This is a genomic window from Enterobacter sp. TCD1-1, assembly GCF_020567405.1.
Classification (GTDB): Bacteria; Pseudomonadota; Gammaproteobacteria; order Enterobacterales; family Enterobacteriaceae; genus Enterobacter; species Enterobacter quasiroggenkampii.
In genome coordinates this window covers 229,672-345,014 of record NZ_JAJCXF010000001.1, presented here as the reverse complement: position 1 = coordinate 345,014, position 115,343 = coordinate 229,672, and the positions used below count along the sequence as shown (strand labels likewise).

The following is a 115,343-nucleotide window of genomic DNA, read 5'->3' as shown; positions in this document are numbered from 1 at the left end:
CAGCGCCTGCGCCTCTTTCGACGGATGACCGCCGGTCCACAGCAGCGCCAGCACCAGCGAGGTAAATTCATGCCCCAGCGGCGAGCCGGCAAAACGCGGCCCCAGCTCAGAGCCTGGGTTAGTAATCAGGAAAGAAGGCTTACGGACGTTAAGCGAGTTATCTTCTTTGAAGGTCACTTTTGGCGACAGTTCGGCGATCTCAGCCAGCAGTTCTTTGATCTCTGCCGATTTCGCGCTGTCGTCCAGCGTGGCAATCAGCTCAACGGGTTTAGTCAGTTTCTCAAGGTAGGCCTTGAGCTGGGTTTTCATATTTGTGTCGAGCATTGTTCTTCCCTCTCTTAAGACGTCATCATGCAAGCTGCCTTATGTGGGCGGCCTGAATGCAACTTGCATCATGGTGCTGGAATAACATGGGCGCGGGTGCGCCCATTGATTGCCGGGTGGCACTTCGTTTACCCGGCCTACGATACTGTAGGCCTGTGCAAGCGTAGCGCCGCCAGGCTTTACAGACTTAGATCTTGCCGACCAGGTCCAGAGATGGCGCCAGCGTTGCTTCGCCTTCTTTCCATTTAGCCGGGCACACTTCACCTGGGTGAGAAGCGACATACTGCGCTGCTTTCACTTTACGCAGCAGGTCAGACGCATCACGGCCGATACCTTCAGCGGTAACTTCGATAGCCTGGATAATGCCCTGCGGGTCAACGACGAAGGTCGCGCGGTCTGCCAGGCCTTCATCTTCACGCATGTTGTCGAAGTTACGGGTCAGGGCGCCAGTCGGGTCACCGATCATCGCGTATTTGATTTTGGCGATGGTTTCAGAGCTGCTGTGCCACGCTTTGTGGGTGAAGTGGGTATCGGTAGACACAGAGTAAACGTCTACGCCCAGCTTCTGCAGTTCGTCGTAATGGTCAGCCACGTCGCCCAGTTCGGTCGGGCAAACGAAGGTGAAGTCAGCCGGATAGAAGAAGAAGACGCTCCAGCGACCTTCGGTATCTTTCTCGGTTACTTCGATGAACTCACCGTTTTTGAACGCCTGGTTTTTGAAAGGTTTAATTTTAGTGTTAATCAAAGACATCTGTACTTCCTCCGTGTTTTCGTTGAGATGTAAGGTAACCAACTTTATCCATCGGGGCTAATGCGTATGCTTTATCAAATCAATCAGCCAAACCTTACAACACCAACAAGACAACGTTGTGAACTGAATTAACGGAAAGCCTGAACGTAAAAAGGCCGCCCTGGTGGGCGGCCCTAATACCTGAACTTTCCACAGGAACTTTCAGTGCCAGCCTGGACTGGCGTTGCGTTGCGCTCTACATACCTTATATCAGGCCGTAACAGCGGTTTGATTACAGCACCGGTTTTCAGTTTGGGCAATCCGTCACGCCGGCATTCCGGCCTATGGCTGCGATAGGTTTTACCGAATAACGCCCGCGTCTGCCCGACATAACGAGAGAATTAATAATGAGAATGGATTGCAATAAGTGGTCAGACTGGTAGCCAGCGCTAAAGTGGCAATAATGCGTCACAGCAAATGTATAACCGGGAGTGCTTATTTGAGAACAACGCCGCACGTTTTAAAGATAAAAATATCTTAATAACGGCTGAAGTTCTATTTCAATAATCCAGCCTCGTGATATATTAAGCTTGAATTCAAAATATAATAAGCAGGTTAATCACAAGGATTGTAAATGATTAACTTCGAACTATAGTTATCAGTTATGAGATGACAACAACACACTCAGGATGATCCATGGCAAATCTTTATGACCTTAAAAAATTCGATCTCAATCTGTTAGTCATTTTTGAGTGCATTTATCAGCACCTCAGCATTAGCAAGGCAGCGGAAACACTCTATATCACGCCCTCTGCGGTGAGCCAGTCCCTGCAACGCCTGCGTACGCAGCTGAATGACCCGCTTTTTATTCGTTCAGGTAAAGGCATCACCCCGACGACCGTGGGGATCAACCTGCATCATCATCTGGAAGAAAACCTTAACCATATTGAGCAGACCATCAATATCCTGAATAACGCGCAGATCAAAAAGAGCTTTGTCATCTACTGCCCGCAGATTCTGGTCCAGGGGCGATTGGGCGACCTGCTAAGGTCTCTGCTTGCGGACGGAAATTACGAGATAGAACATAATGATGTGGTCTTATCGCCTGAGTCGGCCGAGGATCTGCTCGCCTACCGCAAGGCCGATCTGGTGTTTAGTTTTGCGCCGGTTAACAGCCGCTCTATCGTCTGTACCCGCTTTATCCAGTTTTCGGCACAGCTGGTCTGCTGCAAAGAGCACCCCCGCCTTGGCGATAGCGCAACGCTTGAGGAGCTCTGCCAGGAAAAATTCACGCTGATGCGCAGCCAGGAGAACGGCATAAAGGACTTCCAGCAGCAGTCGAACGTACTCCTTCCGGAACGGAATTTCTGCTTCCGCAGCGACTCGCTGATTTCGATTATGAATATTATTGGCATGAGTGATTTAGTCGGTTTTGTTCCAACCGCAATGTTTGAGCGATATAAAGACATTCTCAACCTGAAGCGCGTCGCCTTGCCTTTCACGGTTCCGAAATTAGATATTTTTATGCTATATAATCGTTCAGCGTTAAACAGCAGCGTGTTTTCGCAATTCATTGAAAAGATCGAAGCGGAATAATTTCCGATATTGCCCGAATACTTTTTAATTACATTTGGGCAACAATCCAGGCATGGATAAATCGCATTATTCCGGTTTCGCTTTAATATCTTTACTATTCATGTTTAATTAGCGTAAATAAAAGCCCCGACAGTCATCCTCAGGAAGAGATTGCACATGTCACTGTATAAACATCCCCTGCAGCTTAACGTGCTGGAGGCCGCGCAGGCGCGCATCGACTGGACGTTCGCCACTTTTTCCCGTATCTGCGTCTCCTTTTCCGGCGGCAAAGACTCCACCGTCATGCTGCATCTCACCGCGCAAATGGCCCGGGCGCAAAAGCGAAAAATCAGCGTGCTGTTTATTGACTGGGAGGCGCAGTTCTCCTGCACCATTGAGCACGTTAATGCGCTACGCGAATGCTACCGGGACGTCATCGAGCACTTTTACTGGGTGGCGCTTCCGCTGACCACGCAGAATTCGCTCTCACAGTATCAGCCGGAATGGCAGTGCTGGGCGCCGGGCGTGCACTGGGTGCGCCAGCCGCCGGAAGATGCCATCACCGCTGCCGATTATTTTGATTTTTACCAGGCGGGAATGACCTTTGAAGCGTTTGTCCGCTCGTTTTCCGACTGGTTTGCCCTGCACCGGCCGGCAGCCATGCTGGTGGGCATCCGCGCCGATGAATCCTACAACCGGTTTTTGACCATCGCCAACAACCGCAAGCAGCGCTTCGCGGACGATAAGCCCTGGACAACCACCGCTCCCGGGGGGCACGCGTGGTACGTCTATCCTCTCTACGACTGGAAAACCGCAGACATCTGGACATGGTTTGCAAAATCCGGGTGCAGCTATAACCCGCTCTACAACCTCATGTTTCAGGCGGGCGTCCCGCCGCGGTATATGCGCATCTGCGAACCCTTCGGCCCGGAACAGCGCCAGGGGCTCTGGCTCTATCACGTTCTCGAGCCCGAGCGCTGGGCCGCGATGTGCGAGCGCGTCAGCGGCGTGCGCAGCGGCGGCATCTACGCCGGGCAGGACAACCATTTTTACGGCCACCGCAAAATCCTCAAACCCGGGCACCTCGGCTGGCGCGACTACGCCATGCTCCTGCTGGACAGCATGCCGCAAAACACGGCTGAGCATTACCGCAATAAAATCGCGATCTATCTGCACTGGTATCAGAAGAGAGGCATGCCGGATATTCCCGAGACGCAGGAGGGCGATATCGGCGCCAAAGACATCCCCTCATGGCGCCGTATTTGTAAGGTTTTACTTAATAATGACTACTGGTGCAGGGCGCTGTCGTTCAGCCCAAATAAACCCAAACATTATCAGCGCTACAGCGACAGAGTGAAGGCGAAACGCAAGGAGTGGGGCATTTTATGCGACAAAGAATAATTACTGAGATCGAAACGTACCTGCAGTCACTTTCCGAAGAGGATCGGATTAACGCCATCAATGCCTTTCGTGAAGCGATCCATCGACACAGTCCTTTTCGTGAGCAACCGATAGACTGCGTGCTCTGGATCAAACAGGACGCGATTATCGCTAACGACTACAACCCCAATAACGTTGCCCCTCCAGAAAAACGGCTGCTCACCAGGTCGCTGGAACTCGATGGCTTCACCCAACCTCTTGTCGTAACGGAAAGTGAACCGCAACATTACGAAATTGTGGATGGTTTCCATCGCCATGAAATCGGCAAAAATCGGGCGGCGTTAAAGCGCCAGCTCAAGGGATATCTCCCCGTCACCTGCCTGCGCCAGGACCGACAGGAAAAGCATGACCGTATGGCCGCCACGATCCGTCACAACCGGGCGCGGGGTCGGCACCAGATTAACGCCATGTCAGAGATCGTGCGCGAACTGGCACAGCTCGGCTGGAATGATGAGCGAATTGGCAAAGAGCTCGGAATGGACAGCGACGAGGTGCTGCGCCTCAAGCAAATCAACGGTCTGCTGGCGCTGTTTGCAGACCGTCGCTATTCCGAAGCCTGGACGGTGAAATAATCAGAGCGTATTCAAACGCTCTGCCGCCGCCAGCAGCGTCGATTCCTGCTTGGCAAAGCAAAGACGGATCAGCTTGTGTGGGAAGGGATCGGCGCAGAATACCGACAGCGGAATGGCGGCCACCCCCACCTCTTTTGTCAACCACTGGCAAAAGCTGACGTCATCCAGATCGGAAATCGCGCTGTAGTCCGCGAGCAGGAAATAGGTTCCTTCAGACGGCAAAATTTCCAGGCGGCTTTTACTCAGCGCCGTCACGAACAGATCCCGACGTTCACGGTAGAAACGCGGCAGCGCGCGATAATGCTCGGGCTCCGCGCGCAGCATATCCGCCAGCGCCAGCTGAGCCGGCGTGTTCACGGCAAAGGTCAGGTACTGATGCACCTTGCGCAGCTCAGCGCTAATGGCGGCCGGTGCGACGCAGTAGCCCACTTTCCAGCCGGTCATATGGTAGGTCTTACCGAACGATGAGACGGCGATAGCGCGCTCGCGAAGCTGCGGATGGGCCAGCACGCTGGCGTGTCCCTCTTCTGCAAAGCAGATGTGCTCGTAAACTTCATCGCTCAGCACGTAAATTTCACGTTCAGCAATGGCCTGCCACAGCGCGGCGAAGTCCGTTTTCTGCCACACCGTCGCGGACGGGTTATGCGGGGTATTCAGGATCACCAGACGGGTTTTATCACTCAGCAGCGCAGCAAATGCCTGCCAGTCAGGGCGGAAATGCGGTGGCTGTAACGCCACGCGTTTCACCACGCCGCCGGAAAGTTCAACCGCAGGCGCATAGCTGTCGTAGCTCGGGTCAAAGCAGATCACTTCATCGCCCGCGCGCACCAGCGCGGTGATGGCCGCATACAGCGCTTCGGTCGCCCCTGCCGTCACCGTGATGTCGCTGTTCGCATCGGGCTTATGACCATACAGCTCAGCCGTTTTGTCGGCAATGGCTTCCCGCAGCGCCTGTACGCCCGTCATTGGCGCATACTGATTCGCCCCCTGCGCCACGTGATACGCTAAACGCGCCTGCAGATAAGCCGGGCCGTCGAAATCCGGGAACCCCTGCGAAAGGTTAATGGCGTTGTGCTGCTGCGCCAGAGCGCTCATCTGCGTAAAGATGGTGGTACCGAGATTGGGTAGTTTACTTTGCGGAATCAAGGCGTTAATACTCATTATGTTGTGCCTGCTTGTAATACTTATGTTGCTGCCACTATAACACGATGTTAGTCTTTGGCAATCAAGACGCTTAGACGTCTAAACAATATGAATATTCCTGTCCGAGAGGGTAAAAGGAAAATGACAGACAACCTGCAACTCACGCATCTGGTCGACGCCTGCCGCTGGATCGGTGCCAAAGGCTGGGCGCCCGCTACCGGCGGTAACATGTCGGTGCGTCAGGACGAACATCTCTGCTGGCTCAGCGAATCCGGCAAAGACAAAGGTAGCCTCACAACCGATGACTTTCTGCAGGTGGAGATCGCCACCAACCGCGCGCCGTCCGGTCGTAAACCGTCGGCGGAGACCGGGCTGCACACGCTGATTTATCGTCTGTTCCCTGAGGCAAACGCCGTCCTGCACGTTCACACGGTTAACGCCACGGTGCTGTCCCGTCTGGTCAAAGAGGCCGAGCTCAACATCAGCGGCTTTGAGATGCAAAAATCCCTCACCGGACAGACCACGCATCTGGACACGGTGGCTATCCCGGTCTTCGATAACGACCAGGATATTGACGCCCTCGCCTCGCGAATCGCCCATTACGCGCAGGAACGTCCGCTTAATTATGGTTTTCTTCTGCGTGGCCATGGCTTAACCTGCTGGGGACGCGATGTGGCCGAAGCCCGCCGTCATCTGGAAGGACTGGAATTCCTGTTTGAATGTGAAATGCGTTTACGACAACTGGAGAGAGTATGATTCGCGCGATTGTGACGGATATTGAAGGGACCACCAGCGATATTCGTTTTGTCCATGATGTTTTGTTCCCCTATGCGCGTGAGCGGCTGGCGGCCTTCGTGACCGCTCAGCAGTACGCCGAGCCGGTGAAATCCATTCTGGACAACCTGCGTGATGAAATCGCTAACCCACACGCCAGCGTCAGCGAACTTATCGACGCCCTGTTTGCCTTTATGGATGAAGACCGTAAATCCACTGCGCTTAAAGCGCTGCAGGGGATCATCTGGCACGACGGCTACGTCAACGGCGACTTTACCGGCCATCTCTACCCGGACGTGCTGCCCGCGCTGGAAAAATGGAAAGCGCAAGGGATTGATCTCTATGTTTATTCCTCTGGCTCCGTCGCTGCGCAGAAACTGTTATTTGGCTACAGCGACGAAGGTGATATTACTCATCTGTTCAGCGGCTATTTCGACACCCACATCGGCGCCAAGCGCGAGGTGCAGTCTTATCAGAACATTGCGGCGCAAACGGGCATAGCCCCGTCGCAGATCCTCTTCCTCTCCGATATTCATCAGGAGCTGGACGCGGCTGAACAAGCAGGTTTTCGTACCCTGCAGCTGATTCGCGGTGATGATGACGGCGCAAGCCACCACCATCAGGTCCACCAGTTTGACGAGATTAACCCGGAGCAGATCCCTTCATGAGCGCATTGACCATTTATTCCGACAAAGACGCCAGTCAACACCAGTGGCACAGCACTGACGCCGCCGAGATTGCCCAACAGCTCAACGCGAAAGGCGTGCGGTTTGAACGCTGGGCGGCGGATCGCGATTTAGGACACGATCCCGCGCCTGAAGCCGTGATCGCGGCGTATCAACATGCTATCGACAAACTGGTCGCAGAGAAGGGTTACCAGAGCTGGGACGTGATCAGCCTGCGCGCCGACAATCCGCAGAAAGACGCGCTGCGCGCGAAGTTCATGAACGAACACACCCACGGCGAGGACGAAGTACGCTTTTTCGTGGAAGGCGCGGGCTTGTTCTGCCTGCACATTGGCGATGAGGTATATCAGGTGCTGTGCGAGAAAAACGACCTCATCTCCGTGCCCGCGGGCACGCCGCACTGGTTTGATATGGGCTCAGAGCCAAACTTTACGGCGATTCGTATTTTCGATAATCCGGAAGGCTGGGTGGCCCAGTTTACCGGTAACGCCATTGCGGATGCGTATCCGCGCCTCGCTTAGGTGAAAGCAAAACGGCAGCTAGAGCTGCCGTTTTTAGTGTTTGCTCCCTCTCCCTGTGGGAGAGGGCTGGGGTGAGGGCATCAGGCCGCTCGAGCTTCAACGCTTCAATCCCTTCACATACTCCACCAGCTGATCCAGCACTATCCCCCACCCTTCGTGGAAGCCCATCTGCTCGTGCTGCTCGCGGATTTCCTTCGTGGGGTGGCGCGCAATCGCCGTATAGCGGGTTTTGCCCTCGCCCACCTCTTCCAGCAGCAGGATCGCCGTCATAAACGGCTTCTCGGCCGGTTTCCAGCCTTCGGTATAGCCGTCGGTAAAGACCAGCTTTTTTCCCGGGTCGATTTCAAGGAACACACCCCGGTTATCCATCCGCTGACCGTCCACCTCAAACACGGTGTTGAACCGTCCGCCCACGCGGAGGTCGAGGTCGCATTCGGTCACCTTATGGGGAGCAGGAATGAAGAAGTTTTTGATATGCTCGGGCGTAGTCCAGCAGAGCCACAGCAGGTCGCGCGGGGCATCCACCACGCGCTCCAGTTTTAAGTCTGTTTCAGGATCGAGCGTCACGATATTGTCCTCTTAAGGGAACCCCTTAAAGGATAGCCGGACTCAGGCGAATTTGCCGTTTGCCACCGCTTCCGGTGTGACCACACCCGTATCCAGCACCCAGCCGCTAATCAGCGAGGCGGGCGTTACGTCAAACGCCGGGTTATAGACCTGCGCGTTTTCCGGCGCCCACTGCACCGCGCCAAAGCTTCCGGCGACGCCCGTCACCTCGCTGGCGGCGCGCTGCTCAATCGGGATCGCGTCGCCGTTGGGGCAGTCCGGGTCGAGGGTCGTTTGCGGCGCGGCCACGTAGAACGGAATGCCGTGGAATTTCGCCAGCACCGCCAGGGAATAGGTGCCAATCTTGTTCGCCACGTCGCCGTTGGCGGCAATGCGGTCTGCACCCACCCACACGGCGTCCACCTGCCCTTTCGCCATCAGGCTGGCGGCCATGGAGTCGGTAATCAGCTGATACGGCACGCCCAGCTCGCCGAGCTCCCACGCGGTCAATCTACCGCCCTGCAGCAGCGGACGGGTTTCATCGACCCAGACGTTGCTGACCTTGCCTTCCTGATGCGCGTGAGCAATCACCCCCAGCGCGGTGCCGACGCCCGCCGTTGCCAGCCCGCCGGTATTGCAGTGGGTCAGCAGGCGGCTGCCGGGCTTCACCAGCGCGCTACCCGCTCTCGCAATGGCGTCACAGAGTCGTTTGTCTTCGTCGATCAGGCGCAGCGCCTCGGCGACCAGCGCCGGAACATACTCTTCCTGCCACAGCGCCAGCTTCATGCGGTCAAGGTTGTTCATCAGGTTCACCGCCGTCGGGCGGGATGCGCGCAGGGTTTCCAGCGCAACCGCCAGCTCGTCACGGCTTTTGCCGTTTTCCGCCAGCAGCGCCAGCAGCAGACTTGCAGAGAGACCGATCAGCGGCGCGCCGCGCACCCGCAGGGCGTGAATATGCCCCACCAGCGCCTCTACCGTTGAGGCATCCAGCCAGCGTTTCTCCTGCGGAAGGGCCTGCTGGTCGAGAATAAAGAGCTGATTATCCGCTACCCGCAGGCTGGTCGTCTGTAATGTCTGCATGTCGTTAATTCCCTGTTGCGTTGTTGTAGCACATTGTGTCAGGATGAAGTCCAGATGTATAGACGTCTACATGTCTTTATTAGCAAACCCGTGAGGAGCAGGCCATGTCGCAATACCGTACCTTTACCGCTCAGGACGCCGTGGAATATGCCAGGCAGTTTGGCGGCCTTGACGATCCTTCATCGCTGGTGGAGGCGCAGGAGGTAGGCGACGGCAACCTCAATCTGGTGTTCAAAATCTTCGACAGCGAGGGCGTGAGCCGCATCATCGTTAAGCAGGCGCTGCCCTACGTGCGCTGCGTCGGCGAGTCCTGGCCGCTGACGCTGGACCGCGCCCGTCTGGAGGCACAAACCCTGGTCGAGCACTATCGGCACAGCCCGCAGCACACCGTAAAAATCCACCACTTTGACCCGGAACTGGCGGTGATGGTGATGGAAGATCTCTCCAGCCATCGCATCTGGCGCGGCGAGCTGATCAATAATAATTATTACCCGCAGGCGGCGCGTCAGCTGGGTGAATACCTCGCGCACGCGCTGTTCCACACCAGCGATTTCTACCTGCACCCGCACGAGAAAAAAGCGCAGGTGGCGAAATTCATCAACCCGGAGATGTGCGAGATCACCGAAGATCTGTTCTTCAACGATCCGTACCAGATCCACGAACGCAACAGCTACCCGGCCGAGCTGGAAAATGACGTCGCCGCGCTGCGCGACGACGCCCAGCTGAAAATTGCCGTGGCCTCCCTGAAGCACCGTTTCTTTTCTCAGGCTGAAGCCCTGCTGCACGGAGACATTCACAGCGGCTCGATTTTTGTGGCCGACGGCAGCCTGAAGGCCATCGACGCCGAGTTCGGTTATTTCGGGCCGATGGGCTTTGACGTCGGCACCGCCATCGGCAACCTGCTGCTGAACTTCTGCGGCCTGCCGGGGCACCTGGGCATTCGCGATGCCGCCGCCGCCCGCGAGCAGCGCCTGACCGATATTCAGGAGCTGTGGAACACCTTCGCGGAGCGCTTCCAGGCGCTGGCACACGAGAAAACACGCGACGCCGCGCTCAGCGCGCCGGGCTATGCCTCCGCCTTCCTGAAAAAGGTCTGGCATGACGCCATTGGATTCTGCGGCACCGAGCTGATTCGCCGCAGCGTCGGGCTTTCCCACGTCGCGGATATCGACACCATTCAGGACGAGGCGATGCGCCACGAATGCCTTCGCCACGCGATAACGCTCGGCAAGGCGCTGATTGTGATTGCCGACCGTATCGACAGCGCGGAAGATCTGGTGGCGCGGGTACGGCAGTACAGCTGAGTGCCGGCTTTGTGCCCGGTGGCGCTGCGCTTACCGGGCCTACGATTCTGATTTTCTCCCTCTCCCTGTGGGAGAGGGCCGGGGTGAGGGCATCAAACCGCTCTCATCCCAAATACTCAATCACCGACAACCCGCCGTTATAGTCCGTGCTGTAGATAATTCCCTGCGCATCCACGAACACGTCACACGACTGGATCACCTGCGGGCGATTCGGGCGGGTATCCATCATTTTCGCCGGCGCGGCAGGCACCAGCGCCCCCGTTTCAACCGGACGATACGGATTGGAAATGTCATACGCGCGCACGCCCGCATTCTGATACGTGGCAAAAATCAGCGTGGAGCTGACAAAGCTCCCCGGCCGGTTCTCGTGCAGGTTGTGCGGCCCGAAATGCGCCCCTTTCGCCACGTAGTCAGTTTCGTCCGGCTGCGGGAAGGTAGAGATGCTTATCGGGTTCGACGGCTCGCGGATATCAAACAGCCAGATCAGCTTCTCCCCGTCCTCCTGGTTGTCGAGCACCGCTTCATCCAGCACCACCAGCAGATCGCGGTCCGGCAGCGGCAGCGCGGTGTGCGTGCCGCCGCCAAACGGCGGACTCCAGTTACGGTGGCTAATGAGTTTAGGCCGGGTACGCTCCTTCACGTCCAGCAGCGTCAGGCCGCCGTCGCGCCAGCTGCCGTACGCAGTATCGCCGGCAATAATCGCATGGTGGAGCGCGTAGCGTTTCCCTTCCGGCCAGTTCGGCAGTTCACCTTCGGCCTGGTTCATCCCCGGCAGCCACCAGCGCCCTGCCACCTCAGGCTTACGCGGGTCGGCCAGATCGATCGTCAGAAAGATGTAGTCGGTAAAACCGTCGATCAGCGCCGACACGTACGCCCAGCGGCCACCGACGTACCAGATGCGGTGAATGCCAATCCCGCTCAGCGACAGAAAGCCGATTTCGCGCGGCCTGTCCGGCGTGGAGATATCAAACACGCGCAGCCCGGCGCTCCAGCCTTTGTCCTGCACATCGCGGACAGTCTCCCCCACCTGCCGGGTGTAGTAGACCTTTTCGTCGGCAAAGCGGGCATCGGCAAAAAGATCACGGGCGTTGATGACCAGCAGCAGGTCATCATGCGCCTGCAGATGCACGTTCCAGGTGCCGGGCGGCGCGGGCACGTAGCCCACCGCTTTCGGGTTTTTCGGATCGCGCACGTCGACAATCGAAAAGCCCTGCGACACCATATGGCCGATATAAGCGAAACCGCGGTGCACCATCAGTTGCACGCCGTCCGGGCGACCACCCTGATCGCTATGGCCAATCAGCCGCATGTTGCGGCTGTATTCGGGAGGGGGTAAATGAGTCACCTTGAGCTCCTTTCGCCCGGTGGCGCTGCGCTTACCGGGCCTACGGGTGCGAAATGTAGGCCGGGTAAGGCGCAGCCGCCACCCGGCTGGGTTTTATTTATTCTTCGCTTCCAGCGTCGCAAACCACGGCGCGATAAAATCTTCCGTCTGGCCCCAGCCCGGGATGATTTTCCCCAGCGACGCCACGTTCACCGCACCCGGCTGGGCGGTCAGCAGCGCCTGTGGAATAGCGGCCGCCTTAAAATCGTAGGTCGCAGGCGTGGCTTCCCCGGCAATCTTGTTCGCCACCAGACGCACGTTGGTCGCGCCAATCAGCTTCGGATCCACCGCCACGCTCACCTTCCACGGGCTGCCCGGCTCGCGCATCAGCTGCAGATCCTGGTTGGAGATGTCGATGCTGTAGAGTTTGATCTCGGTACGGCCGTTCTCTTTCAGCGCTTTGTAGGCGCCCTGGCTGAAGGCGTCCCAGGTTCCCCAGATGGCGTCGATTTTACCTTTCGGGTATTTCGCCAGAATCGCACCCACCTTGTTGGCGGTGTCGCCCTGCACGTCAGAAGAGACCGCGCCGATAGACTCCAGCTCTTTGATGTCCGGGTACTGTTTTTGCAACTCTTTATACGCCGCCTGACGACGCTCCATCGGCGGGAAGCCCGCCACCCACAGCTTGACGATATTGGCCTTGCCGTTGAAATCTTTCGCCAGTTGGCCGAAGGAGAGGTTCGTCAGGGAGGCATCGTCCTGCTGGGTGACGGTCACGCCCGGGATCTCGCCATTAACCGCCGTATCAAATACCGCGACCTTAATCCCGGCGTCCACCGCCTTCTTCACCAGCGCGGTGGAGTACGGATCGCGGCCCTGAGACAAGATAATCCCGTCGTACTTCTGGCTGATGGCCTGGTTCACGAAGTCCTGGAATTTGGCGTCGTCCCCGTTGCTTAAAAAGGTGCTGACCTTAAAGCCAAGCTTCTTCCCTTCCTGAATGGCCCCGGCAATAAACTGCGTGGTGTTGTCGTCTGAGCCGAGGTTACGGATCACCGCGATGCGGATCGGGCCGTCATGGTTGGCAATGGCCGCCGGAAGCGGTGCGGGCGTGGCCGCGAAGCCAGGCAGAGCGGTGAATAACCCTAATGCCACCAAAGAGAGTGCAATCTTTTTCATTTTTTATCCCGTTGTGTTGTCAGCGTTTTTGTATGTACGTAATCGCCAGCGCTACCGCGAGCACCAGCCCTTTTATAATGTCCATGGCATAATACGGCACGGAGAGCATCACCAGCCCGTTCGACAGCACGCCGAGAATAACCGCCCCGACCAGGGTCCCCAGCGCATTCGGCTTGCCGGACCCGGCCAGCGAGAAGCCAATCCACGCCGCCGCTACCGCATCCATCAGGTAACCGCCGCCCGCGTTTACCTGCGACGAGCCAATGCGCGAGGCCAGCAAAATCCCGCCCAGGCCCGCCAGCAGGGAGGCAATCACGTAGGCCGCCACCTTGTAGCGGGTGGTGCGAATCCCCGAGAGACGCGCCGCTTCCGGGTTACCGCCAATGGCGTACATCCGACGACCGTGAGTGGTGAGCGACAGCCCCAGCTGCGCCAGAACCGTCACCACCAGCATGATGATCACAATCGTCGGCACCTGCCCCAGCAGGCTGAACGTCGCAGGGATGGCGCCTTCCGCCATGTCACCGCTCGGCAGCACCATGTTCTCGGTAATCGACCCGCCGTAGCTGTAGGTCATCGCCACGCCCTGGATCACAAACAGGCTGGCCAGCGTCGCGAGCATGTCCGGAATGCGCAGGATGACGATCAGAAAGGCGTTAAACAGACCCACCAGCGTGCAGAGCGCGAGGGTGATCAGAATCGACTCGGTGGTGCCGAAGCCGTGCCAGACGAAAAGGGAAATCACCAGCGCGTTCGCCAGCGACGCGGTCGATCCTACGGAGAGATCGAACCCGCCGATGGTCAGCGATATCGACACGCCGATAGCTATCACCGTCACGATGGCAATCGAACGCAGAATATTGATGATGTTGTTTGGATCGAGGAAGCTGTCCGACGCCAGGCCAAAGACGGCCACCAGCGCGACGACGGTTAACAGCATGCCCCACTTGTAGAGAAAATCGAAAATCTGCTGACGGCCAGACACCGTCGCGTTTACTGAAAGGGCCTTGCTCACGACGCCGTTCCTCCGGTTGAATAATAAAGTAGTGTCTCTTCACGGGCCTCGGCCCCGGCGATTTCCGCCACGATGCGCCCGTCCCACAGCACGCAGATGCGGTCGCACAGCCCGACCAGCTCGGCAAATTCGCCGGAGGCGTAAATCACCCCTTTGCCCTCACGCGCCAGGCCGTCAATCAGCTGGAACAGATCGGTTTTGGCCTTCACGTCCACGCCTTTGGTCGGCTCGTCGAAGATCAGCACGCTCGCGTCATTGCGCAGCCACTTGCCGATGGCGACCTTCTGCTGGTTGCCGCCGGACAAACGTCGCAAAACCTGCCCGGGACCGCGGGCGCGCACGCCGACGCGGGCGATCACCTCCTCCGCCCAGCGCCACGCCTGACGATGGCCGAACAGGCTCCAGCGCGAGAAGCTGTTATCGGCGCACACGGCAAGGTTCATGCTCACCGGCTCGTCGATAAAAATGCCCTCTTTGCGCCGCTCTTCCGGCACCAGCGCCAGGCCGCGCAGCACCGAGTCCGCCGGGTCGCGCGGCTGCCAGGGCTGTTGATTCAACTCACCGCGCGACACACGGCTTTTGCTGGCGCCAAACAGCGCCTTGCAGAGTTCGGTTTTGCCCGCGCCCGCCAGCCCGGCAATACCGAGAATTTCGCCCTTGCGCAGGTGCAAGGAGATATCTTTCAGCAGCGCGTCGTCGTGCAGCCCTTCTACCCGCAGCAACGTTTCGTCGCCGTGCGGCGGCCGCGCGGGCGGGTAGATATCGCTCAGCACGTGGCCGAGCATCTTCTCGACGATCGCTTCGCCGCTGAGATCGGCCATCGGGCCGGACTCGATCAGCTTGCCGTCGCGCAGCACCGTCAGGGTGTCGCAGATGGCCTTCAGCTCGTGAATGCGGTGGGAGATAAACACCACGCCGATGCCCTGCTGCTTTAACCGTCTTACCACCGCAAACAGACGCTCGCTCTCGTGCGCGTCCAGCGGCGCGGTGGGCTCATCAAGAATCAAAAAACGGCAGTGATGGGACAGGGCGCGCGCCAGCAAAATCTGCTGCTTTTCGGCAAGCGTGCAGCTGTCGATGGAACGGCGGACGTCCAGCGTAACGTCCAGCTGCGCCAGCGCCTGTCTCGCCTGCTGGCGGATCGCGCGCCAGTTAAAGCGATGCCCCGGTTGCGCCAGCTGGTCGAGCATGATGTTCTCGGCGATGCTTAACCCCGGGATCAGCGCCACGTCCACCTCCTGCTGCACGAGGTGGATCCCCAGCCGTTTGGCATCGAGCGGCTCGCGGATGCTTACCGGCTGGTTATTAATGGAGATTTCGCCCTCATAGTGGTCGTGCGTCCCGCACAGCACCGCCATCAGCGTCGATTTCCCCGCGCCGTTGGCGCCGGTCAGCGCATGTACCGATCCGCCGGTTAAGGTGAAGTTCACGCGCGACAGCGCCTGAAAGCCGGAAAAGGCCAGGCTGATACCGCGCATCTCAAGGCGACTGGAAACCATCCGCGTAAATCCTTCATAACTCTTCTGATTTATCGAATTTTTCACAGCTCCGGTTGACTGACAACGACGGAAAAGGCATAAGTTAAAGCGAAATATTATTAGCCATCCGGATGTCCAGACATAACATCGGGTTAGCGCTTGCTAAAAAAGGACAACACCATGAGCAACACCGATATCCGCGTCGTGCCTGGCCCGGCGAACTACTTCTCCCATCCCGGAAGCCTTGCGCAGCTGGATAACTTCTTTACCCCGGAACAGCTTTCCCGCGCGGTGTGGATTTACGGCGAGCGCGCTATCGACGGCGCGCGCCCATTCCTGCCGGAGAGCTTTCACGCGCCGGGGGCGAAACACCTGCTGTTTAAAGGCCACTGCAGCGAGCGCGACGTCATCCATCTGGTGAACGAATCCGGCAGTGACGCCAGCGTGGTGATTGGCGTCGGCGGCGGTGCGGTGCTGGATACCGTCAAGGCCGTGGCGCGCCGCTTAGGCGTGCCGTTCGTGGGTATCCCCACCATTGCCGCTACCTGCGCGGCATGGACCCCGCTCTCCGTCTGGTACAACGATGCCGGGCAGGCGCTGCATTTTGAGATCTTCGATGACGCCAACTTCCTGGTGCTGGTAGAGCCACAGATCATTCTCAACGCACCCGCGGAATACCTGCTGGCGGGTATCGGCGATACGCTGGCGAAGTGGTACGAAGCGGTAGTGCTTGCTCCGCAACCTGAAAACCTGCCGCTGACCGTGCGGCTGGGCATCAACGGCGCGCTGGCGATCCGCGACGTGCTGCTGGAGCACAGTGAGGAAGCGCTGGCCGACCAGCAGCGCGGCGAACAGACGCAGGTCTTTCGGGACGTGGTGGATGCGATCATCGCCGGCGGCGGGATGGTCGGCGGTCTGGGCGAACGCTATACCCGCGTGGCGGCGGCGCATGCGGTGCACAACGGTTTAACCGTGCTGCCGCAGACGGAAAAATACCTCCACGGCACCAAGGTGGCCTACGGCATTCTGGTGCAGAGCGCCCTGCTCGGCCAGGACGACGTGCTGGCGCAGCTGGTCTCGGCGTACCGGCGCTTTAACCTGCCGACCACGCTTCGCGCGCTGGAGGTCGATATTCACAACCGCGACGAGCTGGATAAGGTGATTGCCCACACTCTGCGTCCGGTGGAGTCAATTCATTATCTGCCGGTGACGTTAACGCCTGAGGTTCTGCGCGCGGCGTTTGAGAAGGTGGAATACTTCAGCCGTTAATCTCCCTGACCGTCTATACCTAATGATGATTCTTACCACTCTCGTAACGAGGTCATCATGCAGATCGATTTAACAGGTAAAAAGGCGCTGGTTACCGGTGCCAGCCGCGGGTTGGGTCGTGCTATTGCACTGTCGCTGGCGCGCGCCGGTGCGGATGTGATTATTACGTATGAAAAATCCGCCGATAAAGCCCAGGCGGTCGCTGAGGAGATTAAGGCGCTGGGACGACACAGCGAAGCTGTGCAGGCCGACAGCGCCAGCGCGCAGGCGATTCAGGATGCCGTCACCCATGCAGCACGTTCCCTTGGCGGGCTGGACATTCTGGTCAACAACGCGGGTATCGCGCGCGGCGGCCCGCTGGAGTCCATGACCCTGGCGGACATCGACGCGCTCATCAACGTCAACATTCGCGGCGTGGTGATCGCCATTCAGGAAGCGCTGGTGCACATGTCCGACGGCGGGCGCATTATCAACATCGGCAGCTGTCTGGCCAACCGCGTGGCGATGCCGGGTATTGCCGTTTACTCGATGACCAAGTCTGCCCTTAACTCCCTCACCCGCGGCCTGGCGCGCGATCTGGGCCCGCGCGGTATTACCGTTAACCTTGTCCACCCCGGCCCCACCAACAGCGATATGAACCCGGAAGACGGCGAACAGGCGGAAGCCCAGCGCCAGATGATCGCGGTCGGTCACTACGGCCAGCCGGAAGACATCGCGGCGGCGGTCACCTTCCTTGCCAGCCCGGCTGCGGGGCAGATCTCCGGCACAGGGCTGGATGTCGACGGCGGGTTGAACGCCTGATCGCACCTTTTCTGCAAGCCTCTGTCGCCCGGCAGAGGCCTTTTCGAGCCGCCTCGACGGTTTGCGTTTTGCCTCTTACCTGTATTTTTTCTCCGCTCTACAGTACCCCATAAGAAATTCGGAATTTATCTAATAGTCTTATTATTTCCTTATGTTTTGTGTGGGCGTACAGTGGAGGTACGGATGAAGATTGTCTGGTCCAATGGTGCAAAGAAGGCGTTTTCAAAGATTGACGAGCGGTATCAGCACCGCATTGAGGTAAAGCTTAATGAACTGGATGACCGTTCAGCTCCCCGGCCCGATATCAAAAAAATATCGGCGACCGAAAATCATTTCCGGCTACGCGTTGGCGATTACCGCATCATCTATACGCTTCGGGACGATCCCGATAACCATTGTTATGTTTTAGCCGTCAAGCGCAGAACTTCAACGACTTACCTGCATGAGGAGAGTGCCACCTATGGCTGTACAGCTAATCAAGGACGATAACGGGAAAACGCAGTACGCCGTTATTCCCTATCACGAATATTTTCGTATGCTCTTACAGATGTCAGAAATTGACGACGAAACCGATGACGATCTGGAGGATATTGAGGTCGAACACGATAGTCTGGATGACGTGGAATTGCCCGGAGAAGTGTGCAGCATCATGACCTGGCAGAACGTCAGCCTACAGGCCGCGTGGCGTATCCTGCGCGGGCTATCCCAGCAGGAGGTGGCGGAGAAACTCGGCATCAGCCAGTCCGCCGTGTCACAGCTGGAAGCGCTGGACTCCCGTCCGCAAAAGCGCACCCGTGAAAAGCTGGCAGCGATCTACGGCTGCAAGCAGGAGCAGATCAGCCTCTATTTACCGAAAGAGGGTTAACAGCATTTCGCCCCGCCCTTGCCGCCGTAGCGGGCGTCCTGGCGGTCGCGGAAAAATTCTTCGTAGGTCATTGGCGTCTGGTCTGGATGATTGACGCGCATATGCTCGACGTAGTTGTCGTAGTCCGGCACGCCAATCATCATTTTGGCGGCCTGGCCCAGGTACTTACCGGCTTTGGAAAGGGTGTCGAACATGATTCTGATCTCACAGGGTATATAGGCCGGGTAAGGCGAAGCCGCTACCCGGCACAAAGGTTAGTGCGCCCCTTTCGCCTGGGTCACAATCTCTTCCAGGTTTTCAGGCATTGGCTCATACGGCGTCTCTTTCGCCGTTGGCGTGTCGACTTTCAATGCCGCCAGCGCGGTCTTGAGAGAATACAACGCCAGCACCACGACCACCACCATAAAGAAGATGGTCAGCCCGGCGTCCAGACGGTTGTTAAACACCAGCTGCGACAGCTGTGATTCGGTGTACTGTGCCGGGATCTTGCCGCTGTCGATCATCGCCTGGAACTTGTTGGCAATTGCCAGGAAGCCCACCTTATTATCCGGACTGAAGGCCTTCTGCCAGCCCGCCGTCAGGGTACAGATCAGCAGCCACGCGGTAGGCACCAGCGCCACCCACGCATAGCGCTGGCGCTTCATCTTGAACAGCACCACCGCGCAGAGCATCAGCGCCATGCCCGCCAGCATCTGGTTGGCGATACCGAACAGCGGCCACAGGGTGTTAATCCCGCCCAGCGGATCGACCACGCCCTGATGCAGGAAATAGCCCCACGCCAGCACGCACAGCGCCGTCGCCAGCAGGTTAGCCGGGAGCGAGTCGGTCCGCTTCAGGTTCGGGGAGATGACGCCAAGCAAATCCTGCAGCATAAAGCGCGCCGCACGGGTTCCCGCATCCACCGCCGTCAGGATAAACAGCGCTTCAAACAGAATGGCGAAGTGATACCAGAACGAGACGTCCATCAGCCCGCCCAGCGCGCCGTGGAGAATATACGCCATGCCCACCGCCAGCGTCGGCGCCCCGCCCGCGCGGGAGATAATGGACTGCTCGCCCACTTCGCTGGCGATGCTCGTCAACGTATCAGGGGTAATCGCGAAGCCCCAGCCGCTCACCACCTGCGCGGCAGAGGCCACCACGTCAACGGTACCGGCCGGAGCCAGGACTGCCATCGGGCTGTTCATCGCGAAGTAGACGCCCGGGTCGATAATGCAGGCGGAGACCAGGGCCATGATGGCTACGAAGGACTCCATCAGCATGCCGCCGTAGCCAATCAGGCAGGCCTGATTTTCATTCGCCAGCATCTTTGGCGTCGTCCCGGAGGCGATCAGCGCGTGGAAGCCCGACACCGCACCGCAGGCGATGGTGATAAACAGGAACGGGAACAGGTTGCCGGTCCAGACCGGGCCGGTACCGTCGATAAATTTGGTTAATGCCGGCATGGTCAGGGTCGGGCGCATAATCAGAATGCCGATCGCCAGCCCGACGATAGTGCCGATTTTCAGGAACGTTGAAAGGTAGTCGCGCGGGGCCAGCAGCAGCCACACCGGCAACACCGCCGCCACAAAGCCGTAGCCCACCAGCATCCAGGTCAGCTGTACGCCGGTAAAGTCGAAGAACGGTGCCCAGGTCGGGCTTTCCGCCACCCAGCCGCCGGAGATAATGGCGAACACGAGCAACACCAGACCAATCACCGACACTTCACCAATGCGGCCCGGACGCAGGTAGCGGATGTAGATCCCCATGAACAGCGCCAGCGGAATGGTAAAGGCTACGGTATACGTTCCCCACGGGCTGTGGGTCAACGCTTTCACTACGATCATCGCCAGCACCGCGAGGATGATCACCATGATCATAAAGGTCGCCACCAGCGCAATCACCCCGGCAGTGGCCCCCATCTCCTCTTTCACCAGCTCACCCAGCGAACGTCCGTCGCGGCGGGTGGAGACGAACAGTACCATAAAGTCCTGCACCGCCCCCGCCAGCACCACCCCGGCGAGGATCCAGATCATCCCCGGCAGGTAGCCCATTTGCGCCGCCAGCACCGGGCCCACCAGCGGGCCTGCTCCGGCGATCGCCGCAAAATGGTGACCGAACAGCACTTTCTTGTCGGTCGGCACGTAGTCCAGACCGTCGTTATGGCGGACGGCAGGCGTCATGCGGTTGCTATCGACCGCCAGAACATTTTTAGCGATATAGCGGCCATAAAAACGATAGGCGATCAGGTAAACGCAGACCGAGGCAACGACGATCCAGAGCGCGTTGATCTGCTCCCCCCGGTTGAGGGCGATGTAGCCCAGGGCAAAGGCTCCCACAACGGAGAGCCCTGCCCATGTAAGGTATTTCCCTGAGTTGTTCATAGTTGTTGTCCGTTGTTGTGAAACAGTGAGATGTTACATTTTGTTTCTAGAACAACCGGAAAAATTTAACAACTTTGAAACGCAATAATGCGTGGTCAAACCAGAGATTTACACCACAGTGTTAAGCCGATCACTTTGATCTGCCTGGGCTAGCCCAGCACCATCGTACTCAACCGGCAGGTACAGCACCGCCGCCCCTGCTCGTCGAAGACCCCAATCTCCCAGCTCTGGCTCGAACGCCCAAGATGCAGCGGCTGACACACGCCACGAACCGTGCCGTGGGATACCGCCCGATGATGCGTGGCGTTCAGCTCCGTTCCCACCACGCTCTGCCCGTCGCGGGTCATCAGAAATCCGGCCATTGAGCCGAGCGTTTCCGCCAGCGCCGCCGAGGCCCCGCCGTGGAGCAGGCCAAACGGCTGATGGGTACGCGCATCCACCGGCATCTCCGCTTCCAGCGCATCATCCCCGAGGCGGGTATAGACGATGCCCAGGTTCGCCACCAGGGTATTCACGCTGGTGGCGTTCAGTTCCTCAAGCGATAAATGACGTTTCCAGATCATTTACGCCCCCAGCGTGGAGCCGCCGTCCACCACAATATCCTGCAGGGTGATATGGCTGGCGGCATCGGAGGCAAGGAACAGCACGGTCGCAGCTATCTCCTGAGGACGGGCAATTTTGCCCAGCGGAATACCGAGCTTAAAGTGCTCGCCGAAGCCGCGGATGCGCTGCTGCTCCGCATCGTCGCTTTTCCACAGAGTGCGCTGCATATCGGTGTCCGTTGAGCCCGGCGACACCAGATTGCAGCGCACGCCGCTGCCTGCCAGCTCCAGCCCGACGGTCAGGGCCAGGCTTTTCAGCGCCGCTTTCGATGCGCCATAGGCGCTCATGCCGATGCGCGGCGCGTGCGCCGCGTCGGACGCCACGGTCACAATCGCCCCGCCCTGCTGACGGCGGAACTGCCCCATGGTCTGCTGGAACAGATTGAACGCGCCGCCAACGTTGACCGCAAAGGTGTCCTGCCAGTCCTTGTACGAGAGCTGGTCCGTCGCCCCCATGCGCAGAATGCCCGCCGCGTTGACCAGCACGTCCAGCCGTTCGAGCGAAGCCAGCACGCGCCCGCACACCTCATGCACCTGCGCGGCATCCGCCACGTCCAGCGTTTCGGTGGAAAACGGATAGTGATCCTGCGGGAAGGCCAAATCGAACCCGGTCACCTGCGCGCCGGCTTCGGCAAATGCCAGTGCGGTCGCGTAGCCAATCCCCTTCCCCGCGCCCGTCACCCAGACGGTTTTACCGGTGAAATCCCATCCCATCACTTCACCTCGCGGGAAAGCAGCGCCCACCAGGCGTCGAGGGTCGGATTTTTGGCCAGCATCACGAAGTCGATATCGCCGTGTACTTTGCGCCAGCGGGCTGCCAGCGCCATCATGCGTACCGAATCCAGGCCGTAGTCGATCAGGTTTTCGTCATCCATCGGCTCGTCGGACTCGTCCAGCAGCGGCAGAATGAGCTCGCGCAGTGCGGTCTTCGAGGCCGGAACGGACGGCAGCAGTTCGTCGGTCATCACCACGCGGCCCGAGCGTCCGGCTACATAGTTCAGCGACATCAGGTGCTCGTCGCGGGTGAAATCCGCCAGCGCGTCGGCAATGAAGAACGGCTTAATGTCGCGCATAAAGGCATCGGTGGCGGTGGTCATGCAGCCGATGTGGGCGTAGACGCCGGTAATCAGCAGCTGGTTGCGGCCCGTCTCTTTCAGCATCTGCTCCAGCGGCGAGCGATGGAACGCGCTGTAGCGCCACTTCACCAGCACCGTGTCCGCTTCGTCCGGCGCCAGCTCGGCGACGATGCGCTGCTGCTCCGGCGAACGGGTCAGGCCCGGGCCCCACATGTCGTTCAGCAGGGCGCGATCGTCGTCGCTCTGCTCTTTTGGCTGCGCGGTGTAGTACACCGGGATATTGTGTTCTTTGCACCAGGCGCGCAGTCTGGCGATGTTCGCCACCACCTGCTGCATCATCTCGCTGTTTTCGCCCCAGAAGTTCAGGAAATACTCCTGCATATCGTGGATCAGCAGCGCCGCGCGCTCGGGCTCAAACGCCCAGTTCACCTTGCTGGTCGGCAACTCTGCGGCGGTCGGCAGCGCGTAAGCGGTTAATTTTGGAATGGCCATACTCTTTTCCTCAGCCCCGGGCGCGTTCAGCAAGCCACAGGCGCAACTGTTTCTTATCGACTTTGCCGACCGGCGTCAGCGGGAGCGCATCCACGCTCTCCACGCGGTCCGGCAGCTTGAATTCGGCGACGCCCTGCTCGCGCAGGAAGCGACGCACCTCCACCGCGCGCAGGGGCTGTTTCACCACCAGATACGCGCAGCTCTTCTCACCCAGCAGGCTATCCTCCATGCTCACCAGCGCGGCGTGGATCACCGACTCATGGCGCAGCAGCAGGTTCTCGATCTCTTCGGCAGCAATCTTCTCGCCGCCGCGGTTGATCTGATCTTTCTCGCGCCCCTGCACGGTGATGTAGCCCTGCTCGTCAATGGCGATCAGATCCCCGGAGCAGTAAAAGCCGTCGGCGTCGAAGGCGCTGGCGTTGTGTTCCGGACTCTTGAAATAGCCTCGGAAGGTATACGGACCGCGCGTCATCAGGCGCCCGACTTCCCCGCGCGGCAGCGGGTTGCCGTGCTCGTCCGCCACCCACACTTCGTCGTCCGGGCACATCGGTCGGCCCTGGGTGTTGATGATGCGTTCCGGCGCGTCGTCGAGCGCGGTGTAGTTCACCAGCCCTTCTGCCATGCCGAACACCTGCTGCAGCTGGCAGCCAATCTCCAGCGGAATGCGCGCCGCGAGCGTGGATGAGAGCCGTGCGCCGCCCACCTGGAGCAGCTTCAGCGACGCAAGCTGGGCGTTGCCCGCGCCGTCGGCAATCGCCTGCAGCCAGAGGCTGACCGCCGGCGGGACCAGCGAGGTGACGTTAATCTGGTGCTGTTCGATCAGCGGGAAGCAGAGCGTGGCGCTCGGATCGTTCGCCAGCACCACGCAGCCGCCCGCGGTAAAGACGCCTAACGACCCCGGCGAGCTCATGGCGTAGTTGTGCGCCGCGGGCAGCGCGTTCAGATACCGGGTGTGCGCAGTGATACCGCAGATCTCGTTGCTGCGGCGAATGCTGTAGTCGTAGTCGTTATGCGTCCGCGGGATCAGCTTCGGCGTGCCGGTGCTGCCGCCGGAGAGCTGGAAGAACGCCACTTCGTCGGCGGGCGTCGGGTTAGGGATAAAATTGTCCGCCGGACGCGCAATCGCCGCGTCCAGGGCATATTCACCCTTATCGCCACGCAGGAGCACGACGCGCACCGAGCGATGTTCATCCACAAAGGCATGAAGAAAATCATCGCCCGCAAACAGCGCATGGTCACGATCGGCGATCAGCACGGCGGGGTTGATCTGCGCCGCGTAGGCGTTCAGCTCGCTGCGCTGGTGGCTAAAGAGCGCGTTGACCGGCGCGACGCCGATTTGCAGCAACGCGAAGAAGGTGATGTAGAACTCGGCCACGTTGCCAAGCTGCACCAGCGCCGTCTCGCCACGCTGCAGTCCACGCGCCTGAAGGGCTGAGGCCAGGTTGTTCACGGCCTGATTCAGCGCTCGGTAGGTAATGTGGCGATCGCCATCGATAATCGCCACCGCATCGCTGTCCGGCCGATCCGTCAGGATGTGGGTCAACGGCAGATCCTGCCAGTAGCCTTTTTCACGGTAGCGGCGGGCAAATGCCTCAGGCCAGCGGGTAAAGGGAATGGTCATGAGTCTTCCTTAGTGCAAACCAAACACGTTGAGCATGGTGGAGAGCTTTACGCCCGTCTCGCGCCACTCGCCCACCGGGGAGGAGGCAGGCACAATGCCCGCACCGGCAAACAGGCGAACGGTATTTTCACGAAGACGCGCGCAGCGGATGGTCACCACCCACTCACCGTTGCCTTCGCTGTCGCACCAGCCAACGATGCCGCCAAACAGCTCGCGGTCGAACGGCTCCAGCTCGGCAATCAGCTCTTTCGCCGCCTGATGCGGGAAGCCGCTCAGCGCCGGGGTCGGGTGCAGCAGGCAGGCCAGGGTCAGGGCGTTCTCGTTTTCACGCGCCTCGCCTTCCACCGGCGTCGCCAGATGCCACAGCGTCGGCGTGGTAATCAACTGAGGAGAATCAGGCATGCTGAGATGGTGGCTGCGCGGTGCCAGAATGGCCTTCATCGCCTGGGTGACCAGGTCGTGCTCGTGACGGTCCTTTTCGGAGGCCAGCAGCTTGTTGCCCGCTTCGCGATCCAGCACGTCGTCCGGCTGACGGCGCGCGGAGCCTGCCAGCGGCAGCGAGCTAAAGTGCGCCCCCTCTTTGCGCAGCAGCAGCTCCGGGCTGGCGCCCAGCAGCACGCCGCCGTCTTCCAGCGGCACGTGGAAGTTGAAGCTCGCCGGGTTCTGGGCGATCAGGCGCTCCATCAGGGCGCCGCTGTCCATGCGTTTGTCGGTCGCGATATCAATCAGGCGCGACAGCACCACCTTGTTCACCTGCGGCGTGGCGGTCAGCGACGCGGCGCGAGCGACCATCTCTTCGAAGACGGGCTGCGGCGGGATCTCGGTGCGTTGTGCCACCTTCAGCGCCTGCGCGCCGGAAAAATAGCGTGCGGACTGCTGACGTGCGGGACGGGAAAAGGTCTCCCAGCGTTGCGGAATAAACAGCGACGAGGGCTTGCGGGTGTCGAACGGGATCGCCCCCACCATCACCGGGTGAGCAATACCGCTGGCTTTTGCCGTGCGGAAGGCATGGGCTAATTTTTGCTGGAAGCGACCCGCCGGATCGTCACCGCCGACGGCGGGTTCACTGAAGCGGGCAAAGCAGCCGGACGTGGTAAAGCTGCGGTAAGGCGACATAAAGAAAAAACGGTCTGATTCCAGCGTGGTTGCGGCGTGCTGAACTTCCTCAGCCAGGGACGTATCCATATCATCCTCCTCAAAATGATAAAAGAAGCAATAATGATTATCATTTATATTTTCGTCGGCTAACCTAATCCCACATCGCTTCGCTGTCAACCGTCGGGCAAATAACTTGTGCGACAAAAGCTTGCATCCCGGTGCGGTAACTATGAAAATGAGAAGCATTATCTTCAATGAAAACAGGATCCCGCGCTGTGAAATTCCCTGCCGTTTTCCGTAATCCCCTGCTTTTATTATCACTTTTTGTTTTAGGACTTACCTCAGCCGCTGCCGCCGACTGGCCGCGTCAGGTGACTGACAGCCGCGGGGTACATACCCTTGAGCACAAACCGACGCGCATTGTCTCCACCAGCGTGACCTTAACCGGCTCCCTGCTGGCCATTGACGCACCGGTCGTCGCCAGCGGCGCGACCACGCCAAACAACCGCGTGGCGGATGGACTGGGCTTCCTGCGCCAGTGGGGCGATATCGCGAAGCAGCGCAAGGTAGCGCGGCTGTACATTGGCGAGCCGAGCGCCGAAGCGGTGGCCGCGCAAATGCCGGACCTGATTTTGATCAGCGCTACCGGCGGGGATTCCGCACTGGCGCTGTACGATCAGCTTTCCGCCATTGCGCCGACGCTTATCATCAACTACGACGACAAGAGCTGGCAGGCGCTGCTGACCCAGCTGGGCACGATCACCGGACACGAAAAGCAGGCCGCCGGGCGCATAGCCGCGTTTGATACGCAGCTCGCGCAGGTGAAACAGCAAATGACGCTGCCGCCGCAGCCGGTGAACGCCATCGTCTACACCGCTGCCGCGCATTCCGCCAACCTGTGGACCGCCGAATCGGCGCAGGGCAAGCTGCTGCACCAGCTGGGCTTTACGCTGGCGGACCTGCCAGCCGGGTTGCAGACCTCAACAAGCCAGGGCAAGCGCCACGACATTATCCAACTGGGCGGTGAAAACCTGGCGACGGGACTGAACGGCGAAGGGCTGTTTGTGTTTGCCGGTGACGAGAAAGACGTGGCGGCGATTTACGCTAACCCGCTGCTGGCGCACCTGCCGTCGGTGAAAAACAAGCGCGTGTGGGCGTTAGGAACTGAGACGTTCCGCCTGGATTATTACAGCGCGATGTTGGTGTTGCAGCGTTTGAATGCGATGTTTAAATAAGAGGCACAATCCCCGTAGGCCCGGTAAGCGCAGCGCCACCGGGCGTTTTGTCGGGTGGCGGTTCCGCCTTACCCGACCTACAAGGTCACCACACTCTCCTGCCTGAACCGCCGCAATTCCACCAGCGCCACTAACAAAATCCCACCAACCATCGCTAACACAAACCCGCTGCTGCTCGCCGACGCCACCGGGCTCATTATCGCCCCCAGCCCGCCGAGGATCGCCGCGCCGATGGCATCGCCCGTGACGTTCTGCGCGGTCCACAGGCCGTTGATACGCCCGAGCATCCCTTCCGGCGTCTGGGTCTGGATCAGGGTGTACTGCAAGAGCGAGCTGATGGCGCTCAGCCAGCCAAAGATCACCAGACACATCACCCCGAGCGCCCAGACCGGCATCAGGCTAAAGAAGCCAATGGCGATAAACGAGGCCAGCGTGGCAAGCAGCATAATCAGCCCCGGACGCGCGCTCTGCGCCAGGTTGCCGCTGGTCAGCGCCCCGCAGGCCGCACCGAGCGGAATCGCGGCGTACAGCAGGCCAATCTCCGAGGCGCTCATCCGCCACTCTCCCGCTAACGCCGGATACAACACGCGCACGGCGCTCGCCATGGTCAGCAGGCCGCCAAGCAGCGCAATGCCGCCAATCAGCGGGTTACTGAACAGAAAACGAAGAGCGGCCATCAGTGATGTCAGCGGATGCTCGCGCGGCTGCGGCGGAGGTGGCAGCAGCGGCAGGCGCAGCAGCGTCAGCGTGGTGATAAACGTCCCCGCCGCCGCCAGGCCGTAGTTCCACGCCACGTTGCCGGTCGCCAGCAGCAGGCCGCCGACCATCGGTGAAATCACCGAGCCGAGGCGCACGGTGAGCATGGTGATTGCCCCCGCCTGCATCAGATTTTCTCGCCCGACCAGCGCGGGCGTCGCCGCCAGCAGCGCCGTCACGCCTAAGGAGGCAAAAAAGCCGTCCCACAGCCCGAGGGCATATATGGCCATCAGCGACGGCTCCGGCAGCATGGCGTTCAGACACAGCCCGATAAAGCCCACGCCGCAGGTGCCGCGTGCCAGCAGGATCAGCTTTTTACGCTCGTAGCGGTCCGCCAGCACGCCGCCGACCATCAGACCGATAAACATCGCCCCGCCGGTTAACGTCACCGATAACCCCACCAGCCAGCTGGAGTGCGTCATAGTCTGGATCTGGACCGGTACGGCCACGCCGAGCAGGCCGAGGGATAAAATGGAGATAAAACGAGCGATAAAGACGGCGCGATACGCCGGGTGTGTTTTGAGCAGGCTGAGGTTGAGCAGCCAAGATTTTTGATTCATGACAAAGCCTTGAGTGTAATTCTACCCATTCCATGGGCGCACATGCTAACATAGCCAAATAAGATAGATAACGATAATCACTATCATTATCAAATCATGGATGTTGCTATGTCGTTTTCCTCTTCTTCGGTGCGCGCCATTGCCGTGCCCGTTTTATTGCTGCTATTGAGCCTGGCGATTGCACTCAGCCTGCTGGTCGGCGCGAAGCCGCTGCCCGCCTTCGTTATCGTTGATGCGCTCTCCGGCACCTGTCAGAGCGCCGATTGCGTCATCGTGCTCGACGCCCGCCTGCCCCGCACCCTTGCCGGACTGCTGGCCGGCGGCGCGCTCGGCCTTGCCGGTGCGTTGATGCAAACCCTTACCCGTAACCCGCTGGCGGACCCCGGCATTCTCGGCGTGAACTCCGGTGCCAGCTTTGCCATCGTGCTCGGCGCGGCGCTGTTCGGGTTAACGTCGCCCTCTGAACAGTTGGTGATGGCCTTTTGCGGCGCGCTGGCCGCCTCGCTGGTGGTGGCGTTTACCGGCAGCCAGGGCGGCGGACAGCTGAGCCCGGTACGCCTGACGCTGGCGGGCGTGGCGCTTGCCGCGGTGCTGGAAGGCTTGTCCAACGGCATCGCCCTGCTCAACCCGGACGTTTACGACCAGCTGCGCTTCTGGCAGGCCGGCTCGCTGGATATCCGCACCCTTGAAACCCTGAAAGTGGTGGCGATCCCGGTGATGATTGCCGCCGCCGTAGCGCTGTCGTTAAGCCGGGCGCTGAACAGCCTGAGCCTCGGCAGCGACACCGCCACTGCCCTCGGCAACCGCGTGGCGCGCACGCAGCTGACGGGCCTGCTGACCATCACCGTACTGTGCGGCAGCGCGACCGCCGTGGTTGGCCCGATTGCCTTTATCGGCCTGATGATGCCCCATATGGCGCGCTGGCTGGTGGGGGCGGATCACCGCTGGTCCCTGCCCGTTACGCTGCTGGCGACCCCTGCCCTGCTGCTGTTTGCCGACGTGCTGGGCCGCCTGCTGGTGCCGGGCGAGCTGCGCGTCTCGGTGGTCAGCGCCTTTATCGGTGCGCCGGTGCTGATCTTCCTGGTACGACGCAGACGCGGAGGTGGCGCATGATGGCTCCGTCCCGGCGTTTAGTCGCCTGCGTCTCCCTGCTGGTTATCGCCATTCTGCTGCTGGCAACGTGGAGCCTGCGCAGCGGCGCGGTGACGCTTGATTTCACCCAGGTGTTTGACGCCCTGCTCGGCAGCGCGCCGCGCAATATCACCCTGGTTGTCACCGAATGGCGACTGCCGCGCGTGGCGATGGCCATTCTGGTGGGCGCGGCGCTCGGCGTCAGCGGCGCGATTTTCCAGTCGCTGATGCGCAACCCACTCGGCAGCCCGGACGTGATGGGCCTCAATACCGGGGCCTGGAGCGGCGTGCTGGTGGCGATGGTGCTGTTCGGCCAGCACCTGACGGCCATCACCTTTACGGCGATGGCGGGCGGCATTCTGACGTCGCTGGTTATCTGGCTGTTGGCCTGGCGCAACGGCATCGACACCTTCCGGCTGATCATTATCGGTATCGGCGTACGTGCGATGCTGATGGCCTTTAACACATGGCTGCTGCTGCAGGCCTCGCTGGAAACGGCGCTTTCCGCCGGGCTGTGGTACGCGGGCTCCCTCAACGGCCTGACGTGGGGCAAAACCTGGCCCGCGGCACCGCTGATTGTGCTGATGTTTATCGGCGCGCTGCTGCTGGTACGGCGCATGCGGCTGCTGGAGATGGGCGACGACAGCGCCTGCGCGCTGGGCGTGGGCGTTGAGCGCTCGCGCCTGATGCTGATGCTGGTCGCCGTACTGCTGACCGCCGCCTCCACCGCCATCGCCGGGCCGATATCGTTTATCGCCCTTGTCGCGCCGCATATCGCACGACGTCTAAGCGGGACGGCGCGCTGGGGATTAACTCAGGCGGCGCTGTGCGGCGCGCTGCTGCTGCTGGCCGCCGATCTCTGCGCCCAGCGGCTGTTTATGCCTTACCAGCTTCCAGTGGGCGTGGTGACCGTCAGCCTCGGCGGCATTTACCTTATCGTCTTGCTCGTTCAGGAGTCACGCAAGAAATGACAGATTCAACCACCCGCTTGCGCGGCGAAAATCTCACCCTCGGTTACGGCAAAAAAATTATTGCCCGTGATTTATCCGTCGCCATTCCGGACGGCCACTTCACGGCGATTATCGGCCCGAACGGCTGCGGAAAATCGACCCTGCTGCGCACACTGAGCCGCCTGATGACGCCGGTTGCGGGGAGCGTGCTTCTCGACGGCGAGCAGATCCAGCGCTTCGCCAGCAAAGAGGTGGCCAGGCGCATCGGGCTGCTGGCACAAAACGCTACCACGCCGGGGGACATCACGGTGCAGGAGCTGGTCTCGCGGGGGCGCTATCCGCACCAGCCGCTGTTTACCCGCTGGCGCAAGGAAGATGACGAGGCGGTGAACCGCGCGATGCGGGCGACGGGCATTACCGATCTCGCTCAGCAAAGCGTGGATACCCTTTCCGGCGGCCAGCGTCAGCGGGCGTGGATCGCGATGGTGCTGGCGCAGGAGACCTCCATCATGCTGCTGGACGAGCCGACGACCTGGCTGGATATCAGCCATCAGATTGACCTGCTGGAGCTGCTGAGCGAGCTGAACCGCACGCAGGGGTACACCCTTGCGGCGGTGCTGCACGATTTAAACCAGGCGTGCCGCTATGCCACGCACCTGATTGCCTTGCGAGACGGGGAGATTGTGGCCCAGGGCGCGCCGAAGGAGATTGTTACGCCGGAGCTGATCGCGCGGATCTACGGCCTGCGCTGCATGATAATCGACGAGCCGGTGGCGGGAACGCCGCTGGTGGTGCCGTTAGGTCGACGGTAATTGCCGGGTGGCGGCTACGCCTTACCCGGCCTACACTCGGCTCCCGTAGGACGGGTAAGGCGTAGCCGCCACCCGGCGCTTATGACGTTACCCCAAAATATTCTTCAACACCGGCCCTATCTTCTCAAACGCCTGCGGTGAAATGATATCCACGTGGGCGCAATCCTGGCTGTACACCTCAAGCTCCGACACCCACGGCGCCCAGGCCGCCTGCGGATCCATGGTTCGCGTGCGCTCGGCGACAAACAGCGTCGCTTTGCCGTCAAAGCGCGCGCTGTGTGCCGTGGTGAGCAGCCGCACCGCGTCGGTGTAGTTGCCTTCAATCGCGTTAAACAGCTCGCTGGAGCCCTGCCCCTGCTGGGCGGCGATAAACGCCTGACGTTCCCGCTCGATCTCTGCCAGCACCGCCGGGTCGAGGCCGTTAGCCTCTTTTTCCGCCCAGTTCTGGGTTTCCGGCGGCCAGGTATCCAGCAGGCCGAGGAATGAAACCGCTTCACCCTGCTCGCGCAGGCGGGCCGCAATCCCCTGCGCCAGCGTGCCGCCGAGGGAATAACCGAACAGGTAATACGGCCCCTGCGGCTGCTGCTTACGTAACGTAGACAGGTGGCGCTCAATCACACCATCCAGATCCGCACACTGCTGCATCGGCCCGTCCGGGCGCGGCGACTGAATGCCGACGATTGACCAGCGCGGGCTGAGGTAGCGCGCCAGCACGCTAAACTGCCAGGCAAAGCCGGACGCCGGATGGAAGCAGAACAGCGTCGGGCCGTCGCCCTCACGTAGCGGCAGAAGCGTTTCATACCCCAGACGCTGCGCCTGCTCGTCACTCATCTGCGAGTCCAGCAGGGCGCTAAGCTTGCTGACCGTCGAGGCGACCATAATCTGCCCCGGCGTGACCTTGCGGTTGAACGCACGGCTAAGCTGTGCCGCCAGACGCATAGCCAGCAGCGAGTGGCCGCCGAGGGCAAAGAAATCCGCCTCAATGTCGTTGATCTCGCAGCCCAGCAGCGCGGCAAACGCCTGCGCGACGGCGATTTCGGTTTCGCTTTCCGGGGCCCGTCCGGACGTTTTACCAGTCAGTTCCGGCAGCGGCAGCGCCTTGCGATCGAGCTTGCCGTTGGCGCTCAGCGGCAGCGCGCTGATTTGCAGCAGCACCACCGGCACCATATGCGGCGGCAGCTGGGCTTTGAGCGATTCCAGCAGCGCGTCGCGGTCCAGCGGTAAGCCGGATTCAGAAACCACGTACCCCACCAGCTGGCGGGCATCGCCGCCCGTTGCCGCCGCCTGGTTGAAGACGCAGGCGTGCGCCACGGCCTGGGCCACGTCCGGCAGCGACAGCATCGCTCGGTCGATTTCACCCAACTCGATGCGCTGGCCGCGAATTTTAAGCTGGTCGTCGCTGCGGCCCAGATATTCCACCGCGCCGTTATCCAGCCAGCGAGCAACGTCTCCGGTGCGGTACATCCGCTCGCCCGGCGCAAACGGGTCGGCGATAAAGCGGCTGGCGGTGAGATCAGGGCGTCCCAGATACCCCTGCGCCAGCTGGATGCCGGTGAGGTAGAGATCGCCCGCCACGCCGAACGGTACCGGGCGCATCATCGCATCCAGAATGCGCAGCCCCGTGTTCCACACCGGGAAGCCGATCGGCACGCTGTTGCCTGCAACTGCCGCCAGCTCAGGGCCATATGCCGGATACCAACTGACGTCCACCGCCGCTTCCGTCGGGCCATAAAGATTGTGCAGCGGCACGCGGGTCAGCTGTTCCCACTCGCGGCACAGCGCCGTCGGCAGCGCTTCGCCGCTGCAGAACACCTGCTTAAGCGTTTTGCAGCAGTCGGCGTTTTCCGGCGTCAGCGAGGCAACAAACGCCGCCAGCATCGACGGCACGAAGTGGGTAGTGGTCACGCCATAGTGGGCGAAGAAGCTTTGCATCGCCTGCGGATCGCGGTGCGCGTCCGGCTCGGCCATCACCAGCTTCGCCCCGGCGATAAACGGCCACCAGAACTCCCACACCGACACGTCAAAGCTGCACGGCGTTTTCTGCGCCACCACATCGTCCGCGCCCAGCGGATAATGGTCCTGCATCCACTTCAGGCGGTTAACGATGGCGGTATGGCCGACCATGACCCCTTTTGGACGCCCGGTCGAGCCGGAGGTAAAGATGATGTACGCCGTCTGCTCCGGCTTCGCCAGCCGCAGCGGCTCAGCACCCGCGGTCGGTAATAGTGTGTTGTAACTAAACGTCTCGACGGAGAGATCGCTAAAGCGCGGAAGCTGTTCGTCAGTGGTAATGAGCAGGGACGGCTTCGCATCCTCCAGCATCATCCGCAGGCGATCGTCCGGGTAGCCGGTGTCGAGCGGCAGCCATGCGGCGCCCACCTCCACAATGCCGTGCAGCGCTAACGTCAGGAATACCGAGCGCGGCAGGGCCACCGCCACGCTGTCGCCCGGCTTCACGCCGCGCGCGCGCAGCAGGTTTGCCAGCGCGACGACCTGCTCGCGCATCTGGCGATAGTTCAGCTCAACGTGCGCATCCGCCAGCGCCGGGGCGTCCGGCGTTTTGCTCGCCTGTTCCGCCACCAGATCCGCGAGCGTAGTGGACGGCAGCGCCAGTCCGGTATCGTTGATGCGCGCCAGTTGGGCATATTCCTGTTCTGAAACGGTTTCCACCTCGCCGCAGCGCAGGTCCGGGTTGGCTGCAAATTGCCTCAGCATCGCGTTCAGGCGCGCGACGTGACGCGTCAGCGTCGCCTCGTCGTAGCGCTGTTTATTGGCGAGGATCTCAATGCTCAACCCGCCCTGCTCGTCCGGGAACAGCGCCAGCTCCAGATCGTTCACCGGGCCGGTCGCCAGCGTGTGGGTGATGGCCTCCACGCCGTCGATATCCAGCTGGTAGTCGAACACTTTCACGTTCAGCACCGGGCCGAACAGCGCTTCATCGCCCGCCGCTTTCCCACTGTCGCGCACGATCTGCTCGGCGTCGTAGCGCTGGTGGCGGCGCATTTTTTTCAGCTGGTTCGCCAGGCGCAGCGCCAGCGAGGGCAGGCTCTCCAGCGGATCGATATTGATCGCCAGCGGCAGGACGTTAAGCACCGGCCCGGTCGCGGTCAGGGCTGCGGACCCCATCCTTCGCATAAAGATAAACCCGGCGGCGTAGTCCAGCCGTCCGGTGAGGCGCCCCAGCCACAGCGCCACCAGCGCAAGCGCCAGGTCGGTGCGCTGTACCTTTTCTGCCGCCTGCGCAAGCTGGCTAAAAGCACGACCGTCGGCGGCGATTTTCAGGCGCAGGATATCCGTTGTCACGGCACGACCCGGCAGCGGTGCGGAGGAGAGCGAGACCGGAGAAGGCAGCTGTTTGCGCTGCTCGGCCCAGAACGCGCCGTCGCGAGGGTACGCCTCGCTGTCGCGATAGCGCTGGTACTCGTCCACCACCTCTGCAAATGGGGTAAACGGGGATTCAGGCGTGGGGTCGCCCTTTTTCCACGCGGCATAAATTGCAGCGATCTGGCGGGTAATGGCCGGGAAGCTGAAGCCATCCACTACCAGATGATGATAGCGCTGATACCAGTACCAGTGGTTGTCACCGACCTGAATCAGCTGGTGAAATGCCAGCGGCTGACCGCTGTCGACGCGCAGGTTCTGGTTAAGATCGGATTCCATCAGCGCCACGGCGGCGGCGTGGGAATCAACGCGAACAACGGACGGTTCCGGCAGAATGAAGGTCTCATCCACCCACTGCCACACCTCACCGTTTTCTTCTGCAAAACGCATGCGCAGGGTATCGGCCTGAAGCATGCCTTCCGCAATGGCTTTAACCAGCAGTGGCGCATCGATATCGCCTTTCAGCTCGGTGTAGTGCGCCACGCTCCAGGCGTTTGGCAGCGTGGACAGCTGTTCCGCCATCCAAATCCCCGGCTGGGCGGCGACGAGAGGAAGACGGTTCATGCGTTCTCCCCCACAAAGTAAGACGGCTCAAGCGTTTGCCAGTGCCCGGCAAGCCACTGCTGGCACGCCTCCTGCGACTGTGCTTCGCACACCACGCACCACCCTGCCGGCAGTTCGCACTGCTGAGGCCACAGGCTGTACTGCCCCTGGTCGTTTTGCAAAATGGCGAACTGTCCCTGCGGATTATCGAAAGGATTGCTGAATTCCATACAGACTCCGTTAGTGAATAAGCGGCTGCCAGAGGGTCATCAGCCCCTGCGTCAGCCCACCGCGCCAGCAAAGCGCATCGTGTCCGCCGTCAACCTGACGCCAGATAACCGGTTGGTGTGTGTGCAGTTCGGCGTAAATCGCCTGATTCGCGCGGAAGATGAGCGGCTCGTTGCGCCCGGCTTCAAGAATGATGCGTAGCCCGCGAGGAGATATTTCACCGGCTTTAAGTTGTTCGATTAACAGCCCGTCCTGCTGGCCGCCGCGGTGTGGCCACCAGTAAGAGCCGGACTGGCTAAGCACGCAGCCAAAACGCTGCGGCCAGTGGAGGCCAGCATAAAGCGACGCGAGACCGCCAAAGCTCTGGCCAGCCACTACCGTACGGTCGGCGCGGTCGCTAAACGGCACGCGTTTTTTAACAAGGGGGAGAAGTTCTTCCTGCACCGCCAGCCAGAAATCGGGATTGCACGGCAGCTCGCGGTTCCGATGCTCCATGTCGATAACATCGATTAAGACGTAGACCGCAGGCGGTAATTTGCGCTCGGCGGTGAGCGACGCCAGTGCAGGCCAGACCGGCATGCTTTCGGCCCAGAACTGCCCGTCGAGCAGCACCGCCAGCGGGTGTTCCGGGCTATGATCCCCGGTAGTGAAAATCCAGACGCGACGGCGATTTTTCAGGCGCGCGCTTTCCCACTCAATGCAGACTGGCGGCTGATACGGCGTATCGGGATGATTCCACCCCGGCTGAACCGGCGCGCCCGGCATCTCCAGCGCGGAGACGGCATGGCCGCGCCCGCCGCGCCAGCTTTGCGGATTCAGCGGGTCGGAAACCGCGTGCGGCAGCAGCTTGCGCCACCCTTCGCGCAGCGCCATGCGCTCCGGCTGCTCGCCTTCAAACACGACACTGGCAAAATCGTTTTCATTCACGGAAGGGATAAAACAGTAGCTTCCGCGCCACTCGGGGCTGAACTTGCCCTGCCACTGCCAGACGTCGGTATCGGGAATGCGTTCGAGAGACTGCGGGCGGGCATTTTGGTGGTGATCGGTCACGCCGGTGACGTAGAGCCAGACGCGTTTGATCGGTGACGTTCTTTGCGTTCCTGCCGGGTCACGCCACCAGAACGTGACGCGATAGTTTCCCTTTTCCGGCTTCCATTCAGGCCCGTTTTTCGACTGCCACCACGCTTCACTGCCCGTTGTTAACGCCGTCACCCTTATAACCTCATGTTTAACAGTCTTTTTTGTTTCAGAGCAAATTTTATTGATAATATTATTGATAACTATTTGCATTTGCAATAGCGTAGTGCCCGCGCTGTGGGAAGCGCTCATAAAACAACCGCAAAAGCAGGACGTACAATGAATAAGAAGATTCACTCTCTGGCCTTGCTGGTCAATTTAGGGATTTACGGCGTCGCGCTGCCCGCTCTGGCAGACGACAACAACGCCTCTGCGCAGCACGAAGACACGATGGTGATCACCGCCGCCGAGCAGAATCTGCAGGCGCCGGGGGTATCGACCATCACCGCCGATGAGATCCGTAAAAACCCGCCCGCGCGGGACGTGGCGGAAATCATCCGCACCATGCCGGGCGTTAACCTGACCGGTAACTCCACCAGCGGCCAGCGCGGGAATAACCGTCAAATTGATATCCGCGGCATGGGGCCAGAAAACACCCTGATCCTGATCGACGGCAAGCCGGTGACCAGCCGTAACTCCATCCGTCTGGGCTGGCGCGGCGAGCGTGATACGCGCGGCGATACCGGCTGGGTGCCGCCGGAGATGATCGAGCGCATCGAAGTGATCCGCGGTCCGGCCGCCGCGCGCTACGGCAATGGTGCGGCAGGCGGTGTGGTGAACATCATCACCAAAAAATTCGACGACCAGTGGCACGGCTCCTGGAATACCTACCTGAATGCGCCTGAGCACAAGGATGAAGGTTCCACCAAACGCACTAACTTCAGCCTGAGCGGCCCGCTGGGCGGCGACTTCAGCTTCCGCATGTTCGGAAATCTGGACAAAACCCAGGCCGACGCGTGGGACATCAACCAGGGTCATCAGTCTGACCGAACCGGTGCCTACGCCGACACGCTGCCCGCGGGCCGTGAAGGGGTGGAAAATAAAGACATTAACGGCGTGGTGCGCTGGGACTTTGCGCCGATGCAGTCTCTGGAATTTGAGGCGGGCTACAGCCGTCAGAATAACCTCTACGCCGGTGATACCCAGAACACCAACAACGACAACAGCTCCAGCGGTCTGGTGAAAAAGAACTACGGCAAAGAGACCAACCGTATCTATCGCCAGAACTTCGCGGTGACCTGGAACGGCGGCTGGGATAACGGCATTACCACCAGCAACTGGGCGCAGTACGAACACACCCGCAATTCCCGTCTGGGCGAAGGGCTGGCGGGCGGTCTGGAAGGCCTGTTCAACAGTAATAAATTCACCGACACCGATCTGGCCGACGTGATGCTGCACAGTGAAATCAACCTGCCGATTGATTTCCTCGTTAACCAGAACCTGACGCTCGGCACCGAGTGGAACCAGCAGCGCATGAAGGACTCGACCTCCTTCACCCAAACCCAGCAGGGCGGCACCATTCCGGGCATGAGCAATGACCGCAGCCCGTACACGTCGGCAGAGATTTTCTCTCTGTTCGCCGAAAACAACATGGAGCTGACCGACAGCACCATGCTGACCCCTGCCCTGCGCTTCGACCATCACACCATCGTCGGCAACAACTGGAGCCCGTCACTTAACCTGTCGCAGGGTCTGGGGGATGACTTCACGCTGAAGATGGGGATCGCCCGCGCCTATAAGGCGCCGAGCCTGTACCAGACCAACCCGAACTACCTGCTCTACAGCAAAGGCCAGGGCTGCTACGCCAGCTCCGACGGCGTGGGCTGCTACATGATGGGTAACGACGACCTGAAGGCCGAAACCAGCATCAACAAAGAGATTGGCCTGGAGTGGAAACACGACGGCTGGCTGGCGGGCGTCACCTGGTTCCGCAACGACTACCGCGACAAGATTGAAGCGGGCTACGCGCCGATTGGTCACACCTCTTCCGGTAAAGTGCAGACGGATATCTACCAGTGGGAAAACGTGCCGAAGGCGGTGGTTGAAGGTCTGGAAGGCTCCCTGAACGTGCCGGTCAGCGACACGATTAACTGGACCAACAACATCACCTACATGCTGCAGAGCAAGAACAAGGAGACCGGCGACCGTCTGTCGATCATTCCGGAGTACACGCTGAACTCAACCCTGAGCTGGCAGGTGCATCAGGACGTGTCGCTCCAGTCGACCTTTACCTGGTACGGCAAGCAGCAGCCGAAGAAGTACAATTACAAAGGTCAGCCGGTGACCGGGTCTGAGAAAGACGAAGTCAGTCCGTACAGCATCGTGGGCCTGAGCGCAACCTGGGACATGACCAAAAACGTCAGCCTGACCGGCGGCGTGGATAACGTCTTCGACAAGCGCCAGTGGCGCGCGGGTAATGCCCAGACCACGGGCAACGCCACCACCGGTGCGTATATGTACGGCGCGGGGGCTTATACCTATAATGAGCCAGGCCGCACGTGGTATATGAGCGTGAATACGCGTTTCTGATAAAGGCAACAACGCCTCCCTCTCCCTGTGGGAGAGGGCTGGGGTGAGGACGAGGTGAAAGCAAAACGGCAACCCCGTTGCCGTTTTTAGTGTTTGCTCCCTCTCCCCGTGGGAGAGGGCCGGGGTGAGGGCATCAGGCCGCACAATTCTGAAGGAAAAACCATGCACACAACCCACACCACGTTCATTCTCGCCGGCCACACCGTTCACCACGTCACCTTCGACCCAACCACCTTCACCGACGCCGATCTCCTCTGGCTCCCCCACCACGCCGAGCTTGCAAACGCCGGGCGCAAACGCAAAGCCGAGCATCTGGCAGGCCGCATCGCCGCCGCGCATGCCTTACCTGACCACACCGTGCCCGGCATCGGCCCCAGCGGTGAACCGCTCTGGCCGGAAGGCGTTTCAGGAAGCATCACCCACAGCGGCACGCAGGCGATGGCGGTTGCCGTCCGTCATCCAGATGCGCTTGTGGGTATTGATTGCGAAGCCATTCTTCCTGACCGTGAAGCCCGCGAAATCCAGGACGGCATCATTGATGCACAGGAAGCGATGTGCCTGACGCGCTCGGGCTACCCCTTTGCGCTGGTATTGACGCTTGCATTCAGCGCCAAAGAAAGTTTGTTTAAAGCACTGTTCCCTACGGCAAGGCGCTACATGGGATTCGATTGTGCACGGGTCACGGCGTTGAATCAGCAAACTATCGCGTTGACGCTCAGCCATCCGGCAGGCCGTTATCAGCAGGGAAAATGCTTTAGCCTCGCCTGGCAACGTGTTAATGGAGAGGTATATACAATGATTGTCGTTCAGGAATAATGCTGCCCTGTTTATTTCTCCAGCCATTTAGGTTTAATTAATACCAGATGAATAATAACAAAACCATCCTCCCCTATAGCCACCGATCAAATAAACGTACACCCACCGGGAAAAAATGTTAAGCCCCTCCCTACCATTTATAATAGCCACCAAAATTTTCCTTGAGCATTTAAAAGTATGCGAGCAGTTTTTTTTCATAACAGAACTCAGCCATAAAACCTCGAGCCAGATCAAAAATACCAAGATAAAAAAATCAATAAACACAAAATAAATCATTTCAATTTTATAATTTTAGGAACATTATGCTTTCGCTGTTTTACATTAACTCAATATCACTAAGGAAAGTATAATGCGTGAATTAAACCAAAATGAAATGAGCAGTGTCGCTGGTGGAATTGGTGCTGGTAACGGGAACGGTAATCACAGTGGTAACGGCAATGGTAACAGTGGCGGTAACGGTGGTACCTGTAACGGCGGCAATGGTGGTAATGGTGGCCGTGGGGGTAATGGCGGCAACGGCGGTAATGGCGGAAACTGTGGTGGTGGTAATAATGGCGGACGCCGTTAATCACCCTTAACAGCGAATACGACGGCTCACGATAGATTTTTATTGTGGGCCATTGTGAAGGATGTACTTATTTCATCAGGAGATGAAAATGCGAAAATTACTGAATTCTGAGATGCAGCTTATTTCCGGAGGATCACAATGTGACGGCGGTAATGGCGGCAATGGGGGCGCCGGTGGGAACGGAGGTCGTGGAGGAAACGGTGGCACGTGTGGGTCAGGCAATGGCGGCAACGGCGGCAATGGTGGACGTGGAGGTAACGGAGGAGATGGCGGTAACGGTGGCCCAGGCGGGAAAGGGGGCAAAGGCGGAAAAGGAGGTCCCGGAGGACATGACGGACGCAATGGAAAAGATGGCTGAATCTTTACCGGGTCAACATTACTGACTGAGAGCTAATGGCCAGGACAGTCAGTGAACGTTTTGGAACAGGTGGAATAACCAGGCGCCATTCAGCTAAAAATGATCGCCTGGAATCAGGCTAAATCTAAAGACTTGCTTTACAAAAGGAATAGCATGCGTGTATCGCCAACAAGCGGTTGAATACAAAAAAATGCGATGGCAGGGAAAGGCCTTATTACTACCTGGTATTCCAATTTGGCTTGTTGCCGGATTATCTGCTTTTTTTATTGTTGCCTTTATCGTTTTCATTTTGACATTCAGCTATACAAGAAGGATCACAGTGATGGGTGAGATATCCACGTATCCCCGCTCATCAAATGTGTATGCCAGTGTCCAGGGCGTTGTAGTTAAACAGTTTGTCACTGAAGGTCAACTGCTCAAAACAGGCGATGCTATCTACATGATTGATGTTAGTAAAAGCACGCGTAGCGGTGTTGTGAGTGATAACCAGCGAATGGATGTCGATAACCAACTTACACGTATTGCTCAAATCACGGATCTTCTTCAGGAGAATAAAAGAAACACCCTGGAAATGCTAAAAAAACAAAAAGAGCAATACAGTGCTGCACTCAAACGATCCTCAGACATTATCGCACAAGCCCAGGAAGGCATTCGCGTCATGAAAACGAACATGGAAAACTATCGGCATTATCAAGCGCGCGGACTTATCACGCAGGATCAGTTGATAAACCAGATAGCCTTATACTACGAGCGACAAAATAATATGCTTAATTTGTCTGCTCAAAGCGATCAGAACGCGTTGCAGGTGACCACTCTCGAAAGCCAGATTCAAACTCAGGCTGCCGAATTTGATAACCAGATCCACCAGATGGAGCTTCAGCGCTACGAGCTGCAAAAAGAGCGTCTAAATATTGATGCCGGGGGCGCAATTATCATCCGGGCAATGTCTGACGGGCGGGTAGACTCCCTGAGCGTTACTGTTGGGCAGATGATCAAACCAGGCGACAGCCTCCTGCAAATTATCCCTCTGACTATCGATCATTTTTCTCTTGTCACATGGGTGCCTAATGATGCCGTCCCCTACCTTTCTCCTGGCGACCGGGTGAACATTCGCTATGAGGCGTTTCCGGCACAAAAATTTGGCATGTTTGGGGGCTCCATTTCGGTTATCTCGCGTTCCCCTGCCTCCCCTCAGGAGATGCAAACCTATCAGGGGGCACTTAAAGCGACCTCACCCGGGGCCGCCCCTTACTACAAAATTATTATCAGGCCTGACAGACAAAACATTGCCTATGCGGGCAAACGTCTGAGTTTAGGCAATGGTATGCAGGCTCAAAGCACCTTATTTCTGGAAAAAAGAAAAATCTACCAGTGGATGCTTTCACCCTTCTACGATATGAAAAATAGCGCCGGGGGTCCGGTAAATGAGTAAACGCTCTCTTAAAACCCTCATCGAACAGCTGGATCTCCAGTTGCGCTCCCGGGTTCCGCTGGTCCACCAGACGGAATCGTCAGAGTGCGGCCTGGCCTGCCTCGCGATGATCTGTAGCCACTATGGCAAACAGAGCAACCTCATCGCCCTGCGTCAACAATTTAACCTGTCGGCACGGGGCACCACACTGGCAGGCATGACGCAAATTGCTGAACAACTTGGACTCGCAACACGCTGTTTATCCCTCGATCTCAATGAACTCAGCGCGCTTAAGACTCCTTGCATCCTGCACTGGGATTTTAACCATTTTGTGGTACTCGTCAGCGTGAAGCAGAATCGAGCCATACTTCACGACCCCGCTCGGGGGCGAAGAAAAGTAGGTATGGAGGAGATGTCGAAATACTTCACCGGCATAGCGCTCGAAGTATGGCCCGGAAGTACATTTGCCGCACAGCCAACAAGCCATCAGTTCAGCCTGAGGTCCCTGGCCGCGAAGGTGCACGGCCTTAAGGGAATGTTAGGCAAAATATTTTTCTATTCGCTCATTATTGAAACCATCAACCTGCTTATACCGATAGGCACTCAACTCGCCCTGGATCATGCTATTCCCGCCGCAGATATGGGCTTGTTAACGGTGATTTGTATCGGCCTGTTTCTCTTTACTTTACTGCGCGTGGCGTTGAGTGCTTTACGTTCATGGTCCTCGCTGATAATGACGACGCTTATCAATGTGCAGTGGCAGTCCGGGCTTTTTACCCATCTCGTGCGGCTGCCTCTAAGCTATTTTGAGCGGCGCAAGCTGGGCGATATTCAGTCGCGCTTTGGATCACTGAACACGCTTCGGGAAACTTTTACCAGCAGCATCATTGGGGCACTTATCGATGGAACCATGATGATGGGTGTCATCGTGATGATGATACTTTATGGCGGCTGGCTGACTGGCGTAGTCATAGGCTTTACTGCGCTGTATGTTCTGACCAGACTAATGACCTACAGTACCTATCGCGAGTTATCGGAAGAAACCCTCATCAGAGATGCCCGCACCCGGTCCTATTTCATGGAAACGTTGTACGGTATCGCGACCGTAAAAATGCAGGGTTTGAGTGAGAGACGCGGCACTCACTGGTTAAATCTGGAAATTGACACGATCAATACAGAGATAAAAATCACCAAAATGGATCTGCTTTTTGGTGGGGTAAACGCTTTTATTATTGCCTGCGAACAAATAACAATGTTATGGCTGGGTTCAAAACTCATCATAGAAAACGCGATGACAATTGGGATGTTCATCGCTTTTGGCGTGTTCAGAGAACAATTTGCCGACAGAATCTGGTCACTGACAAATTTTCTGATGAAGTTGCGCATGATGCATCTTCATAACGAACGCGTATCCGATATTGCGCTTAACGTAAGAGAAATGAAAAAGCCTGACAGAGAAATCATAAATACCATGCAACCTGTTACTCTTGAAACCCATGCGCTGAGCTATCGCTATGACGAGCATTCCGCTGATGTTTTTCGCAATCTCTCATTCAAGGTTTCAGCAGGTGAAAGCGTGGCGATTACAGGACCGTCAGGAGCGGGGAAAACCACGCTTATGAGAGTACTTTGTGGGTTATTTGAACCACTTTCGGGCTCCGTCACAATCGACGGTTATGACATTCAACAGCTGGGTTTAAACAACTATCGTAAAATTATCGGCTGCGTTATGCAGGATGATAAGTTGTTCTCTGGATCAATCAGGGAAAATATTTGTGGCTTTGATGATAAAGGCGATAAGGAGTGGATGGAAGCCTGCGCCCGCGCCAGCTATATCCATGACGTGATTATAAAAATGCCTATGGGATACGAGACCCTAATTGGTGAACTCGGTGAAGGATTATCAGGTGGACAAAAACAGCGACTCTTTATTGCGCGCGCGCTATATCGCAAACCCGGAATATTATTTATGGATGAAGCGACCAGCGCGCTGGATGAAGAGAGTGAGAGCTATGTCAATGCAGCCATCAAAAAGTTAAACATCACACGCATTATCATCGCGCACAGAAAATCAACTATCGCATCCGCTGAACGTGTGATTCAACTAACGCCACTAACAGAACAACATGAGCCCAGCCAGAAATGAAACATTGCCTGATACCGAGAATAAAACCTATCAGCAAGCAGATAATTATTACTATCCTCGCATTTTTCGGCTGTCTCTTTTTCGCTCATGCTAACGAAAATCCCTATGAGGATGGCATGGATCCTTATCATTGGATGGAAACTCACCCCCAACAGACTGCTCGCTGGTTAAATCAACGCTCAAACCAGACGGTAAAGACACTCCAGGCCCTTCCATGGAGAAACGCGCTGGCGAAAAGGTTAAGCGAGCTGGAGAATACGGCCCCCACTATTTCTGATATTTATGATGCGGGACAAAATCGTTTTTATCTACGCTCAACGGTCGAACACCCATACCTGCGGCTGTTTGTAAGACAGAAGGGAAAACCGGAACGGGTGCTCATTGATCCGCCTGTTGGCTATGGGATTAATTTTTTTAGCCCTTCACATGATGGTCGCTATGTGGCTTTTGGGCTCTCAAGAAACGGGACTGAAAGCACGAGAATTACCGTTATCCGGGTTGTGGATAATGTCGTATTAGATACGCATATACCCGACGTTCGCTATCCCAGCGTTGTCTGGGCCGCGGATAATCAGTCCTTTTATTATAGTCTCAACACGATCACTCAGGATTCAGGACGACAAACCTGCGGCAAGGTCTACCTCCATCGTATAGGGCACGACAGAGACGTTATGACGTTTGACTGGCGCACGCTCCCTGAACTCGCACAAAAAGCCTGCGAAAACGTTAATCTGTACACCTCTCCTGATTCTGAATATCTGATTGTTAACGTTTCAAAATCCATCAGTGGTTATGGAGGCTACCTTTTTGCCGCTAAAAAAGACGCGGATGACAACAGCACACTCACCTGGAACAAAATTGTTGATACCGATAAAAATGTTTCTGCCTTTGTTTATTCCGGGGAGTGGATTTATCTGGCGAGCTATAACGCCTCCTCAGGCTATGATATTTCACGCATCAATCTGGCGGCTCCTGCCTCCACCAAAGAACCCGTGATGAGCTGGTCGAACGGAGAGTTAACACAATTAAGCCTGAGTAGGGATTCACTTTATGTGGCTTATCATAACGCCGGAAGCAGTAAATTCATGCGTATTCCGTTTGCTGATATCAGTCACCACCAGGCAATTCCGGTCCCTGCAGATGAAGACGTGAGTGCGATATTTGCCAGCAGCGATAGTCAGGACATTCTCTTCACCCGTCAGGGCTGGCTTAATCCCCCCGTCATTTATCATTATCAACCTGCGGATAACATTCTCCAGAAAACAGAGTTAATACCGCCATTAAGCCAGCCCCTGACAGACTATGTGACGGAAGAAAAATGGGTCACTACAGCAGAGAATGTTCGCGTCCCACTGACTCTCATATACCGTAAAGGCATTGCGCGCGATGGTTCGGTCCCTACCTGGTTGACGGCTTATGGCGCGTACGGCGTGAGTACGTTTCCTTCATTCGATCTGACCCGTCTGCTCTGGCTGGAACAAGGCGGTATTCTCGCTATCGCGCATGTACGCGGAGGCGGTGAAATGGGCCCTGAATGGCACGAAGCAGGAAGAGCGGATAAGAAAGAAAATTCCATTACCGATTTTATCCGTTGCGCGGAATATCTTATCGACAGTCGCTACACCTCACCGTCAAAACTGGCAATCGGGGGTGAAAGCGCGGGGGGAATTATCGTGGGTATGGCGATGACCCGTCGCCCGGAACTGTTTTCCGCAGTGGCCATAGACGCCGGGATGCTGAATACCAGCCGACTGGATAACATTCCGATAGGCGTGATGAACTATGACGAACTGGGATCGCCGCTGACGCCGTCAGGCAGGCTAAACTTATTGAAAATAGATGCATACCGGCATCTGGTACCTGAAAAACGTTATCCTCCCGTGCTGTTAACCGTGGGCCTGCATGACCAGCGCGTTTCCCCTTGGCAAACAGCAAAATTCGCCGCCCGTTTAGAGGAGATCGGCTCGCCGCGCAGCGTGCTGGTTCTGGCTTACCGTCAGGGAGGACACAGTGCGGCAACCTATGCCGAGGCCGATTCAAAATTAGTCGACACGGTAAGTTTCTTTATCTGGAAAACCGGTCTTCACGTTCAGGACAGGTGAAAGCGGCACCCGTTACGGGTGCCCTGTCATTCATACACGAAATGGTTCAAACATCCGGGAACATCACGCTATTCCCCGGCGCTTCCCTGTGCAGATGGATAAAGTTCAGGTGCCGTTCATACTGGTCCAGAATATCCGTAATCACCTGCTCCTTGCTGTAGTCCATCAAATCATTCCCCTGACTTCCTTCCAGCAGGAAGGTCTCCAGCCGGTAGTAGGTCGATTTCCCGCTGCGCGCCCGGTAGGTAAAGCCGGGGACCGAGTACTGCTGCGGCCAGATCTGGTAGACAAAATTCTGCTCGTCGCCCATGTGCACCAGCAGGTCCAGGTGCCCCAGGGTCTCGCCCTCCTCCGGCGGCAGGTTTTTCAGCTCCACGTAGGCGCCGCGCAGCTTCAGCTCCTGCGCCACCTCTTCCATTGCCGGGAAGCAGACCGTCTCCATCATCTGTTTGGTGTAGCGCGTGCCCGGGTAGTTCATCAGGCGCGACAGGCGTTTCTTCCAGCTCAGCCTGTCCTGGGCCCCCATCGGACGCGGTGCGGTGTCGCGGCTGGCGCTGACACGGCGGTAATCTTCCACCTTGAGCGATTTATACAGCCCGGCCATCACGAAGAAGATAACGAAGCTGAACGGCAGCCCCATGATCACCGTGGTGTTCTGCAACGCCGAGATGCCGTTGGTCATCAGCATGCCGAGCGTCAGCAGGCCGATGGCGACGGACCAGAAGATGCGCAGCCAGTTCGGCGCATCGCTGTTGATGTCTTTGAGCTTCGAGGTGAAGTTGCCCAGCACCAGCGCGCCGGAATCCGCCGAAGTGACGTAAAACAACAGGCCGGTAATGGTCGCCACGGAGGCGCTAAAGGTGAACGCCGGGTACTGCGCCAGCAGGCTGTAGAAGCCGCGCTCCGGGTGCGCCATCGCTTCCTGTGCAAAGGTTGCGTTGCCGTGGATGATCTCATGGAGCGCGCTGTTGCCGAACACCGACAGCCACAGCAGGGTAAAGGTGAACGGGATAATCAGCGTGCCCATAACAAACTGACGGATGGTGCGGCCACGTGAAATACGCGCCAGGAACAGGCCGACAAACGGCGACCACGCGACCCACCACGCCCAGAAGAAAAGCGTCCAGTTGTTCATCCACTCCACCGGGCGGTCGAAGGCGAAGCTGTTCAGCGTCATGCCCATAAAGCGGTTCACGTAGTCGCCCACGTTCAGCACTAAGGCATTGAGCAGGAATGAGGTGTCGCCCATAAACAGCACGAACAGGATCAGGCCCAGCGCCAGCGCCACGTTCAGCTCGGAGAGCACGCGGATGCCCTTATCGACGCCCGACGTCACCGAAATGGTGGCGATAATGACGGAGAGCGCAATCAGCGCCGCTTTCGCCGCCATCGAATCCGGAATATCAAACAGCACGCTCAGCCCGTAGTTGAGCTGCACCACGCCAATCCCGAGCGTTGTCGCGATGCCGAAGATGGTGCCGATCACCGCCGCAATGTCGACGCTGTGGCCAATCGGGCCGTTGATCTTTTTACCGAAAATTGGGTACAGCGCGGAGCGGATGGTGAGGGGCAAATTATAACGATAGCTAAAGTATCCCAGCGCCATGCCCATCAGGGCGTACATTGACCAGCCGGTCAGGCCGTAGTGGAACAGCGTCCAGACCATCGCCTGGCGCGCGGCCTCCATCGTCTGCCCTGCCCCTTCCGGCGGCTGCATATACTGCGTGACCGGTTCCGCCACGGAGAAGAACATCAGGTCAATGCCGATGCCCGCGGCAAACAGCATCGCGGCCCAGCTCAGCAGGCTGAATTCGGGCTTGGACTGCTCTGGCCCGAGCTTCACGGAGCCGAAGCGCGAGCAGGCAATGCAGACCACAAAGACGATGTAGAGCGTCGCCGCCAGCAGGTAGTACCAGCCGAAGGTCTTCGATACCCAGTTCAGGGTGCGCCCAATCCACTCGGCAGAAAAATCGCGAAAGAAGATCGTTGTCAGGGAAAACAACAAAATCAGCCCGGCGGACGTATAAAAAACGACCGGGTTGATTTTGTCTTTTTCTCTGTCCTGTGAAAGGTCTGTCATCCAGTATCCTCACTGTTTTTGTAACTATTAAAATCCAAATCCGCAACAATTAAGACACATTTTATATTGAACGTCCAATCAAAAACCGCTTTAATGGTTAACCAACGCTGATGAATGGAGTGGCAATAATGCCCAAAGTGGGGATGCAGCCGATCCGGCGCAGGCAGCTTATCGACGCCACGCTGGAAGCAATAAATGAAGTGGGAATGCACGACGCGACGATCGCGCAGATCGCCCGTCGGGCAGGCGTTTCCACGGGGATCATCAGTCACTATTTCAAAGACAAAAACGGCCTGCTGGAAGCGACCATGCGCGACATCACCGGCCAGCTGCGCGATGCGGTATTAAGCCGCCTGCACGCCCTGCCGAACGGCAGCGCGGAGCAGCGTCTGCAGGCGATTGTCGGCGGTAACTTTGATGAAACCCAGGTGAGCAGCGCGGCGATGAAGGCCTGGCTGGCCTTCTGGGCAAGCAGCATGCACCAGCCGATGCTCTACCGCCTGCAGCAGGTGAGCAGCCGCCGCCTGCTGTCGAACCTGGTGTACGAGTTCCGCCGCGAGCTTCCGCGCGAGCAGGCCCAGGAGGCGGGCTACGGGCTGGCGGCACTGATCGACGGGCTGTGGCTGCGCGCCGCGCTGAGCGGCAAGCCGCTGGATAAGCCCCTGGCGCAGTCACTGACCAGCCACTTTATCAGCCAGCATTTACCGACCGAATAACCGAGGAGAATTTATGTCCCGAATGGCAGAACAGCAGCTTTATATCAATGGTGGTTATACATCGGCCACCAGCGGTCGCACCTTCGAGACCATCAACCCGGCCAACGGTGAAGTCCTGGCGACCGTACAGGCCGCCGGGCGCGAAGACGTCGATCGCGCCGTAGAAAGCGCAACGCGCGGGCAAAAAGTCTGGGCGGCGATGACCGCCATGGAGCGCTCTCGCATCCTGCGTCGCGCCGTCGACATCCTGCGCGAGCGCAACGACGATCTGGCAAAGCTGGAAACCCTCGACACCGGTAAAGCGTATTCCGAAACCTCAACCGTGGATATCGTCACCGGTGCGGACGTGCTGGAGTACTACGCGGGTCTGATCCCGGCGCTGGAAGGCAGCCAGATCCCCTTGCGCGAGACCTCATTTGTCTATACCCGCCGCGAGCCGCTGGGCGTGGTGGCGGGCATCGGCGCATGGAACTACCCGATCCAGATTGCCCTGTGGAAATCGGCCCCGGCGCTGGCGGCGGGCAACGCAATGATCTTCAAGCCGAGCGAAGTGACACCGCTTACCGCCCTGAAGCTTGCCGAGATCTACACCGAAGCGGGCCTGCCGGACGGCGTGTTTAACGTCCTGCCGGGCGTGGGCGCGGAGACCGGCCAGTACCTGACCGAGCATCCGGGCATCGCCAAAGTCTCCTTTACCGGCGGCGTCGCCAGCGGCAAAAAGGTGATGGCGAACGCCGCGGCCTCCTCCCTGAAAGAGGTGACAATGGAGCTGGGCGGCAAATCGCCGCTGATTATTTTTGACGATGCGGATCTGGATCTCGCGGCGGACATCGCCATGATGGCCAACTTTTTCAGCTCCGGCCAGGTGTGCACCAACGGCACCCGTGTGTTTGTTCCGGCTAAGTTCAAAGCCGCGTTTGAGCAGAAAATCGTTGAGCGCGTGGGCCGCATCCGCGCGGGCGATCTGTTCGATGAAGCTACCAACTTTGGTCCGATGGTCAGCTTCCCGCACCGCGACAGCGTGATGCGCTACATCGCCAAAGGCAAAGAGGAAGGCGCGCGCGTGCTGTGCGGCGGCGACGTGCTGAAGGGCGAAGGCTTCGATAACGGCGCGTGGGTGGCCCCGACCGTGTTCACCGACTGCACTGACGAAATGACCATCGTGCGCGAAGAGATCTTCGGCCCGGTGATGTCCATCCTCACCTATGAGTCCATTGAGGAAGCGATTCGCCGCGCCAACGACACCGACTACGGGCTGGCGGCAGGCATCGTCACGGCCGACCTGAACCGCGCCCACGGCGCCATTCATCAGCTCGAGGCGGGCATCTGCTGGATCAACACCTGGGGTGAATCCGCTGCAGAGATGCCGGTCGGCGGCTACAAGCACTCCGGCATTGGCCGCGAGAATGGCGTGATGACGCTGCAGAGCTACACCCAGGTGAAGTCCATCCAGGTTGAGATGGGTAAATTCCAGTCCATATTTTAACCGGGAGGTTTATTTGCAATTTGACTACATCATTATCGGGGCCGGCTCTGCCGGCAACGTGCTGGCTACACGACTGACTGAAGATCCGAACACCACCGTCCTGCTGCTTGAAGCAGGCGGACCGGATTACCGCTTTGACTTCCGCACCCAGATGCCCGCCGCGCTGGCGTTCCCGCTGCAGGGCAAGCGCTACAACTGGGCGTACGAAACCGAACCAGAGCCGTACATGAACAACCGCCGCATGGAGTGCGGGCGCGGCAAAGGGCTGGGCGGCTCGTCGCTGATCAACGGCATGTGCTACATCCGCGGTAACGCGATGGACCTCGACAACTGGGCAAAAGAGCCGGGTCTGGAGCACTGGAGCTACCTCAACTGCCTGCCCTACTACCGCAAGGCAGAGACGCGCGACGTGGGGCCGAACGACTATCACGGCGGCGACGGTCCGGTGAGCGTCACCACTTCGAAACCGGGCGTGAACCCGCTGTTTGAGGCAATGGTGGAGGCGGGCGTGCAGGCGGGCTATCCGCGCACCGACGATCTCAACGGCTATCAGCAGGAAGGCTTCGGCCCGATGGACCGCACGGTCACGCCGCAGGGCCGACGCGCCAGCACCGCGCGCGGCTATCTGGATCAGGCGAAACCGCGCCCAAACCTGACCATCCGCACCCACGCCATGACCGATCGCATCCTCTTTGAGGGCAAGCGCGCGGTGGGCGTCGAGTGGCTGGAGGGTGAAAGCACCATCCCATCCAAAGCGACGGCAAAAAAAGAAGTGCTGCTGAGTGCCGGGGCGATTGCCTCCCCGCAGATCCTCCAGCGCTCCGGCGTGGGCAACGCTGACCTGCTGAAACAGTTCGATATCCCGCTGGTACACGATCTGCCCGGCGTGGGCGAAAACCTGCAGGATCACCTGGAGATGTACCTCCAGTACGAATGCAAAGAGCCGGTCTCCCTCTACCCTGCTCTGCAGTGGTGGAACCAGCCGAAGATTGGCGCCGAGTGGCTGTTTGGCGGCACCGGCGTGGGCGCGAGCAACCACTTCGAAGCGGGCGGGTTTATCCGCAGCCGTGAAGAGTTTGAGTGGCCGAACATTCAGTACCACTTCCTGCCGGTGGCGATTAACTACAACGGCTCGAACGCGGTGAAAGAGCACGGCTTCCAGTGCCACGTCGGCTCCATGCGCTCCCCGAGCCGTGGGCACGTGCGCATCCAGTCGCGCGATCCGCACCAGCATCCGGCGATCCTGTTCAACTATATGTCCCACGAGCAGGACTGGCAGGAGTTTCGCGATGCGATCCGCATTACCCGCGAGATCATGCACCAGCCCGCGCTGGACAAGTACCGCGGCCGTGAAATCAGTCCGGGTATTGACTGCCAGACCGACGAGCAGCTGGACGAGTTCGTGCGCAACCACGCCGAAACCGCCTTCCACCCGTGCGGCACCTGCAAGATGGGTTATGACGAGATGGCGGTGGTCGACGGCGAAGGCCGCGTTCACGGGCTGGAAGGGCTGCGCGTGGTGGATGCGTCGATTATGCCGCAGATCATCACCGGCAACCTGAACGCCACCACCATTATGATCGGCGAAAAGATTGCCGACGTCATTCGCGGACGCGAGCCGCTGGCGAAGAGCACGGCCGCGTATTATGTGGCGAACGGGGCACCGGTGAGGCGCTGAGGATATTTCCCCTCACCCTGCCTCTCCCCATAGGCTGAGGGATCCCCAGTAATTTTAAGCAGCATCAATAACGTTGTTTAAGAACGACTGAAGCCTTTCAGCGATGCCCTGGTCCGGCTGTAAATCGCTGAGGCGTTTCCTGCAGGCCGGGGCGAGGCGCATGGATGCGCCGAGAGGGCGGGCTTTACAGGGACGTTACCTCCGCCCGTCCCCGATAAGCCGGAAGGAATAAGCCGAGGGCACCACGTAGCGGCGATTTACCGCCGGGAGCCCGGGTCGCCAGGGTGGTGGCGACTGAGCCACCCTGGCACGTTCACAGGTTATGGGGTTACAGAGTAGCAAGGAACATAAAGTGAACGGAATGACCACAACAGCTGTATGTTCCCCTCACCCTAACCCTCTCCCCGGAGGGGCGAGGGGACTGTTCCGTGCTGGCATTACTTTGTGGGGCCCCCTCAGCTCCATAGGGGAGAGGGGATTAACCTCCCCCTTCAAAAATTTATTTTTATTTTCCTGCATCCAGTTTCCACCCTCCCCTCGTATATGCATATGTGAGCAACCCCTTTGCTCCCCAATCCGAGGAAAGATGATGAAAAAGCTAACCCGTGTTGCATTCGTAACCAGCGCTTTACTCTTCTGTGCAGGCGCATCAGCCGCCATGACGTCAGGCTCCGTGATGGTGGGCGGAGCGGAAATGTTCCCGAGCAAAAATATTGTTGAAAACGCCATAAACTCGAAAGATCACACCACGCTGGTAGCCGCCGTCAAAGCGGCAGGACTGGTGGATACGCTTCAGAGCAAAGGGCCATTCACCGTGTTTGCGCCGACCAATGCGGCGTTTGCGAAATTGCCTGCCGGCACGGTCGAGAACCTGGTCAAACCCGAAAACAAAGCCACGCTCACCAGCATCCTGACCTATCACGTGGTCGCCGGTAATTACGATATGAAAGCGCTGGAGCAGAAAATTAAACAGGGCGGCGGCCACGCGGAGCTGAAGACCGTTAACGGTCAGCCGCTGTGGATCATGAGCAACGGCCCGCACAATATTCAGCTTAAGGACGGTAAAGGCAATGTGGCGAACATTAGCACCTATGACGTTCATCAAAAAAACGGTGTGATCGATGTGATTGATACCGTCCTGATGCCTAAGTAGTTGTCTATACTTCGGAAGTGTGACGTTGCCTTCCGGGAAAAACATGGATAACGCGCTGGCTGAACAGCAACTGAAATTAATGCAGGCGGTCGCAAACGGCGATCGTCGTGCATTTGAACAACTTTATCGACTCACGTCGCCACACCTGTTTGCCGTCGCGCTGCGCATGCTGCGTGACCGCGCATGGGCAGAAGAGATCCTTCACGACTGTTTTATCACCGTCTGGAGTAAAGCCGAAACCTACAACGCTACACTGAGCTCCCCGATGACCTGGCTTACGCACATTGTGCGCAACCGCTGTATTGACTGGCTGCGCAGCGGGCAAACCCGCGCTGCCGACCGCGAGACGGCGTATAACGACGCGATTCTGCCTTGCGAGAACGATGAGCAGAATAACTGGCACGACGATGTGCAGGCAGAACGGCTCAGGCAGTGTCTCGAACATTTGAGCAGCGAACAGCGCCAGAGCATTACGCTCGCCTACTATCAGGGAATGTCTCACAGCGACATTGCCGACTGGCTCCAGCAGCCTCTGGGCTCGGTGAAAAGCTGGATACGTCGGGCAATGGACCATCTTCGGGAGTGTGTCGGGCTATGAATGACGCAAAAAAACGCGACGACATGCTGGCAGCAGAGTATGCCCTCGGCACGCTGCGGGGAGGAGTGCGGCTTCAGTTCCAGAAAAGGGTCCTCCATGAACCCGCTCTGGCCGCCCGCGTGGCGTACTGGCAGGAAATGTTCAGCACGCTGGATAGTCATCTTGTGCCCGTCCCGCCACCCGAGACGGTGTGGAAGAGAATCGCCCTCGATCTGCCGCCCAAAAAGCCTTTACGCAAAAGTCGGCCTTATGTCGGCTGGATGGCTGCGGCCTCCCTCGCCGCCCTGTCGGTCGTTGCCTGGTATGCCATCCGTACCCCGGAACTCGCTCCGCTGATGGTACTCAACGATACCCAACAGCACGGACAGTGGGTCGTCAGCGCGGACACCAGCCGTCAGCACCTGAGCATTGCCCCTCTTCGACCAGCGGCCGTCGCGCCGCAACACAGCCTGCAGCTTTGGCTGATCCCAGGCGGGCAGGCGCCGGTATCCATGGGGCTGCTGCATAACGACATCCCCACACGTGTCACTCTCAGGAACACAACGCTCCCTCCTGACGCCACGATAGCCATAAGCCTTGAACCAGAGGGCGGCTCGCCCACTGGACTCCCCACAGGCCCGGTGCTTTACAGTGGCAAATTATAATCCTCAGGCCCTGTTCGCAGGGCCGCTATCGTGACCCGATTTCATTTATATACTATTCTCGGTTACCTATAAGAATTAAATATTAGGCCTGCAATTAATTTAATTATTAAAAAACGACATTGACAGACTCTTCCGTACTCCATTAAGTTTTAAACGAACATCATTTTATTCCCGATACACAATATATCCAAAACCGCGTTAATGAATTTGTCATTATTCATTAACGCTTCTCTGCCTTTTATTTTTTGCATCACTCAATAGCGAGATAAGATCATGAATAATAGTGCAAACAAGGTTGTTGTCATTACCGGTGCCAGCAGCGGTATTGGTCAGGCGATTGCCCTCCATTTAGCGAATAACGCGTTTTCGCTGGTGCTGGTGGCGCGCCGTCTGGACAGAATTAATGCCCTGGTGGATCAGATTATTCAGCAAGGCGGCAAGGCTATTGCCGTCAAGGCCGATGTCACCCGTCAGGAAGAGGTTCAGCATGCCATTGACGCTGCCGTTGCCGCCTACCAGCGCGTGGATGTGCTGATCAACAACGCGGGCTTTATGGCTATCGCCCCGCTTAGCGAGCTGAAAACCGACGAATGGGACAAGATGATTGATACCAATCTGAAAGGGGTACTGTACGGCATCGCTGCCGCTTTTCCGGTGTTCCAGCGTCAGGGCAGCGGGCATTTTATTAACGTTGCCTCCGTCGCGGGCATCAAGGTGCTGGCGCCTGGCGGCGTGGTGTACAGCGCCACGAAATTCGCCGTCCGCGCGCTGAGTGAAGGCTTACGTCAGGAGGCGGGTAAAACCCTCCGCACGACGCTTATTTCGCCCGGCGCCGTCGAGAGCGAACTGCAATTCGGCAGTTCTGATGAAGAGAGCAAAAAATTTCTCCATGAGTTTTATAAGCAGGCTATTCCGGCTGACGCGATTGCCCGCGCGGTTTTATTTGCCATAGAACAGCCTGGCGACGTTGATATTAATGAAATTGTTGTTCGTCCAACGCAGGAAGAATTTTAGCCTGGGTTAAATAATACTGAATGAGGTGTCAGTATGATTAAATCATTAACGTCCTTATCAGATCTCAATATGCGAACGGGTGCCGATATTCTCCTTGAAGTGCTGGAGAGTGAAGGCGTGGAATATATTTTTGGCAACCCCGGAACCACCGAGCTTCCTCTGATTGATGCCCTGCTTCGCCATGAAAATATTCACTATATTCTGGCGCTTCAGGAGAGCACCGTGGTGGCGATTGCTGACGGCTATGCGAAAGCCTCCGGCAAGACCGGTTTTATCAATTTGCATACCGCCAGCGGTCTGGGGCACGGCATGGGGAATCTCATTAATTCGCGGATCATGAAAACCCCGCTGGTTGTCACCGTCGGACAGCAGGATACGCGACACTACGTCCGCGACCCGCTGCTGTATGATGATATTGTTTCCATTGGCTCCCCGGTCATGAAATGGGCGCAGGAGGTCACCAGCGCCGACCAGCTCCCGGTGCTGGTGCGCCGCGCGTTTCACGCTGCCAGCTATCCTCCGGCTGGTCCGGTGCTGCTCTCTCTACCAATGAACGTGATGGAAGAGCTCAGCGACGCCGGGATACAAACGGCCTCGAAAGTGAACTACCACACCGTGGCGGGCTCGCTGGACGAGCTGGCCGAAGAACTGAGCCAGGTTACGCCCGGCAGGATCATGATTGTGGCGGGCGATGAGGTGCACTCCAGCGGCTCGACGCAGGAGATTGTCCAGCTGGCGGAAGCGCTCAGCGCCCACGTCTACGGCTCCTCCTGGCCGCTGAATTTACCTTTTCCCACTCAGCACGCGCTCTGGCGGGGCAATATGCCCACCACCGCCAGCGAAATCGCCAGCATCATCAATGCCTACGATGCCGTATTCATCATCGGCGGCAGAAGCCTGATCACCATTTTGTACAGCGAGGGCGAGGCTATTCCGGCGACCTGCGCGGTGTATCAGCTCTCGGCGGATATGCACGAACTTGGCCGTACGTATGCCACTCGCCTTTCGGTGATGGGGGATATCAAGCTCTCCCTGCACGAACTGTTGCCAAAGCTTAAGCAGCGCCTGATCGCCAGCAGGCTGGTCCACCAGCGGCTGCTGGTTGCGGCCCGCGACGAACGGGAGAAGGAGTGGCAGCAGCAGGAGGAACGTCTGGCCGCCGAGCGGCTACGCCCGGCGATCTCCCCGATGGTCGCAGCATGGGAAGTCATCCGATCCATTCCGGCGGGCACCACCATCGTTGATGAGGCGATAGCGACCGCCAGGCATGTCCGCCGGTTCATCTCTGACCAGCAGCACCAGCGCTACTACTTTATGCGCGGCGGCGGACTGGGCTGGGGGATGCCTGCAGCAGTAGGTCACTCGCTGGGGCTGGGCCGCGAGCCGGTAGTGTGTTTAGTTGGAGACGGAGCCTCCCTGTACTCGCCGCAGGCGCTCTGGACGGCGGCACACGAAAATCTGCCGGTCACCTTTATCGTCATGAATAACAGGGAGTACAACATCCTGAAAAACTTTATGAAGAGCCAGGCTGACTACAGCTCAACGCGGCTGGGGCGTTTTATCGGGATGGACCTGGTGAACCCGCATATCGATTTTCAGTCGCTGGCCACCGCCATGGGCGTCCACTGCTGCCGGGTAACCGAAGCTGCAGATATCGCCGAAGCGGTAGCGCGCGGGCTACAGTCAGGAAAAACCAACCTGATAGAAATCGCGATTTCCGCGGATTAGCCGCGCGTTTACGCTGTACCCTACATAAAAAACTTATAACCGAAACGCCTCAAGGCGCCTTATCTGACGCCCGTCGTCGTCAAAATTCTCCGCCGCCAGCCAGGCGCGCAGCTCCGCATCTCTTTGCGGCCATTCGCCGTCAATAATAGAAAGCATATCGCTGTCGCGGTTGCGCCCTTTGCGCACCAGCTTCTGACGCAGGCGCCCTTCCCAGACAAACCCCAGCCGCTCCGCCGTCCTGCGTGAGGCAACGTTCATCGAATCGCACTTCCACTCCAGCCGCCGGTAGCCGTGCTCAAACGCATTTTTCAGCAGCAGCCACACCGTTTCAGTGCCGATGCGGGAACCTTTCATTTTACGCGACCAGGTCACGTGTCCTATCTCCACCGACCCCAGCAGCCGCTCGTTGGCCATATAGCTCACCAGCCCCACCGCACGTTCGGTGCGTAAGTCAATGACGGCAAACGGCACCAGCTCATCATCCATGACCTTCGCCATGATCCAGTGCGCGGTGGCTTCCACGCTCGTGGGCTGCGTGCTGGCAAGCCACGTCCAGTCGCTGTCGTCGCCCAGCGCGTAGGCCTCATAGAGATCGGCCGAGTGGCGATCGGCGTCCAGAGGCTCCAGGCGACAATACTGGCCGAACAGCGGCGTGCGGGTTAACGCGCGCGCGCCTTTCCAGTCGGGAACGATATCGTTAACGGTTTGACCATGTTGATTGATTTCGGGCACGGCGGTGACTCCCTGAAAGGTAAGGCATTTGTTATAGCAGGTTAAAAAGCAGGCGAAAAGCAGCGTGTTTTAATAGCCCGAGCGCATGCGATATTCCCGGAAGGCATAAGTAAAGCTGAATTTCGACTTTGTGGAATGTCACAGTCGCCCTAACGTAGCGGAGCATAAAACAATCACAATATATTCTTCTCAGGGATCGCTATGACAAAAAAACTGTTGCCGTTACTGGTGCTGGCTGCGCTCTCAGGCGCAGCCCACGCCGCTACGCCGCCCAATACGCTGGTGGTTGCCCAGGGGCTTGATGATATCGTGAGCCTCGACCCGGCCGAAGCCAACGAGCTCTCCAGCATCCAGACCGTGCCGAGCCTGTACCAGCGTCTGGTACAGCCGGACCGCGATAATCCGGAAAAAATCACGCCGATTCTGGCAGAAAGCTGGGAAGCGGACGCGGCAGCAAAAACCCTGACCATCAAGCTTAAACCCGATGCGAAATTCGCCTCCGGCAATCCGCTGCGCCCGGAAGACGTGATCTTCTCTTATACCCGCGCCGTGACGCTGAACAAATCCCCGGCCTTTATCCTCAACGTGCTGGGCTGGGAGGCGAGCAACATCGCCAGCCAGCTAAAAAAGGTGGACGATCATACCCTCCAGCTTCACTGGACGGCGGACGTCAGCCCGTCGGTGGCGCTGAATATCCTCTCCACGCCGATTGCCTCTATCGTCGATGAAAAAGAGGTCGCCGCGAACGTGAAGGATAATGACTTCGGTAACGCGTGGCTGAAAATGCACTCGGCGGGCAGCGGCGCCTTCAAAATGCGCGTCTATCAGCCGCATCAGGCCATCGTGCTGGAAGCTAACGACGCCGCGCCCGGCGGCGCGCCGAAGCTCAAAAGCATCATCATTAAAAACGTCCCCGATCCGGCTTCACGCCGTCTGCTGATCCAGCAGGGGGATGCGGACGTGGCGCGCGATCTGGGGGCAGACCAGATTAGCGCCCTGGACGGCAAGCCGGGCGTGAAGGTGCTGAGCATTCCGTCCGCCGAGCAGAATTACCTGGTGTTTAACACCGGCAACAGCGCCAATCCGCTGCTTAATAACCCGGCCTTCTGGGAAGCGTCGCGCTGGCTGGTCGATTATGACGGCATCACGAAGAACCTGCTGAAAGGCCAGTATTTTGTTCACCAGAGCTTCCTGCCGGTCGGGCTACCGGGCGCGCTGGAAGATAATCCGTTTAAATTTGACCCGGCAAAAGCGAAAGCCATTCTCGCCAAAGCGGGCATTAAGGACGCGCACTTCACGCTGGACGTGGAGAACAAGCCGCCGTTTATCACCATCGCCCAGTCGATGCAGGCGAGCTTCGCTCAGGGTGGCGTGAAGGTGGATCTGCTGCCTGCCGCCGGGAGCCAGGTCTATGCCCGCGTGCGCGCTAAGCAGCATCAGGCGGCGATTCGTCTGTGGATCCCGGACTACTTCGATGCGCACTCTAACGCCAGCGCCTTCGCGTGGAACGAAGGGAAGTCCAGCACCGTGGCCGGTCTGAACGGCTGGAAAATCCCGGAACTGAACAAGGCCACGCTGGCGGCGGTTGCCGAACCGGATCCGGCGAAGCGTCTGGATCTGTACAAGAAAATGCAGGAACAGCTGCAGCAGAGCTCGCCGTACGTGTTCGTCGATCAGGGCAAAACCCAGATCGTGGTGCGCGATAACGTGAAGGGGTATCAGCAGGGGCTGAACGCGGATATGGTCTGGTACGATCGCGTCACGAAGTAGCCCTTGTTGCCGGGTGGTGCTGCGCTGACCCGGCCTGTGTTCTAGGTTTTTGTAGGCCGGGTAAGGCGAAGCCGCACCCGGCATGAAGAGATTTCCCATGCCACATCTTTCCACCCGCGTGCTTCAGGGCCTGCTGACCCTGCTGCTCACGCTCTTCGGGCTGCTGCTCGTCACGTTTGCGCTCTCGGCGTTTTCACCGGTCGATCGCGTGCTGCAGATCGTCGGGGATCACGCCAGCCAGTCGACGTACGATCAGGTTCGCCACCAGCTTGGGCTGGATCGTCCCCTGCCCGTGCAGTTCTGGCACTACCTGCAAAACCTTGCCCACGGTGATTTGGGCACCGCCAGCGCCACCGGGCAGCCGGTGCTGCAGGATCTGCTGCACGCCTTCCCCGCCACGCTGGAGCTGGCAACGCTGGCGCTAATTATCGGCACGGTACTCGGCGTGATTGCGGGTGTGCTGTGCGCCCGCTACGCCGGTTCGCCACTGGACTTAGCGATCAGAACGCTCACCCTGCTCGGCAACTCGGTGCCGATTTTCTGGCTTGGCCTGCTGATGCTGGCCCTGTTCTACGCGAAGCTGCAGTGGAGCGCGGGCCCCGGCAGGCTGGACGATATCTGGCAGTTCACCGTCGAGCCACGCACCGGCTTTGCGCTGATAGATACCTGGCTTTCCGGCGATCGCGAGGCATTCCGCAACGCCCTCAGCCACCTGGTGCTGCCGGTGCTGCTGCTGGCCTATTACTCGCTGGCGAGCATTACCCGCCTGACCCGCTCCGCCTGCCTCGGCGAAATGAACAAGGAGTACATCCTCCTTGCCCACGCCAAGGGCGCAGGGGAGATGACCATTCTGCTGCGCCACGTGCTGCCGAACATTCGCAGTACCCTGCTGACGGTGATTGCCCTGGCCTACACCAGCATGCTGGAAGGTGCGGTATTAACAGAGACCGTGTTCTCGTGGCCGGGCATCGGACGCTATCTCACCACCGCCCTGTTCGCCGGAGACACCACCGCGGTCATGGGCGGCACGCTGCTGATTGGCGTCTGCTTTGTGCTGATCAATAACCTTACCGACCTGCTTGTGCGGGCGACCGATCCCAGGGTGCGCTGATGCCGTTTTATCTCTTCTTACGCCGCCTGCGCCGCTCCCCTGCCGCCGTTTGCGGACTGATTGCCATCGTGCTGCTGGTGTTTATTGCCCTGTTCGCCCCGTGGCTGGCACCGGTTGATCCGAACTGGCAGGACGCCGCCGCGCGCCTGCAGGCACCGACCGGCCAGCACTGGCTGGGCACCGACGGCTACGGGCGGGATCTGCTCTCGCGCCTGATTTACGGCACGCGTCCGGCGCTCGGGCTGGTGGCCCTGGTGACGGTTATTACCCTGCCCGCCGGGCTGCTGGTGGGCATTTTGTCCGGCTACTACGGCGGCTGGATGGAGCGTATCCTCATGCGCTTCACCGACGTGGTGATGTCAATGCCGCGCCTGATCCTCGCTTTCGCATTTGTCGCGATGCTCGGTCCGGGGCTGGTCAACGGCGCGCTGGCGCTGGCCTTAACCACCTGGCCTGCTTACGCGCGGCAGGCGCGGAGCGAGATCCAGCGTCTGCGCCACAGCGATTATCTGGCCGCCGCCGAGATGATGGGGATCCGCGGCCTGCGCCTGCTGGTCGGCCATATTCTGCCCCTGTGCCTGCCCTCCGCGATTGTTCGGCTGGCGCTGGATCTGGCGGGGATTATTCTGGCCGCCGCCGGTCTCGGCTTCCTCGGCCTTGGCGCAAGGCCGCCCATGGCCGAATGGGGCGCGATGATCGCCGACGGCATGCAGGTCATTTTCGACCAGTGGTGGATTGCCGCCATTCCAGGCGGAGCCATCCTGTTTGCCAGCCTGGCGTTTAACCTGTTAGGCGATGGCCTGCGGGACGTACTGGAGCCACAGCATGACTGAACACCGCGTCATCGTCGATGCGCTGAATATCGACTACCCCGCCGCACGCGTGGTCAACAACCTGAGCTTTACGCTTGGCAACGAGCGGCTGGCGCTGGTGGGGGAATCCGGCTCCGGCAAGTCCATGTCCGCCCGCGCCCTGATGGGTCTGGTGCGTAAACCCGGTATCGTAAGCGCCAACCGGCTTAACGTGCTGGGCAACGATCTGCTGACCCTGAATAGCCGCCGCTGGCAGGCGTTGCGCGGCAACGGCATTGCGATGGTCCTGCAGGATCCGCGTTACGCCCTTAATCCCGTCAAAAGCGTCGCGGCCCAGCTTGATGAGGCGCTCACGCTGCATCAGCGCCTGTCGCGCCCGGAGCGTGCGGCGCGTATTCACGACATCCTCCGCGCCGTCGGGCTGAGCGAGAGCGTGCTGTCACGATACCCCGGTGAGCTTTCCGGGGGCATGGGCCAGCGGGTGATGATTGCGATTGCGCTGATCAACAACCCGCAGGTGCTGATTGCCGACGAACCGACCTCCGCGCTGGACGCGCGCCTGCGCAACCAGATCCTCGAGCTGCTGGTGCAGCAGTGCGAAGAACGCCAGATGGCGATGCTGTTAATCAGCCACGATCTGCCGCTGGTGGCGGAGCACTGCGACCGCGTGCTGGTGATGTATCAGGGCGAAAAGGTGGATGAGATGACAGCGAGCCAGCTCCCGCAGGCGACGCATCCGTACACGCGAACCCTGTGGACCTGTCGTCCAGACGCCCATACTTATGGACAGATGCTGCCGACGCTCGACCGTTCACAGCCGTGGAAGGAGGCCAACGATGGCGCTCGTTGAGGTTAACCAGGTGCAGGTCACCTTCGGGGAAAAAACGGCGGTCTCCGCCGCCAGCTTTAGCATTGAGAGAGGCGAGACGTTCAGCCTGATTGGTGAATCCGGCTGCGGCAAATCGACCCTTCTGCGCGTGCTGGCTGGGCTGCAGCGCGAGTGGCGCGGCAGTATTGCACTGCTGGGAGAAGCGTTAACGCCAGGGCGACGTTTTGAAGGCGAGCTTCGCCGCAACGTGCAGATGGTGTTTCAGGATCCGTGGGCGTCGCTGCACCCGAATCACACCATAGCGCGCACGCTGTCGGAGCCGTTAAGCATCCACGGCGAGACGCAGATCGCGGAAAAGGTGGCCAATGCGCTGCACGAGGTGGGGCTTTCCGCCGACGCGGGCAGGCGCTACCCGCACCAGCTTTCCGGCGGCCAGCGTCAGCGCGTTGCCATTGCCCGCGCGCTGCTGCTGCGCCCGCAGCTTCTGCTGCTGGATGAACCGACCTCGGCGCTGGATATGTCGGTACAGGCGGAAATCCTGAACCTGCTTAACCGCCTGAAGGCCGAGCATGAGATGACCTATCTGCTGGTCAGTCACGACGCGGATGTGATTGCCCATATGTCCGACCGGGCGGCCTTGATGGCGCAAGGGAAGATCCAGAAGGTGTTTGACCGTGAGGCGATGTTACGGGGCGAGCACAGGATGGGTTAAGTGCGTGCGGCGGTGCCCGGTGGCGCGTTGAGGTTTTTCGTAGGCCGGGTAAGGCATCGCCGCCACCCGGCAAACAATTACTTCAGCAGCTTCACCGTGGCATCAATGTCGATCTCATCTTCAGTGAAGATCAGCGTCGTATTCTGGAAGGTGGTGATCGCCAGCTTCTTCACCGTGCGCATTTCGCCCGGTTTTTTATCAGATTTCGGCTTGATGCTGTTCATCAGCAGCCCCACCGACAGCACCGCATTTTCTTTGTCGATTTTGGTATCCGCGGGCTCTTCTTCGTTGAACACCACGAAGGATTTGATCGAGGTGAGCTTCACGCGCTCGCCTGCGATATAGAGATGTTTGCTTTCGGGGATCACCTTCACCGCGTAGGCGGAAAGGCCTTTGTTGTTGGTGGTTGGCTCGAAGGTCACCGCGGCATCTTTCTTAATCAGATCGGGGTTCGCGACCTTAATCACATGAAAATAGCGGTTGTCGCCGTTTTCATCTTTGATAAATCCAAAGCCTTTATCTTTAAACCACGTTGTGATTGTACCGTTCATCGCTGTTACCGCCTGTCAGATCGTAATGACTAAAGTTTTGCAGCGCGCAGTGTAATGCACAATGGCGGAGGAGACAAAAAAAAGCCCCTGCACGGGTGCAGGGGAAAACTCATGTCAGAGCTTATTAGTATTGAATTTTTAGTTGAACACCATCCCACCATCGATGAGCAGAGACTGGCCGGTCATGTAGTCGGAATCCGGTCCCGCCAGGTATGAAACGCAGGCAGCGACATCTTCCGGTTCGGACAGGCGGCCAAGCGTGATGCGTTTGGCAAAGGTTTCGGTCCCGTAGCCCAGCGGTTTACCCGCCGCCTCGGAGACCTGGCGGTCGATCTCTGCCCACATCGGCGTTTTCACGATGCCCGGACAGTAGGCGTTAACGGTGATCCCCAGCGGCGCAAGATCCCGCGCGGCGGTCTGGGTTAAGCCGCGCACCGCGAACTTACTGGAACTGTAGACGGCCAGTTCCGGGTTGCCGGTGTGGCCCGCCTGGGAGCAGGCGTTGATGATTTTGCCCCCGTGCCCCTCTTTGCGGAACGCGTCAATCGCGGCCTGGATCCCCCAGATCACCCCTTTCACGTTAATGTTGTAGACCTTGTCGACAATCTCCGGCGTGATGGACTCGATCGGCGTGGACGGCGCGATCCCGGCGTTATTGACGATCACGTGGAAACCGCCCAGCGCGGTGCGGGCTTTCTCTACCGCCGCAAATACCTGCTCGCGGTCAGAGACGTCCACCTTCACGGCGACGGCGTTACCGCCGTTACGGATAATTTCATCGGCCACGGCTCTGGCCGTCTCCGCGTTATAGTCGGCAATGGCGACGGCAAACCCATCCTTCACCAGGCGAAGCGCAATCGCTTTACCAATCCCCTGGCCTGAGCCTGTTACGAGAGCAACTTTTTGCATTTCTCTGTCCTTATGTTGAGTCACAAAATCTGGCTGAGATGGAGCTGGCCCATCAGCAGCGGGTTATCGCTGTAGTCGACGGGAATGGCCACCACGGCAGGGCCATCCACATCCATTGCCGCACGCAGCGTGGGTTCGAGCGCGTCGGCGCTCTCCACGGCAAAGCCTTTCGCGCCAAAGGCGTCGGCATAGACTTTGAAATCGACCGGGCCGAACTCGACGCCGGAAAGACGCTGGTATTTTTTCTCTTCCTGAATGGCAACCATGTTGTAGCCGTTATCCACCCAGATGATGTGCAGCACGTTAGCGTTGAGGCGCACCGCGGTTTCCAGCTCCATGCTCGACTGCAGGAAGCCGCCGTCGCCGGAGACCGACACCACCTTGCGGCTCGGGTTGACCAGCCACGCGCCAATGGCCCACGGCAGCGCGACGCCCATGGTCTGCTGACCGTTGGAGATCATCACCTGACGCGCCCGGAAGCTGTAGAGGTAGCGGGCGATCCAGATGTGGAAGCTGCCCATATCCACGGTGAGCGTCACGTCGTTATTGACGATGTCCTGCATGGCGCGCACGATGCGCAGCGGATGCAGGGCAAACTGATTAAGCGAGGCGCCGCGACGATCGAGCAGATCGCGCTGATGCTGGCGGTCGACCAGAATTTCGGAGGCCCGCTGGCTTAGCTCAAGCTTATGGTCGATACGGTTAGCGAGCTGATTCAGGGTTTCGGCGATGTCCCCCACCAGCTCCAGATCCGGGACGTAGTTACGTTCTTCATAGGCTGGCAGCACATCAATGTGCACCAGCGTGGCGTCGCCGCTGTTCCACATGGATGGCTCGTACTCCACCGGGCTGTAGCCGATGCAGATAATCAGATCCGCCAGATGGAGCAGCCGGTCACCCGCCTGGTTATTGAACAGACCGACGCGTCCGGCGAAGCGGGTGAAGTGCTCCTGATTCACCGCCCCGGCGGCCTGATAGGTGCTGGTGACCGGAATACGGCTTTTCTCCAGCAGCTTGCGCAGCGCCGCGCTGTTGGCGGGCTGGCTCGCCATCAGCCCCAGCAGGATGACCGGGTTTTTGGCCTTTTCGATAAGCTTCGCCACGTCGTTGATGGCGGATTCCGGTGCCGGCCCCATCAGCGCGGGACCGCTGGCGGGTAAAATCGCCCCCGTGGCGGGCTGATCGACAATATCCTGCGGCAGGCTGACGAAGGCGCTCCCCGGCCTGCCGTGCTCGGCGGCGCGAAACGCGTTGGAAACCACCTCAGCAATCGCGTCCGGCGCACTCACCTCCACGGCGTATTTGGTGACCGGGCTGAACATGGCGACGGTGTCCATGCTCTGGTGCACCAGCTTGGCTTTATCCGCCCGCTTCACCGCCCCGCCCAGCGCCACCACCGGGTCGCCTTCGCTGTTGGCGGTGGCAATGCCGGTGATCAGGTTGGAACAGCCGGGCCCGGAGGTCACCAGCGCCACCCCGGCCTTGCCGGTCAGACGCCCTACCGCCGCCGCCATAAACGCCGCGTTGGCTTCGTGACGCACCGGAATGATCTCGATAGAGGAGTCCAGCAGGGAGTCAAAGACCTTGTCGATTTTCGCCCCCGGGATCCCGAACACCTGCTTCACGCCCTGCGCTTCCAGCTGGCCGACAACCAAATCGGCGCCGTGCGCCCACTGACGTGACTGTTTCTCACTGTTCACGGTAGTTCTCCTGTTAGTTTTCGACGGCACGGATCGCCGCATCCAGATTGCTGGGGTGAAGGTTGGCCTGTAAAAACGCGCTATCGGCGGGCAGGTCGATCATCAGCTTGTGAATTTCACCGAAGGTGAGCACGCCGCTCTCCAGCTGGTAGTCGAGCAGATGCCCCCCGCCCTGACGGTCGTCGGTAATGAAATGTTCGTGGTAGCCCGCCACGTTGATGCCCTGCATATGCTGCGGCGTGCGGAACCCGACCAGCACCCCTTCGCGCTGGTTAAAGCGGAACACCGGCTGGTCGTCCAGCACGTCGGTCATCGCGCGATACGGCGGCTTCTGGCGCGGTACTGTACGGGTGTGGGCATGGCGGAAGTTGCCGTCAATGCGCAACGCGCAGAACAGGTTATCGGAGGGGATCTGCTGGTCGATCGCGTCGTGGATCTGCTGACGGCTGACCGGCGCATTGAAGGTGATACGATACTGCGGCTGGAACCAGGTCATCACCGCAAACGGCGTTTTTTGCTCCGGCTTCGCGGCCCGGGCGCTGCCGTCGGCGCGCAGCTGGTACACCTGGCTGCTGAAGGCGATCATTTCACCGTCCAGCTCGTTGAAGGTGCCCAGACCAAAGTCACCGTGTGCCAGCAGATCGGCGATGGTGGTCTCTCCTTCATACACGCCGCTTAGCAGGGCGCTCATTAGCGATGTCTGATAGATCACGCTGTCAGGATGCTGAGCAGAGAACCCGCGCAGGGTCTCGCACAGACTGGCTTCACAGTCGCAGGCAGATGAATGCACCATCATGCTCGTCCTCTTCAACTTTATTTAGAAAGGTTAAATAAATGTTGACCCGATTCAGCAGAGAGTTCCAATATAGAAACCATGCTGGTTTGAGACGTTTTAGATATGGAACTTCGTTATCTGCGGTATTTTGTCGCGGTTGCACGCGAGCGACACTTCACCAGGGCGGCCGAAGCGCTGGGTATTTCGCAGCCTCCTCTGAGTCAGCAGATCAAACGGCTCGAAGAGGAAGTGGGCACGCCGCTGTTCAGGCGCCTGACGCGGGGCGTGGAGCTGACCGAAGCGGGAGAAGCCTTCTATGAGGACGCCTGCAAGATCCTGGCGCTGAGCGATGCCGCGCTGGAGAAAGCCCGCGGCATCGCGCGCGGGCTGAACGGTAACCTGTCGATTGGCATCACCAGCTCCGACGCTTTTCATCCCAAAATCTTTACCCTGATTCGCCAGTTTCAGGTGCAGAACATGGCGGTGCAGGTTCATCAGGTGGAAGCCAATATGTCGTCGCTAACGACGATGCTGGCGGAGGGTGAACTGGATATCGCCTTCGTGCGCCTGCCGTGCGAGAGCAGCAAGGCGTTCGAGTTAAAAATCCTCGACCGGGAGCCGATGGTGGTGGCGCTGCATCGCGATCATCCGCTGGCGGCGTGCGATTCGCTGGCGTTAGAACAGCTTCGGGATACGCCGGTGGTGCTGTTCCCGCAGGAGGTCGCGCCGGGCCTGTACGACCGGGTTCACGGCTGCTGCGAGCGGGCCGGGATTGACGTGCAGCACGCGCTGCAGTCGTCGCAGCTTTCCTCCTCCCTGAGCATGGTTTCCGCAGGCGGCGGGTTTGCGCTGGTGCCGAAATCCATGGCGGCCATATCTCCGCCGAATGTCACCTATCACACGCTGAGTTCACCGGAGCTGTATACCGACATCGCGCTCTGCTGGCGCCGTTTTGAACGCTCGCGGACGGTGAAGCGGTTTTTGACGATGCTGAGCGAGGGGTGACGGCCGTGCTGCTGTGCCCGGCGGCGCTGCGCTTGCGCGGGCCTACGGTTCGTGTCGCTTTTCTTTTGTAGGCCGGGTAAGGCGTAGCCGCCACCCGGCAATGCCAGTCTCCGGTGTTAACTCCAGATATCGTTCTCTGCTATGGCTTAAGAGGACAATTTTGGCGTTCAGGATGGTTTCGCACGTCTGATACCCCTGTTCAGTTCCCCGTTGACTTATTTGCGCTGTGTTTTCATCATCCGTTTCCGGGACAACGCGAGTCCATTCAGTCTGCGAAGATCGAACGTCACTTGACAACAGCAGCGCTAACCTTAAACAGCGGGACTATTTGCTATGAATCCAAGGGAAAATATTGTCAGTACATTCAGTGAGTTGTCTGCGGAATTACAGCGTGCTGCCGAGTTCTCGCTACAGAATACCAATCAACTGGTCGTGCTATCGATGCGTGCCTTCGCCAGTGAAGCCGGTGTAAAACCCGCTACGCTGCTGCGGCTAGCGCAACGATTAGGCTACAACGGCTGGGGTGAACTCAAGGACGCATTCATCGATGAACTCGGGCTGCGCAATGATACATATGTATCCAAAGCCGAGAAGCTGATCGCCAAAGGCACTCAGCCGCAGCTGTATGAAGAGGTGTTTCAGGCGCATCAGGCCAATTTGGCTTTCACACAGCATGAAAACCATCAGGCCATGGAGCAAGCTGTAACGCTGCTGGACGCGGCTGAGAATGTCTATATTTGCGGCTTCCGGGCCAGCTTTCCTATCGCCTGGTCGCTGTTTTATGTCTATCGACTGTTCAATCGGCAGGCGTCGTTAATTGATGGTCTGGCGAGCAATATCGAGGTGTTCACCCGCGAATTAACAGCACAAGATTGCCTGTTACTCACCAGTTTTGCCCCCTATTCCCGTGAGTCGCTCGATGTCCTGCGCGCGGCCCAGCAGGCAGGCGCGACGATCGTTGCCATCACGGATTCTCCCGTCTCGCCATTAGCCCAGGCTGCCGATTGCACGCTGCTGTTCTCCATAGACAGCCCGTCGTTTTTCCCTTCCGTGGTGTCCGGCATGGGGCTGGCCGAGTGTTTACTGGCGATGCTGGTCGCGCGCCATGGTCGAGATGCAGTGAATAAAATCGAAAATGCTGAACGCTACCTTATTAACTCTGGTGCCTATGTGGTGCCCGGGAAACCCTGAAAAATAATTCATTTGCATCCGGCATAAGAAAACAGAATACATTTGAATCAAAATGAAATTGACGTGATACAAATGAATCCTGCATGATGCGCTTCATTAGCACAGCGCATTCAGGAGCAGGACCAGCATGACCCATATCATTCACCGCAGTCTACGCAGCACGCCCGCCGTGGCGGTACGCGCCCAGGGGGCGTACATTTTTGATGCACAGGGAAAACAGTATCTGGATGCCTGCGGTGGCGCCGCCGTTTCCTGTTTAGGCCACGCGCATCCTGACGTGCTGGCTGCGATGCATCGCCAGATCGATCAACTGGCCTATGCCCACACCAGTTTTTTTACCAGCGACACCGTTGAGCAGCTTGCTGAACAGCTGACGCGCACGGCGCCTGGCGATCTTAACTATGCCTATTTCGTTTCGGGCGGTTCGGAAGCGGTCGAAACCGCGCTCAAGCTGGCACGCCAGTATTTTGTTGAGATCGGCCAGCCGTCGCGCACCAAATTTATCGCCCGTAAGCAGAGCTATCATGGCAATACCCTTGGCGCGCTCGCGGTGGGAGGCAACGAATGGCGCCGCCGCCAGTTTGCTCCCTTGCTGATCGACGTGATCCGCGTTTCGGCCTGCAATGAATATCGCGACCGCCGCGCTGACGAAACCCAGCAGCAATACACCACGCGTCTGCTCAACGAGCTGGAGCACGCCATTATTGAGGCCGGTCCCGACACCATTATTGGTTTCTGTGCAGAAACCGTGGTGGGGGCCACCACCGGCGCCACCCCGCCTACCCCGGGCTATCTTAAAGGTGTACGCAACCTGTGTGATAAATACGGCATCCTCTACATCGCGGATGAAGTCATGTGTGGCATGGGACGCACCGGCACATTGCATGCGTTTGAACAGGATGATGTGGTGCCGGATTTGGTGACCATCGCGAAGGGGCTGGGGGGCGGCTATCAGCCGATTGGCGCAGTATTAGCGAGCGAGAAGATTGTCTCAGCCCTGCAGGCCGGTAGCGGTCTGTTCCAGCACGGGCACACCTACATTTGCCACGCAACCGCCGCGTCCGCAGCCCTGGCCGTGCAGCAGGTGATTGCGCGCGATAATTTGCTGCAGGCGGTGAGGCAAGAGGGGGATTACCTGCACAGCGCATTGCGTGAAGTGCTGGGGGAATTACCGCACGTCGGTGATACGCGTGGACGCGGCTTGTTTGCGGGCGTTGAGCTGGTACGCGATAAAGAGAGCAAAACCCCCTTCGATCCTGCCCTGAAGCTGCATGCAGCCATCAAAGCAAACTGTATGTCACGTGGGCTGATGGTCTATCCAATGGGTGGAACTATTGACGGGCAGTATGGCGACCATATCCTGATCGCACCACCGTTTATCGTCACGCCTGGCCAGCTCGACTTTGTGGTCGACACGCTGAACACCGTGATTCGCGAAGAGACCAGCAAATTATGATCAATCGTTTACCGCCGCTGGCGGAGCATGAGTGGGACGACCAGCAGCGCGCGTTGGCCGAAGAGATAATCAACGGGCCCCGCGGTGCGCTGCTGCCACCTTTCGAGCCGCTGCTGCGCAGCCCAGAGCTTATGGCGCATGCACAACGCATGGGGGAATACCTGCGTTATCGCAGCGCGCTGGGGCAGCGCCTGTCTGAACTGGCGATTTTGATGACCGCGCGGCACTGGTCGCAGCCTGTGGAGTGGGCGATTCATGCGCCGATAGCGCGCGAGAAGGGTATTTCTGCCGCGGCGGTGCAGGCGATTAATGAAAAGCGTCTTCCAGAGGATCTGCAGCCGGATGAGTGGGCGATCTATCACTTTTGCAAGGAGTTGCAGGAGCAGCAGAAGGTCAGCGATGCCACCTGGCAGCACGCTATCGCGCTGTGGGGCGAGAAAGGCGTGGTGGACCTGATCGGCATCAATGGCTATTACAGTTTTCTCTCAATGGTAATGAACGGCGCGCAGACGCCGGTACCCGACACCCGGGATGAGATTATTCCCGCATAAGCTTTCGCTTTAACTTTGGCGCATGAAAGTGCGCCCTGCATATCAACATTTTATTTCCCCACCCCGCAGATGTATTTCGCCGGGTGACATTCATGCACGCTACTTCACTGACGCCGAGGGTTATCATGTCTGGATTATTAACTAAATTAAAAGTTACGTTAGCGCTGGTCGCTTGCTCCGCCAGTTTTGTGGCACAAGCGCAGGATAAATTAACGGTTGGCGTTGATACCGCCTTTGTCCCCTTTGAATTTAAACAAGGCGATAAATACGTCGGCTTTGATATTGATTTGTGGGATGCCATCGCCAAAAAAATGGATGTCAGCTACGAATTACGCCCGATGGACTTCGGGGGACTGATTCCGGGTTTGCAATCACGTAATCTGGATGTCGCCATGGCGGGCATTACGATAACCGACGCGCGTAAACAGGTCGTCGATTTCAGCGACGGTTATTATGATGCTGATTTATTAATGGCGGTGAAAAGCAGCGATAATACCATTACTAAATTCAGCGATTTAGCAGGAAAGAAAGTGGGATTAAAGCAGGGAACGGCGGCGGCGAGCTTTATGAAAAGCAAATATAAGGCGAACTATGTTGAATTCCCGAATATCGACAACGCCTATCTTGATTTGCAGGCAGGTAACCTTGATGCCGTGGTACATGATTCCCCCAATGTGCTCTATTACGTAAAAACGGCGGGTGATGGCAAAGTGAAATCGACCGGCGAGACTGACAGCATTCTGCCGCAGCACTACGGTTTTGCGATGCAGAAGAACAGCAGCCTGACGCCGAAGATCAACGCCGCACTGCAGGCGTTACGTGCGGACGGAACTTACAACAAGATTTACGTGAAGTGGTTTGCTAAACAGCCAAAATAATCCCGCCAGGTCGGAGCGATCCGACCTCGTTGCATCTTAACGGGTAACATATGAATTTCGACAGTAAATATATTTGGGAGTCCCTGCCGCTGCTGTTGCAAGGACTACAGCTGACGCTGATTATTTCATTATCAGGTTTATTGGGTGGTTTTGTTATTGGCCTGCTGGCCGGAACCTGCCGGGCGCTCGGAGGGAAAATATCAAAAACAGTCTCGTTAGTTTTTGTCGAGTTAATCCGCGGAACGCCTATTATGGTGCAAGTGATGTTTATTTACTTCGCACTCCCCATGGTGTTACCGATTCATATCGACCCGGTAACGGCGGCCATTACGACCATTGTGATTAACTCGGGTGCTTATATTGCAGAAATCACCCGAGGGGCGATCCTCTCGATTAATAAAGGTTTTAGAGAGGCCAGCCTGGCAATGGGATTATCCCAGCGCAGCACGCTATGGCATGTCATTATGCCGCTGGCATTACGCCGTATGATCCCTGCGTTGGGTAATCAGTGGATTATCAGTATTAAAGACACCTCGCTGTTTATTGTGATTGGTGTGGCGGAATTGACTCGTCAGGGGCAAGAAATTATTGCCGGTAATTTCCGCGCGCTGGAAGTCTGGACCGCAGTGGCAATGATTTACCTGCTGGTGACGCTGTGCCTGAGTTTCCTGCTGAAGCAACTGGAGAAGAGGATCCATATTTTATGAGCATGGTTGAATTTAGCGCAGTGTCGAAAAATTTCGGCGCCACTCAGGTGCTGCACGACATCAATTTAAAAATTGACGCTGGCGAAGTCGTGGTGATCATCGGCCCTTCCGGTTCGGGCAAATCGACGCTGCTGCGCTGCATTAACAAGCTGGAGGAAATTTCCTCCGGCACGCTGCTGGTAGCGGGAATGCATATTACCGATCCTCACGCTAACGAATGTGATATCCGCCGTGAAGCCGGGATGGTGTTTCAGCAGTTCCATCTGTTCCCCCATCTGACGGCGCTGGAGAATGTGATGTTTGGTCCGGTTCGCGTACGCAAACAGAGCAAAGCCGCCGCGCGGGAACAGGCGCTGGCGCTGCTGGACCGCGTTGGCTTACGCGAACGCGCCAGTCACTACCCATCAGAGCTCTCTGGCGGTCAACAGCAACGCGTGGCCATTGCCAGAGCCCTGGCGGTGAAACCGAAAATGATGCTGTTCGATGAGCCGACCTCAGCGCTGGATCCCGAATTACGGCATGAGGTGCTGAAAGTCATGCGCTCGCTGGCCGAAGAAGGCATGACCATGGTGATTGTGACCCATGAAATCGGCTTCGCCCGCGATGTAGCATCCCGGCTCATTTTTATTGATGGCGGTACCATTGCCGAAGATGGTCCACCTGATATGCTGCTGAATAGCAGTCGCAATCCCCGCCTGAAAGAATTTTTGCAACACGTATCCTGAACAGAAGTGAATAACAACACTATGAAAAAAATCGACATTCGTGGTTCCGCTTTTGCAGTAGGTCAGGCGCTTGGCGCGTTCGGACGCGAGGCCTGGCATGCAAAACTGACGCAAACGGCGTTGTGGCAAACCGTTACCGCCATGAAAGACGCAGAACAGACCCGGAGCATGCGTTCGCGGGTCCAGTCTCAGTATCCCCTGATCTGGCAGGAGCTGGAGGGATTGGCCGCGGGTCTGGATGCACCGTTTGATGAGGTGTTTGCCTGGAACTGCCGCGGCGATCTGGTGCGCTCAACCTCTGATGGCTGCACCACGGTAGCGGGAAGCACCGCTGAGGGAGAGCTGATTATCGCGCATAATGAAGACGGTTTCCCGCAGCTTCGCAATGACTGCGCCATCGTCAGCATCACCCCGGATGACGGCCTGGCGTTCACCAGTTTCGCTTACCCGGGATCGATTTGCGGACACACCTTCGCCGTAAACGAAAAGGGCGTGGTGAATACGGTGAATAACATACGCGCTTTGCACCGTCCGGACGGCATGCCGCGCCAGATACTTGCCCGCGCTGCGCTGAATGCCGCCAGCCTGGATGAAGCTATCACTATACTGACCTCATCACCACGCGCCGGAGCCTTTCATCATACGCTGGGACAAATGGGAGACCGTCGTCTGTTTAGCGTGGAGGCGACGGGAACAGCCTGTTCCGTCACGCCGCTGCGGGACGTTTTCGCCCATGCTAATCACCTTATCCACCCTCAGCTTGATGCGGTTGAGCAGGTGATCACGGACAGCTCCCGGTCACGCCAGCAGCGGCTAAACGCCTGGCTGGATACGCAATCTCACCTTGATGGTGCAGCGGCTCTGGGTATTCTTTCAGACCAGCATGATCCCGCGCTCCCGATTTATCGTCTCTCGCCACACGACCCGGATGAAGAGAACACGCTGGCCACGGCCATTTTTACCCTGAGTACGTCGCAGATAAAATGGCAGATATTCACACTCGATCGGCAAAAACCCGTTTTACAGCAGGAATGCCCGGCGGCGCTGCGCTAGCGCGGGCCTACAGGGCTGTGATTTTTGTAGGCCGGGTCAGGCGTAGCCGCCACCCGGCAATGCCCTTCTGGAAGCCGCCTCGCAAACCTGCAAGCAACCTTATGTAATTCAGGGGCATCCCCTTTCCTTCCTTTTTTCACCGCCGTAAAGTGCCTGCGTTGCGGCACATCCGTAACCGGGCGTAGGAACCCGTTAGCATAACATGACATTTTTTGGACAAAGAGGATGCTAAATGGCGACTACCCCTGAATTTTCCTACGCGCTTTCTGAGGAAAGCGCTGTTCATCAGCTCATCACCCACCCCATTTCCGATTCTGCGGATCTCTTCGAACTGGCCGATGCCTGCGCCGCTTACGTAAGCGTACTAGTGGAAACTGACGATGCGGTGACGTTTGCCGCGCTTTGTAAGCAATTACTGGCTGCGCTCAAACGACTGCGCGAGTGCTGTGACTCGGAACTTCCGCCGTATCTGGTTGAACAGCTTATTGCGGGGGAAAAGATTGCTTCCTGCGTGCCGGACTGCTGGCAAGAGACGACGTTGCAGGTGGATTATGCCGTAGCGTTAACGCTGGCGGTGATGGGCGGGACGCTCCCTATAAACGTGGCGAAAGAACTGACCGGACTGCTGCATGATATGGTCTGGCTACTGGCGGAGTTTGTGAAGGAGCCTTATATCGCAGCGCACTGAGATGGGTGATGTAAGGCCGGAGTTCTGCGGGGTAAAAAGCAGGACTTTGGCCTTACTAAAAGAATAGCGTTGTTTGTTGAATGTCCGTTAGGAACGAGGAGCGGAAGTTCGCAATTTTTCTCGTCGTCGATGAAGTTTTAACGAGCCAGTATATCGGCCAAATGATAGCTAGTCGGGATGCATAATGAGTAGCTATTGAATGTCTTCTGGTTAGGCCTGACAAAATCCTAAGGGGAAAGTATCAACCTTTCGTCTTTCTGATTACTTAATGAAAGAGGGTTTTAGGCATCTTTTTATGATAATTTCTGGCAAACTCTTTTTTTGTTTATATAAAAACTATAATATTGCATTCAACTCACCCAAAGGGAGTATTTAACATGGCAATAAATCAAAAAGACATCAAATTGTTGTGGGGGCGTTCCGGAAATCGATGTGCAATTTGTAAGACAGAGTTAACACAGGATAAGAACTCCGTTAATTCCGCATTTACATTGGGGGAACAGGCACATATTGTTGGAGAGAAGGAAGATGCGGCCCGAGGAAAATCGCATTTAACTCTGGATGAAAGAAATAGTTATCACAACCTTATTCTCCTTTGCCCAAATCATCATACGGAAATTGATAGAAATGTAGAAGATTGGCCAGTCGAAAAACTCTATAACGTTAAGTCGACACATGAGTTATGGGTTTCAGAGACTCTTAGTAGAGTTGAAGATAAATTTTTTCTAGCTAAGCAACTTTCAGTAACTTCAATAATTGACTCCGCAGTAAAATATTGTCGTTTAGAAAACTGGCAGAATTGGACTAGCTTTGCATTAGCACCAGAACCGACATGGCCTAAAAATTTACCCGATGATATATTTGAATTTCGGCAAAAAGTCATTTCTGCTATATGGCCCGAAGAATTTGATGAACTACGGAGAGCCACTGAAACATTTTCCATAACACTTAACATAGCCGCTCAAATTTTCATGAGACATTCTTATCTTTATGAAGACACTTACTATCCAGAAAAATTTTATAAAACTGGTGGCTGGAATGATAATTATGAAGAAGACGTTGAAATATATAAGCAATGGATTCAAGAATGTCATGATTGGTTAGTGGAAGCTACAAAATCAGCTAATTGGTTTGCTGATGTTGTTCGTAGAGATATTAATCCCATGTTCTTTGCAGAAAAAGGTCGATTCTTAACAATGGAGGGAGATTTCCTAGGTTTTAAGAGTAAATTACATGTTTATACCAAAGAACAAAGAGATTCACTGCCTGACTCACTTGATCTCTAGTTTTAATTTATTATCAGTTTCATACGAAGTGATGATGCCTACTACTGGCTCAGAGCGGAAAGGCTGGGATATGTCAGGTCTGCTTTGAGCGAGGTGCGGAACTTGGCAATTATTTTCATAGCTGATAAAGGTATTACTAAAATTACATATGTATTAATCAACGGGGAGCAGGCCAGAGGTGAAGAACAGTAAAAATATGTAAAACCCTTATTTTTCTTAGTGGAAAGATGAAAGCATAGGGTCCAAAATACGGAGAGATATATGAACGTATCAATGCCTTGGAGTTTAGCTGGACGCCTTTTAAAGTGGATATGGGGCAAAATTACTCGGTTATGGTTACTAAAGACCTATCAAAAATCTCATGAGTACAAAGCTAGTCGCCTTCGGTTAGGAGCGCGTTGGGAACCACTTGGTGAGCACCTAGAGTACTCGTTGCGGCTTTCTAGTCCTGCCGATCATGAAACGGTAAAATCCTGTATAGCGTTTCGGGCAAAAGAAATTCTAGTAGAGAATGTTAAGCTTTACTTTGAAGCGTCTGGACACGGTATTCGTTACCAGCAAAGAATTGAGTTGGTAAATTTGGACCAATCTGTCCTGATTGTTTACTTAGATCAAATTCCTCGGCAGGAGCTTGTGGAGGCTTCTGAGCGCGGTATATTCTTTTCAATTACCGAAACGCAGTTCCTTCAATGCATCATTACGTTAGCCGGGGGTCAACAACAGCAACCCTTTGATTCAATAAGGTCCCACCTAACATATAACTGGTTGCTTAATGACAAATGGGTACGACGTTGGGGAGAGTTATGGAACTGTAATGCTATTGAGCATGCGAAAACCGAAATGAAGTCTTACTGGCGTTGGCGATTGGGAGAATTTAAACATTTTTCCCTATACTGTGCTGGGCTCGGGCCTTATCCCTGGAATGGAATATTACGCAAAATCCTGTGCAAGCTTTTGATCAACAACCATATTATTACAGTACAGTTCTGGCTGGCGGTACATTCTGGGCGGTATGTTCTTGGAGATGGAAAACTGAAGCTTAATCAGCGACGAATTAGAAAAGTAAAGTCCAGCAAAGCTTCGAACCTTTGAACTGAGTTGCGTTGTTCATTCCAAATCCTAGGCGCTGGGGGACTGACAAAGATATTACCGTTGATCTGCTCCCCTTAAACGAATGCAGCATGATGTTAGGAACTTCCGCTTCTGGCACAATGCGGACTCATCTTTCACACACTTCCATAAGATATTGTTAGTAAAACTAGCCTCCACCAGACTCCTTTTCAGCAAACAATTTCTGAATACGCTACGCAAATCAATCAAATTTCCCTGGTCGAGCGATACCTCCCCCTTTAATCTCAAGCCACCCCAACTTAACGTGCTCGAACGCTCTACATGAGCATAATTATCAAGAACATGTAGGAGCTTCATTTCCCCCGCAGTTTCCACATTGTCAACTCACCAATCACCACCTATAATGTTTCCATCCTGGAAACAATGGGCATGGATGCACGTAGTCTCAAGAGCGCCTTTCGATACGGCGACCAGACATTTTCCCAATCAAGCACTCGCCCTGGACGATCTTTACCGGGTACTAAAGAAGGAACACTACTCGTCACCAGGCGACATGCGAAAGCGCTTTCCCAGCCTGGACCGGATGAAATACCGGGAAAAATGATGGGTCATCGATGTGGGCGCGGACATTTAAGAGTAATGTTTTTTCCTGATTTTGAGCGGGGAAAGATCTTCATCAAACACATCAGCACGCACGCAGAGTATGACAAGCTCACGGACTACCACCGGGGAACGAAAGAATGAATTATGCAGCAGCCATCAAAGCGGCAAACGAGCTGACTAACGAGCTTCCCTTCCTGGGCTCAAGCCCGTCGCGACAAGATTACGAGGATGCTCTGGCGATGGTGGAACATCTTATTGAGCACGACCCCTATAGCCCGCTGGTAGAGATGCTTACCGCGAAAATCGATAAATACGAAAACGAGTCTCCGGAGTTTGCAGAATTTAACGCGCGTGTTGCCCGCATTCCGTCAGGCGTTGCGTTATTACGAACGTTGATGGATCAGTACCAACTCACTCAGAGCGATTTCGAGAATGAGATTGGTAAGAAGTCTCTGGTGAGTCGGATCCTTAATGGACAGCGCACATTGACCCTGGATCATATGCGGGCGCTGGCGAAGCGTTTCGGTTTGCCTGTGAGTGCGTTTGTGGGGAAGTGATCGTAAGCAGACTCTATGCACACATTCTGCGATAAAGAGTGGTTCACATAAAAGAACAAAGGAATGCTGATGAAAACGATAGAAGAACTACGAAACGAGCTTCTAAAAATAGGTGAGCAACTTGGGGGAGGCACAAGACCAAATCATTACTTCTTTATCCCTGACCAACCTGATGGGGTTGCAACTCCCTATCTGGAAATTCATGGGAAAGAATATCATTTTATCATCAGTGAAAGGGGTCTTGAAATACAGCGAAAAGTAACGCTCAGTGACGATGAAATTCTTTATTGGTTTGTGGAGAGTGCCGTGGCGGGGCTGGCCTCAACCTATGCAGCAAAACATTCATCTGAACGGGAATTCAGAGAGGTTTATTTCAGAAAGGAATACAGTTCAATGCTCTCAATCAAGCCCGAATGGGCAACAAGAAAGCGCAAAGAAATCACTCAGCTTCTCCATTCGCAAAGAAGCGAACATCGTTAACCCAACCGGCTCGTTACATTTACTGCCCTATCCCCCTCTCTTTTCCTGGTGATTGCCTGCAGCACGCCATCTGATACTCTGGCTGCACTCAAGGAATGACAAGGAAGAGAAATGCTGAATCCTGGATTCGTAACCCGCAAAGCACTTGCTCAGTGGCAGGATGTCCCCGTTTTTTTACCTCAGTTCCAGTTTCATGAAAAACACCGAACGGTCATTCATACTGCGCACCCTGAACATATTCTGCCGTTGATTGCCAACTTTGACGTCCGGCAAGATGCTGTGATTCGTCGGTTGATGGCTTTGCGGCAATTACCGCAAAAACTTCTGCGCGATCAGCAGGCTGGCTCAATTAGCAACTTTGGTCTGCACAGTTTCACCCTTTTGAAAGATTCAGCATCGGAGCTTTGCTATGGCTTAAGAGGGCAATTCTGGCGTGCAGATTTCGGTCTGGAAAACGTGCCGGATGCCAGCGCGTTTCAGACGCCTACCGTGCCGGGCAGCGCGACACTGTTGCTGCGCTACCAGGTAAAGGAACTGGCGCCAGGCCAGCATGAACTCAGTACGGAAACGTTCGTCTTTTGCCCGGACAGAAGCACCCGGCTCAGGATGGCGGCTTACTGGCTGGTAATACGGGCGGGCAGCGGCTGGATCCGCAGGAGAACGCTGAAAGCGGTTAGGATGAATATCGAGAAGCTGGACTGAAGTGCAACAGAGAACTTTATGGTGTTCAGTGTTAGCACTTTACTTTAAATATTCGTTTCCGGTCGGGAACTGTCGGAAAGAAATGTTTGAAGAACCGTTATTAGCAAAGAGCGGTCCCTGGTAGGGACTTAGAATGAATATCTGTGCTGCGGGAATCTCCCCTTAACGCAAATTTACTCAAAAAAGTTAGCTGCACAGCATACTTATTTATCAGTCAGTTGCGTTTGTAATAGACTTCGTTTAATCTATTGTAAATCATTAAATACTTCAAAGGTCCATATATGGAATGGGGATGCATAAAGTGTGGGGTCGAAATACCTCAGGACAGAGAGTTTTGCGACAGTTGCGAAGATAAAAACTTCAGGAAAATTGGAGGCTTTCTTTTTCTCCCTCTTATAGGATTAGTGGTTACTGCTGCTTCCTATCTTTTTGCAATGACAGATGCGTTTAAATTTACGATAGAAAATTATTCGCACCTGAATGCAAATGCAAAAATTTTCTTCATAGCTTCACTGGTTATTTATATTGGCGAATTTCTTTTTACAGTCACCGTTCTTTCATTTTTCCTAAGAAAGAAGAAATCGCTACCAAAGCTTTATATTTTGTTTTTAATATCAATCGTGACGACAATGTCATTTAATACCTATTTGCTTTACATATTAATTCCTGGCGCTGAAATTGGCTATAATGAACTTGTACCTATTTTTAGAAACGTGATTTCGGCTTTAATTTGGATTCCCTATTTCATAACCTCTGTTCGTGTAAAAAGAACGTTTATCCGATAAAAAACACGAGTGGCTTCATCATTTTGATGACAGAAGATGCATGGCTATACTAATGCACATACAGTCATCAACACTGAGCGGACGCTATCACCGTCCGCTCATTATACGGAAAGGGCAGAAAAGTGGGTAAGGTCCGCACTGAGTTAAGAACGGACACTCTTGTATAAAGCATGGCGTCGGATTACAGTGAGAGCATTGATTGATAAGTGAGTAAAATCAGAACAGTAGCCAATGAAACAAAAACTTCGCAAACGTAACCAGGACTGGATATCAAGGCAATTACAACGTGCGCGCAAAGAGAAAATGCCGTTAAGTTTCTTTATTAATTTTCCTTCAATACGAGCAACTGCGTGTAATGGTCAGCGCCTTAAACGGCGTGGTCGTCTCAAGCCTGACTGGAGTCGCGCATTGTTTCATCCGGGGTGGGGAGAAGTGCCGATTATTGGACCGCAAGGCTCAGTGTATTGGTTTGAGGGGTTTGATAAGGAACAATTACCTGGAGAATTGATGCCGCTATGGGAAGATGTTTGATTGTATTGACTTTGAATTAATAACTTTCAGTGTAACGCTTAGACAGTGAGAAGTAGAGGCCAATTCTACGCAAAGACTAACGTATTCCTGTTAGCCATTAAACGATTTTATCTGGTTAAAGATAATCTACATAGCTGACCGAATCTGCGTATCCCCAAATTCTATAACCGGTTGATACCTCGATTCCAGGGAGATGAATAGCGCGAAGAATAGTACCTACCATGATATGTTGTTCAATTGAGTTTGTCATAATATCAAGATACTTGATATCCAAATAGCCACCTTCACAGAAATGGTAAAACCACTCGCCATCAACTGCAGATTCATAGCCATTGAGAAAAGTCATTTTCCATAAGGGAGGAGATTCCATGCTAACCATTGCCATGCGGATCTCATTCCATTTTGTATTATTCATGCAGCTATAAAGCATCTGAACCTCCCGGGCTCTGCTCCCGACAGATCAACACGCTACCAGGATAACAACGTAAAATTATGGCACAAAGCTGAAATGCATATTCACTTATCTTCCCCCCTCTCTATCGCCCCACCGCCACTCTCGGGTACGAATCCGTGAACGCGTTTATCACCATGTTCAGAAAAGTGATGGGCAGCACGCCCGCCCATTACTTTGCCGAACGGAAAAACAATAACCGTTAACCCGGCCCCTCGCTCCCCGCCGCCAGCAGCGGCACCACCACGTCGCTGATGGGCACCGCAATGCCGTGTTTACGGCCGTAGCGCTGGATCACGCCGTTGCGGATATCCCACTCCATCGGGCGATCCGCCTGACGGTCAGCGAGAATCGACGTACCCAAATCCACTGGCGCGCGCTGGAAGTTCGCCAGAATCTCCTGCGCCACGTCATCGTTCAGCTTCGCCCCTTCGGCGCGGGCGACGGACAGCCCTTCGCGCAGATAGGCCAGCGAAAGTTCGCTGATATCCTCGCGCCTGAACATCCCGGCACGACGGTTAGCGAGCACCATCAGCCCGGCGACCGCATTTTGCAGCAGCTTGCGCCAGGCGACGGTGGGGAAATCAGCCGAGAGTTCAACTTCACAGCGCGTACCGCGAAGCGCCTCGACCACCCGCTGCGCCTGAGGCTCGTCCGGCAGCGTCAGGCGCGGCTTCGCCCGTAGCCAGACGGAGGCATCCGGCTCGCGCTGCGCCGGGAACCAGACCACCGACGGCAGCACAGTCGCGACACTGACCAAAGGCTCAAGCTGAGCCTTCTGCTCTACGCCATTTTGCAGGGCACACACCACCGTATTTTCATCGCACAGTGCGCGCAGCCACCCGGCGCTGTCGGCATTTTGCGTCGTTTTCACCGCGATAAACACGAGGTCGACGGGGCGCGTGATGGCCGCCGGATCGGTTAATACCGGACCGGGCACCACCGTTTCACCCTCATCGTGACGCAGGCGTAATTCCGGATGCGCGGTGCGTCCGCAGAGCAGCGGCGTGCGGCCCGCGTCATGCAGTACCGCGGCAACGGTGGTGCCAATCGCACCGGGACCAATCAGCGCAATGGTTGGATAGTCAGACATGAGTCACTCCCTTTTTGCTAAGCCTGCTATCAGTTATACCACCCTGAGACGAGCGCGCCACACCCGTTGTCTATACTCAACACTCTACAGACAACGGAGTGCGCCATGCCTTTACCCGATTTCAAATCCTCTGAACCGTTCACTCTTGGCATCGAGCTCGAACTGCAGGTGGTTAACCCGCCGGGGTACGATCTCAGCCAGGACTCCTCCGCGCTTATCGCCGCCGTCAAAGACGACATCAAAGGCGGTGAAGTCAAACACGACATCACCGAAAGCATGCTCGAAATCGCCACCGGCGTGTGTCAGACCATCGATCAGGCGGCGGCGCAGTTCTCAGTGATGCAGCAGAGTATCCTGCGCGCGGCGGCAGAGCAGCACATTCAGATCTGCGGCGGCGGGACGCATCCGTTCCAGAAATGGCAGCGCCAGGAGGTGTGCGACGACGAGCGTTATAACGTCACGCTGGAGCGCTTTGGCTATCTGATTTTGCAGGCGACGGTGTTCGGTCAGCACGTTCACGTCGGCTGCCGGACCGGGGATGATGCCATTTACCTCCTTCACGGCCTGTCGCGCTTTGTGCCGCACTTTATTGCCCTGGCGGCCGCCTCGCCTTACATGCAGGGCACCGACACAAAGTTCTCCTCGTCGCGGCTCAATATCTTCTCCGGGTTCCCGGATAACGGACAGATGCCGTGGGTCAACAGCTGGCAGGAGTTCGAAGGGCTGTTCCGCCGCCTGAGTTCCACCAGCATGATCGACAGCATCAAGGATCTGCACTGGGATATTCGCCCCAGCCCGCATTTTGGCACCGTGGAGGTGCGGGTGATGGATACGCCGCTGACGCTCGGCCACGCGATTAACATCGCCGGGCTGATTCAGGCCACGTCACACTGGCTGCTGACCACGCGGCCGTATAAGCATCAGGAACGGGATTTTCTGCTCTACCGTTTTAACCGTTTTCAGGCATGTCGCTACGGGCTGGAGGGGATCCTGACGGATGTGCACACCGGCGAGCAACGAACCGTGGCGGAGGACATCGCCTGGCTGCTGGAGCAGGTGGCGCCGTCGGCCGATAAGCTCGGTGCGACAAGCGCAATCAATGAAATTGCCCTGCTGTTAAAGCAGGGCAAGAGTGAGGCGCAGCGCATGCGGGACTTTATCGCCGACGGCGGCTCGCTGATTTCTCTGGTGCAGAAGCACTGCGAGCTGTGGGCGACGAGTCCGTAAGGCCGTGGCCCCACTCCCGCAGGCGCTGGAACAGCACGAACAGCGCGGGGATGAACAGAATCCCCACCACGGTCGCCACCAGCATGCCGCTGAAGACCGTGGTGCCGATGATGCGGCGGCTCTGGGCGCCTGCGCCGGTCGCCAGCATCATCGGCAAAACGCCGATAATGAACGACACGGCGGTCATCATCACCGCCCGGAAGCGGCGCGAGGCCCCTTCCCGCGCGGCATCGACAATCGCCATTCCGTCCATACGCCGCGCGCGGGCGAACTCGACGATAAGAATCGCGTTCTTGGCCGCTAACGCGATCAGCAATACCAGACCAATCTGCACGTACACGTCGTTGGCGTATCCCGCCAACCACAGCCAGACCAGCGCCCCGCCAATAGCAAACAGCACCGAGAGCATCACGCTTGCCGGGAGCGTCCAGCTCTCGTACTGGGCGACGAGGAACAGCCACGCCATCACCACCGCCGCCAGCACGATCCAGATCGCCTGATTACCTGTCTGCTGCTCCTGGTACGACATGCCGCTCCAGGCGTAGTCGTATCCGGCCGGCAGGCTTTCCGCCAGAATCTTACCCATCGCCGCCATCGCGGTGCTGCTGCTCACCCCAGCCGCTGCCGAGCCGCTCACCGACACGGACGGGAACTGGTTGTACTGCTGCAGGAACGGCGCGCCGACGGTCGGCGTGATGGTGACGAGGTTGCTCAGGCGCACCCGCTCGCCGCTGTTGCTGCGCACGAACAGCTCGCTGATCTGCTCTGCGCGCTCGCGCCACTGCATCTCGTTCTGCATCACCACGTGGTAGACGCGGTTGTTGATGCTGAAATCCCCGGCGCGCGTGCCGCCAAAGGCGGTTTGCAGGCTGCTGAAGATGCGCGACACCGGCACGTCGAGACGGGCGGCGCGCTCGCGGTCAACGGTCAGCGTCAGCTGCGGCACGTTGCTGCTCCAGGTGGTGAACACGCGGCTCAGCTGCGGATGCTGGTTGGCTTTCGCCAGCACCTCGCGGGTGACGCGCTCCAGCTCCGCCGGGCTCTGCCCCGCCTGGGCCTGGATGCGCAGGTCAAAGCCGGAGGCGTTGCCCAGCCCCGGCAGCGTCGGCGGCGCGAAGGTCATGATGGTCGCTTCCGGCAGGGCCAGCAGCTGGCGCTGCAGGGTGCCCATCACCTCCTCCAGCGGCGGACGCGCGCTCCAGTCCTTCAGCATGATGGAGATAAACCCGCCGTTGGAGGCGCTGGTGCCGTTGAGGATGTTAAATCCGGAGACCTGAATGACGTCCTCCACCGCCGGATTTTGGGCGATCAGCTCCCGCGCGGTGGTCATCACCGCTTCGGTGCGCTCCAGCGAAGCCGCTTCCGGCAGCTGAACGCTGGCGAAGAAGTAGCCCTGGTCCTCCTGCGGCAGGAAGCCTTTTGGTATCGACATAAAGCTGAACAGCACGACTGCCGCCGCGCCTGCGGTGGCAAGCAGCGCCAGCCACGGACGCAGGTTTAAGACATGCACGAGGCGGGTGTAAAAACCGCGTGTCGCGTCCAGCCCGCGGTTGAAGGCGCGATAAATGGCCGCCGGTTTCTCCGGGCGCGGACGCAGCAGCATCGCGCACAGCGCGGGCGTCAGGGTCAGCGCCACCAGGCTTGAGAGCGTCACGGCGGTGGAGAGCGTCACCGCGAACTGGCGGTAGAGTTCGCCGACAATGCCCGGCAGCAGCGCCACCGGCACAAATACCGCCAGCAGCACCAGCGTCGTCGCGATCACCGGCCCGGCAATCTGGCGCAGCGCCAGCGCGGTTGCCGCCGTGCGGCTCTGCCCTTCCGCCATCAGCGTTTCAACGCTCTCCACCACCACGATGGCGTCATCCACCACCATGGTCAGCGCCAGAATAATGGCAAACAGGCTGAGGGTGTTGGCGGAGTAGCCGAGCGTATAGAGCACCGCAAAGGTGCCCACCAGCGACACCGGAATGGCGAGGGCGACAATCAGCGTCGCGCGCCAGCTCTGCAGGAACAGGGAAACAACGATAACCACCGCCAGCATGGTCAGCGCCAGCGAGACGCCGATCTCTTTAATGGTGGCGGCGACAAAAGAGGTGGTGTCGAATTTCACCTCATAAACCAGGTCGTCCGGGAAGCGCGTTGAGAGGCGTTCCAGCTCCGCGCGTACTGCATCGGCCACGCGCAGGGCGTTGGCGGACGGCGTCGGATAGATACCCAAATAGGCGGAGTCGTGCCCGTTCAGCTGCGCGCCGGAGCTGTAGCTGCGCGAGCCGAGCTCGATGGTGGCGATGTCCTTCAGGCGCACCAGCTGGCCCATCTCCCCGGCGCGGATGATGATGTCGGCAAACTCTTCGGCCTGGCTTAAGCGCCCCAGCCCGTTGATGGTCAGGGTCTGCTGCTGGCCGTTAAACACCGGCGGCGTGCCCACCTGACCCGCAGCGCCCTGTACGTTCTGCTCGCGCAGCGCCTGCGCCACGTCATCGGTGGTGACGTTAAGGGCGTTCATGCGGTCCGGGCGCAGCCAGATGCGCATGCTGTAGTCGCGTGCGCCGAACATCTGCACCTGCCCCACGCCGGGCAGACGCGACAGCGCCTCGCGCACCTGGGTGCTGGCGTAGTTGCTGACGAACAGCGGCGTGTGGGTGTTATTCGGTGAGTAAAGACTTACCCCCATCATCAGGTTGGTGGCCCGCTTGCGCACCTGCACGCCGTTTTGCTGCGCCTCGGTCGGCAGCTGCGCCACGGCCTGCGCCACGCGGTTTTGCACGTCGATGGCGGCAAGATCCGGATCGGTGCCCGCCGCAAAGGTAATGTTCAGGCTGTAAGTGCCTTCGTCCGAACTGGTGGACTCCATGTAGAGCATATGGTCCACGCCGTTCAGCTGCGTCTCCAGCGGCGTGGCGATGGCCTCCGCCACGTCAGCGGAGCTGGCACCCGGCCAGCTGGCAGAGACGTTCACCACCGGCGGCGTGATCTGCGGGTACTGCTCCACCGGGATAATCCTCAGCGCAATGGCCCCCAGCAGGGTGATGACCAGCGCAATCACCATCGCGAAGCGCGGGCGTTTGATGAAAAACGTCAGCATGATGGCTCCTTAATTCAGTATCTGGACAGCAGCGCCGGGCTGCACGCGCTGCGCGCCGTCAGTAATCGCTCGCTCACCGGGCTTCACGCCAGAGGTGATCTGGAACTGCTGGCTAATCTGACCAGCCACGTTCAGCGGGCGCATTTCGGCGTTGCCGTCGGCATTAACGACCCAGGCAAAGTAGCCGTCGCCGTTCTGCTGGACCGCGGCGGCGGGCAGGGTCAGCACCGGCTGTTCACTTGCCGGGCGCAAAAACACGTTCACATTACCGCCGGGCAGCAGCTGATGGCGCGGATTGGCAAACTCGGCGCGCAGCATCACGCTGGCGGTACGCGGGTCAACGCGGTTATCCACTGATGTCAGCTCGCCGCTGACGCGCTGGCCGTTGCTGTCGATCAGCGCCTGCCAGGCACGCTTCATGGCGTTGATATCCGCATGCTGTCCGGCTTTGGCGGCAAACGCCCCCTCTTCCAGCGCAAAGGCGATGCGGATCGGGTCAAGCTGCACCACCTCCACCAAAACGCCGCTCGCAGGGTTGACCAGGCTACCCACGTGGAAGCTGCTGTGTCCCACGCGGCCGTCAATCGGCGAGGTGATACGGGTGTAGCTCAGGGTGACGTTGCGGGCTTCGAGCCGGGCCTTCGCCTGCTCGAGAGCGGCGCTGGCGACGTCGCGCTGCATGCGGGCGTTGTCCACGTCGTGACGGCTGATGGCGTTGCTGCTGCCGAGACTTTCAAAGCGGGAAAGCTGCTGCTGCGCCTGGCGCAGCGTGGCTTCGGCGCTTTTCACTTCGGCCTGCGCCAGGCGCAGGGCGGCGCGCGGCTCGGCGTCGTCCAGCTCAAACAGCACGTCGCCTTTTTTCACGTACTGCCCGTCGCGGAAGTGGATTTTGGCGATCGCGCCTTCCGTGCGCGCCCGCAGCTCAACGGTGTGAATGGCTTCGATGCGGCCCGGGATCTGGCGCTCGGCGGCGTGGGCGGTTTGCTCCACGGTGGCGACGCGAACGGGAATGGCGGCGAATGCGGGTTGCAGGGTGCAGGCGAGGAGCGCGAACAGGAGTGGGAGTTTCATGGGAGTACCTCAGGGTTGTTTCCCCTCACCCCGGCCCTCTCCCCAAAGGGGCGAGGGAGAAAACCGGGCGGTCCCCTCTCCCCTGTGGGGAGAGGGTTAGGGTGAGGGGTAAGGTTTTAAGGTTTAGTTATGCAGCCTTACGGAACCTGCGGGTCAGTCGCTTCTCGATTTCGACGACGAAGAACATCACGCCTGCAACGGCCAGGGTCACAAACCAGTAGCGCAGCGGCAGGGCTTCGGTGCCGAACAGCATCTGCATAAACGGCAGGTAGATAATTGCCGCCTGGAGCAGGAACAGCACGCCCGTCACCAGCCAGATCCCTTTGTTCGCCAGCAGGCCGCGGTTGAGGGAGAATCCTTCGGTGTTGCGGCAGTTAATCATGTATACCCACTGGGCGCAGACCAGCATCTGCAGCAGCACGGTGCGGATGAACTCCGCGCTGTGGCCACGCGGGGCCAGCCAGGCTTCCAGCGCAAAGGCAGCGATGGCAATCATGGTGCCAACGAAGGCCACGCGCCAGACGGCGTAGGCGTCCATCACGTGCTGCCCGGTCTGACGCGGCGGACGGCGCATGATGTTGCGCTCGGCGGCCTCAAAGGCCAGGCCGAAGGAGAGCGTGGCGGAGGTCGCCATGTTCATCCACAGAATCAGCACCGGCGTCAGCGGAATGATGTTCCCCGCCAGCAGCGCAATCACAATCAGCAACCCCTGCGCCAGGTTGGTCGGCATGATGAACAGGATGGTCTTCTTCAGGTTGTCGTAAACGCGACGCCCCTCTTTCACCGCGCTGGCGATGGTGGCGAAGTTATCGTCCGTCAGGACCATGTCCGCCGCCTCTTTGGTCACTTCCGTGCCCTTAATGCCCATCGCAATACCCACGTCCGCCTGACGCAGCGCAGGGGCATCGTTCACGCCGTCGCCGGTCATGCCGACGATTTCGCCTTTGTCCTGCAGCGCTTTCACCAGGCGCAGCTTATGCTCCGGGCTGGTACGGGCGAAGATGTCATACTTCACCGCCGCGTCCGCCAGCTCGGCGTCGTCCATCTTCTCCAGCTCATAGCCGGTGACCGCCTGCTCGCTGTTGCTGATCCCCAGCATCTGCCCGATGCTCATTGCCGTCTGCGGGTGATCGCCGGTGATCATCTTCACGCGGATCCCCGCCTGCTGGCAGGCGTTAATCGCGTCAATGGCTTCCGGGCGCGGCGGATCCATCATCCCGGCGATGCCGAGGAAGATCAGACCGTGGCTCAGGTCATCGTGCGTCAGTTCCTGCTCGCCGTTCGCTGGTTTGAACGCCGCGGCGACCATGCGCAGCCCCTGACGCGCATAGCGCTCCATCTCACTTTCCCAGTACGTGCGGTTGAAGGCTTCTGCACCGTGACGGGTCTGCTGCTGCGCACAGAGGGCGAAAATGACGTCCGGCGCGCCGGTGATCAGGATCTGCTCCTCACCGCCAATCTGGTAGTGGGTGCTCATGTACTTGTACTGCGAGTCGAACGGGATCTTGTTAACCAGCGCGGTCATCACCGGCTCAAGGCTGGCTTTCGCCGCCAGCACCTTCAGCGCGCCCTCGGTTGGGCCGCCGGTGATGCCCCACAGCCCGCGATCGTCCTCAATCAGCTGGCTGTCGTTACACAGGTCGATGGTGCGCAGGTACTGCTCCAGCACGGTGCCCGGCTGGATCTGCACCGGCTCGTCGCTGCCTTCCAGGTAGATGTTACCCACCGGTTCGTAGCTGTTGCCATCCACGCGGTAGCAGGCGTCGGCGGTGATGATGGCTTTGACCGTCATCTCGTTCATGGTCAGGGTACCGGTTTTATCCGAGCAGACCACGGTCATCGCGCCGAGCGTTTCAACCGTCGGCAGCTTGCGGATAATCGCCCGCTTGCGCGCCATCGCCTGCACGCCAAGGGAGAGGATGATGGAGATAATGGCCGGCAGACCTTCCGGTACGGAGGCCACCGCCAGGCTAATCAGGGAGAGCAGCAGCTCGCCCATCGGGATCTCGCGGAACGCCAGGCTGAAGGCAAACAGCGCGGCCATCATCGCCAGAATAATCGCGAAGATCGCTTTACCCAGCTTGTCCATCTGCACCAGCAGCGGCGTACGGTGCTTCTCGATACCCGCCATCATCTGGTTGATGTGGCCGAGTTCCGTATCCTGACCGGTCGCGGTGACCACACCGATGCCGCCGCCCGCGCTGACGGTCGTCCCGGAGAAGACCATATTGGTGCGATCGCCCAGCGGTAATTCGCCGCTCAGAGGATTAACGTGTTTATCCACCACGGTGGATTCACCGGTCAGAATCGCCTCTTCCACGCGTAAATTATGCGCTTCAATTAAACGCATATCCGCCGGAATACGATCCCCCGCACGCAATACAATAATATCGCCCGGGACTATTTCAGTTGTGGGGATTGTTTCATGGTTGCCGTTACGAATAACGCGCGCCTCGCTGGCGAGCATATTACGAATACTCTTCAGGGATTTTTCCGCGTTACTTTCCTGAATATGACCAATTAAGGCATTGATTACCGCCACGCCCAAAATAACCAGCGTATCAACCCAGTGGCCCATTACTGCCGTTAATACGGCGGCGGCCAGCAGGACATAAATCAGCACATCATTAAAATGGGCCAGGAAACGCAGCCAGGCGGGTTTGCCTTTTTTCTCCGGCAGCGCGTTCGGCCCTGTTTTTTGCAGACGCGCCTGCGCCTCTGCACGGTCCAGACCGCTGGCCTGGCTCTGCGCGTGTGCAAGCACCTGCTCTACGGTCTGCTGGTATGCCAGCCCGCCGGAAGGCGGCACGTTCGGAATCACTTTTTTTTCAGTCATCGTATTTTTCCTTCAATTTCCGGTGAACAGAAGCCTGAATTCCTTTCGGGCTTAAATAAATTCATTTTAAAGTCTTGCGGGTAAAATTGATCTACCGCAATATAATGACTTCTCGGTTATTCAAAACTGTTTAAAACTATTTCGATGTTCTGATTTTTACAAAATATTTCTAAACCAACACTAAACGAGGGGGAACCATGTGGGGTATTTATCGCGGGCGCAGACTGGTGTTATACGTTATCGCGGCCATTGTTATTGCCACGTTAATTGGTTATAGCACCTATACATTTGTAAAATTATTTTCCTGATGCGGACGTTTATTTACATAACGCGATATTAATATAAACGCCGGGTCGTATGTTGTTATTTGTGCGCAGTAATAATGTTTTTGTTTTATTCAAAAAGGTCAGCGGGGCTGATATTGCTTTACGTTACAGAATGCCGGACAATGACATTTTTAACTGACGATTAACACTACGATGAAACACCCGCTAGAATCGCTGCTCACCGCAGGCGGCATTTTATTACTGGCCCTGCTTTCGTGCCTGCTGCTCCCGGCGCCTTCGCTTGGGCTGGTGCTGGCGCAGAAGCTGGTTCAGACCTTTCACATGGTCGATCTTAACCAGCTCTATACCATTCTGTTCTGCGTGTGGTTTTTACTGCTCGGGGCGATTGAGTTCTTCGTGCTGCGTTTCGTCTGGCGACGCTGGTTTTCACTCACGTCCTGAGCCCATAAAAAAGCCGGGTGGCGGCTACGCCTTACCCGGCCTACACGCGACAGGTTAATGTGTCTGGCTATGGTTCTCTTTACGGTACGCACCCGGCGGCTGGTTGAACGTACGGGTGAAGATACGGGTAAACGTCTGCTGCGAGTCAAACCCGTAACGCAGGCAGATGTCGTACACCCGGGCGTCGGATTCTCGCAGATCGCGCGCCGCCAGCAGCAGCTTACGTTCACGAATATAACGTCCCAGACTCTCCCCTTTGTACTGCATAAACAGCCGCTGCAGGTGCCATTTCGAGTAACCCGCGTGGCGGGCAATCTCTTCTATTCGTAATGGCTGGTGCAGATTGTCGTCGATCCATTCGACGATAGTGTCGATGACTTGAGCGGAAATGGTCATACTGCTGTCCCCCTCTGCTTCTTGCTTAAACATTATTCCCACCACGCACGAAAGGTTTGTGCGCTGTCGCTTACCCGGACGGGCTCGCCCAGTTCCGGCGTCAGCAACCGATAATTTTTATCCTTGCTGGCTTTTGCCAGCTGGATCAGCGGATCGTTCCAGGCGTGTTTCGCCAGCACGAAGCGTCCGTTATGCCCGGGCACCACGGCTTTCGCGTTCAGATCCGCCGAGGCCTGCGCCGTTTCCTCCGGCAGCATGTGGATGTACTTCCAGTCCTGGTCGTACTGGCCGTTTTCCATGATGGCGACGTCCACTTCGCCAAACTGTTCACCGATGGCCCTGAAGTGCGGGCCGTAACCGGAATCTCCGCTGTAGTAAACCTTCTGCTCTGGCGTGACGAACATGAAGCTGCCCCACAGGGTGCGATCGCGTTTGATGCCGCGACCGGAGAAGTGACGCGCAGGCAGAACGTGCACCGTCAATTCATCGCTGATGCGTACCGACTGGTTCCAGTCGCGCTCGTCAATAATCTCGGGCTTCATCCCCCAGTAGCGCAGGTGGGATCCCACGCCCAGCGGCGTCACCACCCGCTTCACCTTCGGCAGTAGCGCCTTGATAGTGGCGTAATCCAGATGATCGTAGTGATCGTGCGAGATAATCAGCAGGTCGATCTCCGGCATGCGTTCAGCACGCCACGGATACTCGCCGGCAAAGGCCTTATTGAGGAATGAGAACGGCGCGGCATAGTTGCCAAGCACCGGGTCAATCAGGATGCGTTTGCCCGCGAGCTGCAGATACCACGAAGAGTGACCGAGCCACACCAGGGTGTCCTGCTCCAGCGGCAGGCTCGCAAGATCGGTTTTCACCAGCGGCAGCGGCTGGGTCGGGCGGGCGTTTTCGGTTTTTTTAGTCAGAAACTCCCACATCGCGACCAGCATATTTTTGTCACCGTTATATCCCGGTGTCGGCAGCGTATTGTGGAATTTCCCCTCGCGATACTGTGGGGAGGCCTCCACTTCGGTGAGGCGTTCACCCTGCGGCGGCTGGCCGAATCCGGCATTCAGAACAAACGGTAAACTCGCGGCTGAAGCAATAATCATGATTAACACCACGCAGTTGAAGAGAGGTTTTTTCATATCCTGACCCGAAAACGCGCCCCATCCGATAGCGTGCGCAGGGTAAACTTGATTATGAGTGAGTAAGCACTCATTATAGATATGATGATAAAGTCGTCAAGACGTTTTCGATCTTTGACATTCCGCGTTGCAGCGTGTCAAAGCACGTGTTTCAATCAGGGTTTTTACAATTGACAGGAGGAAAAATTTAGTGGCACGTCCGAAGAGTGAAGATAAAAAACAGGCCTTACTGGAAGCCGCAACGGCGGCGTTTGCACAGTCAGGTATTGCCGCCTCAACGGCGCTTATTGCCCGTAAGGCGGGCGTCGCCGAAGGCACCCTGTTCCGCTACTTTGCTACGAAAGACGATCTGCTGAATGCCCTCTATCTGCATCTGAAGCAGGATCTCTGCCAGACCATGCTGGCAAACCTCGATCGCACCATCACGCTGCCTAAAGAACATACCCGCAATATCTGGAACAGCTATGTGGACTGGGGTATTCGTAACCCCGTCGCACATGCGGCGATCCGCCAGATTGGCGTCAGTGAAAAGCTGAGCGTCGAAACGGAACAGGCGGTGAAAGAGATGTTTCCGGAGCTGCATGAACTCTGCCGCCGCTCGGTGCGTCAGGTGTTTATGTCTGATGAATTTAAAACGTTTGGCGATGCGCTTTTCTTATCGCTGGCCGAAAGTACGATGGAATTTGCTACCCGCGATCCGTCCCGCGCCGTTGAGTTTAAAGCGCTCGGCTTTGAGGTGATGTGGCGCGGGCTTGCCCAGGAAGAGAGCGATGGACAGTAAAACGTTGCAGGAGCACGCAAAACGCGTGGCGCTGGAACTGCCGTTCACCGAACACTGCTGGCCGTTTGGGCCGGAGTTTGACGTGTTTAAAGTGGGTGGAAAAATTTTCATGATTGTGGCCGTCGCGCACGGGCGGCCGCACGTCAGCCTGAAGTCAGACCCGGAGAAATCGCTGTTAAATCAGCAGATTTATCGCGGCGTTGAACCGGGTTATCACCTCAACAAAAAGCACTGGATCTCCCTTTACGGCACTGACGACGTGACGCCGGAACTGGTTACCGATCTCATCAATGATTCCTGGCATCTGGTGGTGGATAAACTGCCGAAAAAAGACCAGAAGTGGATCCGACCGGTCTGATTGTTCGTCTGAGACGAACAGATTAAACGCTCGAATTGCCCTTATCTTTTTCCCCGTCCCGCTGTAATCTGCTCATCTTTCGCGCCCGCACGCGGGCGAATTTCATCATCAGGAGTTGTTATGGATATCATTTCTGTTGCGCTGAAACGCCACTCCACCAAGGCGTTCGACGCAAGCAAAAAACTGACCGCTGAAGAAGCGGAAAAAATCAAAACCCTGCTGCAGTACAGCCCGTCCAGCACCAACTCCCAGCCGTGGCACTTCATTGTGGCCAGCACCGAGGAAGGAAAAGCGCGCGTGGCGAAATCCGCGGCAGGCACCTATGTGTTCAACGAACGCAAAATGCTGGATGCCTCTCACGTGGTGGTGTTCTGCGCGAAAACCGCGATGGATGATGCCTGGCTGGAGCGCGTTGTCGATCAGGAAGAAGCCGACGGTCGCTTCAACACCCCGGAAGCCAAAGCCGCGAACCATAAGGGCCGCACCTATTTCGCCGACATGCACCGCGTGGATCTGAAAGATGACGACCAGTGGATGGCGAAGCAGGTTTACCTGAACGTCGGCAACTTCCTGCTGGGCGTGGGCGCTATGGGTCTGGACGCGGTACCGATCGAAGGTTTCGACGCCGCGATCCTCGACGAAGAGTTTGGCCTGAAAGAGAAGGGCTTCACCAGCCTGGTGGTGGTGCCGGTTGGGCATCACAGCGTGGAAGATTTCAACGCCACGCTGCCGAAATCTCGCCTGCCGCTGAGCACGATTGTTACCGAGTGCTAATCCCTCCTGGCACGCTGGGTTCCGGCGTGCCTGTTTCAATAAAGCGTAATCTGCGGGTGTTTAATCCCACACACCAGCGCATAACGCGTTAACGTATCAAGGCTTGCCCGGGTAATATTCGCTTCCATTCTGGATACCGTGGGTGCGCTGACGCCCATCCGCTCAGCCACCTGCGCGCGCGTCAGGCCAGCATGGTCTCGCCATTGCGCCAGCATCTCTCGCAGGCGTTCCTTGCGCTCTTCTGCATCAAAAGAAGCCTGCACTTCTGAATTGCTTAACAGTTCCGCTCTGAGTTCATCCCAGTCAATAATCTTTTTGCTCATCCAACATCTCCTGTTGTCGTTTCAATGCCAGACGGAGTTCAGCAGAGGGTGTTTTTTGCGTTTTCTTGATAAATACCCGCAGCAGAAAAATTGTCTTTTCCCGCTGATAAACGTAGATCCCACGAGTGTGGATCAGCCCGACGGTTCTGATTTCAAACAAACCATAGGGTAAGGGTTTGCTGTCAGGTTCTCTCAGTACTGTCGGATTGGTGCGTAATTTATCAAGCTGTCGAATCAGCTTCGCCTGCACCCCAGCAGGCAGTGAGAGAATCTCTTCCCTTACCGCCTCATGAACGATAAGTCTGAACACGATATTTCATCCCTGTGAATATTAGCATATAAGGCAATTTGTATTAAAGGCTAATTTAGCTTTTCGTGTCCCACCTTATCCGTTTTTAACAGACAGAACCGGATCCGCTTTGATTACATGAAAGCCCCTCGCAAAAAACTTACTTTCCCTGCGCTGCCAGCCACTCCATCGCCCGCTCTCCCGCTTCATCCACCGGCAGATACACCAGCAGCCGCGATCCGTTTCGCGGCGCGGAATACCAGTACATCTGCTGCAGCGTAAAATCCCCCAGCTCGGGATGGGTAAACAGCTTGAGCTGGTTCTCCACGCCGCGCACGTCGTTGCGCTGGTGCCACAGGGTTTTGAACTCTTCGGACACCGCAAAGAAGCGCGCCAGTTTGGCCTCCCACAGTGGGTCACCCCGGTGTTCGGCCATCGCCGCCCGGAAATAGGAGACAAAGATGGGCAGCACGTCGTCGCGTCTGCCGAGGCGCGCGCGCCACGCCGGATGCGTGAGGAACAGATAAATACAGTTGCGATCTTCGGGAGGGATGTCATTGAAATCGACGCCCATCAGATGCCCGAAGCTGTCGTTCCAGGCCACAATATCGAAGTTCGGTTTTTGAATGCTCGCGGGTTTCGGCATCAGCGTATCCAGCAGGCGTCGGGTGCCTTCGCTGATGCCTTCACAGCAGACCGCCTGCGGTGCTTCACCCGGCGGCAAACCCGCTAACACAAACAGGTGCCGGGCCTCGGTCGGGGTGCATTGCAGCGCTTTTGCCACGGCCGCCATCACCGCGCTGGACGGATTGACGTCCCTGCCCTGCTCAAGCCAGGTGTACCAGGTCACGCCCACGTCAGCAAGCATCGCCACCTCTTCCCGGCGCAGACCCGGCGTGCGGCGACGACCGCTGCGCGGCAAGCCGAGACGCTGCGGATCGAGGCTTTCACGCCGGGCGCGTAAAAATGCCCCGAGCTGTTTTCGGGTGTCATCCTGAAGTGAGACGACAGGTTCAGACATCAGCGCCATAAATCCCCCTGCATGGTAGTGCCAGTACCAGTATAAGTAAGAACTGGTACCCGTTTATCTGATGGTAGATGCTACGACCATCTGTTGAATGACGCAATGGAGTTACCATGAATACGTCAGTTGTTTCACCGGGTCGCGCTGGCCTGATATTGCTGTTAACCGGCCAGATGCTGCCGATGATTGATACCTCAATCACCAACGTGGCGCTGGACGCCATTACCCATTCACTGCACGCTACCGCCACCGAACTGGAGCTCATCGTCGCGCTCTACGGCGTGGCCTTTGCCGTCTGCCTCGCGCTCGGCAGCAAGCTGGGGGATAATTTTGGCCGTCGCCGTCTGTTCATGTGGGGTGTGGCGAGCTTTGGCCTGGCCTCGCTGCTGTGCGGAATAGCGGGGAACATTGAACAGCTGCTCGCCGCGCGCATCGTTCAGGGCGCAGGTGCCGCACTGATCATGCCGCAAATTCTTGCCACGCTGCACGTGACGCTCAAAGGTACGGCGCATGCTAAAGCCATCAGCCTGTTCGGCGGCATCGGCGGGATTGCGTTTATCGTCGGGCAGATGGGCGGCGGCTGGCTGGTATCGGCGGATATCGCCGGGCTGGGCTGGCGTAACGCCTTCTTTATCAACGTGCCGATTTGTCTGGTGGTGCTGGCGCTGAGCCGCCGCTTCGTACCGGAAACCCGTCGCGAGACGCCGTCACGCATCGACTGGCCGGGTACCGTGTTGCTGGCCATCATGCTTTGCTGCCTGCTGTTCCCGATGGCGCTCGGCCCGCAGTGGCACTGGTCCTGGCCGCTGAAGGCAATGCTGCTCGCCCTTGTCCCGCTGGCCTGGCTGATGGCGCTGAATGCGCGCAAAAAAGAGCGTGAGAATGCCCACCCGTTGATCCCGCCGCGCCTGCTTGCGCTTCGCAGCGTGCGCTTTGGCATTCTGATTGCGATGCTTTTTTTCAGCGTCTGGTCCGGGTTTATGTTCTGTATGGCGCTGACCATGCAAACCGGTCTGGGGATGGCGCCGTGGCAGTCCGGGAACAGTTTTATCGCCCTGGGCGTGACCTACTTTGTTTCGGCGTGGTTCGCACCTCGGCTGATTGCCCGCTACAGCACCAGCACCATCCTGCTGACGGGTCTGGCGATCCAGATTACCGGCCTGCTGGCGCTGATCGCCACGTTCCGCGTTTGGGGCATGGAGAATACCACCCTGACGCTGGCACCCGCGACCGGACTGGTGGGCTACGGGCAGGCGCTGATCGTGAACAGTTTCTACCGTATCGGGATGCGCGACATTCAGCCTGATGACGCGGGGGCCGCGAGCGCTATTTTAAGCACCCTGCAGCAGGCCGCGCTGGGTCTTGGCCCGGCTATTTTTGGCGCCATTTTGCTGCACGCGCTTCAAAACCATCACGGGGATTACACCCAGGCGGTTAACGTCTTCCTCATGGTGGAAACAGCCATGATGGTGGTGCTGGCTCTGGCGACGCTGCGCATCCGCCATCGCCTGTGCCTGCCGGTGGTAAAGGCCTGCCAGACCGTCAAATAAGTTCGTGAATTTGCATAATAGATCCGCAGCCGCCATTATGGGGCTGCAAAAATACAGGAGACGTTATGCAGGAATTGATTGCTCAGGTTGAAGAGTTAGGCATTGAAATTAATCACACCACCTCTTTAGTGATTATCTTTGGTATTATTTTTCTTACCGCCATCATCGTTCATTTTATTCTACACAAAGGGGTACTTCGCGCATTCGAAAAACGCGCGCAGGCCAGCAGCCATTTATGGCTGCAGATCATCACCCAGAATAAATTATTTCACCGTCTGGCCTTTACCCTGCAGGGGATATTTGTCAACGTCCAGGCGGTACTGTGGCTGCAAAAGGGCAGCGAAGCGGCGGAAATACTCACCACCTGCGCGAAGCTGTGGGTGATGGTGTATGCCCTGCTCTCCTTCTTCTCGCTGCTGGACGTGATTTTCAATCTGTCGCAGAAAATGGCTACCGCGTCACAGCTGCCGCTGAAAGGGATTTTCCAGGGTATCAAGCTGGTGAGCGCCATCCTGGTGGGGATACTGGTTATCTCCCTGCTGATTGGCCAGTCCCCGGCGATTCTGATCAGCGGTCTGGGTGCCATGGCCGCCGTCCTGATGCTGGTGTTTAAAGACCCGATACTCGGACTTGTGGCGGGTATTCAGCTTTCTGCCAACGACATGCTCAAGCTCGGCGACTGGCTGGAGATGCCGAAATACGGTGCCAACGGCACGGTGACGGACATCGGCCTGACCACCGTGAAAGTGCGCAATTTCGATAATACGATTACGACCATTCCGACGTGGGCGCTGGTCTCCGACGCCTTTATCAACTGGAGCGGTATGTCGGCCTCCGGCGGGCGACGCATTAAGCGCAGCCTGAACATTGATACCACCAGCATTCATTTCCTCGACGAGCAGGAACAGCAGAAGCTCATTCAGGCGAAACTGCTGAAGCCTTATCTGGCCGCACGTCATGAGGAAATTAACCTGTGGAATCAGCAGAACGGTGAAGGGGAATCGGTATTAAACCTGCGCAAGATGACCAATATCGGCACCTTCCGCGCCTACCTGAACGAATATCTGCGCAACCACCCGCGTATTCGTAAAGATATGACGCTGATGGTGCGCCAGCTAGCGCCTGATGCGAATGGCTTGCCGATTGAAATATATGCCTTCACCAATACCGTGGTCTGGGCAGAATATGAGGAGATTCAGGCCGACATCTTCGACCATATTTTCGCGGTGGTGGATGAATTTGGTCTGCGTATTCACCAGTCGCCGACGGGGAATGATATTCGCTCGTTGACTCCTCAGCATCGGTGAGGTGGGTTGCCGGGTGGCGGCTTCGCCTTACCCGGCCTACTTTGATTTTGTAGGCCCGGTAAGCGAAGCGCCACCGGGCATGAAGGCAAGTGTGGTCTGGTGCCCTCTCCCACAGGGAGAGGGAGAAAACCGCGCTACTTTTTGCGCGAGAGCTTAAAAGCAATAAACAGGAACACCACCCACACCGGCAGCAGCATCGCCGAGAGGCGCATCTCATCCATGGTGCACATCAGCACCAGAATCAGCCCCAGGAAAGCGATACAGAGGTAGTTCCCCGCCGGGTAAAGCAGCGCTTTGAACTGCGTTTCGCGCCCCTTGCGGCGCATCGCGGCGCGGAATCGCAGGTGCGCCAGGCAGATCATGATCCAGTTCAGCAGCAGCGTGGCGACAACCAGCGCCATCAGCAGGCCAAAGGCCTCTTTCGGCAGCAGGTAGTTGATCAGCACCACCAGCGACGTGATGGCACCTGACAGTAACAAGGAGTTCACCGGCACACCGCGACGGCTGACGCGGGTTAAGAAGCGCGGTGCGTTGCCCTGAACGGAGAGGCCAAACAGCATACGGCTGTTGGAGTATACGCCGCTGTTATAGACCGACAGCGACGCCACCAGAATGACGAAGTTCAGCGCAGAGGCGACCACGTTGCTGTTCAGATCGTGGAAAATCATCACGAACGGGCTGCTGTCGGACTTCACTTCTACCCAAGGATAGAGCGCCAGCAGCACCACCAGCGAGCCGATGTAGAACAGCAGAATCCTGTACACCACCTGGTTAACCGCTTTTGGAATGCTTTTATGCGGGTCGCGCGCTTCAGCAGCGGTAATGCCAATCAGCTCCAGTCCGCCGAAGGAGAACATGATCACCGCCAGGGAGAGGATCAGCCCTTTCCAGCCGGTGGCGAGGAAACCGCCGTGCTGCCACAGGTTGTCGATCGTGGCGCGCTCGCCGCCGTGGCCTGAGAACAGCAGCCACAGGCCAAAGCCGATCATGCCGATAATCGCCAGTACCTTGATCAGCGCAAACCAGAACTCGGTTTCGCCATACAGGCGGACGTTGACGAGATTAACGGCGTTGATAATGATGAAGAAGGCCGCCGCCCAGATCCACGTCGGGACATCCGGCAGCCAGTACTGCATATAGATGCCTGCGGCGGTCAGCTCCGCCATCCCCACCAGCACGAACATCACCCAGTAGTTCCAGCCGGACAGGAAGCCGGCAAACGGGCCCCAGTATTTATAAGCAAAGTGCGCGAAGGAGCCTGACACCGGCTCTTCAACAACCATCTCGCCGAGCTGGCGCATGATCAGGAAGGCGATAATCCCGGCGATACCGTAACCCAGCAGCACCGCCGGGCCCGCCATCTGAATAGCGGGGCCGATGCCGAGAAAGAGCCCGGTACCGATTGCGCCGCCAAGGGCAATTAACTGAATATGTCGATTTTGCAAACCACGTTGCAGCGTCGGATTCTGATCCGACGAGGCTTCGGCGCTACCATGGCCTGAAGCGGATGACGCGTCTTTCACGTCCTACCCCTGTCTCTTTTTTAGAAGGGGCACGTTTTAACACTTCATGCTGGAGGTAGCAAGGGATTGGGGCATCCCTGCCCCGGATAACGAGATGGAACGCTTAGAATTCGTAGCCAACCGCGATCTTAAAGGTACGCGGTTCGCCCTGCGTGATGTAGGTACCGGAATCATCCACGCTGGCCCAGTAGTTTTCATTGGTCACGTTGTCGATGCCCGCGCGCACCGTCATCTGGTTTGCATTGTGGTTCACCGCGAAGCGATAGCGCATCCCCAGATCCAGCGTGGTGTAGCTGTCCAGCTTTTTGGTGTTTGCCAGGTCAGCGTACTGCGCACCGGAGTGGTTGACGCGGGCGGTCGCCGTCAGGCCATCAATCGGCTTGATGTCATACTCTGCACCCAATACAGCGTAAAAGTTCGGAATACCGATCGCATCGTTACCCTGATTGACACCATTTTTGGTTTTGGTCAGCTCGGCCTGCAGCCAGGTGGCGCTGGCGTTGAGGCGCATCCCGAGCATGGGTTCGCCGAAAATGTTCAGTTCCACGCCGCGGTTACGCTGTTCAGCATCCAGGCCATAGTGGCCGCTGTCATCGAGGATCGCCGACGGCATCTTGATTTCAAACAGCGCAAGCGATCCGCCTACGCGGCCAAAGTCCGCCTTTACGCCCACTTCGTTCTGCTTAGAGTGAACGATACCGGTGCTCTGGCCGTAGTTGGTGGCGGTATTAGGCGCGGTTTTGCCCGGCTGCAGCGCTTCGGTATGGTTAGCATAGAGGGAGATTTCCTCCCACGGCTTGTAGACCACGCCGTAGGTTGGCATCCAGCGGCTGCCGTCGAAGCCGTCTGCCGCGTTTTCCGCACCGGTAATTTTGTTATACCCGCGAATGACCACTTTCTGGTGGCGTGCGCCAGCGGTGAACAGCAGTTTGTCGTCCAGCACGCCCAGGGTATCGCTCAACAGCCAGCCCTGGGTACGGGTGCGTCCGCTGGTCAGCGGATCGCTGTACTTCCCGCCTGAACCGTTGAAGTTGCTGCTGTCCGGCATATCCACGCCGGTGTTGTGGTAGATGTTGGTCGTCGGGTTATCCTTCGTCGCCGACATTTTCCACGCAATTTTTTCGTTTTTGGTCATCGCCGAATAGCCAACGTTGACCTTGTGCGAGACGAAACCAGTATTGAAATTACCGCGAATGCCCGCCATGCCGCTGACGGAATCGCTGATGCGGTTGGTATCAAGGCGGCTGACCGTTGCCTTACCGCTTTTATCCACCAGCTTCGGCGCGCTGTAGATCCCTTCCTCGTGCGCGTGCTGCGCGCCAAGCCCGGTATAGGCGGTCCAGCCGTCGGTGATGTCGTACTCGCTGCGCCACATCCCGAACTCGTTTTCGATATTGCTGTAGGCCCACTTCTGCGAGAAGTTGCGATCGTTTTTTGGCGGTTCGGGCACGAAATCCACCGCCGAAATGTTGACGCTGGTTGGGCTGCCGTGGAAGGTTTTCTTCTGATAGCCCAGATCCAGCGAGGTGCGGAAGCGGTCACCGCTGTAATCCAGGCCGGTAGAGAGCAGCGTGGTGCGGCGGCGATCGTTCGGTATGCCGGTTTCCCCTTCGCGGTGCACCAGGTTCACCCGCGCGCCAAACTGGTCGTTGTCGCCGTAGCGACGGCCCGCATCCAGCGTGGTGCCAATTTGAGAATCTGAGGTGTAGTCGACGCCCACTTTCGCCTGCGGGAGTTCGCCCGCATGTTTTGGCTCAAGGTTGATCATCCCGCCCACGCCGGAGCTCGCCGCGCCGTTCATCAGGGCGTTTGCCCCTTTGAAGATCTCAATCCGCTCAACCATCTGCGTATCCACCACCTGCCGCGGCAGCACGCCGGACAGACCGCCAAAGGTCATGTCGTCACCGTCGAACTTCAGACCACGGATACGGTAGGTTTCCGCGCTGTTGCCGAAACCCTGGACGAACTGCACGCCCGCATCGTTGGCGACTACGTCAGCAATAGTTTTCGCCTGCTGATCTTCCACCAGCTTTGAGGTGTAGCTGATGATGTTGAACGGTACGTCCATGGCGTTCTGCTGGCCCAGCATCCCCATGCGTCCGCCGTTTGCCACCTGTCCGTCGAGGAAGGCCGGTACCAGCCGATCGCCACCGGGTTTGAACTCGCTGGCAGGCTTAGCCTGCACGACGAGAGTATCTTCTTTTTGATCGTCCGCTGCGAAGGCGGAATGTGTTACCGCGCCAACGGCGAGCGCCAGCAGCGTTTTGTGTATGTTGGTGTTGTTCATCGTTAACTCATTTGAAAGTGCGCGCAAAAATGACCCGTTGTCGGGCCTTAGAATGTATTGATAGCAATGCAAATGAGAACTATACGCATTATCTATGCGTTAGCAAGCGTAACTGCGAACAACAAGAAGAGATGGGGAGACAGGGTGAGGAACAACCACCCCGTTTCGGGGTGGCTGCAATGACGTTATTTTTTCTTGTAGATATTGGCCGTACCGTGAATTTTATTGTTGGTGTTCCCTGAGGTGAGCACCAGAACATCCGCGCCTTGCTTATCGGCTTTCTCAATCAGTTCTTTTTTTGCATCATCAACCGATACTTCATTTGAAGTGCTTACCGTACCGATTTTTTGATACTGAGACTCGACTTTTTTGAACTCATTTTTAGTCAGCAGTTGGGCAGCAAAAGCATTGGTCGTAAACAGTAACGCCGTTCCCAACAAAATAGCAGTCGTCTTTTTCATAACTTTTTTCCTTGAGATTAAGCAGCAACTACGAAAAACCTCACGCATTGTGGTGAGGTTTTATGAGCATGGTAGAGAATCTCAGGAAATGCCATAGGTTCAGGAAAATTGTTTTATAACAACCCTTTGCATGAAATTACTAACGAATATTAAGAATAGTCGAATACGCGCGCGGCGCCAGCAATATCAATGCGTACCGCCGTGCCCGGGTTCCATCCTGGCTGGCTGACGGTCTTCAGGGTCACGGGCTCGTGCTGCCCGGCGAGCCCAAGGGTGAGCGTCGACAGGTGGCCGGTAAAATCCACATCAAGAATGGAGATTGGGCTTTCATGTGAGGCACATGCCGTCACGCTAAGCTGCTCCGGGCGCAGCATCACTCTGCCCTGCCCTGTCGCCTGCGCGTTGTCCGTGGGCACCTCACCCAGGGCGCACAAGGCGTAGCCCGCGGTGAGCTGCGCAGGCAGGATTAGCGCATCACCAAGAAACAGTGCCGTCTCTTCGTCAACGGGACGGGTATAAACCTCATAAGGCGTCCCGACCTGCGTGAAACGTCCGGAACGCATGACGGCAACCTGCGTGGCAAAAGACAACGCTTCGTTCTGGTCGTGGGTGACCAGAATCGAGGCCACGCCCGCTTCGGCCAGCAGATCGGCCGTTGCCTTACGCGTCATCGCGCGCAGGCCGGTATCCAGCGCCGAGAACGGCTCATCCAGCAGCATCAGTGAAGGACGCTGGGCCAGCGCACGAGCAAGCGCCACACGCTGCTGCTGTCCGCCGGAAATCTCGTGGGGCCAGTGCGTGGCGAGCTGCCTGTCCAGCGAGACCATCTCCATCAGCGCCTCAACGCGCTGGCGCTTCTCGTGGCGGGTCCCGTCCAGCCCCCAGGCAATGTTGTCTGCCACGTTGAGATGCGGGAACAGCGCGCCCTCCTGCGGCACAAAACCGATCCCGCGCTGGTGGGCAGGGACAAAACGGTTTTCATCAAACAGCGTTCTTCCCTGCATGACAATACGTCCGGTGTCGGGCGTCTCAAACCCGGCAAGAATACGCAGCAGCGTGGTTTTCCCTGACCCCGACGGCCCGACAATGGCCGTTCTGCTCCCCGGCGCAACGCTCAGGTTTAAGCTGTCGAGCACCTGCACATCAGCAAACGATTTAGAAATGGCGGTTAATTCAAGCATGTCATAGCCCTGCAATTTTCTTCGACTGCATATAGAGAATGGCGGTCAGCGGGAGGGAAATCAGGATCATCAGCATCGCGTAAGGTGCCGCTGCCACATAATCAATTTCGCTGGTCAGTGCCCAGAATCCGGTGGAGAGCGTGCGCGTGCCCAGGGGAGAGAGCAACAGCGTGGCGGTCAACTCGTTGCTGACGCCGAGGAAAACCAGCGCGGCTCCCGCCGCCGCACCCGGTGCGGCAAGCCGCATCGTGACGCTCCAGAGCGCCTTCGCGGGCGTGCTGCCAAGGCTGCGCGCCACGTTTTCCAGCTCAACCGGTGCCTGCGCAATTCCCGCCCGCAGGTTGATAAGCGCACGGGGCATAAACATCAGCAGATAGGCAAGGAACAGGGTTATTTCCGTCTGGTAAATGGGACGGGCGTAGTGAATGGTGACGGTGACCAGGGCCAGCGCCGTGACAATGCCCGGCAGCGAACTGGTGATATAGATGCACCCTTCCAGCATCCGGAAGATACGATGCGGATAGCGGATACCGAGCCACGCAATGGGGATCACGCACGTCGTCGTCAGCAGCGCGCCGCCCACGCCGAGCATCAGCGTCTGGCGCAGCGAGTGCCAGAGATCGGCGCTCATCCAGTTTTCCACACCGCCGAGCCAAATCCAGCGACACAGGACAACTAACGGCACGCCCAGCGCCAGCACGATCAGCACGATGAAAAACAGCTGCCCCAACGCGGCAGCCGCAGGCTTCAGCGGCCAGCGTTTCTGTTCGCGCGCGGCACCGGCGCCAATGCGCGCGTAGCGTGCCTTTCCACGCGTCACGCCTTCCAGCACTAAGATAGCCAGGCAGCATAACGCCAGCACGCCCGCCAGCATGTTTGCTGCCGGGCCGCTGAAGGTAGACTGAAACTGGTCATAAATTGCCGTGGTGAAGGTATCAAAGCGGATCATCACGTACAGGCCATATTCCGCCAGCAGGTGCAGCGCCACCAGCAGCGCGCCGCCGCAGATAGCCAGCTTGAGCTGGGGCAGCACCACGCGGAAAAAGACCCGCCACGGCGGGGTGCCGAGCGATGCGGCCACATCTTCGAGCGTCGGGTCAAGGCGGCGCAGCACCGCCGCAACCGGCATGTAGATAAAGGGATAGTAGGCCAGAACGGAGAGAAACACCCCCGCGGAGAGCCCGTGCATGGACGGAACAACGCTCACCCAGGCATAACTTTGCACAAACGCGGGGATCGCCAGCGGGGCGACCGCCAGTGCAGACCAAATTCCACGACCGGCAAGCTGCGTGCGCTCGGTGAGCCAGGCTATCGCCACGCCCGTCACGATACACAGCGGAACCGCTAAAGCCGTCAGCCACAGCGTGTTGCTGAGCAGCTCAGCCACACGCGGGCGAAACACCAGCGCCTTTATCGTTTCCCAGCCCGTCTCAATGCCAATGGCAATGATAAAACCCAAAGGCAGAAGCGCCAGTAATGAAAACAAGACAGCTAACGCAACCATCGGCAGTGCAGGACGCCTGCGGGCAGGCTCCTGCACTCTGTTTTTTCCGATGTCGAGACTCAGACCAGACATAAGACGTTCACTTCACTCTCAGGATCACAGCAGACCGGCTTGCGTCATCAGCTCGATAACTTTCTTACTGTTGAGCGTTGAAGGTTCAACTTTCGGCGCATCAAGATCTTTCAGCGGAACCAGTTTCGGGTTAGAGGCCGCGTTCACACCCACGGCGTATTCAAAGGCGTTGTTGGTACGCAGACTTTCCTGACCTTCTTTGCCGGTAATGTATTTGATGAAGGCCTGCGCCTGCGCTTTGTGTTTGCTGGACGCCAGCACGCCACCGCCAGAAAGGCTTACGAACGCGCCCGGGTCCTGGTGTTTGAAGTAGTAGAGCTGGGTGTTTTTGCTGTTTTCACCGGTTTTGGACTGATCGACAAAGCGGTAGTAGTGATAAATCACCCCGCCATCAATCTGACCAGCATTGACCGCTTTCATCACAGTGCTGTTACCTTTATAGGCAACGAAGTTGGCTTTCATCGCCTTGAGCCATTCCAGGGTGGCTTTTTCGCCTTTCAGGGCCAGCATCGCGCTCACGATGGCCTGGAAATCCGCGCCTGAAGGAGATGCCGCCCAGCGGCCTTTCCACTCGGGTTTCGCCAGATCCATCAGCGATTTAGGCAGCTGCTGTTCGCTCAGCTTCGCCGGGTTATAGACGAATACGGTGCTGCGGGCGGCAATGCCGATCCAGCGGCCGTGCGCCGGACGATACTCTGCCGGTACCTGCTTCAGAGTGTCGGCATCCAGCGGTGCAAACAGGTTGGCGTTATCCACCAGCACCATGGATGGCGAGTTTTCCGTCAGGAATACGTCTGCCGGCGATGCGCTACCTTCCTGAACCAGCTGGTTACCCAGCTCGCTGTCATCACCATTACGCAAAGTCACTTTAATCCCGGTTTCTTTGGTAAAACCGTCAACCCACGACTTCACCAGGTTTTCATGCTGCGCGTTATAGACAACGATACCGTCGTTGTTATCGGCGGCAACCGATTGTGTGGAAAGGAAAAGGGATGAAGACAACAAGGCAAGCGAGAAGCAGGACAGCAGGCGAGAATTCATGAACATATCCTTAATAGACCAACGGGAGTAACCACTCATAGCTTTGTGGGACAGGATTAAAGCATACAACAACGCTAATGATAATTAGTATCAATCCAGTTTACGCGTAAAAGTGTAAAATTTCTTTTTAGCAGATTTTGTAATGATAAAAATCCAAATTTTAATGCGAGATAATTTCTAGATTAAGAAAACCTTAAGCCTGCCAACAACGAAATTCATTAGCCTTCTATTCATTATGGCGCGAAGGTAAATCTGTTATTCGCGCTTCCGGCAGATATAAAAAAGCCCCGATATTGCGGGGGCTTTTTATGCTTATCCGGAGGTAGCTAAATTTATTAGGCTACTCATTTAAAAAGCATTACATAGCCGTATGAGGGGCATACACAGGATAGGTGAAGAACAATAAATGCACGCAATTCAGCCCAAAATGGAATAACGTTGCAACCCAGAGCCTGCCGCTCCACATCCACGCCAGGCCGTAAATAATGCCGGCGAGGCTGGCAAAAATAATCAGTAGTAAACCGCCGCTATAATGCATCAGCCCAAAGATGACTGAGGCAATCAACAACGCCACGACAGGGTGAACGATCCGGGACAAGCGCTGCTGCAGATAGCCTCTGAACAGGGCTTCCTCGGCCAAAGAGACGAAGAAAATATTCGCAAGGGCAAATTGCGCGAACCATTCTGGCGCATGTGGTTCAATTCTCAGCCCGCCCAACGCCACAGCCAGAAGTAACAGCGCGGGTACCGCAAGTACCAATATTCCCCAGCTGAGCTTGCCAATTTTATAGAGGGGTTTTGCTACGAATAGCGTTGGCATGCACGTAATTAAAAAGAACGGCACCACCGCCTTGTCCATATTAAAGTACATACTGAACGGTATGCTTTGCGGACCAACGACGACAGCATCCAGCACTTTGGGATTATGGAAGCCCGGGAGCACATGCATAACCAGGGCAACGGCGATGACCACGCACAGGCCTTCAATCAGATAAGTATATTTATCATCTTTATTACGTAGCCATTCAACAACAGACCAGCCAATAACGATTGATGCAATAACCAGCAGCGCCGGGGCGTCAAGAATGCTCTGTTTCCAGCCGAGAAATGCCGTTAATCCCAGCAGCAGGTAAGCCAGGCTTTTATTAAGGGAAAGTGCGGCAAGCGAAATTGCGAGTAGATACCACATAAATGTCCTTCATGACCGATAAATTTTAGGGTCGATGTCCCAAATATGTCCCACAACGGAAATCAGGAGGATGTGAGTGAGGCGTAACTCTATGAAATGAAATGGCACGCCCTGTAGGATTCGAACCTACGACCTACGGCTTAGAAGGCCGTTGCTCTATCCAACTGAGCTAAGGGCGCACTGAGAAGCGTGTACTTCGCGGCGGTGAAACGCGAAGAATTATACGGTCAATGGCAGGTGAGTCAATGCCTTTTCCGTTTTAAGGAGCAATTACCGCTAGCCGATTGTAAATACGGCTATTTTCTCAACATTTATCCCCGTTTTACCGTAAAATTTAGCGCTGCGAAAAGGCTTAGTTGCATTTAAGTAACGCCTGCTGTTTTCCTGTACGTCAGCTCGTCACACTAGAGGCAGGTATCCCGGCCGCCTGGAGGCTGACAGACAACAGGACAATGGAGTGACAGCGCAAAACCTGATCGATACGCCCCCCCGGTTACAGTACCTATCTCAGGACATCGTCGGCATTAAGCTTGAGCCCATCGTCGCCCTTACCTCCTTGCGCCAGGTTGGCGTCGAGGTCCTTAGCGTTCTGGCCGACACGCGGCACAGTGAGGACTTTTTTTGCGATCGGTCCGCTGAGTGGTCGATAACGCTGCTTGAAGCGCAGCTTGCCACGTTAAAAAATACGCCGCACGGTCATAACCTTTTTATTAATCTGCCGATAACTGTCCTGACAGAGCCTGCGTCCTTTCAGCGTCTTATCAGACTCCCCTGCGTGCCGCTCAATATTGAGTTTGTCGACCCTGCGGCTTTTTTGGCGCTGTCTGTCGCGCGCAAGCAGCATGTGGTTCAGAATCTGCAGCAGCTGAGCAGACGGGGGCACGCAATCTGGCTGGATGACATCGATGACGTCTTAGTGCAGTCGTTTTTATCCTGTCGACTCCCGTTAAGCGGCATCAAAATAGACAAGGAAGCATTCTGGCGTTTACGCGACACCCCTGCGCTGAGGCACCTGGTTTCCCTTTGCTTTCAGCTTGCCGGGAAAGTGCTTATCGAAGGTATTGAGACTGAACGCGATCGTACCTGGGCACTGCAGGCAGGCGCAGACTTCGGCCAGGGATATTACTGGCCGTCCTGGACATGGCCGGAGGATTAAAACGCCATTTCCAGGAGGGAGACCATGCGAATGACAGTGCGCCGTTACCGGCGGCGGCGTACAGGAAGTGATGCACTGGGATTTACGCGCTCACCTTTTGCTCCCCCCTTTTTCGACCGGCTCGAATTCTTGAGCCAGTCCATCAGCCAGCCCCGCAAAACAGACGCCCCGTTTATCCTTCTGGTGACGGAGGATCACTATCTGCGCACCGGTTTTCTCAACGGGCAGTTCCCGCTGAGCAGCTGCTGTGACTACGCCACGCTGGATGACGCCCTTGTCGCGCAGACGCAGTGGCCCTCTGCCCGTCTGGTCGTGGATATTGAAAGCCGGTCCACGGGGCTTCTGGAGAAACTGGATCAGTTGAGACGCCACAGCCTGTTTCCGCCTTTCCTTACGCCCTGGCTGTTAGTCCGGGCCGATAATTACGACACTCGCCTCTTCTGCAAAGCGGCGGGTCCTTTTCATGTGCTCGAACGCCAGCTGAACGCCGCAGCACTCCAGCACAGCCTGCTGGATACTCGCCCCCCACAGGGCTCCGACAAAGACTGGTTCTCCCGCAACGAATGGCCGATCCTGCAGGAACTTTCCCGGGGCAAGACGTTACGTCAGATTGCCCTTATGCAGAATCGTCCCTATAGCCGCATTATCTATCGTCTCAGCTGCATCCTGGTGAAACTGGGGCTGAGTCATCGGCAGGAATTACTTCACCTTCTTAATAACCTCTCAGACTGCACGTTTACACTCACGTCCTAACCCCTTATTTCCTAAAGCGCTTTAGGAATTTACTTACCATTTGTGTTTCAAAAATGTTAATTTTTAACAATAAAGTCGAAATTATAACTATTCCTAATTTATGGCCGCGAACCTTGCGAAATGCCACAAATTGAACGAACGGCAGCACTTTCCTCCATCCGTTAAGTGAATGCAGACAGCGTTAACAAGATGATAATGATGTAAAAACAAGCAGGTTAGCGGGAACGCTCAGGAGGAAAAAGCGAAGCGGATAGCATGTTCTCCTGTGCATGAGATGTGGGCCTTCGGGTCAACCTGCGCGCTTTCAGATGAAGGTCTGACGGCCTGCGAGGGCAATTGTTGTCCTCATCAGCGTGGGTTTGTCCCCCTGAATGATGCGTATTTTTGTTAACAATTGATCAACATAAAGAGATATGTGTTATTTTTTGTTATTACATAAAGATGAAAATATGCGGTAAATGAGATAACAGGATATTTCCGCTAAATTTAAAAAAATAGCGATTCAGATCCAGAAGATAATACAAACCCATAAGCGGATATTAATTTACAGGGTTTTCGGAAAAAACTTACCCTGTATAATAAGATGCGTACCAAATCTGAATAAGAAAAACCTTTTTGCCAACACCAGCCAAATGAGATGACCGCGCTGAGGCATAGTTCTTTTCATTACGTAAACAAGGATGCTTTCGCTCTTTCCAGGGAAATACTACGGTATAGGGATCTGCACATTATATCCTTCCGGCATTTCGAGAGTTTTACCAAACTCTGCATAACGCTTTTAACAATCTGAGGCATTAAAAATGAAACCGGCATCCGTTATCATTATGGACGAACATCCTATCGTCAGAATGTCGATAGAAGTCCTGCTACAGAAAAATAAGAATATCACAGTCAAGCTCAAGTCTGGCGATAGCCATGAAGTTCTTGACTGTATCCGTAATCACCCTATCGATCTGGTGATCCTTGACATTGAACTCACGGGCACGGATGCTTTCGCTTTACTCAAGAGAATCAGAAACTTAAACAAAGACATTAAGGTTCTGTTCCTCTCGTCTAAATCAGAGTTATTTTACGCGGGTCGCGCTATTCGCGCCGGGGCAAATGGCTTCGTCAGTAAACGTAAAGATTTGGGTGAGATCTACAACGCCGTAGAAATGATCCTGATGGGCTATTCCTTTTTCCCGTCGGAAACGCTGAACTTTATAAACCATTTGGGTTCAGGGAAAGGGATGGCTGTCGATATGCCATTATCGAATCGCGAGGTCACGGTATTACGGTATCTGGCGAATGGATTATCCAATAAGGAAATTGCTGAACAGCTACTATTAAGCAACAAAACCATTAGCGCGCATAAATCCAATATTTATTCCAAACTGGGTGTGCAAAGCATCGTGGAATTAATTGATTACGCCAAAGCGCACGAGCTGCTTTAACCTGAATTCACTCCCTGCAGCTTATCTGAGCTGCAGGGAGTGCGGTCAGTGCTAATTATAGTTAATCATAAAGGTGGCATCCGCATCGGCTCGTCCGGGCTGAGGGTTATCTGCAGTGGCAATATAATTGGCATAAAACGACAATGTTGCATTCCCCTGCGCATCAACCGAGACCGGCTGGCTGGCCTGCTGGAGAGCCAGACGCGTTTTATCCGCATCCCTGATCTCTACCGCAACACGGCTCGCTGTACTGGCGTCGTTCAGCGCCAGCAATCCGTTATTGCTCCCGTCGGCTTTGCCCGAAAACGTAATGGACGCCGCCCCCGGCGGACAGCCGGTCAGCTTCAGCGTAAACGGCATGGGCTGCGTGCGGCTCCCGGTCGTGCTGAGCTGTTTCGTGGGCCAGGTGCCCAGCGTAACGGTCTTGTCGCTGTCGCTCCCCTCGGCAACGCAGGTAAAATCGACAATGTTGCCGTAGAGCCGAATGTTAATTTCGCCCAGCGCGGTGTCCGCCTGAGCCTGTGTGCAAAGCGCAAAAAGCGCCACGGTGATAAAACGGATCCCATTTCGCATATCGGCTCCTTAGTCGTAATCCACACGCAGATACCCGCGCGAGGTAAAACGCCCTTCCGCTGGCTTATTGCCCGTCACGCTCACCGGCCAGACCCGGATCCCGACCTGCGCCTGCGCGCTGTCGTCGAGGCGGAACGGAATTTTGCTTGTCAGGTTGTTAGGCGTCAGCGGCGCCCCGCTCTCGTTAGCGATGATAAACCCGACGTCCGGGTTATCCGACACCAGCACATTATCAGAGACTTTTTCCGCCTCAACGCGCATCGTCAGCATGGCGTTCGCCTCCACGTTGGTGCATTTGATCGCAATGGTTTTGCTTTGCGATGAGACCCCCTCCGGTTTGTTACCTACACCCGCCTTGCTGAACAGGGAGGCGCCAATGTCACCGAAATCAAACTCCACCACGTTCCCGGCGTTGATGGCGCAGCTTTGCGGCACCTGGATGGTACCGCTGTAGCTGATGGTATAGACCGGCGTGGTGAGCGGATCGGAGGAGGTGGTGGTGACGTAAACGCGGAACATGGTGGCGCGCGGGATCACGACCATGTTAATAAAACGCCGGGTCACCTTAAGGCGGAAGACAAGGCTGGAGTCCTGCACGCCAAACGGTTTGTTTTTCGAGACGTTAGGGTGGCTCCCCATCTGGATATAGTTTTTGGGCGGATAAAACACGCCAGCATAGCTGTCCGTGATTTTCATGGCCCCGTCCAGATAGTCGTTAAGCTTCAGATACTGATAGCCATCGCTCGTTCCCGTTACCGGGTAGTCGGTCACATAGCTACGCTTGGTGGTATTCCCGACGGTGCCCTTCGGGCAGACGGCATTCACCCCTACCCACTGCGACTTCTCGCTGAGCGTCACGACCTGTCCAATCTGGTTATTCGAGCTATTGAATTTATCCGTCAGGTCGTAATGCACCTCCGTCGGCACGCCCTTTTCATTGACGCACACGGTAGCGAATGCGTTTGTCGCAGGCAGTAACGCCAGAAGCGACAAGGCAAAGATGTGGGTTTTATTCACAGCGAATCCCCTTCAGTGTGATTGCCTGTTGCAGGCTCTTTTCAGGCAAGCTGTATGGCGCGCGACACTGGGACTGCGCCCCGTCGCCCCACTGGATCAGCAGTTCGCCTTCCAGCGGCAGCCCGCTCAGGTAAATTTGCCCGTCATCCCCCACCATGCTGGTGACACCGCTCCGGGTCTCACGGACCACCGCGCCGAACGGCACGGGCTGGTTACCGCGCATCACCGTCAGCAGGGCGCGCACGCCAATGCGGGTATCAAAGCTGGCGCGCACCAGCGCGCCTTTGGTCGGCACCACGCTGCTCACGTTGTTTTCGATGTCGGTGTTGTTGCTCATGGTGTTGGTATCCAGCGCCACGCGGTTATAGCGGTAGACGGTGGCATACGGCATTACCGCGTAGCCTCGCCAGTCGGTTCTCACGCCGGTCTGGTTTTCGACGCTGACGCCGGATGCCCCCGGGGCTTTGATCAGCACGTTGGTGTCGCCCAGCGGCTGGCTGAAGGTCACGCCGTCGGCATGACCGACGACCCCGCCGGAGAGCTGCCAGTTAAGATCGTGCTGATCGTCGCTGTAGTTGTAGCCCACGCCCAACGTGCCGTAGGTCGCCTGCCAGTTGGCGCTGGCGCTTCCGCTTGCGCCGTTGGTGCTGGTGTGTCCCTGGGTCACGCTGTAGTTCAGGTTGCGGTCCTCCAGCAGCGTGCCGCTGACGCCGGTTTGCCAGCTCGTGTCGCCATCGCTGTTCCGGCTGGCGGAAGCCGTGGCATAGGCGCGGTCAATCGCGCTGTCCCGACGATAGCCCTGGCGAGTAAAGATACTGAACGGCACGGAGACGTTAAACGACGCGATCCGGTCGGTGCCGTCGATCCCGACGGATTTGTTCCACGACCACGAAACGGAGTAGTTGATCCCCTTCACGCCCCCCGCGTAGCCCAACTGGTACCAGAGGTTCGACTCGTCGGTTCCCCAGTAGGTCTGCTC

The 115,343-nt window shown here is 57.2% G+C and carries 107 protein-coding genes, 1 tRNA gene and 2 pseudogenes (2 of these 110 only partly in view); 63 read left to right on the top strand and 47 right to left on the bottom strand.

The features are described from left to right. On the bottom strand, positions 1–324 hold the 5' end (the start) of the coding sequence (gene ahpF, locus LJA86_RS01660) for an alkyl hydroperoxide reductase subunit F (protein WP_045909600.1). Its footprint begins 1,242 nt before the window's first position; 324 of the gene's 1,566 nt are visible here — the first part of the coding sequence; it begins with the start codon at positions 322–324; the stop codon falls past the left edge of the window. 187 nt (positions 325–511) lie between these two features. Next, entirely contained in the window at positions 512–1,075 is a 564-nt protein-coding gene (ahpC, locus tag LJA86_RS01655; RefSeq protein ID WP_008501015.1) for an alkyl hydroperoxide reductase subunit C, read from the bottom strand. Positions 1,076–1,750: 675 nt separating this feature from the next. On the opposite strand from ahpC, the gene citR reads away from it, so the two are divergent. The 3 genes from citR to LJA86_RS01640 all read left to right on the top strand — a co-directional run bounded on the left by citR (position 1,751) and on the right by LJA86_RS01640 (position 4,641). Beyond that, positions 1,751–2,650 (top strand): DNA-binding transcriptional repressor CitR, encoded by a 900-nt coding sequence (citR, locus tag LJA86_RS01650; protein WP_045909601.1) that lies wholly within the window; start codon positions 1,751–1,753, stop codon positions 2,648–2,650. 156 nt (positions 2,651–2,806) lie between these two features. Beyond that, positions 2,807–4,030: a phosphoadenosine phosphosulfate reductase gene (locus LJA86_RS01645; protein ID WP_167212156.1), complete on the top strand. Its 1,224-nt coding sequence runs from the start codon at positions 2,807–2,809 to the stop codon at positions 4,028–4,030. Further along, positions 4,015–4,641: an IbrB-like domain-containing protein gene (locus LJA86_RS01640; protein WP_045909603.1), complete on the top strand. Its 627-nt coding sequence runs from the start codon at positions 4,015–4,017 to the stop codon at positions 4,639–4,641. Before LJA86_RS01645 ends, LJA86_RS01640 begins: the two co-directional genes overlap by 16 nt. Here the strand turns inward: LJA86_RS01640 and LJA86_RS01635 are convergent, their stop codons facing one another. Further along, positions 4,642–5,802: a pyridoxal phosphate-dependent aminotransferase gene (locus tag LJA86_RS01635; protein WP_045909604.1), complete on the bottom strand. Its 1,161-nt coding sequence runs from the start codon at positions 5,800–5,802 to the stop codon at positions 4,642–4,644. Between the two features lie 123 nt (positions 5,803–5,925). On the opposite strand from LJA86_RS01635, the gene LJA86_RS01630 reads away from it, so the two are divergent. Genes LJA86_RS01630 through LJA86_RS01620 form a run of 3 tightly spaced genes read left to right on the top strand, consistent with a single transcriptional unit; the run spans position 5,926 to position 7,765 of the window. Further along, positions 5,926–6,540, top strand: a complete 615-nt coding sequence (locus LJA86_RS01630) for a methylthioribulose 1-phosphate dehydratase (RefSeq protein ID WP_023618408.1) — start codon at positions 5,926–5,928, stop codon at positions 6,538–6,540. Continuing rightward, complete coding sequence (mtnC, locus tag LJA86_RS01625) at positions 6,537–7,226, top strand: acireductone synthase (RefSeq protein WP_008501009.1); 690 nt, start codon at positions 6,537–6,539, stop codon at positions 7,224–7,226. Before LJA86_RS01630 ends, mtnC begins: the two co-directional genes overlap by 4 nt. Next, on the top strand, positions 7,223–7,765 hold the full coding sequence (locus tag LJA86_RS01620) for a 1,2-dihydroxy-3-keto-5-methylthiopentene dioxygenase (protein WP_229225487.1): 543 nt from the start codon (positions 7,223–7,225) through the stop codon (positions 7,763–7,765). The genes mtnC and LJA86_RS01620 overlap by 4 nt, the downstream gene beginning before the upstream one ends. Positions 7,766–7,861: 96 nt before the next feature. Here the strand turns inward: LJA86_RS01620 and LJA86_RS01615 are convergent, their stop codons facing one another. Together LJA86_RS01615 and mtnA are read right to left on the bottom strand one after the other, a co-directional pair. Continuing rightward, positions 7,862–8,332: an SRPBCC family protein gene (locus LJA86_RS01615; RefSeq protein ID WP_048226066.1), complete on the bottom strand. Its 471-nt coding sequence runs from the start codon at positions 8,330–8,332 to the stop codon at positions 7,862–7,864. Positions 8,333–8,374: 42 nt separating this feature from the next. Continuing rightward, positions 8,375–9,391, bottom strand: a complete 1,017-nt coding sequence (gene mtnA / locus LJA86_RS01610) for an S-methyl-5-thioribose-1-phosphate isomerase (RefSeq protein WP_229225485.1) — start codon at positions 9,389–9,391, stop codon at positions 8,375–8,377. 104 nt (positions 9,392–9,495) lie between these two features. On the opposite strand from mtnA, the gene mtnK reads away from it, so the two are divergent. Further along, complete coding sequence (gene mtnK / locus LJA86_RS01605; protein WP_229225484.1) at positions 9,496–10,695, top strand: S-methyl-5-thioribose kinase; 1,200 nt, start codon at positions 9,496–9,498, stop codon at positions 10,693–10,695. Positions 10,696–10,798: 103 nt separating this feature from the next. Here mtnK and LJA86_RS01600 read toward each other — a convergent pair whose 3' ends face one another. From LJA86_RS01600 to LJA86_RS01585, 4 genes are all read right to left on the bottom strand, one after another. Next, positions 10,799–12,040 carry an LVIVD repeat-containing protein gene (locus tag LJA86_RS01600; protein ID WP_229225483.1) on the bottom strand — a complete coding sequence of 414 codons (1,242 nt, stop codon included), beginning with the start codon at positions 12,038–12,040 and terminating at the stop codon, positions 10,799–10,801. 93 nt (positions 12,041–12,133) lie between these two features. Then, positions 12,134–13,198 (bottom strand): sugar ABC transporter substrate-binding protein, encoded by a 1,065-nt coding sequence (locus tag LJA86_RS01595; protein WP_048026943.1) that lies wholly within the window; start codon positions 13,196–13,198, stop codon positions 12,134–12,136. 19 nt (positions 13,199–13,217) lie between these two features. Then, positions 13,218–14,213: an ABC transporter permease gene (locus LJA86_RS01590; protein WP_229225481.1), complete on the bottom strand. Its 996-nt coding sequence runs from the start codon at positions 14,211–14,213 to the stop codon at positions 13,218–13,220. Continuing rightward, positions 14,210–15,712 (bottom strand): sugar ABC transporter ATP-binding protein, encoded by a 1,503-nt coding sequence (locus LJA86_RS01585; RefSeq protein ID WP_229225478.1) that lies wholly within the window; start codon positions 15,710–15,712, stop codon positions 14,210–14,212. The genes LJA86_RS01590 and LJA86_RS01585 overlap by 4 nt, the downstream gene beginning before the upstream one ends. 159 nt (positions 15,713–15,871) lie before the next feature. Here LJA86_RS01585 and LJA86_RS01580 point away from each other — a divergent pair, with 159 nt between their 5' ends. The 4 genes from LJA86_RS01580 to LJA86_RS01565 all read left to right on the top strand — a co-directional run bounded on the left by LJA86_RS01580 (position 15,872) and on the right by LJA86_RS01565 (position 18,626). Beyond that, positions 15,872–16,960: an oxidoreductase gene (locus LJA86_RS01580; RefSeq protein WP_229225470.1), complete on the top strand. Its 1,089-nt coding sequence runs from the start codon at positions 15,872–15,874 to the stop codon at positions 16,958–16,960. Positions 16,961–17,017: 57 nt separating this feature from the next. Further along, positions 17,018–17,761, top strand: a complete 744-nt coding sequence (locus LJA86_RS01575; RefSeq protein ID WP_045909613.1) for an SDR family NAD(P)-dependent oxidoreductase — start codon at positions 17,018–17,020, stop codon at positions 17,759–17,761. Between the two features lie 183 nt (positions 17,762–17,944). After that, complete coding sequence (locus LJA86_RS01570) at positions 17,945–18,250, top strand: type II toxin-antitoxin system RelE family toxin (protein ID WP_045909614.1); 306 nt, start codon at positions 17,945–17,947, stop codon at positions 18,248–18,250. Next, on the top strand, positions 18,222–18,626 hold the full coding sequence (locus tag LJA86_RS01565) for a helix-turn-helix domain-containing protein (RefSeq protein ID WP_045909615.1): 405 nt from the start codon (positions 18,222–18,224) through the stop codon (positions 18,624–18,626). Before LJA86_RS01570 ends, LJA86_RS01565 begins: the two co-directional genes overlap by 29 nt. On the opposite strand, the gene LJA86_RS01560 is transcribed toward LJA86_RS01565, so the two are convergent. The 7 genes from LJA86_RS01560 to entC all read right to left on the bottom strand — a co-directional run bounded on the left by LJA86_RS01560 (position 18,623) and on the right by entC (position 25,962). Next, a complete protein-coding gene (locus LJA86_RS01560) occupies positions 18,623–18,820 on the bottom strand; it encodes a YbdD/YjiX family protein (protein WP_006809671.1) in 198 nt (65 codons plus the stop codon). The genes LJA86_RS01565 and LJA86_RS01560 overlap by 4 nt on opposite strands. Before the next feature lie 60 nt (positions 18,821–18,880). Further along, entirely contained in the window at positions 18,881–20,986 is a 2,106-nt protein-coding gene (gene cstA, locus LJA86_RS01555) for a pyruvate/proton symporter CstA (protein WP_229225468.1), read from the bottom strand. 149 nt (positions 20,987–21,135) lie between these two features. Beyond that, positions 21,136–21,549 carry a proofreading thioesterase EntH gene (gene entH, locus LJA86_RS01550; protein ID WP_021242608.1) on the bottom strand — a complete coding sequence of 138 codons (414 nt, stop codon included), beginning with the start codon at positions 21,547–21,549 and terminating at the stop codon, positions 21,136–21,138. Further along, on the bottom strand, positions 21,550–22,302 hold the full coding sequence (gene entA / locus LJA86_RS01545; RefSeq protein WP_229225467.1) for a 2,3-dihydro-2,3-dihydroxybenzoate dehydrogenase EntA: 753 nt from the start codon (positions 22,300–22,302) through the stop codon (positions 21,550–21,552). Next, positions 22,302–23,156, bottom strand: a complete 855-nt coding sequence (locus LJA86_RS01540; RefSeq protein ID WP_223540133.1) for an isochorismatase — start codon at positions 23,154–23,156, stop codon at positions 22,302–22,304. The genes entA and LJA86_RS01540 overlap by 1 nt, the downstream gene beginning before the upstream one ends. A 10-nt stretch (positions 23,157–23,166) precedes the next feature. Further along, entirely contained in the window at positions 23,167–24,777 is a 1,611-nt protein-coding gene (gene entE, locus LJA86_RS01535) for a (2,3-dihydroxybenzoyl)adenylate synthase EntE (RefSeq protein ID WP_229225465.1), read from the bottom strand. Between the two features lie 9 nt (positions 24,778–24,786). Then, complete coding sequence (gene entC / locus LJA86_RS01530; RefSeq protein ID WP_229225463.1) at positions 24,787–25,962, bottom strand: isochorismate synthase EntC; 1,176 nt, start codon at positions 25,960–25,962, stop codon at positions 24,787–24,789. 188 nt (positions 25,963–26,150) lie between these two features. On the opposite strand from entC, the gene fepB reads away from it, so the two are divergent. Further along, a complete protein-coding gene (fepB, locus tag LJA86_RS01525; protein ID WP_229225461.1) occupies positions 26,151–27,110 on the top strand; it encodes a Fe2+-enterobactin ABC transporter substrate-binding protein in 960 nt (319 codons plus the stop codon). A 77-nt stretch (positions 27,111–27,187) separates the two neighbouring features. Here the strand turns inward: fepB and entS are convergent, their stop codons facing one another. After that, positions 27,188–28,426: an enterobactin transporter EntS gene (gene entS, locus LJA86_RS01520; protein WP_229225459.1), complete on the bottom strand. Its 1,239-nt coding sequence runs from the start codon at positions 28,424–28,426 to the stop codon at positions 27,188–27,190. Positions 28,427–28,534: 108 nt separating this feature from the next. On the opposite strand from entS, the gene fepD reads away from it, so the two are divergent. Genes fepD through fepC form a run of 3 tightly spaced genes read left to right on the top strand, consistent with a single transcriptional unit; the run spans position 28,535 to position 31,319 of the window. Continuing rightward, entirely contained in the window at positions 28,535–29,539 is a 1,005-nt protein-coding gene (gene fepD / locus LJA86_RS01515) for a Fe(3+)-siderophore ABC transporter permease (protein ID WP_229225458.1), read from the top strand. After that, the gene (gene fepG, locus LJA86_RS01510; RefSeq protein WP_420294188.1) at positions 29,539–30,528 is read left to right on the top strand and encodes an iron-enterobactin ABC transporter permease; all 990 of its coding nucleotides are present in this window, start codon (positions 29,539–29,541) and stop codon (positions 30,526–30,528) included. The genes fepD and fepG overlap by 1 nt, the downstream gene beginning before the upstream one ends. Beyond that, entirely contained in the window at positions 30,525–31,319 is a 795-nt protein-coding gene (gene fepC / locus LJA86_RS01505; protein WP_229225456.1) for an iron-enterobactin ABC transporter ATP-binding protein, read from the top strand. Before fepG ends, fepC begins: the two co-directional genes overlap by 4 nt. 87 nt (positions 31,320–31,406) lie before the next feature. Here fepC and entF read toward each other — a convergent pair whose 3' ends face one another. From entF to fes, 3 genes are read right to left on the bottom strand one after another with little or no spacing between them, the layout of a single operon-like run. Further along, complete coding sequence (gene entF, locus LJA86_RS01500; protein WP_229225455.1) at positions 31,407–35,264, bottom strand: enterobactin non-ribosomal peptide synthetase EntF; 3,858 nt, start codon at positions 35,262–35,264, stop codon at positions 31,407–31,409. Further along, complete coding sequence (locus LJA86_RS01495) at positions 35,261–35,473, bottom strand: MbtH family protein (protein WP_229225450.1); 213 nt, start codon at positions 35,471–35,473, stop codon at positions 35,261–35,263. The genes entF and LJA86_RS01495 overlap by 4 nt, the downstream gene beginning before the upstream one ends. Before the next feature lie 10 nt (positions 35,474–35,483). Beyond that, complete coding sequence (fes, locus tag LJA86_RS01490; protein ID WP_229225436.1) at positions 35,484–36,683, bottom strand: enterochelin esterase; 1,200 nt, start codon at positions 36,681–36,683, stop codon at positions 35,484–35,486. 144 nt (positions 36,684–36,827) lie between these two features. Here fes and LJA86_RS01485 point away from each other — a divergent pair, with 144 nt between their 5' ends. From LJA86_RS01485 to LJA86_RS01455, 7 genes are all read left to right on the top strand, one after another. Then, positions 36,828–39,077, top strand: coding sequence for a TonB-dependent siderophore receptor (locus LJA86_RS01485; RefSeq protein WP_111967360.1), 2,250 nt, complete (start codon positions 36,828–36,830; stop codon positions 39,075–39,077). A 162-nt stretch (positions 39,078–39,239) separates the two neighbouring features. Further along, positions 39,240–39,893, top strand: a complete 654-nt coding sequence (gene entD / locus LJA86_RS01480; RefSeq protein WP_229225434.1) for an enterobactin synthase subunit EntD — start codon at positions 39,240–39,242, stop codon at positions 39,891–39,893. 349 nt (positions 39,894–40,242) lie between these two features. Next, a complete protein-coding gene (locus LJA86_RS01475; protein WP_045909632.1) occupies positions 40,243–40,461 on the top strand; it encodes a hypothetical protein in 219 nt (72 codons plus the stop codon). A gap of 140 nt (positions 40,462–40,601) precedes the next feature. Beyond that, on the top strand, positions 40,602–40,844 hold the full coding sequence (locus LJA86_RS01470) for a hypothetical protein (protein WP_052714374.1): 243 nt from the start codon (positions 40,602–40,604) through the stop codon (positions 40,842–40,844). 132 nt (positions 40,845–40,976) lie between these two features. After that, on the top strand, positions 40,977–42,251 hold the full coding sequence (locus tag LJA86_RS01465; RefSeq protein WP_167212087.1) for an HlyD family secretion protein: 1,275 nt from the start codon (positions 40,977–40,979) through the stop codon (positions 42,249–42,251). Next, entirely contained in the window at positions 42,244–44,376 is a 2,133-nt protein-coding gene (locus tag LJA86_RS01460) for a peptidase domain-containing ABC transporter (RefSeq protein ID WP_045909634.1), read from the top strand. The genes LJA86_RS01465 and LJA86_RS01460 overlap by 8 nt, the downstream gene beginning before the upstream one ends. Then, complete coding sequence (locus LJA86_RS01455; protein WP_229225432.1) at positions 44,373–46,478, top strand: prolyl oligopeptidase family serine peptidase; 2,106 nt, start codon at positions 44,373–44,375, stop codon at positions 46,476–46,478. The genes LJA86_RS01460 and LJA86_RS01455 overlap by 4 nt, the downstream gene beginning before the upstream one ends. Before the next feature lie 46 nt (positions 46,479–46,524). Here LJA86_RS01455 and betT read toward each other — a convergent pair whose 3' ends face one another. Further along, positions 46,525–48,558, bottom strand: a complete 2,034-nt coding sequence (gene betT, locus LJA86_RS01450) for a choline BCCT transporter BetT (RefSeq protein WP_024906970.1) — start codon at positions 48,556–48,558, stop codon at positions 46,525–46,527. Positions 48,559–48,686: 128 nt separating this feature from the next. Here betT and betI point away from each other — a divergent pair, with 128 nt between their 5' ends. From betI to LJA86_RS01410, 8 genes are all read left to right on the top strand, one after another. Then, a complete protein-coding gene (gene betI / locus LJA86_RS01445) occupies positions 48,687–49,274 on the top strand; it encodes a transcriptional regulator BetI (RefSeq protein WP_229225431.1) in 588 nt (195 codons plus the stop codon). Positions 49,275–49,287: 13 nt separating this feature from the next. Continuing rightward, entirely contained in the window at positions 49,288–50,760 is a 1,473-nt protein-coding gene (gene betB, locus LJA86_RS01440; RefSeq protein ID WP_032656123.1) for a betaine-aldehyde dehydrogenase, read from the top strand. A gap of 13 nt (positions 50,761–50,773) precedes the next feature. Beyond that, entirely contained in the window at positions 50,774–52,438 is a 1,665-nt protein-coding gene (betA, locus tag LJA86_RS01435; RefSeq protein ID WP_229225429.1) for a choline dehydrogenase, read from the top strand. Positions 52,439–53,027: 589 nt separating this feature from the next. After that, entirely contained in the window at positions 53,028–53,591 is a 564-nt protein-coding gene (locus tag LJA86_RS01430; RefSeq protein WP_024906966.1) for a fasciclin domain-containing protein, read from the top strand. A 43-nt stretch (positions 53,592–53,634) separates the two neighbouring features. Then, entirely contained in the window at positions 53,635–54,189 is a 555-nt protein-coding gene (locus tag LJA86_RS01425; protein WP_048026924.1) for an RNA polymerase sigma factor, read from the top strand. After that, positions 54,186–54,833, top strand: coding sequence for an anti-sigma factor (locus LJA86_RS01420; RefSeq protein ID WP_229225424.1), 648 nt, complete (start codon positions 54,186–54,188; stop codon positions 54,831–54,833). The genes LJA86_RS01425 and LJA86_RS01420 overlap by 4 nt, the downstream gene beginning before the upstream one ends. 273 nt (positions 54,834–55,106) lie before the next feature. Next, the gene (locus LJA86_RS01415) at positions 55,107–55,847 is read left to right on the top strand and encodes an SDR family oxidoreductase (RefSeq protein ID WP_045909640.1); all 741 of its coding nucleotides are present in this window, start codon (positions 55,107–55,109) and stop codon (positions 55,845–55,847) included. A gap of 33 nt (positions 55,848–55,880) precedes the next feature. After that, the gene (locus LJA86_RS01410; protein WP_229225423.1) at positions 55,881–57,575 is read left to right on the top strand and encodes a thiamine pyrophosphate-binding protein; all 1,695 of its coding nucleotides are present in this window, start codon (positions 55,881–55,883) and stop codon (positions 57,573–57,575) included. A gap of 33 nt (positions 57,576–57,608) precedes the next feature. Here the strand turns inward: LJA86_RS01410 and LJA86_RS01405 are convergent, their stop codons facing one another. Continuing rightward, entirely contained in the window at positions 57,609–58,307 is a 699-nt protein-coding gene (locus tag LJA86_RS01405; RefSeq protein ID WP_229225422.1) for a GNAT family N-acetyltransferase, read from the bottom strand. Positions 58,308–58,508: 201 nt separating this feature from the next. Here LJA86_RS01405 and LJA86_RS01400 point away from each other — a divergent pair, with 201 nt between their 5' ends. The 5 genes from LJA86_RS01400 to LJA86_RS01380 all read left to right on the top strand — a co-directional run bounded on the left by LJA86_RS01400 (position 58,509) and on the right by LJA86_RS01380 (position 63,541). Next, entirely contained in the window at positions 58,509–60,077 is a 1,569-nt protein-coding gene (locus LJA86_RS01400; RefSeq protein WP_229225421.1) for an ABC transporter substrate-binding protein, read from the top strand. A 97-nt stretch (positions 60,078–60,174) separates the two neighbouring features. Beyond that, positions 60,175–61,188, top strand: a complete 1,014-nt coding sequence (locus tag LJA86_RS01395) for an ABC transporter permease (RefSeq protein WP_229225420.1) — start codon at positions 60,175–60,177, stop codon at positions 61,186–61,188. Beyond that, positions 61,188–62,021, top strand: coding sequence for an ABC transporter permease (locus tag LJA86_RS01390; RefSeq protein WP_063621074.1), 834 nt, complete (start codon positions 61,188–61,190; stop codon positions 62,019–62,021). The genes LJA86_RS01395 and LJA86_RS01390 overlap by 1 nt, the downstream gene beginning before the upstream one ends. After that, positions 62,014–62,850 carry an ABC transporter ATP-binding protein gene (locus LJA86_RS01385; RefSeq protein WP_229225419.1) on the top strand — a complete coding sequence of 279 codons (837 nt, stop codon included), beginning with the start codon at positions 62,014–62,016 and terminating at the stop codon, positions 62,848–62,850. The genes LJA86_RS01390 and LJA86_RS01385 overlap by 8 nt, the downstream gene beginning before the upstream one ends. Further along, on the top strand, positions 62,837–63,541 hold the full coding sequence (locus LJA86_RS01380) for an ABC transporter ATP-binding protein (RefSeq protein ID WP_229225418.1): 705 nt from the start codon (positions 62,837–62,839) through the stop codon (positions 63,539–63,541). The genes LJA86_RS01385 and LJA86_RS01380 overlap by 14 nt, the downstream gene beginning before the upstream one ends. Positions 63,542–63,618: 77 nt before the next feature. Here the strand turns inward: LJA86_RS01380 and LJA86_RS01375 are convergent, their stop codons facing one another. From LJA86_RS01375 to budA, 4 genes are all read right to left on the bottom strand, one after another. Next, positions 63,619–64,092, bottom strand: coding sequence for a cold-shock protein (locus tag LJA86_RS01375; protein ID WP_045909648.1), 474 nt, complete (start codon positions 64,090–64,092; stop codon positions 63,619–63,621). 138 nt (positions 64,093–64,230) lie between these two features. Next, positions 64,231–65,001, bottom strand: coding sequence for a (S)-acetoin forming diacetyl reductase (locus tag LJA86_RS01370; RefSeq protein ID WP_023618768.1), 771 nt, complete (start codon positions 64,999–65,001; stop codon positions 64,231–64,233). A 20-nt stretch (positions 65,002–65,021) separates the two neighbouring features. After that, positions 65,022–66,743: an acetolactate synthase AlsS gene (gene alsS, locus LJA86_RS01365; RefSeq protein ID WP_267491586.1), complete on the bottom strand. Its 1,722-nt coding sequence runs from the start codon at positions 66,741–66,743 to the stop codon at positions 65,022–65,024. Next, positions 66,715–67,494 carry an acetolactate decarboxylase gene (budA, locus tag LJA86_RS01360; RefSeq protein ID WP_086374961.1) on the bottom strand — a complete coding sequence of 260 codons (780 nt, stop codon included), beginning with the start codon at positions 67,492–67,494 and terminating at the stop codon, positions 66,715–66,717. The genes alsS and budA overlap by 29 nt, the downstream gene beginning before the upstream one ends. A gap of 105 nt (positions 67,495–67,599) precedes the next feature. Between budA and LJA86_RS01355 the strand changes: the two genes are divergently transcribed. The 17 genes and pseudogenes from LJA86_RS01355 (at position 67,600) to LJA86_RS01275 (ending at position 81,745) form a co-directional block, all read left to right on the top strand. Further along, on the top strand, positions 67,600–68,481 hold the full coding sequence (locus LJA86_RS01355; protein ID WP_045909651.1) for a LysR family transcriptional regulator: 882 nt from the start codon (positions 67,600–67,602) through the stop codon (positions 68,479–68,481). A 333-nt stretch (positions 68,482–68,814) separates the two neighbouring features. Beyond that, positions 68,815–69,672 carry a MurR/RpiR family transcriptional regulator gene (locus LJA86_RS01350; RefSeq protein ID WP_045909652.1) on the top strand — a complete coding sequence of 286 codons (858 nt, stop codon included), beginning with the start codon at positions 68,815–68,817 and terminating at the stop codon, positions 69,670–69,672. A 127-nt stretch (positions 69,673–69,799) separates the two neighbouring features. Next, positions 69,800–71,128, top strand: a complete 1,329-nt coding sequence (locus tag LJA86_RS01345; protein WP_229225415.1) for an aspartate aminotransferase family protein — start codon at positions 69,800–69,802, stop codon at positions 71,126–71,128. After that, positions 71,125–71,679, top strand: coding sequence for a carboxymuconolactone decarboxylase family protein (locus tag LJA86_RS01340; RefSeq protein WP_175430163.1), 555 nt, complete (start codon positions 71,125–71,127; stop codon positions 71,677–71,679). Before LJA86_RS01345 ends, LJA86_RS01340 begins: the two co-directional genes overlap by 4 nt. A 125-nt stretch (positions 71,680–71,804) precedes the next feature. Continuing rightward, positions 71,805–72,557, top strand: coding sequence for a glutamine ABC transporter substrate-binding protein GlnH (glnH, locus tag LJA86_RS01335; protein ID WP_045909654.1), 753 nt, complete (start codon positions 71,805–71,807; stop codon positions 72,555–72,557). Between the two features lie 50 nt (positions 72,558–72,607). Further along, complete coding sequence (gene glnP / locus LJA86_RS01330; RefSeq protein WP_024906945.1) at positions 72,608–73,264, top strand: glutamine ABC transporter permease GlnP; 657 nt, start codon at positions 72,608–72,610, stop codon at positions 73,262–73,264. Positions 73,265–73,266: 2 nt separating this feature from the next. Then, positions 73,267–73,989 (top strand): glutamine ABC transporter ATP-binding protein GlnQ, encoded by a 723-nt coding sequence (gene glnQ, locus LJA86_RS01325; protein WP_024906944.1) that lies wholly within the window; start codon positions 73,267–73,269, stop codon positions 73,987–73,989. A 21-nt stretch (positions 73,990–74,010) separates the two neighbouring features. Next, positions 74,011–75,042, top strand: coding sequence for a C45 family autoproteolytic acyltransferase/hydolase (locus tag LJA86_RS01320; RefSeq protein ID WP_229225413.1), 1,032 nt, complete (start codon positions 74,011–74,013; stop codon positions 75,040–75,042). A 232-nt stretch (positions 75,043–75,274) separates the two neighbouring features. Continuing rightward, on the top strand, positions 75,275–75,730 hold the full coding sequence (locus tag LJA86_RS01315; protein ID WP_223540111.1) for a hypothetical protein: 456 nt from the start codon (positions 75,275–75,277) through the stop codon (positions 75,728–75,730). A gap of 377 nt (positions 75,731–76,107) precedes the next feature. Continuing rightward, positions 76,108–77,016, top strand: coding sequence for an HNH endonuclease signature motif containing protein (locus tag LJA86_RS01310; protein WP_223540110.1), 909 nt, complete (start codon positions 76,108–76,110; stop codon positions 77,014–77,016). Between the two features lie 261 nt (positions 77,017–77,277). Further along, on the top strand, positions 77,278–78,108 hold the full coding sequence (locus tag LJA86_RS01305) for a hypothetical protein (protein ID WP_223540109.1): 831 nt from the start codon (positions 77,278–77,280) through the stop codon (positions 78,106–78,108). 412 nt (positions 78,109–78,520) lie between these two features. Further along, a pseudogene (locus LJA86_RS01300) lies at positions 78,521–78,831 on the top strand (type II toxin-antitoxin system HigB family toxin). Next, positions 78,828–79,247: a helix-turn-helix domain-containing protein gene (locus LJA86_RS01295; protein ID WP_223540108.1), complete on the top strand. Its 420-nt coding sequence runs from the start codon at positions 78,828–78,830 to the stop codon at positions 79,245–79,247. Before LJA86_RS01300 ends, LJA86_RS01295 begins: the two are co-directional and overlap by 4 nt. A gap of 69 nt (positions 79,248–79,316) precedes the next feature. Continuing rightward, complete coding sequence (locus tag LJA86_RS01290) at positions 79,317–79,727, top strand: Imm63 family immunity protein (RefSeq protein ID WP_223540107.1); 411 nt, start codon at positions 79,317–79,319, stop codon at positions 79,725–79,727. 111 nt (positions 79,728–79,838) lie between these two features. Further along, positions 79,839–80,429: a hypothetical protein gene (locus LJA86_RS01285; RefSeq protein WP_045909660.1), complete on the top strand. Its 591-nt coding sequence runs from the start codon at positions 79,839–79,841 to the stop codon at positions 80,427–80,429. Positions 80,430–80,710: 281 nt separating this feature from the next. After that, on the top strand, positions 80,711–81,214 hold the full coding sequence (locus tag LJA86_RS01280; protein WP_045909661.1) for a DUF2569 domain-containing protein: 504 nt from the start codon (positions 80,711–80,713) through the stop codon (positions 81,212–81,214). A 231-nt stretch (positions 81,215–81,445) separates the two neighbouring features. Further along, positions 81,446–81,745 carry a hypothetical protein gene (locus LJA86_RS01275; RefSeq protein WP_126534563.1) on the top strand — a complete coding sequence of 100 codons (300 nt, stop codon included), beginning with the start codon at positions 81,446–81,448 and terminating at the stop codon, positions 81,743–81,745. Positions 81,746–81,860: 115 nt separating this feature from the next. Here the strand turns inward: LJA86_RS01275 and LJA86_RS01270 are convergent, their stop codons facing one another. After that, complete coding sequence (locus tag LJA86_RS01270; RefSeq protein ID WP_052714375.1) at positions 81,861–82,175, bottom strand: DUF6678 family protein; 315 nt, start codon at positions 82,173–82,175, stop codon at positions 81,861–81,863. A 119-nt stretch (positions 82,176–82,294) separates the two neighbouring features. Between LJA86_RS01270 and LJA86_RS01265 the strand changes: the two are divergent. Continuing rightward, positions 82,295–82,402 (top strand): annotated as a pseudogene (locus LJA86_RS01265) (AraC family transcriptional regulator); the annotation flags it as partial. On the opposite strand, the gene LJA86_RS01260 reads toward LJA86_RS01265, so the two are convergent. Further along, positions 82,399–83,289 (bottom strand): oxidoreductase, encoded by an 891-nt coding sequence (locus LJA86_RS01260; protein WP_229225409.1) that lies wholly within the window; start codon positions 83,287–83,289, stop codon positions 82,399–82,401. The pseudogene LJA86_RS01265 and the gene LJA86_RS01260 overlap by 4 nt on opposite strands. A gap of 105 nt (positions 83,290–83,394) precedes the next feature. Here LJA86_RS01260 and LJA86_RS01255 point away from each other — a divergent pair, with 105 nt between their 5' ends. Continuing rightward, a complete protein-coding gene (locus tag LJA86_RS01255) occupies positions 83,395–84,516 on the top strand; it encodes a YbdK family carboxylate-amine ligase (RefSeq protein WP_069720322.1) in 1,122 nt (373 codons plus the stop codon). Here LJA86_RS01255 and LJA86_RS01250 read toward each other — a convergent pair. The 3 genes from LJA86_RS01250 to LJA86_RS01240 form a co-directional block, all read right to left on the bottom strand. Then, complete coding sequence (locus tag LJA86_RS01250; protein WP_196345942.1) at positions 84,446–87,601, bottom strand: efflux RND transporter permease subunit; 3,156 nt, start codon at positions 87,599–87,601, stop codon at positions 84,446–84,448. The genes LJA86_RS01255 and LJA86_RS01250 overlap by 71 nt on opposite strands. A gap of 9 nt (positions 87,602–87,610) precedes the next feature. Then, positions 87,611–88,672, bottom strand: coding sequence for an efflux RND transporter periplasmic adaptor subunit (locus LJA86_RS01245; protein WP_229225407.1), 1,062 nt, complete (start codon positions 88,670–88,672; stop codon positions 87,611–87,613). Between the two features lie 127 nt (positions 88,673–88,799). After that, a complete protein-coding gene (locus LJA86_RS01240; protein WP_229225405.1) occupies positions 88,800–91,508 on the bottom strand; it encodes a cation-transporting P-type ATPase in 2,709 nt (902 codons plus the stop codon). Between the two features lie 479 nt (positions 91,509–91,987). On the opposite strand from LJA86_RS01240, the gene LJA86_RS01235 reads away from it, so the two are divergent. After that, positions 91,988–92,236, top strand: coding sequence for a DUF1158 domain-containing protein (locus LJA86_RS01235; protein ID WP_020689370.1), 249 nt, complete (start codon positions 91,988–91,990; stop codon positions 92,234–92,236). A 54-nt stretch (positions 92,237–92,290) separates the two neighbouring features. On the opposite strand, the gene LJA86_RS01230 is transcribed toward LJA86_RS01235, so the two are convergent. Together LJA86_RS01230 and LJA86_RS01225 are read right to left on the bottom strand one after the other, a co-directional pair. Beyond that, the gene (locus LJA86_RS01230; protein ID WP_010428317.1) at positions 92,291–92,632 is read right to left on the bottom strand and encodes a RamA family antibiotic efflux transcriptional regulator; all 342 of its coding nucleotides are present in this window, start codon (positions 92,630–92,632) and stop codon (positions 92,291–92,293) included. A gap of 32 nt (positions 92,633–92,664) precedes the next feature. Next, positions 92,665–93,768, bottom strand: a complete 1,104-nt coding sequence (locus LJA86_RS01225) for an MBL fold metallo-hydrolase (protein ID WP_229225403.1) — start codon at positions 93,766–93,768, stop codon at positions 92,665–92,667. A 190-nt stretch (positions 93,769–93,958) separates the two neighbouring features. Here LJA86_RS01225 and LJA86_RS01220 point away from each other — a divergent pair, with 190 nt between their 5' ends. The 3 genes from LJA86_RS01220 (at position 93,959) to nfsB (ending at position 95,681) form a co-directional block, all read left to right on the top strand. Beyond that, positions 93,959–94,549, top strand: coding sequence for a TetR/AcrR family transcriptional regulator (locus tag LJA86_RS01220; protein WP_045909668.1), 591 nt, complete (start codon positions 93,959–93,961; stop codon positions 94,547–94,549). Then, positions 94,539–94,907, top strand: a complete 369-nt coding sequence (locus LJA86_RS01215; RefSeq protein ID WP_023293103.1) for an MmcQ/YjbR family DNA-binding protein — start codon at positions 94,539–94,541, stop codon at positions 94,905–94,907. Before LJA86_RS01220 ends, LJA86_RS01215 begins: the two co-directional genes overlap by 11 nt. Before the next feature lie 120 nt (positions 94,908–95,027). Continuing rightward, a complete protein-coding gene (nfsB, locus tag LJA86_RS01210; protein WP_024906901.1) occupies positions 95,028–95,681 on the top strand; it encodes an oxygen-insensitive NAD(P)H nitroreductase in 654 nt (217 codons plus the stop codon). A 35-nt stretch (positions 95,682–95,716) separates the two neighbouring features. Here nfsB and LJA86_RS01205 read toward each other — a convergent pair whose 3' ends face one another. From LJA86_RS01205 to LJA86_RS01195, 3 genes are all read right to left on the bottom strand, one after another. After that, on the bottom strand, positions 95,717–96,004 hold the full coding sequence (locus LJA86_RS01205) for a helix-turn-helix domain-containing protein (RefSeq protein WP_045909670.1): 288 nt from the start codon (positions 96,002–96,004) through the stop codon (positions 95,717–95,719). After that, entirely contained in the window at positions 95,985–96,314 is a 330-nt protein-coding gene (locus tag LJA86_RS01200) for a type II toxin-antitoxin system RelE/ParE family toxin (protein ID WP_048026897.1), read from the bottom strand. The genes LJA86_RS01205 and LJA86_RS01200 overlap by 20 nt, the downstream gene beginning before the upstream one ends. Before the next feature lie 139 nt (positions 96,315–96,453). Then, positions 96,454–97,323, bottom strand: coding sequence for a helix-turn-helix transcriptional regulator (locus LJA86_RS01195; RefSeq protein ID WP_045909671.1), 870 nt, complete (start codon positions 97,321–97,323; stop codon positions 96,454–96,456). A 107-nt stretch (positions 97,324–97,430) separates the two neighbouring features. Here LJA86_RS01195 and LJA86_RS01190 point away from each other — a divergent pair, with 107 nt between their 5' ends. Next, entirely contained in the window at positions 97,431–98,867 is a 1,437-nt protein-coding gene (locus LJA86_RS01190; protein ID WP_229225401.1) for an MFS transporter, read from the top strand. A gap of 65 nt (positions 98,868–98,932) precedes the next feature. After that, positions 98,933–100,174: a mechanosensitive ion channel family protein gene (locus LJA86_RS01185; protein WP_229225399.1), complete on the top strand. Its 1,242-nt coding sequence runs from the start codon at positions 98,933–98,935 to the stop codon at positions 100,172–100,174. A gap of 134 nt (positions 100,175–100,308) precedes the next feature. Here LJA86_RS01185 and pheP read toward each other — a convergent pair whose 3' ends face one another. The 8 genes from pheP to LJA86_RS01145 form a co-directional block, all read right to left on the bottom strand. After that, entirely contained in the window at positions 100,309–101,697 is a 1,389-nt protein-coding gene (pheP, locus tag LJA86_RS01180; protein WP_045909674.1) for a phenylalanine transporter, read from the bottom strand. Positions 101,698–101,800: 103 nt separating this feature from the next. Continuing rightward, the gene (locus tag LJA86_RS01175; RefSeq protein WP_229225385.1) at positions 101,801–103,984 is read right to left on the bottom strand and encodes a TonB-dependent receptor; all 2,184 of its coding nucleotides are present in this window, start codon (positions 103,982–103,984) and stop codon (positions 101,801–101,803) included. A 185-nt stretch (positions 103,985–104,169) separates the two neighbouring features. Further along, positions 104,170–104,445, bottom strand: coding sequence for a DUF1471 family periplasmic protein YahO (yahO, locus tag LJA86_RS01170; protein ID WP_021241596.1), 276 nt, complete (start codon positions 104,443–104,445; stop codon positions 104,170–104,172). A 149-nt stretch (positions 104,446–104,594) separates the two neighbouring features. Then, positions 104,595–105,626: an ABC transporter ATP-binding protein gene (locus LJA86_RS01165; protein WP_196364922.1), complete on the bottom strand. Its 1,032-nt coding sequence runs from the start codon at positions 105,624–105,626 to the stop codon at positions 104,595–104,597. A 1-nt stretch (position 105,627) separates the two neighbouring features. After that, on the bottom strand, positions 105,628–107,202 hold the full coding sequence (locus tag LJA86_RS01160; RefSeq protein WP_045416623.1) for an ABC transporter permease: 1,575 nt from the start codon (positions 107,200–107,202) through the stop codon (positions 105,628–105,630). Positions 107,203–107,226: 24 nt separating this feature from the next. Next, on the bottom strand, positions 107,227–108,243 hold the full coding sequence (locus LJA86_RS01155) for an iron ABC transporter substrate-binding protein (protein ID WP_048026887.1): 1,017 nt from the start codon (positions 108,241–108,243) through the stop codon (positions 107,227–107,229). A 358-nt stretch (positions 108,244–108,601) separates the two neighbouring features. Beyond that, entirely contained in the window at positions 108,602–109,432 is an 831-nt protein-coding gene (locus LJA86_RS01150; RefSeq protein WP_229225384.1) for a CPBP family intramembrane glutamic endopeptidase, read from the bottom strand. A 102-nt stretch (positions 109,433–109,534) separates the two neighbouring features. Continuing rightward, a tRNA-Arg gene (locus tag LJA86_RS01145) sits at positions 109,535–109,611 on the bottom strand. 278 nt (positions 109,612–109,889) lie between these two features. Between LJA86_RS01145 and LJA86_RS01140 the strand changes: the two genes are divergently transcribed. The 3 genes from LJA86_RS01140 (at position 109,890) to fimZ (ending at position 112,774) form a co-directional block, all read left to right on the top strand. After that, positions 109,890–110,588: an EAL domain-containing protein gene (locus LJA86_RS01140; protein WP_048030152.1), complete on the top strand. Its 699-nt coding sequence runs from the start codon at positions 109,890–109,892 to the stop codon at positions 110,586–110,588. Between the two features lie 24 nt (positions 110,589–110,612). Further along, on the top strand, positions 110,613–111,341 hold the full coding sequence (locus LJA86_RS01135) for a helix-turn-helix transcriptional regulator (protein ID WP_048225963.1): 729 nt from the start codon (positions 110,613–110,615) through the stop codon (positions 111,339–111,341). A gap of 800 nt (positions 111,342–112,141) precedes the next feature. Continuing rightward, positions 112,142–112,774 (top strand): fimbria biosynthesis transcriptional regulator FimZ, encoded by a 633-nt coding sequence (gene fimZ, locus LJA86_RS01130; protein WP_008499339.1) that lies wholly within the window; start codon positions 112,142–112,144, stop codon positions 112,772–112,774. A gap of 51 nt (positions 112,775–112,825) precedes the next feature. Here fimZ and sfmF read toward each other — a convergent pair whose 3' ends face one another. The 3 genes in view from sfmF to LJA86_RS01115 are tightly spaced (at most 9 nt apart) and all read right to left on the bottom strand, a layout consistent with a single transcriptional unit that may run on beyond the window. Continuing rightward, complete coding sequence (gene sfmF, locus LJA86_RS01125) at positions 112,826–113,347, bottom strand: fimbria assembly protein (RefSeq protein WP_045909722.1); 522 nt, start codon at positions 113,345–113,347, stop codon at positions 112,826–112,828. A gap of 9 nt (positions 113,348–113,356) precedes the next feature. Then, positions 113,357–114,364 (bottom strand): type 1 fimbria D-mannose specific adhesin FimH, encoded by a 1,008-nt coding sequence (gene fimH, locus LJA86_RS01120; RefSeq protein WP_045909723.1) that lies wholly within the window; start codon positions 114,362–114,364, stop codon positions 113,357–113,359. Then, positions 114,357–115,343, bottom strand: the final stretch of a protein-coding gene (locus LJA86_RS01115; protein WP_229225383.1) for a fimbrial biogenesis usher protein. The gene runs 1,575 nt beyond the window's last position; 987 of the gene's 2,562 nt are visible here — the last part of the coding sequence; its start codon lies off the right edge, out of view; the stop codon is at positions 114,357–114,359. Before LJA86_RS01115 ends, fimH begins: the two co-directional genes overlap by 8 nt.

Coding starts and splice junctions, on each gene's coding strand:
- ahpC (WP_008501015.1), bottom strand. CDS start 1,075: ATGTCTTTGATTAACACTAAAATTAAACCTTTCAAAAACCAGGCGTTC.
- citR (WP_045909601.1), top strand. CDS start 1,751: ATGGCAAATCTTTATGACCTTAAAAAATTCGATCTCAATCTGTTAGTC.
- LJA86_RS01645 (WP_167212156.1), top strand. CDS start 2,807: ATGTCACTGTATAAACATCCCCTGCAGCTTAACGTGCTGGAGGCCGCG.
- LJA86_RS01640 (WP_045909603.1), top strand. CDS start 4,015: ATGCGACAAAGAATAATTACTGAGATCGAAACGTACCTGCAGTCACTT.
- LJA86_RS01635 (WP_045909604.1), bottom strand. CDS start 5,802: ATGAGTATTAACGCCTTGATTCCGCAAAGTAAACTACCCAATCTCGGT.
- LJA86_RS01630 (WP_023618408.1), top strand. CDS start 5,926: ATGACAGACAACCTGCAACTCACGCATCTGGTCGACGCCTGCCGCTGG.
- mtnC (WP_008501009.1), top strand. CDS start 6,537: ATGATTCGCGCGATTGTGACGGATATTGAAGGGACCACCAGCGATATT.
- LJA86_RS01620 (WP_229225487.1), top strand. CDS start 7,223: ATGAGCGCATTGACCATTTATTCCGACAAAGACGCCAGTCAACACCAG.
- mtnA (WP_229225485.1), bottom strand. CDS start 9,391: ATGCAGACATTACAGACGACCAGCCTGCGGGTAGCGGATAATCAGCTC.
- mtnK (WP_229225484.1), top strand. CDS start 9,496: ATGTCGCAATACCGTACCTTTACCGCTCAGGACGCCGTGGAATATGCC.
- LJA86_RS01595 (WP_048026943.1), bottom strand. CDS start 13,198: ATGAAAAAGATTGCACTCTCTTTGGTGGCATTAGGGTTATTCACCGCT.
- LJA86_RS01585 (WP_229225478.1), bottom strand. CDS start 15,712: ATGGTTTCCAGTCGCCTTGAGATGCGCGGTATCAGCCTGGCCTTTTCC.
- LJA86_RS01580 (WP_229225470.1), top strand. CDS start 15,872: ATGAGCAACACCGATATCCGCGTCGTGCCTGGCCCGGCGAACTACTTC.
- LJA86_RS01575 (WP_045909613.1), top strand. CDS start 17,018: ATGCAGATCGATTTAACAGGTAAAAAGGCGCTGGTTACCGGTGCCAGC.
- LJA86_RS01570 (WP_045909614.1), top strand. CDS start 17,945: ATGAAGATTGTCTGGTCCAATGGTGCAAAGAAGGCGTTTTCAAAGATT.
- LJA86_RS01565 (WP_045909615.1), top strand. CDS start 18,222: ATGGCTGTACAGCTAATCAAGGACGATAACGGGAAAACGCAGTACGCC.
- LJA86_RS01560 (WP_006809671.1), bottom strand. CDS start 18,820: ATGTTCGACACCCTTTCCAAAGCCGGTAAGTACCTGGGCCAGGCCGCC.
- cstA (WP_229225468.1), bottom strand. CDS start 20,986: ATGAACAACTCAGGGAAATACCTTACATGGGCAGGGCTCTCCGTTGTG.
- entH (WP_021242608.1), bottom strand. CDS start 21,549: ATGATCTGGAAACGTCATTTATCGCTTGAGGAACTGAACGCCACCAGC.
- entA (WP_229225467.1), bottom strand. CDS start 22,302: ATGGGATGGGATTTCACCGGTAAAACCGTCTGGGTGACGGGCGCGGGG.
- LJA86_RS01540 (WP_223540133.1), bottom strand. CDS start 23,156: ATGGCCATTCCAAAATTAACCGCTTACGCGCTGCCGACCGCCGCAGAG.
- entE (WP_229225465.1), bottom strand. CDS start 24,777: ATGACCATTCCCTTTACCCGCTGGCCTGAGGCATTTGCCCGCCGCTAC.
- entC (WP_229225463.1), bottom strand. CDS start 25,962: ATGGATACGTCCCTGGCTGAGGAAGTTCAGCACGCCGCAACCACGCTG.
- entS (WP_229225459.1), bottom strand. CDS start 28,426: ATGAATCAAAAATCTTGGCTGCTCAACCTCAGCCTGCTCAAAACACAC.
- fepD (WP_229225458.1), top strand. CDS start 28,535: ATGTCGTTTTCCTCTTCTTCGGTGCGCGCCATTGCCGTGCCCGTTTTA.
- fepG (WP_420294188.1), top strand. CDS start 29,539: ATGGCTCCGTCCCGGCGTTTAGTCGCCTGCGTCTCCCTGCTGGTTATC.
- fepC (WP_229225456.1), top strand. CDS start 30,525: ATGACAGATTCAACCACCCGCTTGCGCGGCGAAAATCTCACCCTCGGT.
- entF (WP_229225455.1), bottom strand. CDS start 35,264: ATGAACCGTCTTCCTCTCGTCGCCGCCCAGCCGGGGATTTGGATGGCG.
- LJA86_RS01495 (WP_229225450.1), bottom strand. CDS start 35,473: ATGGAATTCAGCAATCCTTTCGATAATCCGCAGGGACAGTTCGCCATT.
- LJA86_RS01485 (WP_111967360.1), top strand. CDS start 36,828: ATGAATAAGAAGATTCACTCTCTGGCCTTGCTGGTCAATTTAGGGATT.
- entD (WP_229225434.1), top strand. CDS start 39,240: ATGCACACAACCCACACCACGTTCATTCTCGCCGGCCACACCGTTCAC.
- LJA86_RS01475 (WP_045909632.1), top strand. CDS start 40,243: ATGCGTGAATTAAACCAAAATGAAATGAGCAGTGTCGCTGGTGGAATT.
- LJA86_RS01460 (WP_045909634.1), top strand. CDS start 42,244: ATGAGTAAACGCTCTCTTAAAACCCTCATCGAACAGCTGGATCTCCAG.
- LJA86_RS01455 (WP_229225432.1), top strand. CDS start 44,373: ATGAAACATTGCCTGATACCGAGAATAAAACCTATCAGCAAGCAGATA.
- betT (WP_024906970.1), bottom strand. CDS start 48,558: ATGACAGACCTTTCACAGGACAGAGAAAAAGACAAAATCAACCCGGTC.
- betI (WP_229225431.1), top strand. CDS start 48,687: ATGCCCAAAGTGGGGATGCAGCCGATCCGGCGCAGGCAGCTTATCGAC.
- betB (WP_032656123.1), top strand. CDS start 49,288: ATGTCCCGAATGGCAGAACAGCAGCTTTATATCAATGGTGGTTATACA.
- LJA86_RS01430 (WP_024906966.1), top strand. CDS start 53,028: ATGAAAAAGCTAACCCGTGTTGCATTCGTAACCAGCGCTTTACTCTTC.
- LJA86_RS01425 (WP_048026924.1), top strand. CDS start 53,635: ATGGATAACGCGCTGGCTGAACAGCAACTGAAATTAATGCAGGCGGTC.
- LJA86_RS01420 (WP_229225424.1), top strand. CDS start 54,186: ATGAATGACGCAAAAAAACGCGACGACATGCTGGCAGCAGAGTATGCC.
- LJA86_RS01415 (WP_045909640.1), top strand. CDS start 55,107: ATGAATAATAGTGCAAACAAGGTTGTTGTCATTACCGGTGCCAGCAGC.
- LJA86_RS01410 (WP_229225423.1), top strand. CDS start 55,881: ATGATTAAATCATTAACGTCCTTATCAGATCTCAATATGCGAACGGGT.
- LJA86_RS01400 (WP_229225421.1), top strand. CDS start 58,509: ATGACAAAAAAACTGTTGCCGTTACTGGTGCTGGCTGCGCTCTCAGGC.
- LJA86_RS01395 (WP_229225420.1), top strand. CDS start 60,175: ATGCCACATCTTTCCACCCGCGTGCTTCAGGGCCTGCTGACCCTGCTG.
- LJA86_RS01390 (WP_063621074.1), top strand. CDS start 61,188: ATGCCGTTTTATCTCTTCTTACGCCGCCTGCGCCGCTCCCCTGCCGCC.
- LJA86_RS01385 (WP_229225419.1), top strand. CDS start 62,014: ATGACTGAACACCGCGTCATCGTCGATGCGCTGAATATCGACTACCCC.
- LJA86_RS01380 (WP_229225418.1), top strand. CDS start 62,837: ATGGCGCTCGTTGAGGTTAACCAGGTGCAGGTCACCTTCGGGGAAAAA.
- LJA86_RS01375 (WP_045909648.1), bottom strand. CDS start 64,092: ATGAACGGTACAATCACAACGTGGTTTAAAGATAAAGGCTTTGGATTT.
- LJA86_RS01370 (WP_023618768.1), bottom strand. CDS start 65,001: ATGCAAAAAGTTGCTCTCGTAACAGGCTCAGGCCAGGGGATTGGTAAA.
- alsS (WP_267491586.1), bottom strand. CDS start 66,743: ATGCGGCGATCCGTGCCGTCGAAAACTAACAGGAGAACTACCGTGAAC.
- budA (WP_086374961.1), bottom strand. CDS start 67,494: ATGGTGCATTCATCTGCCTGCGACTGTGAAGCCAGTCTGTGCGAGACC.
- LJA86_RS01355 (WP_045909651.1), top strand. CDS start 67,600: ATGGAACTTCGTTATCTGCGGTATTTTGTCGCGGTTGCACGCGAGCGA.
- LJA86_RS01350 (WP_045909652.1), top strand. CDS start 68,815: ATGAATCCAAGGGAAAATATTGTCAGTACATTCAGTGAGTTGTCTGCG.
- LJA86_RS01345 (WP_229225415.1), top strand. CDS start 69,800: ATGACCCATATCATTCACCGCAGTCTACGCAGCACGCCCGCCGTGGCG.
- LJA86_RS01340 (WP_175430163.1), top strand. CDS start 71,125: ATGATCAATCGTTTACCGCCGCTGGCGGAGCATGAGTGGGACGACCAG.
- glnH (WP_045909654.1), top strand. CDS start 71,805: ATGTCTGGATTATTAACTAAATTAAAAGTTACGTTAGCGCTGGTCGCT.
- glnP (WP_024906945.1), top strand. CDS start 72,608: ATGAATTTCGACAGTAAATATATTTGGGAGTCCCTGCCGCTGCTGTTG.
- glnQ (WP_024906944.1), top strand. CDS start 73,267: ATGGTTGAATTTAGCGCAGTGTCGAAAAATTTCGGCGCCACTCAGGTG.
- LJA86_RS01320 (WP_229225413.1), top strand. CDS start 74,011: ATGAAAAAAATCGACATTCGTGGTTCCGCTTTTGCAGTAGGTCAGGCG.
- LJA86_RS01315 (WP_223540111.1), top strand. CDS start 75,275: ATGGCGACTACCCCTGAATTTTCCTACGCGCTTTCTGAGGAAAGCGCT.
- LJA86_RS01310 (WP_223540110.1), top strand. CDS start 76,108: ATGGCAATAAATCAAAAAGACATCAAATTGTTGTGGGGGCGTTCCGGA.
- LJA86_RS01305 (WP_223540109.1), top strand. CDS start 77,278: ATGAACGTATCAATGCCTTGGAGTTTAGCTGGACGCCTTTTAAAGTGG.
- LJA86_RS01295 (WP_223540108.1), top strand. CDS start 78,828: ATGAATTATGCAGCAGCCATCAAAGCGGCAAACGAGCTGACTAACGAG.
- LJA86_RS01290 (WP_223540107.1), top strand. CDS start 79,317: ATGAAAACGATAGAAGAACTACGAAACGAGCTTCTAAAAATAGGTGAG.
- LJA86_RS01285 (WP_045909660.1), top strand. CDS start 79,839: ATGCTGAATCCTGGATTCGTAACCCGCAAAGCACTTGCTCAGTGGCAG.
- LJA86_RS01280 (WP_045909661.1), top strand. CDS start 80,711: ATGGAATGGGGATGCATAAAGTGTGGGGTCGAAATACCTCAGGACAGA.
- LJA86_RS01275 (WP_126534563.1), top strand. CDS start 81,446: ATGAAACAAAAACTTCGCAAACGTAACCAGGACTGGATATCAAGGCAA.
- LJA86_RS01270 (WP_052714375.1), bottom strand. CDS start 82,175: ATGCTTTATAGCTGCATGAATAATACAAAATGGAATGAGATCCGCATG.
- LJA86_RS01260 (WP_229225409.1), bottom strand. CDS start 83,289: ATGTCTGACTATCCAACCATTGCGCTGATTGGTCCCGGTGCGATTGGC.
- LJA86_RS01255 (WP_069720322.1), top strand. CDS start 83,395: ATGCCTTTACCCGATTTCAAATCCTCTGAACCGTTCACTCTTGGCATC.
- LJA86_RS01250 (WP_196345942.1), bottom strand. CDS start 87,601: ATGCTGACGTTTTTCATCAAACGCCCGCGCTTCGCGATGGTGATTGCG.
- LJA86_RS01245 (WP_229225407.1), bottom strand. CDS start 88,672: ATGAAACTCCCACTCCTGTTCGCGCTCCTCGCCTGCACCCTGCAACCC.
- LJA86_RS01240 (WP_229225405.1), bottom strand. CDS start 91,508: ATGACTGAAAAAAAAGTGATTCCGAACGTGCCGCCTTCCGGCGGGCTG.
- LJA86_RS01235 (WP_020689370.1), top strand. CDS start 91,988: ATGAAACACCCGCTAGAATCGCTGCTCACCGCAGGCGGCATTTTATTA.
- LJA86_RS01230 (WP_010428317.1), bottom strand. CDS start 92,632: ATGACCATTTCCGCTCAAGTCATCGACACTATCGTCGAATGGATCGAC.
- LJA86_RS01225 (WP_229225403.1), bottom strand. CDS start 93,768: ATGAAAAAACCTCTCTTCAACTGCGTGGTGTTAATCATGATTATTGCT.
- LJA86_RS01215 (WP_023293103.1), top strand. CDS start 94,539: ATGGACAGTAAAACGTTGCAGGAGCACGCAAAACGCGTGGCGCTGGAA.
- nfsB (WP_024906901.1), top strand. CDS start 95,028: ATGGATATCATTTCTGTTGCGCTGAAACGCCACTCCACCAAGGCGTTC.
- LJA86_RS01205 (WP_045909670.1), bottom strand. CDS start 96,004: ATGAGCAAAAAGATTATTGACTGGGATGAACTCAGAGCGGAACTGTTA.
- LJA86_RS01195 (WP_045909671.1), bottom strand. CDS start 97,323: ATGGCGCTGATGTCTGAACCTGTCGTCTCACTTCAGGATGACACCCGA.
- LJA86_RS01190 (WP_229225401.1), top strand. CDS start 97,431: ATGAATACGTCAGTTGTTTCACCGGGTCGCGCTGGCCTGATATTGCTG.
- LJA86_RS01185 (WP_229225399.1), top strand. CDS start 98,933: ATGCAGGAATTGATTGCTCAGGTTGAAGAGTTAGGCATTGAAATTAAT.
- LJA86_RS01175 (WP_229225385.1), bottom strand. CDS start 103,984: ATGAACAACACCAACATACACAAAACGCTGCTGGCGCTCGCCGTTGGC.
- yahO (WP_021241596.1), bottom strand. CDS start 104,445: ATGAAAAAGACGACTGCTATTTTGTTGGGAACGGCGTTACTGTTTACG.
- LJA86_RS01165 (WP_196364922.1), bottom strand. CDS start 105,626: ATGCTTGAATTAACCGCCATTTCTAAATCGTTTGCTGATGTGCAGGTG.
- LJA86_RS01160 (WP_045416623.1), bottom strand. CDS start 107,202: ATGTCTGGTCTGAGTCTCGACATCGGAAAAAACAGAGTGCAGGAGCCT.
- LJA86_RS01155 (WP_048026887.1), bottom strand. CDS start 108,243: ATGAATTCTCGCCTGCTGTCCTGCTTCTCGCTTGCCTTGTTGTCTTCA.
- LJA86_RS01150 (WP_229225384.1), bottom strand. CDS start 109,432: ATGTGGTATCTACTCGCAATTTCGCTTGCCGCACTTTCCCTTAATAAA.
- LJA86_RS01135 (WP_048225963.1), top strand. CDS start 110,613: ATGCGAATGACAGTGCGCCGTTACCGGCGGCGGCGTACAGGAAGTGAT.
- fimZ (WP_008499339.1), top strand. CDS start 112,142: ATGAAACCGGCATCCGTTATCATTATGGACGAACATCCTATCGTCAGA.
- sfmF (WP_045909722.1), bottom strand. CDS start 113,347: ATGCGAAATGGGATCCGTTTTATCACCGTGGCGCTTTTTGCGCTTTGC.